96 protein-coding genes, 3 pseudogenes and 1 riboswitch (1 of these 100 running past the window's edge) are annotated in these 115343 nt (G+C 47.2%); of the genes and pseudogenes, 84 read left to right on the top strand and 15 right to left on the bottom strand.

All coding sequences use genetic code 11. From position 1 onward, the window contains the following. The 12 genes and pseudogenes from AC6ESP_RS11285 to AC6ESP_RS11230 form a co-directional block, all read left to right on the top strand. Positions 1-549, top strand: the 3' portion of a protein-coding gene (locus tag AC6ESP_RS11285; RefSeq protein ID WP_497096824.1) for a TIGR02452 family protein. Its footprint begins 312 nt before the window's first position; the window shows 549 of its 861 coding nt (coding positions 313-861); its start codon lies beyond the left edge, outside the window; the stop codon is at positions 547-549. After that, entirely contained in the window at positions 546-1424 is an 879-nt protein-coding gene (locus tag AC6ESP_RS11280) for an ADP-ribosylglycohydrolase family protein (RefSeq protein ID WP_497096823.1), read from the top strand. The genes AC6ESP_RS11285 and AC6ESP_RS11280 overlap by 4 nt, the downstream gene beginning before the upstream one ends. 128 nt (positions 1425-1552) lie before the next feature. Continuing rightward, positions 1553-2470 (top strand): AraC family transcriptional regulator, encoded by a 918-nt coding sequence (locus AC6ESP_RS11275; protein WP_497096822.1) that lies wholly within the window; start codon positions 1553-1555, stop codon positions 2468-2470. A 23-nt stretch (positions 2471-2493) separates the two neighbouring features. Then, positions 2494-3063: a GNAT family N-acetyltransferase gene (locus AC6ESP_RS11270; RefSeq protein ID WP_497096821.1), complete on the top strand. Its 570-nt coding sequence runs from the start codon at positions 2494-2496 to the stop codon at positions 3061-3063. Between the two features lie 263 nt (positions 3064-3326). Further along, the gene (locus tag AC6ESP_RS11265; RefSeq protein ID WP_497096820.1) at positions 3327-4586 is read left to right on the top strand and encodes a carbohydrate-binding domain-containing protein; all 1260 of its coding nucleotides are present in this window, start codon (positions 3327-3329) and stop codon (positions 4584-4586) included. A gap of 308 nt (positions 4587-4894) precedes the next feature. Continuing rightward, entirely contained in the window at positions 4895-5521 is a 627-nt protein-coding gene (locus AC6ESP_RS11260; RefSeq protein WP_497096819.1) for a type 1 glutamine amidotransferase family protein, read from the top strand. Between the two features lie 4 nt (positions 5522-5525). After that, positions 5526-5618: pseudogene (locus AC6ESP_RS11255) on the top strand (VOC family protein); the annotation flags it as partial. A 549-nt stretch (positions 5619-6167) separates the two neighbouring features. Beyond that, a complete protein-coding gene (locus AC6ESP_RS11250; protein ID WP_497096818.1) occupies positions 6168-6362 on the top strand; it encodes a helix-turn-helix transcriptional regulator in 195 nt (64 codons plus the stop codon). A gap of 393 nt (positions 6363-6755) precedes the next feature. Next, entirely contained in the window at positions 6756-7415 is a 660-nt protein-coding gene (locus tag AC6ESP_RS11245; RefSeq protein WP_497096817.1) for a TetR/AcrR family transcriptional regulator, read from the top strand. Positions 7416-7477: 62 nt separating this feature from the next. Continuing rightward, on the top strand, positions 7478-7948 hold the full coding sequence (locus AC6ESP_RS11240) for an HXXEE domain-containing protein (protein WP_497096816.1): 471 nt from the start codon (positions 7478-7480) through the stop codon (positions 7946-7948). A gap of 37 nt (positions 7949-7985) precedes the next feature. Then, entirely contained in the window at positions 7986-8309 is a 324-nt protein-coding gene (locus AC6ESP_RS11235) for a DoxX family protein (protein ID WP_497096815.1), read from the top strand. A gap of 100 nt (positions 8310-8409) precedes the next feature. Beyond that, entirely contained in the window at positions 8410-8988 is a 579-nt protein-coding gene (locus tag AC6ESP_RS11230) for a DUF4256 domain-containing protein (RefSeq protein WP_497096814.1), read from the top strand. A 143-nt stretch (positions 8989-9131) separates the two neighbouring features. On the opposite strand, the gene AC6ESP_RS11225 is transcribed toward AC6ESP_RS11230, so the two are convergent. Continuing rightward, entirely contained in the window at positions 9132-9569 is a 438-nt protein-coding gene (locus tag AC6ESP_RS11225) for a hypothetical protein (RefSeq protein ID WP_497096813.1), read from the bottom strand. Positions 9570-9846: 277 nt separating this feature from the next. Between AC6ESP_RS11225 and AC6ESP_RS11220 the strand changes: the two genes are divergently transcribed. Beyond that, positions 9847-10416: an SF0329 family protein gene (locus AC6ESP_RS11220; RefSeq protein WP_497096812.1), complete on the top strand. Its 570-nt coding sequence runs from the start codon at positions 9847-9849 to the stop codon at positions 10414-10416. A 195-nt stretch (positions 10417-10611) separates the two neighbouring features. On the opposite strand, the pseudogene AC6ESP_RS11215 reads toward AC6ESP_RS11220, so the two are convergent. Then, a pseudogene (locus AC6ESP_RS11215) lies at positions 10612-10740 on the bottom strand (YdeI/OmpD-associated family protein); the annotation flags it as partial. A gap of 306 nt (positions 10741-11046) precedes the next feature. Between AC6ESP_RS11215 and AC6ESP_RS11210 the strand changes: the two are divergent. Next, positions 11047-11493, top strand: a pseudogene (locus tag AC6ESP_RS11210) (NUDIX hydrolase). 92 nt (positions 11494-11585) lie between these two features. On the opposite strand, the gene AC6ESP_RS11205 reads toward AC6ESP_RS11210, so the two are convergent. Next, entirely contained in the window at positions 11586-12329 is a 744-nt protein-coding gene (locus AC6ESP_RS11205; RefSeq protein ID WP_497096811.1) for a GNAT family N-acetyltransferase, read from the bottom strand. 119 nt (positions 12330-12448) lie between these two features. Further along, positions 12449-13834 (bottom strand): MFS transporter, encoded by a 1386-nt coding sequence (locus tag AC6ESP_RS11200; protein WP_497096810.1) that lies wholly within the window; start codon positions 13832-13834, stop codon positions 12449-12451. A gap of 111 nt (positions 13835-13945) precedes the next feature. Between AC6ESP_RS11200 and AC6ESP_RS11195 the strand changes: the two genes are divergently transcribed. Continuing rightward, complete coding sequence (locus AC6ESP_RS11195) at positions 13946-14839, top strand: LysR family transcriptional regulator (RefSeq protein WP_497096809.1); 894 nt, start codon at positions 13946-13948, stop codon at positions 14837-14839. 40 nt (positions 14840-14879) lie between these two features. Here AC6ESP_RS11195 and AC6ESP_RS11190 read toward each other — a convergent pair whose 3' ends face one another. After that, positions 14880-16604 (bottom strand): cellulase family glycosylhydrolase, encoded by a 1725-nt coding sequence (locus AC6ESP_RS11190; protein WP_497096808.1) that lies wholly within the window; start codon positions 16602-16604, stop codon positions 14880-14882. 718 nt (positions 16605-17322) lie between these two features. On the opposite strand from AC6ESP_RS11190, the gene AC6ESP_RS11185 reads away from it, so the two are divergent. From AC6ESP_RS11185 to AC6ESP_RS11145, 9 genes are all read left to right on the top strand, one after another. Next, complete coding sequence (locus tag AC6ESP_RS11185) at positions 17323-19113, top strand: extracellular solute-binding protein (RefSeq protein ID WP_497096807.1); 1791 nt, start codon at positions 17323-17325, stop codon at positions 19111-19113. A 102-nt stretch (positions 19114-19215) separates the two neighbouring features. Continuing rightward, positions 19216-20112: an ABC transporter permease gene (locus tag AC6ESP_RS11180; protein WP_497096806.1), complete on the top strand. Its 897-nt coding sequence runs from the start codon at positions 19216-19218 to the stop codon at positions 20110-20112. Between the two features lie 12 nt (positions 20113-20124). After that, entirely contained in the window at positions 20125-21003 is an 879-nt protein-coding gene (locus AC6ESP_RS11175; protein WP_497096805.1) for a carbohydrate ABC transporter permease, read from the top strand. A gap of 35 nt (positions 21004-21038) precedes the next feature. Beyond that, positions 21039-22850, top strand: coding sequence for a sensor histidine kinase (locus AC6ESP_RS11170; protein ID WP_497096804.1), 1812 nt, complete (start codon positions 21039-21041; stop codon positions 22848-22850). Next, positions 22804-24423: a response regulator transcription factor gene (locus tag AC6ESP_RS11165; protein WP_497096803.1), complete on the top strand. Its 1620-nt coding sequence runs from the start codon at positions 22804-22806 to the stop codon at positions 24421-24423. Before AC6ESP_RS11170 ends, AC6ESP_RS11165 begins: the two co-directional genes overlap by 47 nt. 120 nt (positions 24424-24543) lie before the next feature. Next, entirely contained in the window at positions 24544-24732 is a 189-nt protein-coding gene (locus AC6ESP_RS11160) for a hypothetical protein (protein ID WP_497096802.1), read from the top strand. 9 nt (positions 24733-24741) lie between these two features. Beyond that, positions 24742-24864 (top strand): hypothetical protein, encoded by a 123-nt coding sequence (locus AC6ESP_RS11155; RefSeq protein ID WP_497096801.1) that lies wholly within the window; start codon positions 24742-24744, stop codon positions 24862-24864. 14 nt (positions 24865-24878) lie between these two features. After that, the gene (locus AC6ESP_RS11150) at positions 24879-25133 is read left to right on the top strand and encodes a hypothetical protein (protein WP_497096800.1); all 255 of its coding nucleotides are present in this window, start codon (positions 24879-24881) and stop codon (positions 25131-25133) included. Positions 25134-25254: 121 nt separating this feature from the next. Continuing rightward, positions 25255-25962 (top strand): DNA alkylation repair protein, encoded by a 708-nt coding sequence (locus AC6ESP_RS11145; RefSeq protein ID WP_497096799.1) that lies wholly within the window; start codon positions 25255-25257, stop codon positions 25960-25962. Between the two features lie 97 nt (positions 25963-26059). Here the strand turns inward: AC6ESP_RS11145 and AC6ESP_RS11140 are convergent, their stop codons facing one another. Then, complete coding sequence (locus AC6ESP_RS11140; protein ID WP_497096798.1) at positions 26060-27241, bottom strand: S-layer homology domain-containing protein; 1182 nt, start codon at positions 27239-27241, stop codon at positions 26060-26062. Between the two features lie 319 nt (positions 27242-27560). Here AC6ESP_RS11140 and AC6ESP_RS11135 point away from each other — a divergent pair, with 319 nt between their 5' ends. The 7 genes from AC6ESP_RS11135 (at position 27561) to AC6ESP_RS11105 (ending at position 37760) form a co-directional block, all read left to right on the top strand. Beyond that, a complete protein-coding gene (locus AC6ESP_RS11135) occupies positions 27561-29348 on the top strand; it encodes a sensor histidine kinase (protein ID WP_497096797.1) in 1788 nt (595 codons plus the stop codon). A gap of 29 nt (positions 29349-29377) precedes the next feature. Beyond that, positions 29378-30136 carry a response regulator transcription factor gene (locus AC6ESP_RS11130; protein WP_497096796.1) on the top strand — a complete coding sequence of 253 codons (759 nt, stop codon included), beginning with the start codon at positions 29378-29380 and terminating at the stop codon, positions 30134-30136. Positions 30137-30288: 152 nt separating this feature from the next. Beyond that, a complete protein-coding gene (locus tag AC6ESP_RS11125) occupies positions 30289-31635 on the top strand; it encodes an ABC transporter substrate-binding protein (RefSeq protein WP_497096795.1) in 1347 nt (448 codons plus the stop codon). A gap of 250 nt (positions 31636-31885) precedes the next feature. Beyond that, a complete protein-coding gene (locus AC6ESP_RS11120; RefSeq protein ID WP_497096794.1) occupies positions 31886-32770 on the top strand; it encodes a carbohydrate ABC transporter permease in 885 nt (294 codons plus the stop codon). Between the two features lie 25 nt (positions 32771-32795). Continuing rightward, on the top strand, positions 32796-33644 hold the full coding sequence (locus tag AC6ESP_RS11115) for a carbohydrate ABC transporter permease (RefSeq protein ID WP_497096793.1): 849 nt from the start codon (positions 32796-32798) through the stop codon (positions 33642-33644). Between the two features lie 7 nt (positions 33645-33651). Next, the gene (locus AC6ESP_RS11110; protein WP_497096792.1) at positions 33652-35901 is read left to right on the top strand and encodes an FAD-dependent oxidoreductase; all 2250 of its coding nucleotides are present in this window, start codon (positions 33652-33654) and stop codon (positions 35899-35901) included. Positions 35902-36239: 338 nt separating this feature from the next. After that, positions 36240-37760, top strand: coding sequence for a copper amine oxidase N-terminal domain-containing protein (locus tag AC6ESP_RS11105; RefSeq protein WP_497096791.1), 1521 nt, complete (start codon positions 36240-36242; stop codon positions 37758-37760). A gap of 51 nt (positions 37761-37811) precedes the next feature. On the opposite strand, the gene AC6ESP_RS11100 is transcribed toward AC6ESP_RS11105, so the two are convergent. Next, on the bottom strand, positions 37812-37904 hold the full coding sequence (locus AC6ESP_RS11100; protein ID WP_497096790.1) for an IS3 family transposase: 93 nt from the start codon (positions 37902-37904) through the stop codon (positions 37812-37814). 211 nt (positions 37905-38115) lie between these two features. Between AC6ESP_RS11100 and AC6ESP_RS11095 the strand changes: the two genes are divergently transcribed. The 23 genes from AC6ESP_RS11095 to thiE all read left to right on the top strand — a co-directional run bounded on the left by AC6ESP_RS11095 (position 38116) and on the right by thiE (position 67942). Then, complete coding sequence (locus tag AC6ESP_RS11095; protein WP_497096789.1) at positions 38116-39132, top strand: methionine ABC transporter ATP-binding protein; 1017 nt, start codon at positions 38116-38118, stop codon at positions 39130-39132. Next, entirely contained in the window at positions 39125-39787 is a 663-nt protein-coding gene (locus AC6ESP_RS11090) for a methionine ABC transporter permease (RefSeq protein WP_497096788.1), read from the top strand. Before AC6ESP_RS11095 ends, AC6ESP_RS11090 begins: the two co-directional genes overlap by 8 nt. A gap of 38 nt (positions 39788-39825) precedes the next feature. Further along, positions 39826-40677 carry a MetQ/NlpA family ABC transporter substrate-binding protein gene (locus tag AC6ESP_RS11085; protein WP_497096787.1) on the top strand — a complete coding sequence of 284 codons (852 nt, stop codon included), beginning with the start codon at positions 39826-39828 and terminating at the stop codon, positions 40675-40677. Positions 40678-40828: 151 nt separating this feature from the next. Beyond that, on the top strand, positions 40829-41707 hold the full coding sequence (locus AC6ESP_RS11080; RefSeq protein ID WP_497096786.1) for a helix-turn-helix domain-containing protein: 879 nt from the start codon (positions 40829-40831) through the stop codon (positions 41705-41707). A gap of 77 nt (positions 41708-41784) precedes the next feature. Next, the gene (locus tag AC6ESP_RS11075; protein ID WP_497096785.1) at positions 41785-42654 is read left to right on the top strand and encodes a phosphorothioated DNA-binding restriction endonuclease; all 870 of its coding nucleotides are present in this window, start codon (positions 41785-41787) and stop codon (positions 42652-42654) included. A gap of 23 nt (positions 42655-42677) precedes the next feature. Next, the gene (locus AC6ESP_RS11070; RefSeq protein ID WP_497096784.1) at positions 42678-45824 is read left to right on the top strand and encodes a DEAD/DEAH box helicase; all 3147 of its coding nucleotides are present in this window, start codon (positions 42678-42680) and stop codon (positions 45822-45824) included. Positions 45825-45835: 11 nt separating this feature from the next. Then, complete coding sequence (locus tag AC6ESP_RS11065) at positions 45836-46222, top strand: (deoxy)nucleoside triphosphate pyrophosphohydrolase (protein ID WP_497096783.1); 387 nt, start codon at positions 45836-45838, stop codon at positions 46220-46222. A 545-nt stretch (positions 46223-46767) separates the two neighbouring features. After that, the gene (locus AC6ESP_RS11060; protein ID WP_497096782.1) at positions 46768-47178 is read left to right on the top strand and encodes a DUF6855 family protein; all 411 of its coding nucleotides are present in this window, start codon (positions 46768-46770) and stop codon (positions 47176-47178) included. 42 nt (positions 47179-47220) lie between these two features. Then, positions 47221-49920 carry a DEAD/DEAH box helicase gene (locus AC6ESP_RS11055; RefSeq protein WP_497096781.1) on the top strand — a complete coding sequence of 900 codons (2700 nt, stop codon included), beginning with the start codon at positions 47221-47223 and terminating at the stop codon, positions 49918-49920. 21 nt (positions 49921-49941) lie between these two features. Beyond that, positions 49942-50907, top strand: a complete 966-nt coding sequence (locus AC6ESP_RS11050) for an SWIM zinc finger family protein (RefSeq protein ID WP_497096780.1) — start codon at positions 49942-49944, stop codon at positions 50905-50907. Positions 50908-51098: 191 nt separating this feature from the next. Further along, complete coding sequence (locus AC6ESP_RS11045; protein WP_497096779.1) at positions 51099-51374, top strand: AbrB/MazE/SpoVT family DNA-binding domain-containing protein; 276 nt, start codon at positions 51099-51101, stop codon at positions 51372-51374. Further along, positions 51368-51697 carry a type II toxin-antitoxin system PemK/MazF family toxin gene (locus AC6ESP_RS11040; protein ID WP_497096778.1) on the top strand — a complete coding sequence of 110 codons (330 nt, stop codon included), beginning with the start codon at positions 51368-51370 and terminating at the stop codon, positions 51695-51697. The genes AC6ESP_RS11045 and AC6ESP_RS11040 overlap by 7 nt, the downstream gene beginning before the upstream one ends. Before the next feature lie 212 nt (positions 51698-51909). Then, a complete protein-coding gene (locus AC6ESP_RS11035) occupies positions 51910-53664 on the top strand; it encodes a sensor histidine kinase (protein WP_497096777.1) in 1755 nt (584 codons plus the stop codon). 3 nt (positions 53665-53667) lie between these two features. Next, positions 53668-55254, top strand: a complete 1587-nt coding sequence (locus tag AC6ESP_RS11030; RefSeq protein WP_497096776.1) for a response regulator transcription factor — start codon at positions 53668-53670, stop codon at positions 55252-55254. A 182-nt stretch (positions 55255-55436) separates the two neighbouring features. Beyond that, entirely contained in the window at positions 55437-56369 is a 933-nt protein-coding gene (locus AC6ESP_RS11025) for an ABC transporter permease (protein WP_497096775.1), read from the top strand. Between the two features lie 13 nt (positions 56370-56382). Further along, the gene (locus AC6ESP_RS11020; protein WP_497096774.1) at positions 56383-57267 is read left to right on the top strand and encodes a carbohydrate ABC transporter permease; all 885 of its coding nucleotides are present in this window, start codon (positions 56383-56385) and stop codon (positions 57265-57267) included. 67 nt (positions 57268-57334) lie between these two features. After that, the gene (locus AC6ESP_RS11015) at positions 57335-58837 is read left to right on the top strand and encodes an ABC transporter substrate-binding protein (protein WP_497096773.1); all 1503 of its coding nucleotides are present in this window, start codon (positions 57335-57337) and stop codon (positions 58835-58837) included. A gap of 68 nt (positions 58838-58905) precedes the next feature. After that, positions 58906-61800: a family 78 glycoside hydrolase catalytic domain gene (locus tag AC6ESP_RS11010; RefSeq protein ID WP_497096772.1), complete on the top strand. Its 2895-nt coding sequence runs from the start codon at positions 58906-58908 to the stop codon at positions 61798-61800. Between the two features lie 306 nt (positions 61801-62106). Next, positions 62107-64665, top strand: coding sequence for a winged helix-turn-helix domain-containing protein (locus AC6ESP_RS11005; protein ID WP_497096771.1), 2559 nt, complete (start codon positions 62107-62109; stop codon positions 64663-64665). Between the two features lie 211 nt (positions 64666-64876). Continuing rightward, positions 64877-65305 (top strand): hypothetical protein, encoded by a 429-nt coding sequence (locus AC6ESP_RS11000; protein WP_497096770.1) that lies wholly within the window; start codon positions 64877-64879, stop codon positions 65303-65305. 237 nt (positions 65306-65542) lie between these two features. After that, a riboswitch (TPP riboswitch) is annotated at positions 65543-65641 on the top strand. 90 nt (positions 65642-65731) lie between these two features. After that, the gene (gene thiM / locus AC6ESP_RS10995) at positions 65732-66496 is read left to right on the top strand and encodes a hydroxyethylthiazole kinase (RefSeq protein ID WP_497096769.1); all 765 of its coding nucleotides are present in this window, start codon (positions 65732-65734) and stop codon (positions 66494-66496) included. After that, the gene (gene thiD, locus AC6ESP_RS10990) at positions 66493-67323 is read left to right on the top strand and encodes a bifunctional hydroxymethylpyrimidine kinase/phosphomethylpyrimidine kinase (protein WP_497096768.1); all 831 of its coding nucleotides are present in this window, start codon (positions 66493-66495) and stop codon (positions 67321-67323) included. Before thiM ends, thiD begins: the two co-directional genes overlap by 4 nt. Continuing rightward, the gene (gene thiE, locus AC6ESP_RS10985; protein ID WP_497096767.1) at positions 67313-67942 is read left to right on the top strand and encodes a thiamine phosphate synthase; all 630 of its coding nucleotides are present in this window, start codon (positions 67313-67315) and stop codon (positions 67940-67942) included. The genes thiD and thiE overlap by 11 nt, the downstream gene beginning before the upstream one ends. Before the next feature lie 4 nt (positions 67943-67946). Here the strand turns inward: thiE and AC6ESP_RS10980 are convergent, their stop codons facing one another. Further along, positions 67947-69137 carry a hypothetical protein gene (locus AC6ESP_RS10980; protein ID WP_497096766.1) on the bottom strand — a complete coding sequence of 397 codons (1191 nt, stop codon included), beginning with the start codon at positions 69135-69137 and terminating at the stop codon, positions 67947-67949. A gap of 141 nt (positions 69138-69278) precedes the next feature. On the opposite strand from AC6ESP_RS10980, the gene AC6ESP_RS10975 reads away from it, so the two are divergent. The 10 genes from AC6ESP_RS10975 (at position 69279) to AC6ESP_RS10930 (ending at position 82046) form a co-directional block, all read left to right on the top strand. Next, positions 69279-70223, top strand: coding sequence for a VanW family protein (locus tag AC6ESP_RS10975; RefSeq protein WP_497096765.1), 945 nt, complete (start codon positions 69279-69281; stop codon positions 70221-70223). Positions 70224-70438: 215 nt separating this feature from the next. Continuing rightward, a complete protein-coding gene (locus AC6ESP_RS10970) occupies positions 70439-71308 on the top strand; it encodes a sugar phosphate isomerase/epimerase family protein (RefSeq protein ID WP_497096764.1) in 870 nt (289 codons plus the stop codon). Positions 71309-71330: 22 nt separating this feature from the next. Continuing rightward, entirely contained in the window at positions 71331-72431 is a 1101-nt protein-coding gene (locus AC6ESP_RS10965) for a Gfo/Idh/MocA family protein (protein ID WP_497096763.1), read from the top strand. A 149-nt stretch (positions 72432-72580) separates the two neighbouring features. After that, positions 72581-74317 (top strand): sensor histidine kinase, encoded by a 1737-nt coding sequence (locus AC6ESP_RS10960; RefSeq protein WP_497096762.1) that lies wholly within the window; start codon positions 72581-72583, stop codon positions 74315-74317. A 7-nt stretch (positions 74318-74324) separates the two neighbouring features. Next, positions 74325-75902, top strand: coding sequence for a response regulator transcription factor (locus tag AC6ESP_RS10955; RefSeq protein WP_497096761.1), 1578 nt, complete (start codon positions 74325-74327; stop codon positions 75900-75902). A gap of 257 nt (positions 75903-76159) precedes the next feature. Then, positions 76160-77065, top strand: coding sequence for an ABC transporter permease (locus AC6ESP_RS10950; RefSeq protein ID WP_497096903.1), 906 nt, complete (start codon positions 76160-76162; stop codon positions 77063-77065). Positions 77066-77079: 14 nt separating this feature from the next. After that, entirely contained in the window at positions 77080-77970 is an 891-nt protein-coding gene (locus AC6ESP_RS10945) for a carbohydrate ABC transporter permease (protein WP_497096902.1), read from the top strand. A gap of 66 nt (positions 77971-78036) precedes the next feature. Beyond that, a complete protein-coding gene (locus tag AC6ESP_RS10940) occupies positions 78037-79560 on the top strand; it encodes an ABC transporter substrate-binding protein (RefSeq protein ID WP_497096760.1) in 1524 nt (507 codons plus the stop codon). Positions 79561-79701: 141 nt separating this feature from the next. Next, on the top strand, positions 79702-81243 hold the full coding sequence (locus AC6ESP_RS10935; RefSeq protein ID WP_497096759.1) for an ABC transporter substrate-binding protein: 1542 nt from the start codon (positions 79702-79704) through the stop codon (positions 81241-81243). A gap of 149 nt (positions 81244-81392) precedes the next feature. After that, a complete protein-coding gene (locus tag AC6ESP_RS10930; protein ID WP_497096758.1) occupies positions 81393-82046 on the top strand; it encodes a M48 family metallopeptidase in 654 nt (217 codons plus the stop codon). A gap of 200 nt (positions 82047-82246) precedes the next feature. On the opposite strand, the gene AC6ESP_RS10925 is transcribed toward AC6ESP_RS10930, so the two are convergent. After that, positions 82247-82675 (bottom strand): VOC family protein, encoded by a 429-nt coding sequence (locus tag AC6ESP_RS10925; RefSeq protein ID WP_497096757.1) that lies wholly within the window; start codon positions 82673-82675, stop codon positions 82247-82249. 267 nt (positions 82676-82942) lie between these two features. Between AC6ESP_RS10925 and AC6ESP_RS10920 the strand changes: the two genes are divergently transcribed. From AC6ESP_RS10920 to AC6ESP_RS10910, 3 genes are all read left to right on the top strand, one after another. Further along, positions 82943-83419 carry a GNAT family N-acetyltransferase gene (locus AC6ESP_RS10920; protein ID WP_497096756.1) on the top strand — a complete coding sequence of 159 codons (477 nt, stop codon included), beginning with the start codon at positions 82943-82945 and terminating at the stop codon, positions 83417-83419. 39 nt (positions 83420-83458) lie between these two features. Then, positions 83459-83641, top strand: a complete 183-nt coding sequence (locus AC6ESP_RS10915) for a DUF3934 family protein (protein ID WP_497096755.1) — start codon at positions 83459-83461, stop codon at positions 83639-83641. A 77-nt stretch (positions 83642-83718) separates the two neighbouring features. Beyond that, positions 83719-84012, top strand: a complete 294-nt coding sequence (locus AC6ESP_RS10910; RefSeq protein WP_497096901.1) for a hypothetical protein — start codon at positions 83719-83721, stop codon at positions 84010-84012. Positions 84013-84089: 77 nt separating this feature from the next. Here the strand turns inward: AC6ESP_RS10910 and AC6ESP_RS10905 are convergent, their stop codons facing one another. Together AC6ESP_RS10905 and AC6ESP_RS10900 are read right to left on the bottom strand one after the other, a co-directional pair. Continuing rightward, entirely contained in the window at positions 84090-84851 is a 762-nt protein-coding gene (locus AC6ESP_RS10905) for a ThiF family adenylyltransferase (RefSeq protein WP_497096754.1), read from the bottom strand. Continuing rightward, entirely contained in the window at positions 84848-85456 is a 609-nt protein-coding gene (locus tag AC6ESP_RS10900; RefSeq protein WP_497096753.1) for an N-acyl amino acid synthase FeeM domain-containing protein, read from the bottom strand. The genes AC6ESP_RS10905 and AC6ESP_RS10900 overlap by 4 nt, the downstream gene beginning before the upstream one ends. A gap of 250 nt (positions 85457-85706) precedes the next feature. Between AC6ESP_RS10900 and AC6ESP_RS10895 the strand changes: the two genes are divergently transcribed. Continuing rightward, positions 85707-86888 carry an HD-GYP domain-containing protein gene (locus tag AC6ESP_RS10895; RefSeq protein ID WP_497096752.1) on the top strand — a complete coding sequence of 394 codons (1182 nt, stop codon included), beginning with the start codon at positions 85707-85709 and terminating at the stop codon, positions 86886-86888. 169 nt (positions 86889-87057) lie between these two features. After that, positions 87058-95400 carry a glycoside hydrolase family 94 protein gene (locus tag AC6ESP_RS10890; protein WP_497096751.1) on the top strand — a complete coding sequence of 2781 codons (8343 nt, stop codon included), beginning with the start codon at positions 87058-87060 and terminating at the stop codon, positions 95398-95400. A 69-nt stretch (positions 95401-95469) separates the two neighbouring features. Here the strand turns inward: AC6ESP_RS10890 and AC6ESP_RS10885 are convergent, their stop codons facing one another. Then, a complete protein-coding gene (locus tag AC6ESP_RS10885) occupies positions 95470-95931 on the bottom strand; it encodes an Lrp/AsnC family transcriptional regulator (protein ID WP_497096750.1) in 462 nt (153 codons plus the stop codon). Between the two features lie 289 nt (positions 95932-96220). Between AC6ESP_RS10885 and AC6ESP_RS10880 the strand changes: the two genes are divergently transcribed. From AC6ESP_RS10880 to AC6ESP_RS10840, 9 genes are all read left to right on the top strand, one after another. Beyond that, entirely contained in the window at positions 96221-97606 is a 1386-nt protein-coding gene (locus AC6ESP_RS10880; RefSeq protein ID WP_497096749.1) for an amidohydrolase family protein, read from the top strand. 58 nt (positions 97607-97664) lie between these two features. After that, positions 97665-98816, top strand: a complete 1152-nt coding sequence (locus AC6ESP_RS10875; protein WP_497096748.1) for an ABC transporter permease — start codon at positions 97665-97667, stop codon at positions 98814-98816. Continuing rightward, positions 98813-99751, top strand: a complete 939-nt coding sequence (locus AC6ESP_RS10870) for an ABC transporter permease (RefSeq protein ID WP_497096747.1) — start codon at positions 98813-98815, stop codon at positions 99749-99751. The genes AC6ESP_RS10875 and AC6ESP_RS10870 overlap by 4 nt, the downstream gene beginning before the upstream one ends. Positions 99752-99766: 15 nt before the next feature. Next, positions 99767-101317, top strand: coding sequence for an ABC transporter ATP-binding protein (locus AC6ESP_RS10865; RefSeq protein ID WP_497096746.1), 1551 nt, complete (start codon positions 99767-99769; stop codon positions 101315-101317). 136 nt (positions 101318-101453) lie between these two features. Next, complete coding sequence (locus AC6ESP_RS10860) at positions 101454-102422, top strand: BMP family protein (RefSeq protein ID WP_497096745.1); 969 nt, start codon at positions 101454-101456, stop codon at positions 102420-102422. 111 nt (positions 102423-102533) lie between these two features. Continuing rightward, a complete protein-coding gene (locus AC6ESP_RS10855) occupies positions 102534-103532 on the top strand; it encodes an aromatic ring-hydroxylating dioxygenase subunit alpha (RefSeq protein ID WP_497096744.1) in 999 nt (332 codons plus the stop codon). A gap of 255 nt (positions 103533-103787) precedes the next feature. After that, positions 103788-105674 carry a molecular chaperone HtpG gene (gene htpG, locus AC6ESP_RS10850; protein WP_497096743.1) on the top strand — a complete coding sequence of 629 codons (1887 nt, stop codon included), beginning with the start codon at positions 103788-103790 and terminating at the stop codon, positions 105672-105674. 504 nt (positions 105675-106178) lie between these two features. Beyond that, complete coding sequence (locus AC6ESP_RS10845) at positions 106179-107546, top strand: hypothetical protein (protein WP_497096742.1); 1368 nt, start codon at positions 106179-106181, stop codon at positions 107544-107546. Positions 107547-107707: 161 nt separating this feature from the next. Then, positions 107708-108934, top strand: coding sequence for an RtcB family protein (locus AC6ESP_RS10840; RefSeq protein ID WP_497096900.1), 1227 nt, complete (start codon positions 107708-107710; stop codon positions 108932-108934). 95 nt (positions 108935-109029) lie between these two features. Here the strand turns inward: AC6ESP_RS10840 and AC6ESP_RS10835 are convergent, their stop codons facing one another. From AC6ESP_RS10835 to AC6ESP_RS10825, 3 genes are all read right to left on the bottom strand, one after another. Beyond that, complete coding sequence (locus tag AC6ESP_RS10835) at positions 109030-109881, bottom strand: DUF4358 domain-containing protein (protein WP_497096741.1); 852 nt, start codon at positions 109879-109881, stop codon at positions 109030-109032. Positions 109882-110129: 248 nt separating this feature from the next. Continuing rightward, complete coding sequence (locus AC6ESP_RS10830; protein ID WP_497096740.1) at positions 110130-111245, bottom strand: copper amine oxidase N-terminal domain-containing protein; 1116 nt, start codon at positions 111243-111245, stop codon at positions 110130-110132. Positions 111246-111394: 149 nt separating this feature from the next. After that, the gene (locus tag AC6ESP_RS10825; protein ID WP_497096739.1) at positions 111395-111574 is read right to left on the bottom strand and encodes a hypothetical protein; all 180 of its coding nucleotides are present in this window, start codon (positions 111572-111574) and stop codon (positions 111395-111397) included. Positions 111575-111686: 112 nt separating this feature from the next. Here AC6ESP_RS10825 and speD point away from each other — a divergent pair, with 112 nt between their 5' ends. The 6 genes from speD to AC6ESP_RS10795 all read left to right on the top strand — a co-directional run bounded on the left by speD (position 111687) and on the right by AC6ESP_RS10795 (position 115020). After that, a complete protein-coding gene (speD, locus tag AC6ESP_RS10820; RefSeq protein ID WP_497096738.1) occupies positions 111687-112520 on the top strand; it encodes an adenosylmethionine decarboxylase in 834 nt (277 codons plus the stop codon). A gap of 54 nt (positions 112521-112574) precedes the next feature. Next, positions 112575-112757, top strand: a complete 183-nt coding sequence (locus tag AC6ESP_RS10815) for a CsbD family protein (protein WP_497096737.1) — start codon at positions 112575-112577, stop codon at positions 112755-112757. Between the two features lie 188 nt (positions 112758-112945). Beyond that, complete coding sequence (locus AC6ESP_RS10810) at positions 112946-113152, top strand: hypothetical protein (RefSeq protein ID WP_497096736.1); 207 nt, start codon at positions 112946-112948, stop codon at positions 113150-113152. Between the two features lie 172 nt (positions 113153-113324). Beyond that, positions 113325-113825: a CYTH domain-containing protein gene (locus AC6ESP_RS10805; RefSeq protein ID WP_497096735.1), complete on the top strand. Its 501-nt coding sequence runs from the start codon at positions 113325-113327 to the stop codon at positions 113823-113825. 31 nt (positions 113826-113856) lie between these two features. Beyond that, entirely contained in the window at positions 113857-114468 is a 612-nt protein-coding gene (locus tag AC6ESP_RS10800; protein ID WP_497096734.1) for a P-loop nucleotide/nucleoside kinase family protein, read from the top strand. 9 nt (positions 114469-114477) lie between these two features. After that, positions 114478-115020, top strand: a complete 543-nt coding sequence (locus AC6ESP_RS10795; protein WP_497096899.1) for a hypothetical protein — start codon at positions 114478-114480, stop codon at positions 115018-115020. The last annotated feature ends 323 nt before the right edge of the window (positions 115021-115343 follow it).

The raw sequence follows: 115343 nt of genomic DNA, 5'->3' as shown, positions 1-115343 counted from the left end.
GCCTCTGCGAAGAATCCGGGCGGGGGGTTCCTTGCCGGTAGCCAGGCTCAGGAAGAAAGTTTGGCTCGTTCCTCTGCGTTATATCCCTGCATATCACAAATGAATGAGATGTATACGTATAACCGGAATCTTAGGACTTGTCTCTATTCAGATTATATGGTTTATTCCCCGAGAGTTCCCGTCTTCCGAAGCGATGACTGCAGATTAATAGAGAGACCGTATCTTGTATCTATCCTTACAGCGCCAGCTGTTAATGCAGGGGTGGTCAGGGAGCGGGAACCGCAGCAAGCGAAGATGATTGAATCGGTTATGCTGGAGAGAATACGGTATATTCTTTCCGTAGCGGCAAATCATGGGGAGAAAGCTATTATTCTAGGGGCATATGGATGCGGCGTTTTTAAAAATAACCCTACCGATGTGGCCAGAATGTTTAAGCATGTGTTGATTAATGAGGGCTATCGGACATTATTTGATCATATTGTTTTTGCGATTCTAGATAAGTCTGACGAAAAGAGAGTTGTTAACCTATTCAAGGGGGAGATTCTATGAGTCTGAATAGCAAAATTAAAGGCGGTCTGTACGGAGTAGCGGTAGGCGATGCATTAGGCGGGACAACGGAATTCATGACCAGCGGGGAAATTCAGAAGAAATACGGATATCTCACCGATATCGTCGGTGGCGGGGTATGGGACCTCGCGCCAGGAGAAGTAACAGACGATACGATGATGACCCTTTGCGTGGCGGAAGGTATTCTAAGTGACCCTCACGAACCCAAGCAGGCGATCGGCGAGAAATTTCTCGAGTGGTACAGATCGGATCCCAAAGATATCGGGAATATCATCAGAAGAGTTCTAAGCAACTATCAAGGTAACTGGTTTGAGGCCGCGATTTTAGCTGACTTGGATTTAGGACAAAGTGCGGGTAACGGTTCTCTTATGCGCTGTCTCCCCGTTGGTTTAATATACCCTAATTTATCGAATATTGAGAAGGTATCACGCTTGCAATCGAAAATGACTCATTATGATGAACGTTGCAATCAGGCTTGCGAAATATACAACCGAATCGTGTGGAGACTACTGCGCGGTGAGAAGCATACAGAGGCAATCCAAAGGGAAATCATGAGCACGGAATACGAGGATATTGTGAATGGAACTCCTGATTGTGAACCAAGTGGTTTTGTCGTTCATACGTTTCGTCACGTTCTCCACTTATTGCTGACAAGCGATTCGTTCTCAGATGTTGTTGAGCGAGCGGCTAACTTGGGAGGAGATTCGGACACCATAGGGGCTATAGCAGGAGGTCTTGCTGGAGTCCACTATGGCTATGAGGGTATACCGGAGCGATATTCGAGTGTAATCCTTATTAACAATAAGCTTGATGCGCTGTCAGAACAGATTCTTGAGCTGCGTAACAGGCTGGCATGAGTTATTTAAAGTAGATTTGCAGGTAGATTATTGGGTCACGTTTATATATTCATTTAAGCTATCCAAGATTTCCATTTGCGGGTATAATTTTGGTAGTCTTTTACAAAAGTAACTGGAGAATACGATAAATGAATAATGACTATAAAGATAGAATGGATAGAGTAATTAAATACATAGAGGAAAATAGTAATCAAAAGCTCAATCTCGATCTATTGGCTGGTGTTTCAAATTTTTCGAAATATCATTTTACAAGAATATTTACATCTATTGTCGGTGTAACTCCAGTTGCATTTGTGAATCGAGATCGTTTACAAAAGGCTGTTTATTTGTTGGTTGAAACCAACAAGCCCATTTTGGAAATATCGAATCAATGCGGCTTCGAATCGGTATCAACCTTCAATGCCCTCTTTAAGAAACACTACAGCAAAACACCAAGTGACGTTAGAAATAGCGTAAGGGAGAATAGCAATTTCTCATTACAATTCAGCAATAAGCAAGAAGAGTTATCTCCTCTGCAGCATTACAATAGAAATGGAGAAAATCAACTCTTAAAAAGAGCTTGGGCAAATATGATAACAATTAAGCAACTCCCAGAATATGAAGTGGCGTACGTTAGTCATGCTGGAAGTTATTTGGATACACGTGTTGCTTGGGACAAGTTAGGTACTTGGGCAAGCCAACAGGGACTTACCTCGAAAAACCATCATTTTATTGGAATATCATTGGATGATGGAAATATCGTAGAAGAATTTGCTTGCCGATACGACGCTTGTGTAACATTACCAAGTGGATTCAACAGACACGAACATAATAGGCATGTGGAATTCAAAACACTATCTGGTGGAATGTATGCTTTATATCCATACTACGACACAAATGACAGATTTGTTCTGGCCTATCAAAACGTATTTAATCTATGGTTACCGAATAGTAAGTATGATGTCGACGATAGACCATGCCTCGAATTTTGTATGAATGATCCTGCTAAGGATAAGGAAGGGAAATGCAAGGTTGATTTATACATACCGATTAAGAAGAGAATATAAAGAAAATATGGAGCGGTGACGGAATGAACATAGAGGCAGTTTTTGGGGAGTTTCCTCTCCTGAAATCAGATCGTTTCATATTGAAGAAGATTGAAGAACATCATCTTGAGGAAGTTTTTGAAATCTATAACAATGATAAAGTATTTGAATACTGCGGCATAATACCCAAACACAATAAAGATACTGTGAAAAACATGATTGGCCATTTTGAGAGGGATTATAATAAAAGGTCAAGGGTTAAGTGGGGGATATTCGCCAATCCTAAACCCGATCGGTTGCTTGGAATTATTGAAGCTGTCGACTTTAATCAAAAGGTAAACGTTGTGACGATTGGCTACTATTTGTCGGAATCACATTGGGGAAAAGGTATCGCTACTGAAGCGGTAAAAATAGTACTCGATTTTTTGTTTATCGATGTCAACGTCAACAGAATTCAAGCTGAAGTGATGCCTCTTAATGAGACTTCAAAGAAGGTATTGTTGAAGAATGGCTTCATCAAAGAAGGAACATTGAGACAAGCAACACTATGGGCAGGTAAAGGAATTGTCGATTTAGAAATATACAGTATTTTAAAAGAAGACTATGTAGAATGATGGGAAAAGCGATTAAGCTGATATGTTGCCCTTAACCCTGAACCTGCCCCTAATCAAAGGCAGGAAGGTTTATATAGAAATTCGAAATGTATTTCATGTTCCCTCAAACCGATGGTTTGAGGTTTTTTGTTCTTGTGAAAATTAAAGTGATTTAAGGTTGGCTAAAGCTAACTGTATTAGAATTCAAATAAGGCAAGAGGCGATAACGTCATTCTGATCAAGAAGTCAAGATTACTACTATATTATTCAAGGAGTGTTCATTAATGAAAACAAAAAAAATGAGAAGAATAAGCGCCATTACGATGGCCGTATTGCTAAGCGTAGCAGCGGTGGGATGCTCTAATGTACAAGACGGCAGTGAGGATGCAGCAGCCACTCAAACAGCAACTGTTCAAGAAACAAGCACACCGACAACAAGCTCGACAGCGCCATTAAGCGGAACGACGACAGCAGCGACAGCTTCCGTTCAAGACACATCGGAATTGTTCAGTGATCGGGATTTGACACAGTCGGCGGACCTTGCAGATGCAACGCAGATTACATTGGAAAGCGATCAAGATGTGATGCTGAATACAGAAGGTGTCTATGTCTTAAGCGGCGAGGCAACGAATGTGACGGTTGTGGTTGAGGCTGCAGAGGACGCGAAAATTCAAATCGTCCTTGACAGTGTCAGTATAACTAATGATGATTCGCCTGCCATTTATGTGAAAGAAGCGGATAAAGTCTTCGTTACATCCACGGACAGCGAGAATTATATGAAGGTTACCGGAAGCTATGTGGCGGATGGAGATACCAATTTGGATGCGGTTATTTTCTCCAGAGCCGATCTGACCCTGAATGGAACAGGAAGTCTGGATATTGTATCGAATGACGGGAATGGCATATCTTCTAAGGATGATCTTAAAATAACCGGAGGTGTGTACAACATTCAATCCTCTGCGGATTCCTTAGAGGCTAATGATGCCATTCTTATCAACGATGGAACGATTACGATCAATTCGGGTAAGGATGCTCTCCATAGCGAGAACGATGAGGATGCTACTCTTGGATATATCTATATTGAAGGCGGCGACTTAAGCATCTCCGCTGTCGACGATGCCATCCAAGGCAACAGCTTTGTTCAGATCGATGGCGGAACTATTAACATTGAGACCAGCGAAGAAGGTATTGAGGCGACCTCTATCCAGATTAATGACGGTCAGATCACGTTGTATGCGAAGGATGACGGTATTAACGCCTCGCAAAAAGTCGATGGCACTGTCGTTATTGAAGTCAATGGAGGTACCATTGATGTGAGGATGGGCAGTGGTGATACGGACGCCTTTGATTCAAACGGTGATCTCTATATTAATGGCGGCACCATAACTGTTGAAGCCTCGTCAGCCTTTGATGCGGATGGTACAGCTCAGCTTAATGGCGGGGATGTCACGGTCAACGGGGAAAAAATCACTCAAATCACTCAATCGCAAGGAGGTGGAGGCCAAGGAGGTGCAGGTGGTGGTAGAGGAATGGGCCGCCAATAGTCCAGGAACTTACTTTGTCTGTGCGACTGGGAGATGACGGACGATCCGCGTCCCATTCTTCCCTTCGCGAATGACGTATCGAGTTTACCGAAACGGTTAAAACAAAAAAGGTGTTGTTGAAGAATGGCTTCATCAAAGAAGGAGCATTGAGACAAGCAACACTATGGGCAGGTAAATGGAATATTATCAACTAAAATAGCTTCACTGACAGCAGATGTCAGTGAAGCTATTTTATAATGATGATAGTCATTGATTACCGATGGATGGTGGTATCACTTGATGAATTGTAAAATAAGGGGAACCAGCAAATGAATAATACGGTATATCTTTATGTGTTTGACACAATGGCAGACTGGGAAATAGGTTACTTAACTGCCGAACTGAACTCGGGAAGATATTATAAAAAGGGGCTTGCCCCTTCAAAAATAGTTACCGTGGGAATTAATAAGACTCCTGTAACTACATTGGGCGGATTGAAAATACTGCCTGACATCAAACTGGATGAGTGCAGCATCGAAAGCACAGATACATTGATTCTACCCGGTGGAGATACATGGACAGAAACAATTCACCAACCCATCTTAAACATCGTTGAGAGGTGTTTAAAGGAAGGTATACTGGTTGCGGCCATTTGTGGTGCTACAATAGCTCTTGCCCAGACAGGATTGCTGAATTCGCGTTGGCATACAAGCAATGATCTGGAATACCTTAAAATGATCTGTCCCACTTACACGGGCGAAAAGTATTACAAAATGGAGTCCGCTGTAACGGATGGAAAGCTGATCACTGCATCTGGAATAGCCCCGCTAGAATTTTCTGTACACGTCTTGAAAGCTCTGGGTGTGTTTTCTTCAAAAACATTAGATGCCTGGTATAGTCTTAATAAGACTCATGAATCCAAATATTTCTATGAGTTGATGAATTCAATCCAATGAAGGTAAGGATATTACTGAATATCCTGATGGAAATGGCAATAAAATAATTGTTCATGCGGAATTAGATTTTGTTGCAGCTGGGAGAGCCAATCCCTCATCGGTGACCTCGGCGAAGTCATGACCCTTAGGAAAGAACTCCCCTAACGAACTGGAAGATTTGTAGGACGCTATGTAAGAGTGAGATCACGGACTTAACAACAACCTGCGCAAGGCGCATAGCTCCGGCACAGTGAAGGTCAGTGAAGAAGGCAGGTTGTAAATCGGAGCTGTATTGACGGAAATAGTAAAGAGCGGCGGAGAACTGGTACCCATACACTGGACACTTAGAAAAAAAGTGTTTAGTGTATGGGTACCTCTTTTATACTGAAGTGAACAGCGGGGGCGAGCTTATGAGTAAGTAATCTAACAACTCGTATGTCTTACGTGTCAGTGAAAAATCAATTGCTTACGTTGCATAAACCCTAGCTCTCAGAAATAACTGAAAATTAAGAAAAAGTCTTTCGGACAGAAATTCCAAAAGGTTGAACCCCTCTTTAAGGTGGCTTTTATGTACAATCTGTTCGAAAAAAACATTACAAAAAGTAATATATAATTGACATTTAGTAATGTGTAATGGTATTGTGTTATTGAAAGGAGATGAGGCATCTTGAAAAATAAAAAAATGAAGATTGCCAGAATAGAAGCTGAAGTATCGCAGGAGCGTTTAGCAGAGATCGTTGGTGTCACAAGGCAAACCATAAATTTAATCGAGTCGGGCAGCTACAATCCAAGCCTTAAGTTATGTGTTGAAATATGCAAGGCACTCAATAAAACGTTGAATGATTTATTTTGGGAGGAATGAGTATGCTTGGTGAAAAGACAGTTAAAGAGGCCGAAATGATTATGACTGTATCGTTAATTGCCGGTCTCGTCCTATTGACCGTCGGTCTTGCTTATTAAAGAGAATGACGAAAGGCTCGTAGCGTTAAATAATGAAGCTGATGCGAAAACGTTTAAAATACTTCAGGGAGTCTTGTTTTTAGCATATTTTGGATACACATTTATTTTTCCTCAGGGAATTTTCGAGTCGGTTGGATGGTGGATTTTAATAATACTCCTATTAGGTTCTATGTTCCTACAAGGAATAGTTCGGCATCGGATATGTGCAAACCATTCTAATGATGGTATGAATGAATAACGGATTATAGACTCTTGCTTAAGCTCATAAGCAGGGGTCTTTTAATCGCACGGACGGATGAAGGAGTACGAGGTATCCATTGACAATTTGTTTAATTATGGTAGTATTTGTTTAAACGTTCAAACAAAGGTGATGATGAGCATTAAAAACGCAGCTGGAGATACGAAAAGTAAAATTGTCGATGCTGCCTATCGGGTGTTGGCTGAGCAGGGCTTCGAGAAAGCTTCGACGAAAGAGATTGCCAAGCAAGCAGGCATATCGCAAGGGCTGATTAATTATTATTTTTCGAGCAAAGAGGATTTGATGTTTGAAATCTTTGAATTGGAAAGTGCACGTTACATTGAAGAAATGAATAAGATTTCGGAGATACCGTTGAATGAAAATTTTATACGCCATGCGTTAGCCGTTCCTCAAAATATGGTGCATCAGTACCCGGATTGGCATCGTCTGCGCTTTGAACTATTTGCGATAGGTTTAAGGAGCGAAGCCGGTCGCAAGAAAATTCAACAAAGCCTGGAGGCCGGCAAACAACAAGTGTTGAGAACGCTCAGCATATTGCCGATAAAAGAGAATATTAATAAAGAGGCGCTGGCATCGATTATTAATGTAACTATTGATGGCTTGGCTCTTGAGCAAATGGCTGATCCTGACTTCGATATTGAGGCTGCATACCTTACTTTAGCCGAGCTATTAGAAGTATATTTATCAAAAACATAATTTTTTTTTCGTAATTTATTGTTTGAACGTTCAAATAAATTTGTTGAAAGGAAGTAAGCTTGATGAATCAAACATTTCATCTTATTTTCTGGTTGCCTTATGTCGTCTTACTTCTCCACACTATCGAAGAACTTCCTGGTTTTTCGAAATGGGCCACTCGACACTTCGCACCCATGTCGACCTACAAGCATGCCATCATTCAAGTTTGTATGATTCTACTGGTCCTGCTAGTCTCCTACAAAGCATCCTCTATCGGGTATCACGGTAGCTGGGTAGTGCTAGCAGCGGCATTTCAATTGCATATTGGTTTAAACGGACTTTTCCATGTAGTAACGACTATTAAGTATAAAGAGTATTCTCCTGGCTTACTAACTGCCATTACCCTATCGATTCCGTCCACCATATTCTTCTTTTATCAAATGTGTGTAGGCGGCAGATTAACGAGGATAGAACTCATAGTCTCCCTAATTGTAGGAACGATTATTGCAATAAGTGCAGTTGGCTCGTTATATCTGAAAAACAACAAACAATAGGGAGAGGAAGATGGTAATATTGATTATAACTACGATATTGCAGACTATTCTTATATTTATTTTCCTGCTTTCAGGTGTAGGAAAAGTATACGGGTCGCTCATGCATGTCAATAACTTCAATAGACTGCAGCTGCCACAATGGTTTCGTGTTGTAACTGGAACGGTACAGCTTATTGGGGTTGCAGGGTTAGCAGCGGGTTACTTCTATTCTCATTGGGCAACGATAGCTGGTATATGGCTAGCATTAACCATGATTGGAGCTATAGTGGCTCATGTGCGTATCAAGGATAACTTTAAGCAAATGACGGCGGCAGTCATTATTTTCTGTCTTTTATTGGTTTTTTTAATATGTTTGCAATAGACTGCTAACGGTCCGCCTTGATTAATCTCCACCAGATTCCATACATGTGGAATGCTGTCGCTCACTAGGAAGTAGCAAATATTTGAAGGAGGAAATGAACATGACAAAGAGTGAAGTTAGTAATAAAAAGGAGTTATCGCCGGAACAACGTGAAGGGCTGCTCAAGACATTGAAAGCCCGTTTTGAGAAAAACATGAACCGCCATCAAGGTGTTGAATGGGCTAACGTACAAGCAAAGCTCGAAGCTCATGCTGAAAAACTGTGGTCACTTCATGAAATGGAGGGAACTGGCGGCGAACCGGATGTTGTTGATTATGACAATGAGTCGGGCGAATACATCTTTTGCGATTGTTCAGCGGAAAGTCCTAAGGGTCGCAGAAGTATTTGTTACGACCGTGAAGCATTGGAATCTAGGAAAGAACATAAACCGCAAAATGATGCGATTGGAATGGCAGCTGCCATTGGCATTGAGCTTTTAACAGAAGAACAATACCGGGAGCTGCAGAAACTTGGAAACTTCGATCTGAAAAGTTCGAGCTGGGTGAAAACACCCGATCGTATTAGAAAGCTCGGCGGGGCCATCTTTTGCGATCGTCGATACGACACTGTCTTCATGTACCACAATGGAGCAGATTCCTACTATGGTGCAAGAGGGTTCCGAGGCTCGCTAAGGGTCTAAATGTTGTGCAAATATTGAAGTGGTCGGGAGTGTATCCCACTGCTATTGTAGAACGAAAAAAACGAGTGAGAAGTTATAATGGAGTACCCTCTCTTGAACGAGAGGGTATTTTTTTCTATAAATAGGGTAATTCTCATACCATTCTAAAGCTCTTTATTCAGTTTCTCTATCGCAGCATGAAACTCGTTCAGAAGCTGCTCACCTGTTTTTGAGTTGTTCTTCAATTCTTTTTCAAAATAAGCAATAAGCTCTCCCTTTTTCTCTAGTTCACGTAATACTGTTGAGCTAATTTCATTACCCTTAGCTTGTTTGTTGGTATAATGAGTACTATGTTTTGCATGCATGTCTTTGTAGGCTGTGAAGTCCGAAGAGAATATTTCATACGCAGTCCTGGAATCTAATTCCTTCAATGCGGACTGCTTAAGATCGTCTTCTTTAAATTGCTCAAGTTGCATCAATGGTACAGTTTGTTCTTCATGATCAACACTAGTAGACTCATTCAGAAACCTAATCGACCCAAAAATAGCACCGACAATAAATAAACTAGCTGCAACCAAAAGCCATTTTTTATTCGCATGCATAAACTTCACCTTCATCCAAATTTTTCTATTCTAATAATTGACGTGCGGTATGCAAACAAAGTTTCGGTAATAGGTAAAATATTATGTAAAACTGAAGACATGTTGATCCTTCCCACAGTGGTGGAAGTTTGTCTTATGAGCATAGAGGAGCAAGGATTGGATATTGTTAATTTGACTTACTTACAACTATTATGATCTAAGTGTTAGTTATTGTATGATGGAGAATAGAAGGCCTGTCTCAACAGGTGTTTTGTAATATTGAACATAGGAGGATTACATGTCCTGGAGCAAATTGAAGCAGCAGCTGGAGAGTTTTCTCTGTCCTGCGTTAAATGGAAGGGTCGAGTACCGTGCAACCAGCTACCGTTATTTACCCGATAAAGCTGGGCAGTGTTATATTGCGGTAGATAAAAAGAATATACTCAATATGAATGATATAACGACTTTAATCAGATGGTATCAGACAGAGCTGGAAATTAAGAATGACTCAGGTATCCAAATTCCGATCAGCAATGAAGATATTGAAGTGGTCAGAAAGGATATCAAGGGAGCAGTTCCGGAGGACCGTCTAAAGGTAATTGCAAGAAGCAGGAAAACATCAGAATATGCGAAAGAGCTTATGGCAGCACAGTCATCCTTAAGTAAATCTAATTTTGTCGTTGTAGCTAATAAATTTTTATCCAGTCCTATAGAGGACAGCGTAGAGAGCAATGATATCTTATTGAATATTCTAGCTTTGGTGGACAGACGAGTTGGCAAAAAGCGAATTGTAAACATGACCGAAAAAATGAAGCTGAAGCATCCCATTGTCCAGTATTTTCATGAATTACGGCTTAATACCTTATGAAAATAAATAGCACACTCACCTCCAATCGAGAGCCCTGCAAAACGAATAAAGTATCTGTAAAATGAAACCCAGTGCCTTGATGGTACTGGGTTTCATTTCATCATTAGAACTCAGAGAGGTTTTTTTTGAATGAGCCAGATACGCTGCAAGCCGCATTGGAGGGCGTTAAAGGGCTGTTCTTAATCATTTCCAGTGATCAAGTCGACGAACCCGTTCTTTATTCAATTCAGTCCATGAGCTATTTTTGCTTCTAGGAGATAGCCCTTGAGCTAGTTCAGTCTCAGAAATTATCTTTTTTATTCCATCAATCCATCCAAAACATAAACCTCAACTCGTTTCTCGACCTTGCTGGAAGCAGTTCGTTGATTTCCATAAACGTGGTTCATTCTCCTTTCTGCCTGGGCTTCAAACAAGAGTGGCAACGCTAACTGTCCGCTGCCACTTTCCTTATCCTGTTATTCGTTAGCAACTAAACGATCAAGAAACTTATCAGCGTCACTATTAAACTTCCAACCAATACCAAATTTATCAACCAACAACATATGTTGAAGGCTTTCGAGAGTTTCTAAATGTTATGATGAAGAAATATGCCTAAGTTATGAATTCGGGTTGGTTGGGAGGCAAGTGTCGATGAGCAATCTTCTACAGGTTAGAGTGACTGGGATATTAGTTGAGAATGAAACTATCCTATTGGTGAAACAGAACGTAACGTCTGACCGATAATGGTCTTTGCCGGGAGGAAGAGTTGAACAAGGAGAGACTCTTGAAGAAGCAATTGTAAGAGAGATTGAAGAAGAAACAGGACTTACGACTAAAGTAGCCAAGCTATTATACATATGTGAAACCCCTGATGCCTCGCCTCCTCTGATACACATAACGTTCTTACTTCAGAGAATTGGTGGGGAAATACGCCTTCCATCAAATGAGTTTGATAATAATCCTATAAGTGATGTGGTAATGGTTCAAATTCGTGACCTTGCAGCTTATGGATTCTCTGAAAAATTCATGACCATTGTTCAGAATGAATTTCCTGAGTCCGGAAGCTACAAAGGTCTAAAAAACAATATCGGCTTATAAGGAGATAATGACATGTGACTGGAGTGACAATTAACCGCAGATGCATAGCAACAGGGGCGAAGAGCCCCTCTTTGTTATATAGCACTACGTTGTTAAATGTTGTCTTTAACTCTATACCAGTACTTATAAACTTCAGAGTAACCGAGTTTTGAATAAAGCTTTAATGCAGGCTCATTGTTCGATACCACCGCTAAATAACTATGCTTTGCTCCATTTTCTTTGCCCCACATTAACAGATTTAATATCATCTGTTCTCCGAAACCTCGGTTTCTATAGTTAATATCTGTCACGATATCATATAGACCTATGTATTCTCTTTCTATAACGCCAAGACCGCAGGCAATAACTTGTTCATCGTAATAAAACGATAGGAATCCCTTTTTCGTTCTGATATTAGATAACATGCGTTCCATAATGCTCTTATTTTTGTCTTTAACGTTATTAAGCCTGCAAAAATCGTTTAGCCATTCCGCAGTGATGTCTTCGTTTATTTTTACAGAAGTTAGTGTGGGCTTGCTTATGTTATCTAACTTCAGAGTTTGAACACTTGTAGTATCAATCACAGAATAGCCCATTCCCTCTAAAGTGTCATCTAGATTGGCAGGATGAATAAAGGGAGTGACTTTATATGTTATCGGTAAATGATTGGCTGAATAGATTTCTTCACATTCTTTAATTTTGATATGCAAATCACAAGTTGAATAAAGAATGGGGTTAATGGAGTTTGCTCTTTTTGTATATCCATCCGCGAAGCGTAATACCCATCCATCGTAAAGTAGAGTAGATAAGGGCTGCCAGTGGTTCAATGATAATTCCTCAATGAATTTGTTGTCCATATTTATCCTCCACGTAGCTTTTGAATAATAATACATTAACATGAATAAAGATACAACTGGAGTTTGAGCACAACGATTTCTACCGACATCATACTCCTTTCAATTTGTACCCGGTGAACCTACGACTCTTGCAATTGCCTGGACTCCCGGCGCCGCCGATTCATGAGTACCAATGACAATGAAATGACCGTGAGGATAATCCCAAGCACTCGAAACCCCTCGAAGTTGAATGTGCCTCCCATTACGATCCCTATCAACAAGGAAGAGAGAATGGTGCCCAGGTATCTTGCTGTATTAAATAATCCGGATGCTACACCGATTATTGCCTGCGGAGAGCTTTGGAACAGGGCTGCTTGCATACCTACATTGTTCAACCCGTTGCTAATACCGAATGCAGCTAGAGCAATACACACGCTGATAACCGGTGAAGTGTGATTCAATGTCACGAGCCACACAGACCCTAATGTCATTAAGATGGCGGACACCAGCAATGCTGGTCGAGATCCTGATCTATCGATCCATCTACCTGCTATTGGAGCAGTCACTAGCGAGCACATGCCTAAGCTTAGCATAAGAATCCCTGTATGGAACTCGCTGACATGACGTACCATTTGCAAGTAGGACGGAAGCCCGAAAAAGAGCGAGTAATAAAGGACGTTAACGAGCATGAATTCGAAGTTAACCCAAGTCATCGCAGGATATTTGGCGAATGTTCGCAATGGAATAAAGGGTGACGTCGCTTTTAACTCATGTCGGACGAATGCCCCCAGCGCAGCGAAGCCTATCAGCCCGACAATAACATGACTTAATGTGATATGCCCAGATGATTTGGCTGAGAGCAGCCCGAGAAGCAGGGCAACCAGCCCCGCTGTGAAGAGCAGGATACCTGACGCATCAATCAAATCACACCATTTACGCAAGGACATGCCCCGTGTAACGGATATTGACGGTTCGTCCTTCGGAATATTCCTCCAGGATAATAGAAAGCTTACCACCACGAATGGAATATTGACGAAAAAGATAGCAGGCCAGCTCCACCAGTGAATTAAGACCCCGCCAATAAAAGGGCCAATTGCTGCAGCCCCGGATAGGAATATGGATAAAACAGACAGTGCGGTCGCTTGTTTCTCCGTAATATGGATTCGCACGATGGCCATTCCAACCGCAACCATCATGCTTGTTCCGATGGCTTGCACAATGCGGAACACGATGAGCCACCCGAAGCTTGGTGATAGGGGGGCTGCTAATGATGCAAGGAAGGCTACAACAAGCCCGATAAGAAAGATTTTCCTACGACCGAATAAATCGCTGGCCTTTCCCATGATAGGCTGAGCGATGCAGCTTGCAATGTAGAAAGAAAAAACAATCCAAGAAACACCTGTATAGTTAAGCTGAAACACATTTTGCAGCCTTGGAATAGCAACGGAAATCATAGAAGAATTTAATGGATTCAATAGTATCCCAAGGCCAACGGAAATCATTAGCCACCTGCTGCGAGCATTCATTTTTGGTCCCCCTAAAGTGTATTACTGTCATCGTACTTGAAATCGTTTATTTACTCCAACGCATTTCATGTTATGATTTCATTGACTTGAAGGAATGAATGGAGGGTCACAATGGAACTTCTTCAATTGCAATATTTTATCGCGGTGGCTAGGTTGGAGCATATGACAGAAGCTGCACGAAGTCTGCACGTTACTCAATCGTCACTTAGCAAAACAATTGGGCGCTTGGAGGAGGATCTAGGGGTCCCTCTATTCGATCGAACAGGAAGGAAGCTGCGATTGAATGAGTTCGGCAGCAGATTCCTTCGACGTGCAGAAAGGGCTTTGTTTGAACTGGAACAGGGGAAGCAGGAAATAAGCGATTTGGCCAGCCCGGAGCACGGCACACTCGAATTGGCGGTGACCACCGCAAGCACGTTACCCCATATTCTTAGAGAATTTCGGAAAAAGCGGCCCGATATCCAATTTCATGTGCAGATGCTAACCATGAAGGAAATGGCTACGCTTCTTCATAGAGGAGAAGTCGACTACTGCTTGTCCTCACCACCGATTCAAGGGGATGACATTGAATGTCAAATCGTGTTCATCGACCCGATCCTAATAGCTGTTCACAAGGAGCATCGGCTGGCAGGCCGAAGCAGCGTATCCTTGACAGAACTAAGGGATGAATGGTTTGTCGGTGTTAAGAGAGGCTACGGGACTCGCGATTTAGTGGACTCCATTTGCGAGACGGCGGGTTTTGAACCTAAATATGTGTACGAGGGAGATGAGCCTGCAAGGCTAAGCTCTCTGGTTGAAGCAGATATTGGCATAGCCTTCATACCAAGCACGGCAAGGTTCTCACGGGAGGATATCAAGTATATCCAAGTAGAGAATGACGAGTTGGTAAGGGAGATTGCTTTATTAAGGCACAGGAGTAGATACATTTCGCAGGCTGCTCTGGAATTTCGTGAGGTCGTTGTCGAATATTTTGAATCGCTATCCAAACAAACGGCATCGTCCTAAGAGGAGGACAATGCCGTTTGTTCTTGATCCTATGATTCTACTATTCCGTTGCTTTACCTACAACACTCGTTCCGCTCTTCGTGATCGTATACGTAACGATATCGCCATTCCTGAAGTGGAACTTCAATAGGACTTCGCCGTCCTTCACATCTTTGAAGAAGTTCGGGAGCAGCTCGATTACATTCGTGTCATAAGAAGGAGTGAAGGTATAGCCAAATTCTTTGAATGAAGTCCAGTCTTGGGGACCGGCATTGCCGCCATCTGCATACACGGCCTCCATGGTAGCTAATTGGTTGCCGTTAAAAGCAGCTGGAATGGCAAAGGACTCCGTTGTACCTTCTGTACTGCTGAGTTTCACAGTGTCATACACGATGATCTTAAGCTTCCATGTAACGCCTTTGTTGAATTTAATAGTTAGAACAGCATTTTCACCTAATTGTTGTGAAGCGGTGAGCTTATTAAGCAGGCTGGCTTTGAGGATTAGAGCTTCACCCTTCATGTTATAGTCCGTCCCGCTTTTTAGATATTTGCCATTAGCACTAATGGTCGTTAGTTTATTGCCGAACAGGTTAATCCCTACTTTAGTATCCTTAATCGCAGCACCTTGTTGGAGGTAGACCTGATCGTTAACTAAGGTGGCTGACCGTTCCTTTAAGCCTGACATCAGGATGTTATGAAGCTCAGGATCAGACCACTTATATGTCTTGCGATCAAAATGCTGCCCATTATCCCAGAGCATAGAAGCAATCCTGTTCTTTTTCAAATAATAGGTTAAATACTCGAAGAACTTCAGCTTCTCGCCTTGCTCAATAACGCCTGTGTTCTTATCGAAGCCGAGCAGACCGAACTCTCCGACGATTACAGGAATACCTTTGGCGACAAAAGTATTGTACACCTGATCAAAGGTTTGGGTGATATCGTTCTTCGTATCTTTTTCATAGGTGGTGTAGCCCGCAATGTTCACGCTGAATGGCCAGAAGCCATAATAATGTACGGTTGCGATTAGATTAGGATCATTCAGAGCTGTAATCGTCTGGTAAAGCCCATCCATTCTAGATTGAGTAGGAGAGGTTTCTAATGAAGGCAGCACCAGTGGACGCACATCATTGCTTCCGCCGGATTTCCGGACAATGCTGTGGAAGGATGTGTTAAGCTCTTCCACCATCTGTTCCATCTTCGTCTCATCCGTGCTTCCGCCATCCGTGAAACGAGGCTCATTAATGCTCTCGAACATCAGCTTGTTCGAGTGATCCTTGAAGCGATCAGCAATCTGTGTCCAGCCTGCATTATAACGGGCCATAACTTCATCATGCTTGCTCTCCATGTGGCTTATCCATAACCAGGAGTCATGGTGGACGTTAATCATGACATAAAGCTTGGCATCCAGCGCCCAGCCAACAACCTCTTCTACGCGATCAAGATAGGCTTCATCAATGGTATAATCCGGCGCTGCACCCATATGCGTATCCCATGTGACGGGAATCCGAATGCTTTTGTAGCCTTCTTGAGCGATGCTGGTAATAAGCTCTTGGGTTACGCGCGGATTGCCCCACGAGGTTTCATCAGCACCTGTTGCGTCTAATGTATTGCCGAGGTTCCAGCCGGGCTGCATGTCGTCTACATAGGATTGGAGCTTGCTCTTAGGCGCTTCCTTAGGCTGCTGCTCACCCTTGGCATCAGCGGCGGCAACGGATGCGAACAGAGAGAGCAGAAGGGCAGTGACAAGGGTAAGTGATAAGAAAGATTTGTTCATTCGATTAGTCATTGAGTTCTCCTTTGTCAGATGATTGGTGATCATTAATCTGGTCTTGAGTCAATAACTTGATGATTATTTGCAAGCGCTTTCTAATTAAAATTAACATAGAGCATCTTGTAAAAATACATGACTAATTTGTGGGAATTTCATATGTAATTAGTGGTTTTCCAAAAAGTCGGTTCACGAGTAGCGAAGCTGGTTACTGTAACTGTGCTGCACGGGCCTAGTGTAGATGAAATAGCGAAAGTAGGTTCTCCAACAGCGAAAGTAGTTTCGCTAATGCGAGGTAGGAGGGGGGAGCAAGGTTAGCGCACTGGATTACCTTATTGGTGAACGTAGTTTCGCTAATATGAGGTGGTGAGAGGGGAAATGGAAGGATAGCGCAACAAAGTTCCTAAATAGCGAAAGCAGGTTCACGAGTAGCGAAGCTGGTTACTTTAACTGTGCTGCACGGGCCTAGTGTAGATGGAACAGCGAAAGTAGTTTCGCTAATATGAGGTGGTGAGAGGGGAAATGAGAAATAAGTGGCTTAACTAAAGAAAATTTGGACGTTAGACGGGAATAGATTTCATCAAGCATGATTAAGCGGTGGCTTAGCCTGAATGAAATCGATTGGGAAGGAATGTACGTTTTTCGATATCACGTTAAAAATCGAATATATACGGAATTCCACCAAGTCCATATAATTTGAAGCGTACCACCAATGTCCAAAGAAAAGGGGTAATTTATGAGTCGATATGCGAAGGTCGCAAGATTATTAACGCTTTCGATTGCCATTGCACTATTACCGACATTAGCCGCTTGCACGAACGGCAACAATCAGAACGCGGCAAGTCCGGCAGCCTCAACCAGTACTCCTACCGCATCGGAGCCCGCCAAAGCGGAAGAGCCGGCGGAGAAGTGGAATCAGAAGTTCGACCCTCCGGTTACGATTACGACCGCCATTGTGGACGATGGAACTTCGCGGGGCAATGCTTTCAAGCCTGGTGAATCTATGGAAGACAATGCGAATCTCCGCTGGATGAAAGAAAATATGGGAATTAACGTGAAATTCGATTTTATTGTAACGAAGCCAGAAGATTATGATACGAAGCTTCGCCTGCTGCTCTCCAGCGGTGGCAAGCTGCCTGATGCATTCGCCGCAGGGAACGACCCGCTGCAAAACTTGCTTGCGGCCAATAAACTGATGCCTTTGGATGAAGCGATCGAGAAATATGCGCATCCCGAGTATAAGAAGCTGTTGGAGAAGTATAGCTACGCACTGGGCGAAGTCAAGAAAGACGGCAAGATATATGGTTTGCCAGCCTTCTTCATGGGTGACGAAGGCACTGTGATGTGGATCCGCAAAGACTGGCTTGATAATCTGGGACTAGAGGCGCCTACAACGCTTGATGAATTTGAAAACGTTCTCAAGCAGTTCACGGAGGGTGACCCCGATCAGAACGGTAAGAACGACACGATCGGTCTAGCCGTACCGCTCAAAGAAGGGCCATGGACTTGGATGGGCCAGACAGACGCGATCGTCTCTGCCCTCACTGATCAAATGATCAATACGTACGACGTGCGCTTGTTCTGGAACAAGGACGCAGATGGCAAGCTGAGCTACGGCGCGATCCATCCGGACGCCAAGCTGTACTTGCAGAAGATGAGAGATTGGATGAGTAAAGGCTATCTGGATAAAGAAGCCGGAATCAAGGATCCGGGAAAAGCCTCCGAATTGACAGCCAGCGGCAAGGCCGGCATTATGTTCGGACCGTTCTGGATGGGCGATTGGCCGCTCGGTGATGCGACCAAAAACAATCCGGATGCCGATTTCCAGGCGTACCCACTTCCGGCCGGGCCGAATGGCTTGGTGGGCCGAGCAGAGAAGCCGCTGACCCAGGGTTTCACGGTATTCAACAAGGACTTCAAGCATATCGATGCCTGGTTCGCGTACTTCAACAAAATATTCGCGAAGAAATTGGAGCTGGAAGGCGATCCGTACTTCGATCCGCGTTGGAAAGACGGCTATCATGAAGGGTACGACTATGTGAAATTGGACGGCAAAGTCATCAAGGGTAACTATGAAGAGGCGGGTGTACCAGCAGACCAATGGCCGCTGAAAGACGGAGGCACGATGGATATCCGCTTCATGATGACGAATATTCTTGGCAACTTTACAAGTATCCCACACTCCAACGTTGCAGCAGTCAAGAAGTTTTTGGCTGATCCGAACGCAGAGCCCGTAACGGCGATGGAATTCGACACCAAGCAAATGAAGAAGAGACAGCTTGACGCTGCGGGCGTACGGATTAACCAAGCCGTCACCGAAGGCAAGAACTATTTTACCGGACCAATGACACCAACGATGAAATCTAAAGGCGAATTGCTGAAGAAGCTCGCTACGGAAAGCTATCTGAAAATCATTTACGGCGAAAAGCCGGTGGAGCACTTCGATGAATTCGTCAAGCAATGGCTGGATAACGGCGGCCAGAAGATTACGGACGAGGTTAACGAATGGTACGCGAAAAACCAGTAATGATCACAGGCTACATTTGAAGAATAAAGGATTCGATGACGGAGGAGAGAGCAGCCTTGGCTCTCTCCTTCTCTATTTTCCAAAGGATAGGAAGGATGCATAATGGCAGCGTATTGGCGAAAAACTTGGCCGTTCCATGTTCTATTGTTGCCGGCCTTAGCATTGGTCTTCGTGTTTCAATATGTTCCTTTGTTCGGGGCCGTTATTGCCTTCCAGAACTATGAGCCATGGCTTGGGATTAAAGGCTCGCCTTGGGTAGGCTTAGAGCATTTTCGGTATTTGTTCACCTATCCGGACGGCAAGCAGATCATATGGAATACTTTAATTATTGCCTCATTTAAACTGATCGTGAATTTGATCGTCCCAATTATCTTCGCTCTCTTGCTCAATGAAGTCCGCAAGATGTTATTCAAGAGATTCGTGCAGACGTTCGTCTATTTGCCGCACTTCTTATCGTGGGTCATCCTTGGGGGAATTCTGATCGATATTCTATCGACGGAGGGCGGAATCGTCAATCGTCTTCTGAATTCGTTCGGTATCCAGAGCATCTTTTTCTTAGGTGACGGCAATTGGTTCCGATTCACGGTCGTTCTAAGCGATGTGTGGAAAGAATTCGGATTCTCTGCGATTATATTCCTCGCTACACTGGTGGGCATCAATCCGGCTTTGTATGAAGCGGCTGAGATTGACGGAGCTTCACGCTGGCATCAGGTGAAATTAATCTCCATTCCTCTTATGATGCCAATCGTTATCGTCGTCGCCACCTTGTCGCTCGGCAGGATTCTGGATGCTGGATTCGATCAAATCCTTAATATTTATAACCCTCTTGTCTATTCACATGGAGATATCATCGATACGTTCGTCTATCGGGAAGGCTTGAACAACGGACAGTTCAGCTTCGGTACGGCTGTCGGACTATTCAAATCGGCGATTGGCTTCATCTTGATCGTAATCAGTTACAGAATGGCTTTCAAATTAGCCAACTACCGGATTTTTTAAGGAGGAACGACCATGCGCTATCGCTCTAGAGGGTACACCGTATTCACGATCTCGAACACGATCTTTCTTAGCTTGTTGTCGCTGATTTGCGTTCTTCCTCTCCTCCATGTGTTCGCGTTATCATTCAGCTCGCGGGCTGCGGCAACCGCTAATATCGTCAATTTCTGGCCAATCGGCTTTACGACGGATGCTTATGTGAAGACACTCAGCAACGAAATGTTCATCCAGTCCTTGTGGACCGGGGTAGAGCGGACCGTGTTAGGTACGGTGCTCTCGATGGCCGTCATAACGATGGCATCCTATAGCTTGTCGAAATCCGTGCACAAATTCCCTGGACGTCAAATTTATATCTGGGTGTTCGTCTTCACAATGCTGTTCTCAGGAGGACTGATTCCTTCTTATGTATTGGTAAGCAAGCTGCACATGATTGATACGATATGGGCGTTGGTGCTGCCTTCGGCCGTCAGTGTATGGAACATGATTCTGATGCTCAATTTCTTCCGGACGATTCCGCAGGAGCTGGAAGAGGCAGCCTATATTGACGGGGCCGGTCATCTGAGGGTGCTATGGAGTATTTATCTGCCCGTATCGATGCCGTCTATTGCGACATTGTCTTTATTTACAATGGTCTTTCATTGGAACTCATGGTTTGACGGCATGATCTATATGTCCAATCCGAATGGCTATCCTCTTGCCACTTATTTGCACTCTATGATTGTTAGTGACAACTTGTCTAGGGTTGGTATAACATTGGAAAGTATAGAAAACTTTTCTAACCGAACCGTTAAGTCGGCGCAAATATTTATTGGGGCGCTGCCCATATTGCTCGTGTACCCGTTCTTGCAAAAGTATTTCGTTAAAGGAATCGTACTTGGCTCGGTGAAATCCTAGTGAGACTCTGACCACATAAAATATGATCGAATTGGGTGAGCCTTATTTTTAAGATCAGACGCGGAACGGTCGGCAAAATGAATATTTTCACGAAAGTCATGATCGTCATCGTCCTGATGCTTATCCCTATTATCGTCATGTACAATTCCTCCAATAAGACCAGCACCAGTGTTGTCGAGCAAGAGCTGCTTCAGATGAACTTGAATCGGATTCAATTTTTCGTGGAGCAGATGGACGTCGAGGCGGACCGATTATGGCGTTCCGCCTTTGTCATCGCGGCCGACCCGGATACGCTGCAAATGCAGCTCCGGACTTCCTCTGAGCCCGACTATTCCACACTCGCATCGAAGAGAGTTCTGCTGCAGAAGCTGGATATGCAGTCAACCTCCTTCGAATGGGTAAATGATTTCACCGTCTATTCTCCTTTATCGGATATCGTCGTGTCTACGAATATGAAGCAAAATTACGATGCTCAGTACTTCAAGGATGCTATCCAGGATCATTGGGATTATCGCGTAATCGTGACGGACCGGGGACCGGAGAAAGCGTTCGTGCGGAATTTAATCACACCTTTTGAATCATTATCCAAGCTTGGAGATCCGAATCTGTATGTTGAGGTTACATTCACTTCGAATAACCTTGTGAATATGCTCGAAAGATTTATGCAGGGCACTGTCGGACAGCCGTTCCTCTACAAGCCGGGCCTTGACCCTATCATTCCGCGGGAGCTCGACCCTGAGCTGGCTAACGCCATGGCGGAGCAATTCAACATCATCAGAGCACAGAATCCGACCGAAGGATCGATCAAGATCACCTTTCAGGATGAGCCGTATCTTGTCAATTACGTAACCTCAGATTCTCTGGGATGGTATATGGTCGATTTCCAGCCGATGAAAAAAGTGCTGGCGCCTATTGATCATAGCAAGCGTATGTTTTATGCTGCGGGCTTGCTATTGCTGTTGATGGGCATTGCCTCTGCAGCATTGCTGTACCGCAACGTGCAGAAGCCGATCAACGACCTGATCCGGGCGGTGAGATCGCTCCGGCGTGGTGCGTATAATCATCGGATCAAGCTCGGCCCCCACAACGAGTTCCATTATTTGATCGAGCAGTTTAACTTGATGTCCGAAGATATTCAGACACTTATTGATAAGGTGTACATGGAGCAGCTTCACGCCAAGGAATCCTCGCTCAAGCACCTGCAGGCTCAGATCAATCCGCATTTCCTGTATAATAACTTTGCCTATATTCAAAGCATGGCGCAGCTGGAGCGGACCAAAGTGATTGTCGCATTCACACAGCACTTGAGCCAATATTACCGTTATACGACACGGACGGAGCAGCAATTGACTTCATTGCTTGAGGAAATGGAATTGATTCGCAATTACTTGGAAATCCATCGGATGCAGTCCGAGCGGCTGCATTTCCATGAACATATCGAGGTTGGCATGATGTCTACTCTTATGCCACGGCTGCTTCTGCAGCCGCTAGTGGAGAATGCGATCGTGCACGGCATGGAAGGCAAGGCCGGACAATTCGAGATCGTTATCACCGGCAACAGAACTGTGGATGGTTGGGAGCTCGTCGTTGAAGACAACGGAGTAGGATTGCAGCAAGAGGAACTGGAATCGTTAAGACATTCCTTGTCCTTGCAAGCGAGTGAGGATCACAGTCTTGGACTGCGCAACGTTCATCAGCGTATCAAACATTACTTCGGTCAATCCTCAGGGCTTCTAATTGAACATTCATACCTAGGCGGGCTTCGAGTGGCGCTGATGATTAAGGATGGAGGCGATTCTGATGTTGGAAGTTCTGATCGTAGACGATATCCCCTCTCAAGTAGATAGCTTCGCCGCTACAATTCCGAAGGAAGAGCTGGGCATTAGTCGTATTCATAAAGCCTATTCCGGTAGAGAAGCTTTGAAGCTCTATCAAGAACAAAGCATACACATCGTCATTACGGATATACGTATGCCAGAGATGAGCGGAATCGAGCTGATTCGTGAAATCCGTGAAATGGGACGTAAAGTCAAAATTGTCGTTATTTCGGGCTATGCGGATTTCGAATATGCCAAAAGCGTAGTTCCTTATAATACCTCTGGTTACTTGATGAAACCCGTTAACCCGGAGCAATTGCGGGAGACGCTGGCCAAGCTAGCCGAAGAAATCGCTTGCGAAATGAAGCTGCAGCAGCAGCAGCAGCGTGATGTGTACGCTTTTCGAGAGAATTTGCCTGCACTGCAAGGTGAGCTGTTGAATCGTCTGCTGTATGGCTACGGTATCCCTAACTCAGAGCTGGAACGGAAGCTGTTCCTGTTAAACTTACCTTTCTCCTTGCAGCAGAGAGTAGGCTTGTTCGTCGTAAGGCTGGAAGGAAAGCTGCAGGATTATGAGAAAATGGATAAAGAGCTTATCGAATATGCGGTTACGAATATGGCGGAGGAATTACTGCGAGACGCCTTTCATTTGTGGTTTTGCCGCGATCATAACGAATATCTCGTCATTATGGTTTCGGCTAAGGAGAGAACAGATGCGAACGAGCATGCTCTTCGGGGTGGGATGGACATTCGGATGGCAGCGCTGAAGAAAAAGGTGGAAGCTCTCCTCAGTGGCAGTATCTCCATCGTGCTGGCTGAGAATTGGACGCAATTCCCTGAAGGCGTCCCCGGACTATATCGATCAGTAATCGATGGTATGAGGGTGATCGAAGAGAAGCGGCAAAGCGTATTTCTGCGAATCGGAGATAATCTCGACGATCAGGTTCAGATCGGAACGCTGACGTCACTGTATCGGCCACCTCTTCTTATTCATTTGCTCGATACGGGGAACTGGGTGCATGCAGAGGAGAAGCTAATCGAGATATTCGTTGAATTGAAAAGCAAGAACTATCCTCCCGAGCATGCGAATGAAGCTTATTTCGCCATCGCTAACGCCTACCAGTATATGGCGCATAAGAAAGGGAAGCTGCTTAGCGAGTTCGGCGAGTCTTCCTTCGGACTCATGCCGGCTGCTCCTTCACTGAAGCAGTTGGAGAAGTGGGCATTCTTCATGCTCCGAAGTCTTAGAGAGCAATCGCAGGATTCAGCAGAGAAGCAGACAGGTTTAGTTGACAAGGTCCACCATTTCATCGGTGTGAATACGGACGGCAACTTATCACTGCAGACGATCGCGGCGCACATCGGTCTTCATCCCGCCTACTTGTCGAGAGCCTATCGTGCAGAAACGGGAAACAATCTGAGCGATTATATTATGCGATATCGGATGGAATTGGCCTCTTATTTGCTGCGCAGCACCAATAAAAAAATATATGAGATTGCTGAAATTATCGGCTATCAGGCCGTGCCGCATTTTATTAAGCTGTTCAAGGCCTTCACGAACATGACCCCGCAGGAATTTCGCGATCGATCGGGATTGTCGTGACGGATAGACGATCAGATAGGAAACTGGTATACTTGCCGGGATTGCTCCCATTAAAACGGTTTCATTAGCCGGAGTTAGGGGGAGACTCTACTACGGATTGTCGTCAGGAGTGGTACGAAGATGAGAAAATATAATTTTATTCGGCCAATAATGTTGATTGTAGTGTCCCTGCTTGTAAAAAGCCTGGTTACGAATCTGTGCTTGGTATTCGGGATGGAACAGGGAACGGCAGAAAATATCGGTTTTATAAGCATGATTATCGCAGCCCTCCTTATTTATTCAAGAATCGCTCAGAAGCGGCGCAAGTAACAAGGGCTCTTGAAAAGTCTTGTGATGCTGCTTGCGGCCGACTTGCCAACGATCTATCATGTGGAGGATTCAATTGAAAACTATCCTATCATCGAGCCGGTGATTGCTGAGCGTTACGTTTCTTACTTATAAAGGAGGTTATACTATTGAGTAAGAAGTCAGTGTACATAATGGGTATTGCTGTTGGCTGTATCATTATCGTTACATTCAGTGCCATCTACAAAGAAAATGCGGACTTTTTCAATCCATTCACGAGTTTTTCCGTAACCATCGACAACCAATCAGATATTGACATTGTCGCAATTGAAACAGGTATTCTAATAAGTGATTCTCAAGGAAACAACGAAGACGATATGCTCCTATACAGAAACGCTGTCGGGGTATTCCAATGTAACCATTAATAATAACTCGGTCAAAGTTTTGGAAAAGTGTAGTTAAAGAAGTCATTAGGCTTTGCCTATCAGCTGACTACGCTTAGAATGATAAGAGGCAGAATCTAGAACAAGAAGGAAGTGTCCAGCGATGAATCTAGAACTGGTTATGCAGGAGCTTGAAGCTCTCGGCAAGGAACGAACCAAGAAGATATATATGTCCAATGGCGCGCATGAGCCGGTATTCGGCGTGGCAACAGGTGCCATGAAGCCTATGTCGAAGAAAATCAAAATAGATCAGCCGTTGGCTGAGCAGCTGTACGCGACTGGAAACTATGACGCTATGTACTTTGCAGGCGTAATTGCAGACCCGAAAGCGATGACAGTAGCGGATTTCGATCGTTGGATGGATACGGCATACTTCTACATGCTGTCCGACTTCGTGGTTGCAGTAACCTTGGCAGAGGCCGATATTGCACAGGAGGTTGCTGATAAATGGATCGCAAGCGGCGAAGACCTGAGAATGTCCGCGGGCTGGAGCTGCTACTGCTGGCTGCTCGGCAATCGGAAGGATAGCGAGTTCTCCGAGAGCAAGTTGGCCGATATGCTTGAATTGGCGAAAAATACGATTCACGATGCTCCTGAGCGAACGAAGTACTCTATGAATAATTTTATTTACACCGTCGGGGTATCCTATGTGCCGCTGCATGAAAAGGCTATTGAGATAGCGAATGAAGTAGGCCTAGTAGAAGTTCAACAGGACAAGTCCAAGAGCAAGCTGCTGAACGCTTCTGCCAATATTCAAAATGCAGTAGAGAAATCACGAATTGGCTTCAAACGCAAGCATGTAAGGTGTTAATCCATTGCTTGTGCGATAAAAGGTCCCCACAGATCGGAACACTGCTTCCAAGTGTCCAGACTGTGGGGACCTTTCTATACCTATTTCTATACCTAGCTTATAGTTCCAGCTCCGGATCACGAACAAAGATCATCACTTCATTGTTCCCATCCTCTTGTAATTGCTCAGGGTATCTTGCTTTGCCTTGGACATCGAAGCTTTTGACACCCGTCACATCAAGGATAACCCTGTTAGCAGTGTTCTGCAATTGCTCATAGGTGTACTTGGTCATCTGATCATTAATGGTCACGTAGACATCCATGATTTGCTCTGATTCAATATCAATCGCTACCTTTGTCAGAGCCTTGCTCGGGTTCGAGTACCAGTCGGGCTCGTCAGCCAAAATGATCGTCTCTTCGGGCTCCATGTAATACAGATTTGAACCGAATCCGGTTCCCCCTCCAGGGTACAGATAAGAACCAGATAGGGACTCCTCCGGTATCACATAAGCATAATCCTCGCCCGCTGCTGCCAGCATTCGGTTCAGAATAGTTGCGGCCTCCGCCCGTGTAACTGATCTGTTCGGATAGAAATTACCCTTAGCGTCCGGCGTAATGATTCCGAGGTTCATATAACGATAGAGGGCTGCAGCCTTCACATAGTTCAAGTCGCCGGCCCAATCCAGCTCACTTCCCTCCTTAATCAGGGAAAGCCTAGGTATCATAAGAGACAGCTTCTCACTGCTATTCTTGAATTTCTCGTAGGAATCGAATTTGATCTGCGGAACATCCTTCACCCGAACCAACTTGCTTACAGCTTCCGATGTCGCCACTTCCTCGAGCATCGGTCCCTCCATATCGCTGAACAGTGCATCCAGCGTCATTAATACCTCCCAACGGGTCATTTTCTTCTCCGGCAGGTATGTGTAGCTCTCGTCATTGAAGTCCTGTACATCCGCCGCATAGATTGGCCAGATGGTGCTGTACAGCTCAGTGAATTCCTGACTGGCCCAATGGCTATCCGGGACTCCTGGAATAGCAGTGGTATCCGTATTGCGGAGCAGAGGGAAGAGACGATACAGCATAACTGTGAATTCGGCTTTGGTTACGGATTGACCGGGCCGAAAGGTGCCGTCGGAATATCCGGTTAGAATGCCGCGCTGCTGCATTTCATTAATGGCCTGCTGTGCCCAGCTGTACTGGGGGATGCCGTCTACATCCTTGAACCCTGCAAGTGCAGGTGAAACCCAGATACTTGATAACAGGATAAAGGCCATGCAAGTCAAAAGAAGCTTTTTCAATGGTGGAAACTCCCTTATTTGTGTTGTCTGGATATATGGTGCAATTTGAAAATTTGTTAAAATCCAGCAAAAGTAGTGTAACAGATAAGGATTGGAGTTTCCTTGATAAAATTGGTAAAAAAGACCTATGGAATGTGATTGTTGGATGTAACAACATGTTTTACTTGATGTGATGAGCTCGATAGGTGTTGCCCGATAGAACATTTTGATGCATCCTAGTCAGCTGGTCACACATATTCATGCAATTCGTATAGAAACTCTTTCAGCCCGTGAATGAAGTGATATAATGGGTGCACCATGGCGCAAAGGGGTAATCATAATGCGAGGCTTGATAGGATTCTTCGTTCCCCATAAACTCAAATATCGTCTGTTTGCCGTATTCGTCCTCGTTATTCTGCTCCCATTCAGTATTCTGAACTTCTATAATTATCAAAAGATTGAGACGCTCGTACAGAACAAAATCAGCGAGCAGAGCCACGAACAGCTCGATCAGCTGCATCGTTCACTAGAGGACCAGCTCAGCATTGCGTTCAAGACGCTTATGTTCTTGGAGCAGGACGTCGACGTGAGAGATATATTGCAGCATCCGGACAAACGAACTGTTCTGGGCAATAAAGATATGATGGAAAATAAGTTCAAAAACTTCAACAATAGCTTTTTTCTCTATAATCCTTCTGTTTACTTTACACTTCTCGACGGTCAGGGACATGTCTATACGTCCTATCAGCCTAGATACAAGCTTGATTACGATCAAATAGCTGGTACCTCGTCTTTTGCCGCAATGAAGCAGACTGGGTCCTCTTATTTCTGGGTGCCCGACGACGAGAATTACGTATCACGGGATATATCCAAGAGCTCGACCTTACTCTCTCTATATGCAGGGCTGCTCGACAGCCGCAATCAACCGTATGGCTGGGCGAGAATCAGCATCGACTTCTCCTTCTGGTTCCAGTCCTTCCTGCAAAGCTCAGCAAGCGATCAAGCTTATTTCATTATATCTCGAAAAGGAGAGCTTATGGCCAAATCCAATTCGGAGGCCATGCTGTCGCCTGATGCAATCGAGAAGGTCATTCTCTCTCCCGTTAATGGGCACTGGACGGACACGACGAATAATACGCTGGTGAACTACAGCTATTTGCCCTCTCTCGATTGGTATATGGTCAACCAGATTCCGCTTCATATTCTATTCAAGGAAATCGAGAGCTTGAAGCAGCAGTATTTTGTCACCTTTTATTTCATCACAGCTGCCTTCATCGTTGTCGCTTTTATGATTGCTTACACCTTCACAAGGCCGCTGTCACATATGCAGAACAAGATGAAGGATGCTGTCCGCAAGGATTTGAGAATCCGGCTGCCGGAGAAGAACTATAAGGGGGAAATACTGGAGCTGACCCGTACCTTCAACGAGATGATGGTGGACATGAATGCATTAGTCCAGCGGCTGAAGGCGGAGGAGCGACAAAGGGATGCGGTGCATTTCCAAATGCTGCTCGCTCAGGTGAATCCGCATTTTCTGCTCAACACACTCAATACGATGAAGTGGATCGGTCTACGCAGCAAGAACGAGGAGATCGTGGAGATCTGCCTGTCCCTTGGCAAGCTGCTCGAGACGAGCCTGAATTCGGAAGTGGATCTTATTCATCTGAGGGATGAAATTGCGCTGACCAAAGCGTTCATCTATATTCAGCAGGTGAGGTACAGCAACAGCTTCGAGGTTGAATTCAGCTACGAGGAGGATATTCAGTATGCACTCGTTCCTAAGCTTAGCCTGCAGCCGCTCGTGGATAATGCGATTCAGCACGGTATTGCGAGCCTGGGTGAAGGCGGACGGATCTATATACGGATGGAGCTGAATGAGAAGAACCCGACTCAATTAGTGCTGGAGGTCGAGGACAACGGAATAGGCTTGGAGCGATCGAAGCTGAATCAGGAAGCGGGGCGCAAGCGTCCGGGCATTGGCCTCGCTAACGTGAGAGAGAGATTAAGGCTGCTATTCAAGGATAAGGCTGCGCTCGAGATGACCCAGCTGGATCAGGGAACACTGTTCCGAATGTATCTGCCACTGTTATTGTCGGAGCCTTATGAGAACCGGCAATCGATATCTTGATAATGGATTCTGGTGAGGGGGATTAGTCCATGTGGAAAGTAATGCTGGTGGAAGACGAAACCTTCGTGCGTGAATCGGTGAAGGAGATTATCCGGTGGGAGGATATGGGCTTCACATTAACAGGTGAGGCGAGCAATGGCGAGGAAGCGCTGGAGCTGATCCGCAAGGAGCCGCCTGATCTCGTATTATGTGATATTGTCATGCCGAAGATGGATGGTCTCGCGCTGCTCAAGGAGACGAGGAAGGCTGGAATCTCCTCCAAGTTCGTCATGCTGACGTGCATTGGCGACTTCGAATCGATGAGACAGGCGATGGAGTACGGTGCATCCAATTATATTCTGAAGCTGTCGATGAGTGTGAAGGACCTGAGAGAGACGCTTGCGAAGATAAGCCTCGAGCTGACCAGCTCGCCCGTCTCACCGAATGCGCCAATTGAACCACCCACTCAGGGATCGCCATTAGACAAAATCACACATCCCGAAGTGAAGAAAATGATTCAGTATATAGAACAAAACTACGATCAGGAAATTACGCTAGGCTCTTTGTCGCGCTATGTCATGATGGGCGAGAATTATGTGAGCGCCTTATTCAAGAAGAAGACCGGTGAGACGCTGATTCATTATCTGCATCGCATTCGCATTGAGAAGGCGATTGAGTATTTGAAAAGCACCGACCTGCCTGTGAATCAGATCGGACAGAACGTCGGATTTATGAATGATAACTATTTCATCAAGATATTCAAACGGATGACGGGAACGACGCCAAGTCAGTACCGATTGACGAGATAGAACGATTTGGTACGTTATCGATTCGGCCACGCTCTTGGAATTGTATAGTTATGTTCCATAGGGAGCGCTAATTTGTTACTTATAACTATGCCTGTTATCTTGCTATCCTTGATGTGCAGCACAATTCAAGTTCATTCAAGGAGGTCGTTCTTGTGAGACAGAAACAATGGTTCACCAGCATGGTGTCGCTCGTACTCATAGCGGGCTTATTGGCAGGATGCTCGGGTAACGGCAACAACGGCAATACAGCTAGTCCGGGGAATGCAACAGCAGCTCCCACCGCAAGCGAGCCTGCTAAGTCCAGCGATCCCGTTAAATTAAAGATGTGGGGTGGCGTTCCGCCAGAAGCGGGACCGCAGGAGGTTGTAGATGCGTGGAATAAGGAGCATCCAGACATTCAAGTGGAGTATGTCCGCTACGTTAATGATGACGATGGCAACCTGAAGCTCGATACGGCAATGATGACGGGGCAGGATGTTGATCTATTCGTCAACTACACGCTTTCACGAGTCGAGAAGCGGAAAGAATCAGGACTTACGTTAGACCTTAGCAAATATACGGACTATAATATCGGTGAGAAAATGGGCGCCGATGCGGAGAGCTGGAAGATTGACGGCAAATTTTACGGCATACCGACAACCAAAAGCTCCTATTTCGTTGCCTTGAACAAGGAGGCACTCGATGCAGTGGGCCTCCCAATCCCGACGGATTGGACCTGGGACGAGCTGCGCGAATACTCGCAGAAGCTGAAGCCGGCTGACGGCTATGGCTTCATCCAGAATACAGAGCCTTATGTTGATCCAATTGATTCGGTGCTCTCGCAGGCTGGCTACACCAAGGCAGATGGCACTTCTAATCTCGATCACCCACTCGTTAAGAAATGGCTGGAGACGCTTAACGTTATGATGACGGAGGATAAGACGACGCCTCCGCTCGGCGAGCAGCTGACTTCCAAGATGCCAGTTGAGCAAGAGTTCCTCAGCGGCACGGTGCCGATGCTGAATATCGGTGCATGGCTGCTTCGCAGCTCGAATAACTTCACGGACTTCCCTCGTGATTTCACTATTGCATTCGCTCCAGTTCCAAGACTTGAAGAAAGCGCTGACAAATATGTAACGCGCGGCGGACTCGGAGATTTCATCTCGATCAACGCGAAGTCCAAAAATCAGGATGCGGCTTGGGAATTCCTGAAATGGTATTCAGACGGAGGCATGGCTCCGATGGCTGCGGGAGGAAGATTGCCAGCGTCCAAGGATGCTGACCAGGATGCAGCATTGGAGAGCATGCTAGGGGATAAGGCTGACACGTATGATCTTGATTCTCTGATGTATGTGATGTTCGAGAACAAGACACCAACCTACGTGCGGAGCCTTCCGCAGGAGGTCATGGATTTGCGTACACAGGAATACGAGAAGTATTTCTTAGGCGCACAATCCATCGATGATACGCTTGCAGCCATGGTGACCAGACATAATGACTATTTGAAGCAAAACAAATAGGACTTGTGCTCGGTCGGTTGAATAGGGAGGGATTGCCGCAGTGCGGCGGTCCCTCTTTCTTGTTCTGGCACACAGGGCTGCGCGATCCGTAACGAGTAGAACATTTTGATGCAATTTAATGTGAAAGTCGCCTGTGGGGCGGCTTTTTTTGTATGGAATTGTTTAATGAATAAGGTGGATTTGTTCATTACCGATTGATTGAGCCGTTGATAAACTTGAGGTATCCCAAGAAGAAACGAGGATTAAACGCATGAAAAACAACAACTGGATGAGAAGGCAACGGCTGCTCGGATATGTATTTATCGGGCCTAACATGCTCGGTGTATTGCTATTTTTCTTAATTCCGGCTATTTACTCGTTCGGATTGATGTTTACGAATTATAAGTTCATGAATCCGAAGATTGATTTCGTTGGAATGGATAATATCAATCGACTGCTGCATGACCCTATGTTCTACCTTTCTTTGAAGAACACCGTTATTTTTCTCCTTGCAGTCCCGGTATCTATCGGCTTAGGGTTCATCGTGGCGGTCATATTGAATCAGAAGATTTATTTGAAAAAGCTGCTCCGCGGCCTGTACTTCATGCCGTACATTACGAGCGGAGTTGCGGTTGCCTTCGTATGGATGCTGCTGTTCCATCCTAAGGATGGACCGATCAACGGCTTCCTGCGCAGCATTGGCTTCGACAATCCGCCGGGCTGGCTGTCCACGACGACAACATCGATGCTGGCGATCGACATTATCTGGGTATGGTTCCTGCTAGGCTACAACATGATCATCTACTTGGCTGCCCTGCAGGAGGTATCGCCCGAGCTGCTCGAAGCAGCTAAGATCGACGGGGCGCGGAGAGGACATATTTTACGCAAAATCATCTGGCCTCTGGTCAGTCCGACGACCTTCCTTCTCCTTATAACGGGATTAATCATGACGATTAAAACCTTCGGTATTATTCAGGCCATCACGCAAGGGGGCCCGGGCAACAGCACGACGATCTTATCGCTCTATGTCTATCAGAATGCCTTCCGCTATTACGAGATGGGTTACGCGGCGACAACCTCATGGGCACTGTTCATCGTCATTCTGCTCATTACCATGGTGCAATGGATCGGACAAAAAAGATGGGTTCACTATTAAGATGCGAACAGAGAGGAAGACATAGATGATGGAAATCAAACGAAGCCAATCAGCCGACGTGACGAAGAAGCTGACCGTTACGATCGTCATGCTGGTGCTCGGGATTGTTATGGTTATTCCTTTCTTGTGGATGATCAGCACTTCCCTGAAGACACCTGCGCAAGTATTCGAATATCCGATTCGATGGATCCCATCAAGCCCTACCTGGGAGCATCATCTCAAAGTATGGACGGGCTCCAAGAGCTTCGGCACGTATTATCTGAACTCTCTCAAAATCTCGATTATCGGGATGCTCGGCGCGACTTTCCTATCAGCGTTAGCTGCCTATGGCTTCTCCCGAATCGAATTCAAGGGACGCAATGCGCTGTTCCTGCTGTACTTGTCGATGATGATGGTTCCGCCGCAGGTGCTGTTCGTTCCCAAGTTCATCATGTTCGAATGGGCAGGCATCTACAATACGCATTGGGCGCTCATATTGCCCGGTTTGTTCACGATCTTCGGGGTATTCATGCTGAGGCAATTCTTCCTGTCGATCCCTAATGAGATTACAGAGTCAGCATTCATTGATGGAGCGGGACATTTCCGAATCTTCTTCCGGCTCATTCTGCCGCTGTCGAAGCCTGCTCTTGCAACACTCGCTATTATCGACTTCTCTTGGCAATGGAATGATTACGAGAATGCGTTAGTCTTCCTGATTGACGAGAGATTGTATACGGTCCCATTAGGATTGCAGAACTTTATTCTGGAGAACACCGTGGACTATAACGGAATGATGGCTGCTGCTTCAGCTGGCATTATACCGATGATCATCGTATTCTTGCTCGGACAGCGTTACATTATCCAAGGCTTGACCAATTCTGCTGTTAAGGGGTGACAGATAGATGCGTAACGAAACGATTAAGTCAGATATTACGATTGTCGGTGGAGGTTTGTCGGGGGTGTGCGCTGCGGTAGCTGCGGCAAGGCTGGGACAAAGCGTCACTCTCGTGCACAACCGCTCTGTACTCGGAGGCAACTCCAGCAGTGAGGTAAGAGTCTGGGTATGCGGGGCGACCTGTCATGGAACGAACCGTTATGCCCGAGAGACGGGGATTATGGGCGAATTATTCGTCGAGAATCAATTCCGCAATCCAGAGGGCAATCCCTATCTGTGGGATCTGGTCATTATGGAGACCGTGCGGGCAGAGTCCAACATCCAGTTGTTCCTGAACACCGACGTGCATGAAGTAGAGGCTGATGGAAGTGAAGAGGAGCGTGTGATTCACTCAGTAACAGGCTGGATGATGGGCTCGGAGCGGCGTATTCGCTATGAGAGCCCGATCTTCCTCGATTGCACGGGAGACGGATTGATTGGGTTTCTTGCAGATGCACGCTATCGAATCGGGCGCGAGGCGGCGCATGAATATGGTGAAGCGTGGGCACCTGAGGTGGCAGACGAGATTACATTAGGGAGCACACTGCTCTTCTATACGAAGGATGCAGGCCGACCCGTGAAGTTCGTGCCGCCGAGCTTCGCCAAGGATATTACAGAGACGCCAATTCCACTTAAGAGAGTGATTCGCAGCGGTGATTCCGGCTGTCATTACTGGTGGATTGAATGGGGCGGAGAGCTGGATACGGTGCATGATAACGAGCGTATTCGCGACGAGCTATGGTCCGTGATCTATGGCATCTGGGATTATATTAAGAACTCCGGGCAATTCGAAGCCGATACGATGACGCTTGAATGGGTAGGGTCTATCCCTGGTAAAAGAGAGTACAGACGTTTTGTAGGGGACTATGTGCTGAATCAGAACGATGTTATCGAGCAGCGGCAACTCGAGGACCGGGTTGCCTTCGGAGGCTGGTCCATCGATCTTCATCCGCCGCAGGGAATGTATGCGCTAGAGAGCGGCTCGAAGCATATGCATCCGGACGGCATTTATCATATTCCTTACCGTTCCTTATATTCGGTGAATGTCTCGAACCTGCTGTTCGCTGGACGCAACGTCAGCGCATCCCATGTAGCCTTCGGGACGACGCGTGTCATGGCGACCTGTGCAGTTATGGGGGAAGCGGCAGGGACGGCAGCCGCATTGTGCATCGAGAAGAACGTGTCGCCGCGAGGGCTGTACGAGACCGAATTAGATGCGCTTCAGCAGACGCTGCTGAGGCAGGACGCCTCTATTATCGGACTTGCCAATCATGATCCGGCTGATCTGGCGCGTCAGGCGCGCGTGAGTGCTTCATCGGCAAGAAGCAGCATTGCTGTCGAGAATGGAGAAAAGTGCTATCCATTAGTCTATGATGCAGGCCTATTATTCCCTGTAGATCCTAGCTTGCACGGATTGGAGCTGCTGGTGGATGCAGCAGAGGACACTTCGTTAAGCGTTGAGCTGTGGGACACAGGGCTGATGGAGAACTATGTGCCGCAGAGCTTAGTTGCGAGTACTTCGACGGCAGTCGGGAGAGGAGCGGGCCAGTGGGTCAAGCTCGAGCTGGAATGGGAGCCGGAGCGCTTATGCAATGCCTTTGTCGTCATCCGCAGCAATGAGCACATCACGCTTCATCAGTCCAATGAGCCGTTCACTGGTGTACTGGCGTTCGAGCGAGGAGCAGCACCGCATGCTGTTGCCGAGCTGGAGGATCATGACGCGTCGCAGCTCATTGTTGAATGGAGCATGAAGACGATGGTCCGCCGTCCGTTCTGCTTCCGTGTCCTATCTGGTACCGAAGCCTATTCACCAGAAAAGGCTATAGGTGGATTCAAGCGTCCATATGGCGGCCCGAATATGTGGGTTTCTCAGGAAGAGGCTGGTGCAGGCCATGAGGAGTGGCTGGAGCTTGGCTGGGAGAGCGCAGTCTCCATCAGCGAGGTTCTGGTGACGTGGAATGATGATGTGAATGAGGATCTCATCAATCTTCATCATCACCGGACTAGCTTCGAAGTCATTCCAGAGCTAGCGAAGGACTATCGGATAGAGGCTCGAATTGGCGGAGAGTGGCAGGTCGTGTCCTCGGTTCGGGACAATCGGCGCCGGACGAATAGACTGAGGCTGGATTCTCCAATTGTAGCCGATGCTGTGCGAGTGACGGTAGAAGAGATGAATGGGAGCTCTTATGCGGAATTGGTGGAGCTTCGGGTGTATTAGTCTGCAATCTGCCTGTTACAGAGTCCCACAACGTACTAATAATCCTTCTGAAGTGCCAGGAACAGATGATTACCGTGTGAGTCTTTCGTTTGAACCATCCTCAGTAGATGGTTCTTTTTTTTCTGAGAGCCCACGCTGACGCTACTACTTAGTGGAACCTCAAAGAAATTCTATAGGTTCTACATTAAATATGTTTTTTAGTCATGTAACGAATGAGATGTCATTCTCACATTATAATTGGTCATATAGTATAAAAACATGAATTAATGATTTGACTAAACCGAAATATTGGGCTTTAATGGAAGTTAATGATTGATAATAATCATAGGAGGGGAACTATGCTTAGAAAAATTATATCTAGTATTTTTATCATCATCCTATTAGTGTCGACTCTCCATCAATTCGCTTCAGCCAGCACTGATACTTATCGAATTACCATTAATGGAAAAGAGCTTAAATCCGACCAGGATCCGATTAGCAAGAACGGGAGCATTTATGTTCCTATGCGATTGATTTTTGAGTCGCTTCAAGCAACGGTTACTTATTTGCCTAAAGAAAATAAAGTTTTAGGAAAAAAGGGAAGCATAACAATCGAACTTCAGATTGGTAAAGCCACAGCATATAAGAATAATCAGCCTATTACTTTATCTACGGTACCTTTTATAGTAAATAATAGCGTTTATGTACCGACTCGTTTTATTGGCGAGGCATTAGGGGCTTTAGTTTATTGGAATCAGGATACCCGCACCGTGGAGATTGAAAACACGAATCTTGATGTGAAAACCGAAATTCCCGTTATAAATGATGGAGGCAAGCCGATAGTCCTTGAACATAAAGGTAACATAAAGCTTAACTGGTCATTCCAGGATGAAAGCCCTTATCAAATGTATAACGGGTTTGCTGCTCCGAATGATCAATTAATATTTACTAATTTTGATTCTGTGAAGTTTATGGACTATGCCGGGAAAATGGTAAATGAAATGCCTTTAGAAGCAAGCAATTCATTAGATCATTCCGCCATTATGGCAGTTGCTAAAGATAAGGGGTATGACATTACAAGTGAAAACACTACGGCAATTTGGAAGAACATACCGCTTTATACAAAATCAAATGTAAAGTCTGTCCTAATAATTGATGGAAAACCCTCATTGGATATCCTGACTCCTATGGCTAGTCTAGATCGTTTAGGTAATTTAATTATTTTGACTACCGATGGCCTTGCTGCATTCGACCCGCAAGGGAAAAGACTATGGGTTCATTCCGAATGGACAAAAGGCATTGAAAAGGAATCGGCTTTTAATGAGCTTTTTGACATTCGTACAGATGCTGCAAATAATCTTTATCTCTCGTATATAGATCACCTAGTTGTTCTTAATTCGAAAGGTGAAGTGCTCGCGATGCTGCAAGGGATCTATCTTGATTTCATTACCCTGCTGGATGATGGAACGATTCTCGATCAAGGGGGTGTATTCCAGATTATAGAGGGCGAATTGGAGCAAATTTCCGGTGTGCAAACGCAATCTACACAAGCCTTCCAGTTTACGAATGATGATAAAACATTACAGAAAATAAACCTTGATACTGGAGATATAGTGTGGACATATCAGTTGCCAAGAAAAGAAGATACTATTGGATATAGTTTTTTTTCAGACACTTTAATGGATATATACGGTAATGTCTACATCTCTACTACAGGCGGGACAGTACATGCCTTGGATGCCGAGGGGAATCTAAGGTTTAAGCTAATGATTAATCATGGAACAATCTCTTCTTCTGAGGTGATTCCACTGTCAGCAACTGAGCTTGTTGTGGTTAATGATAATGCAATCATGTTTTTTGAAACTAGTGAAGTAAATTGAAATGGGGCCTAAAGTAAAATTATCAAGCTCACGTTGTTAAGATAGTCATAGTTAGGCGGCTTTCAGGGAATGAGTCCGGTATTTTACCGGGCTTATTCCCTTTAATTTTGCCTTGATCCGTATGTGATTATAAAGTGGCAACATACATTTACTGTTTGTTCTTTTTCGTGTACGATTCATCGTTATTTGTTTAATTAATTAAAGAAAACTACGAAAATACGATGAAAAGGGAAATATACTTTGTCAAGCACCTTGATTATTTGCTATACTGATTCACATCCAATTCATTGGAAATGGACAGATTACTAATAGATATACCGAGAACTAGGCAACTAGTGCTCTAGGAGGATCCAGATTGATTGAACTCATTGACTTACACAAGCTGTATCGAACGAAAAAAGGAACCGTTATTGGCGTCGACCACGTCAATCTTCATATCGCCAAAGGCGAAATATTCGGCATCGTAGGCTATAGTGGAGCTGGTAAAAGCTCCGTTCTGCGATGCATCAATCTGCTGGAGAAGCCGACCTCCGGCAAAGTGCTGGTGAATGGTGTGGAGCTGACTAGGCTGAATAAGAATCAGCTCCGAATTGCACGGCAGAAGATCGGAATGATCTTTCAGCATTTCTACCTTGTAGGAAGCAAAACCGTATTCGAGAATGTTGCGCTTGCGCTGGAAGCAGCAGATAAGCCGATGGCGGCTATTCATAAGAAGGTCGCAGAGCTGCTGCAGCTTGTAGGTCTGGAGGACAAGGCAGACAGCTATCCTGCTCAATTAAGCGGAGGTCAGAAGCAGCGTGTCGGCATTGCGCGCGCCTTGGCGAATGATCCCCAAGTACTATTATGCGATGAAGCCACATCAGCGCTTGATCCGACTACCACGCAAGCTATTCTGTCCTTGCTTCGTGAGATTAATCGTAAGCTGGGGCTGACGATCGTGCTTATTACGCATGAGATGGAAGTCGTGAAGGAGCTATGCCACCGGGTTGCGATCATGCAGAATGGGAAAATCATTGAGGACGGCAATGTATATGAGATTTTTGCTAATCCCGTACAGCCGTTGACTCGTGAATTTATTAGCAGCGTACTGGAGTTCAAGCTGCCGGCGAAATTATGGGAGAAACTGGGGCCCTCCAGTAAGGTATTGAAAATCCTGTTCCGCGATGATGCGGCAGAGCAGGCGATTATTTCGGATTTGCTGAAGCAGAGCGGTATTCAAGCTAATATTTTGCACGGAAAAATTGAGTATATCGGTGAGAAGCCTCTAGGCACCTTCATTATGGAAGTGACCGGAACGAATGAGGAAGTCGAGTCGGCCATCCAATATTTGAATGATCGTTCCTGCATTGTGGAGGTGGTTCAGCATGTTTAACTCCTTGATCGAGATCCTTCCCGATATGACCAAAGCGTTCAACGAAACGCTCTATATGGTGGGCATCTCACTTATCATTGCATTCATTCTCGGCCTGCCGCTAGGTGTGCTGTTGTTCATTAGCAGCAAGGGACTGTTCTCAGAGAACCGAGTCGTTAATGTGATTCTAGGCGTGATCTCGAATATTGTACGTTCGATTCCGTTCTTAATTCTGCTGGTACTCCTGCTGAAATTCACGCAATTCTTGCTGGGAACGACAATCGGGCCATCTGCCGCAGCTGTTCCGCTCTCCGTTGCAGCCATTCCGTTCTATGCGCGATTAGTGGAGAATTCACTTCGTGAAGTGAATAAAGGCATTATTGAAGCAGCTATTGCGATGGGAGCAAGGCCTTGGTTCATTATTCGCAAAGTACTGCTGCCTGAGGCCAAATCTGGCTTAATATCCGGTCTTACGATCACCGCTATCAGCTTACTCGGGTTCTCTGCGATGGCTGGAACAGTCGGCGGTGGAGGAATTGGTGACTTAGCTATCCGTTATGGCTATTATCGTTATGATAATGAAGTTCTGTTCACAACGGTTATCCTACTCATCGTGGTGGTTCAGATTATCCAATTCATTGGAGACTGGGCATCTCGCAAGGTAGATAAACGTTAAGATAAATCACACACAACTTAGAAAAGGGGAACATTTCAGTGAAGAAGCAATTAACAATCGTTACACTCTGCATCCTGCTCATGGCGATGCTGGCTGCATGCGGCAGCAACAACAAGACCGAGGAAGGCACAGGCACCAATGAAGGTGCTGCTGAGCAGAACAAATCAATCAAAATTGGGGCAACTGCGGGCCCATACAGCGATATGGTCAACAAAGCGATTAAGCCTCTGATGGAAGAGAAGGGCTACAAGATTGAGATTGTTGAGTTCAACGATTATGTTCAGCCGAACAAATCGCTTGATAACGGTTCGATTGACGCTAACCTGTTCCAGCACATTATCTATCTGAACAAGTTCGCAGCAGATAATAAGCTTGAGCTTAGCTCTGTTACTAGTGTGCCAACTGCGCCAATGGGTCTATACTCGAACACCATCAAATCCATTGATGATATCAAAGAAGGCAGCACCCTCACGATTGCCAATGACCCTGCCAACCTAGCGCGCTCGTTGCTGCTGCTGCAGGATATCGGACTTGTGACCGTTAATAAGGATGCAGATCCGGCAACGATCTCCGAGAAGGACATTGAGACGAACGTTAAGAATTTGAAGATCACATCGATTGAGGCGGCTCAGCTTCCTCGTACGCTCGACAGCTCTGATCTGTCTGTAGTAGCGGGCAACTTCGCTCTTGCAGCAGGCATGGACCTCACATCTGCTCTGCAGCTGGAGAACATGGCTGAGAACTACCGCAACGTGGTAGCGGTTAGAACAGAGGATGCCGAGAGCCAATTGGCGAAGGATCTGAAGGAAGTTATTGAATCCGACGCGTTCGAGACAACAATCGACGAGCAATTCCAAGGCTTCTCGAAGCCGGAATGGATGACGGAATAATCTACCCAGTAGGGTAGAGAGATACATGGACCGCAGAGCAGCTTAGCAGCCGCTCTGCGGTTTTTATTTTATTCGCAACATAGCAAAAAAAATCAAAACAAAAGCTTTCTTATTCGGTAAGCTGTAATTGTGAGGGGGAGGTGAATCAGTCGTGAAATATGAAGGGGTCATTCAAAGCACGATCGATTGGATTGAATCGCATCTGCATGAGCAGGTGTCGGCGGATGACATTGCTGATGTGGCAGGCTTCTCTAAGTATCATTTTCACAGGATTTTTCAAGCCTCTGTCGGCATGTCATTCTCAGAGTACTTTCGGATGAGAAGGCTCGCGAATTCGGCGGCCATCTTGCTGAATACAGCTGAAAGAATCATCGACGTTGCCATGTATTATCAGTTCGAATCACAAGAGGCATTCACGCGTGCTTTCAAGAGAGTGTACCATTTGCCGCCAGGTCAATATAGAAAGCTAATGGCTAATATAGCAACTACAAGGGAGGAAGCAAGTATGTCAGAGCAAACCAAAGGTTGGTTCCTAAGTGGAAGCCATCCGTTCCATTACGAGATGGGGACTAGTCGGGAAATTGTACATCAAGGGAAAATGTCAGGGTATCTAAGATCAAAAGCAGAGATACAGGACAGCGAAGGCTTCGCAACCATGATGCAGCAGTTCAAGGCAGATAAATACAGGGGGAAAAGATTGAAGCTCTCCGGGTTCATCAAAACTGAAGATGTCGAGCAGTTCACAGGGCTATGGATGCGAGTGGATAGCGCGTCAGAAGATGTTCTCCAATTCGATAACATGAATAATAGACCTATTGTCGGTACAAACAACTGGAATCAGTACGCCATTGTTCTTGATGTACCCGAGAATAGCGCAACCATCTCATTCGGTGTATTGCTTACAGGAAATGGACAGGTGTGGATTGATGGGATTAAGTTTGAAGAAGTAGGTAAGGATACGCCTACGACGCATATGGCGCCAAGTGGGGAATTGTTGGAGGAGCCTGTGAATTTGTCGTTTGAGGAGTGATAACAGCAGGAAAGGATTCCCACATTCTCGAATACATAAGGATAGTTGCAACATGGAGAATACTGGAGGACCGCTAAATGACTTCGAATGAGCTGAAGAAGATCTTCACCAACCTTAGCATCTGGAAAAAGAAAGGGCAGCGAGCCCCGCATAAGCCGCTGTTACTTCTGTATGCTCTTGCTCAGCTACAGCGAGGAGATACGGTATTGCCTTATATACAAGTGCGCGAGAAGTTGAAGAGGTTGCTCATCGAATTCGGTCCGACGCGCAAATCCTACCATCCGGAAGAGCCATTCGTGCGGTTAAGCACCGATGGGATATGGATGTTAAGCAAGGCCATAGATAAAAAGAGTTTTTCTGAAAAGCAACTAATTGCGGAGGGCGTAACGGGTGGTTTTGCACCAGAAGTGCTAGCATTGTTAATGAATAATAATCAGCTGATTCAGGAGCTTACGGAACAGCTGCTTCAAGAGCATTTTCCAGATACAGTACATTTAGATATTATTGAGGAAGTGGGCTTGTCGTTCACATCCCAGAAGAGAATACGCCGTGATCCGAACTTCAGAGAACGTATTCTACGAGCCTATGAATACAGCTGTGCAGTGTGCGGTTTCAATGTAAGGCTTGGCAACAATCTGGTCGGCATCGATGCAGCACATATTCAATGGCATCAGGCCGGCGGGCCGGATGTGGAAGAGAACGGCATTTCACTATGCTCACTGCACCATAAGCTGTTCGACCGTGGCGTATTTACGATAACGGATGATAGAGAGTTGATTGTTGCAGAAGAAGCACATGGAACTATCGGGTTCGAAGAATGGCTAATGCGGTTCCATGGGAAGCGAATTCGATATCCGATCCATCCGGTTTATGAGCCCAAGCATCAGTTTCTCGATTGGCATGTTCGGGAAGTATTCAGAGGACCGGGAAGATATCAGGTGAAATGACAACTGCAGATGAGGTGTGCTTCATGAAAGAAGGCTTGTACGAGCAGTTAATCAATAAATTAACGAGGGATCAGCTCGCTACATTAGATCCTTCTTTATTTCATATTGGAAAAGAAATATTGGACCCGGAAGAGGCTCGGAAGCTTCTAGCGACTTATATATCGACAGTAACGCGAAGAGCTCTGAAAATCGTTAGAGAAATGTCGGATGACAATGAGGCCGTATTGGCACAAGTCAGAATGTGTAATGAGATGATAGCAACCTTGAGAATGAGTCTAGACGATGAGGAATTCGAGACCTGGAAACTGGATGAACAAGGTGAAGTTCTTACTTTCGTCTATTCAAGGCTTAATCATATTAGAGGGTTGAAGGATAAGAAAGTGATTCGTCCGGTCACACCGTTGTCGCAAAGCTCTTTGTTCACAGGCGCACATTCCGAGCCGAATATGATGAGTGAGCTGCGGCAAGAGATTGTTACTTCGGATCGAATCGATCTGCTGGTCTCCTTCATTAAGTGGAGTGGAATCCGTATTCTTATGGAGCAATTCGAGCATTTTACTGAGAATGGTGGACTGCTTCGGATCATTACGACAACTTACATGGAAGCAACTGATTTCAAAGCGATCGCAGAGCTCAGTAAGCTTAAGAATACAGAAATTAAGATATCTTATGATACGGACCGTACTCGATTACATGCTAAAGCGTATGTTTTTAAGCGTGATACGGGTTTCACAACGGCTTATGTCGGCTCTTCTAACCTATCGAATCCAGCCCTTACAAGCGGTCTGGAGTGGAATGTTAAGATAACGGAGAAAGACTCCTACGATGTTCTGAAGAAGATTGAGGCGACCTTCGAGAGTTATTGGAATGACCGGGAGTTTAAGGACTTTACATTAGCGGATGAAGAGCACCAATTGCAGTTGAAGGAAGCGCTGGGCCGAAAAAAACAGGAACAAGAAGGGCTGCACTTCCACTTTGATATTCATCCTTATGATTTTCAGAAGGAAGTATTGGAGAAGCTAGAAGCCCAAAGGACATTGTATGGAAGAAAAAACAATCTTCTTGTGGCTGCAACTGGAGTAGGGAAGACAGTTATTTCAGCCTTTGATTACAAACGCTTTGTGCAAAAGAATCCCAATGCCAAGCTTCTCTTTGTTGCGCATCGCGAAGAGATTCTGAAGCAAAGCCGAGATGCGTTTCGTTTTATCCTAAAAGATTTGAACTTCGGTGAGCTTCATGTTGGTGGGGAACGTGCTGAGTCTATTGACCAGCTATTCGTTAGTATCCAGAGCTTTAACTCCACTAAATTAGCTCAAATAACAACACCAGAATTTTATGATTTTATTATTGTGGATGAGTTTCATCATGCTGCGGCGCCATCTTATCAAGCATTGCTCTCGCATTATAAGCCACAGATTCTGCTGGGGTTGACGGCTACACCGGAGCGGATGGATGGCAAAGATATTTTGCAATACTTCGATAACACGATTGCAGCTGAGATCCGTTTAACCGATGCGATTGACCGGAAGCTCCTTTCACCGTTTCAGTATTTTGGTGTAACCGACAGTGTCGATCTATCTCAGGTCAAATGGTCTCGCCGTGGCTACGATCTGAGAGAGCTTGAGAACCTGTATTCGAATAACAAGATTCGTGTAACACAAATATTGAACAGTATGAGAAAGTACGTTACCGATATGGATGAAGTCAAAGGGCTCGGTTTTTGCGTAGGTGTGGATCATGCGGAGTATATGGCAAAAGTATTTCAAGAAGCAGGCATTCCCTCTATTGCTATACACGGTAATTCAAGTGACCACGATCGTGATCAGGCGAAACGCTGGTTAGTTAGCGGGGAGATCCGAATGATATTTGTTGTGGATCTTTATAATGAAGGCGTAGATATTCCGGAGGTTAATACGATTCTATTCTTGCGACCAACTGAGAGTCTGACCGTGTTCCTACAACAGCTTGGTCGTGGATTACGCTTATCGGAAGGTAAGGAATGTTTAACGGTTCTAGATTTTATAGGACAAGCTTATAAAGATTATAACTTTGCAGATAAGTTCCGGGCCTTAATCGGGAAGTCGAAGCATTCTATCCAACACTATGTAGAAAATGGTTTCTCAACGTTGCCGCGTGGCAGCTTCATTCAACTAGAGAAGCAGTCAAAGGAGTATATTCTTAAGAATCTTAAACAGGCAACTCTTAATCGTAGAAGCTTGATTACCAAGCTGACGTATTTTGAAGGAGATACAGGGCTCCCACTGACACTACACAATTTTGTCCAGCATCATCACATGAGCTTGTATGAGTTCTATGGTGGTCGGACAGGAAAGCGTACCTTCAAAGGATTAATGGTAGAGGCAGGGCTTATTGCTCCCTTTGAGTTTGAGAATGGGGAAGCTATCACAAAACGTATTCCCGCTTTGCTAAGGCTGAATTCGCGTCGGTTGTTGGAATTCGTTATTGGCTATCTAGAGAGAGGTATCGAGCCTCGTTCTGAAGAAGAGCAGCTTATGATGAACATGCTGTACTACACCTTTTACCGGTCAGAACCAGCAAAACTAGGATATCAAAGTATCGAGCAAGGTATTCAATCCTTTGTTTCGTGTCCGGAATTCAAAGACGAAGTACTTCAGATTCTGAAGTACAACTATACTCATATTGATTTCATAGATAAAAAGAACTCATTCTCGTATGCCTGTCCATTGGACATTCATTGCATGTACTCTACAGACCAAGTCCTAGCAGCGTTTGGATTCTGGAATGGGGAGAAAGCACCTGCTTTCCGCGAGGGCGTAAAATACTTTGAGGAAAAAAAGACGGATATATTCTTCATTACATTAAATAAATCTGATAAAGACTTCTCTCCTTCTACGTTGTATGAGGATTTCGCGATTAATGAGCGGTTGTTTCACTGGCAAACCCAAAGTCGTATAAGCGAAGAAACGAACACAGCCCAGAGATATATCCATCACCGTGATCATGGAAATCGAATTGCATTGTTCGTTCGTGAATATAAGGAAGATAATAATTCTACATCACCTTTTATGTTTTTAGGTGAAGCGGAATATGTGAAGCATGAGGGAAGCAAGCCGATGAGCTTTGTATGGAGATTGAAGGAGGCAATACCTCCGGCCTTAGTTCCAGCGGCAAACAAGGTTATTGTATAGGACGTGACAAGATGATAAGAGTAGCGGCAGCTATTATTGAGAATACAAAGGGACAGCTTCTAATTGCTAGAAGGAAGAAGGGGAAGTCACAGGAGGGAATGTGGGAGTTTCCCGGTGGAAAGATCGAGAGCGAAGAGACCGTGGAGGAGTGTCTGAGAAGAGAGCTTCGAGAAGAGATGGATATTGCTATTGAGCCTTATGCGTATTTTGGAGAAAATGATCATTGGTATGGGGAATCTCATATTCGGTTAATTGCTTATAGAGCTATGTATGTGAGCGGTGAGCCTAAGTTAATTGATCATGATAAGTTTATGTGGGTGGAGCACAGTCAACTAGTGGAGTTTATATTTGCACCTGCTGATATTAGATTTATTGAGATGCTAGTAAGAGGGTACTGAACAGAACAGTTAGATGCGTTGAGAGGACGAGGAATATATGTATAAGTACTTTCTTACTTCTTCATTCGAAGTGCGAATGTGAAGCTCCCATGAATTTCCTGGCTCTTTCGCACCTCAGATTTTGTCGAAATCTACACAAAACAACCTTATTAAATATAAGTCAATAATAGACCCATACATTTTCAGTAATATTTATTTGGAAAATGAACTTAATTAATGTCATTATGAGATTGATTAGGTGCATTTTTGCTGTCGCACTCCGTATGGAGTGCGTGGATTGAAACTTGTAGCCAAGGCGCCCTAGCTCTTTAACTGGGGTCGCACTCCGTATGGAGTGCGTGGATTGAAACCTTAATTGTGGCCCCGTTTTGAGAAAATGCGGGGCTTCTTTCTATTCCTTCTTTTTCGCATGTATTTTCTCTAGGTCAGCGTAAATACTTTTAACAATACTATTTTTTTTATATAATTTGAATATCTGTCTAGTGTGAGAGAAGTGAGCAAGTGGGACTTATTATTGATAGAATGAGAATATAGGAGTTGAACACATGTTCCCAACAGGAACCAAGGAAAATCCATGGAAGCTGAAAACCCCTCCAATGACTTCTGAATATGAGATGTACAAGGGCGAGAAAGACGGCAAAGAGATTATCGTATGCACCGTCGGGAAGACTGTTCTGCACTATGATTACCGTTGTATTGCTGACTTACATGAGATGCTTAAGCAGCATGGCGATTGGATCGAGCTAGGCAGTGCGGATGAACAGAAGCCAGCCAAGGAAGGGACAGTTGAAGCTTGGGGGCGCTCACCCGAGAACCCTGTTGGTGGCTGGTATGGCTTGAAGAAGGGCCTTCGGGGTCGATTCGGCATGTATATCCCTCCATTGATGGAGGAGCTGGGTCTTGCTGAGGTTGAGCATAATCCAAGAAATAACCGTATGAGAGCCATATATCGGTGAATAAACGAGAAAACTCATTACCATATAGTAGGAGTGGAAGTTATGCAGCAGCAGCATAGCAAAACAGCTGTCGTTACTGGCCGCGGACAGCTTATCGCAGTTCTGCTTCCTGAAGGGCAATATGAGCTTGATTGGCAGGAGGAGCTTGTGCCGTCTGAGTCGGTACACAGTGAGCAATTGATTCAAGAGGAGCTGTACAAGCTATTTCGTAAGGATCCGGACGATTTCCTGCTAGAGCTGGCTTTAAAGCGGCAATACGAGTGGTTGTCGGAGTCGCTCAGATTTTTACAGCGTATTGGGACAGCATTCGTGAAAGGAATGGCGCGCCATCCTGAGCTGGAAGGGCAACGCAATGCGACTGTCGTACCGCTTGAGAAGGAGCATAAACGGGAATGGCTTGCAGATGCTCCCTTTCTGATTGGCGCTCAATTTTTGGATAAAAGCTTTATAGAAGAACTATGGAATGCCTTGCATCGCGCTTTTTCAGCGAGTGTGAGTCGGCATAGCGGCAGCATGGTGCAATGGTTTGCGGATAGCGGTGCTGCTTTTCAACCAGCGGGGCGTGTCTACTTCCATCTGGTTGAGAGTAAGGAAGGGAATGAATTTCCCTTTTCTTTCATATCTACCTATGCAGCAGAGGAACAGGAGGCGGGTAAAACAAGACATTTGCCGCTCAAGCAGGCGCTGATTGAATATGGCGAGAATAGCGGCAAGCTGCTGGAACTGCTTTCAACGGTGCACCGGGCAGCGGAGCAAAGCGAGCTGATTAGCGAGCTGGTGGAGTCCGGTGATATTTTTCACCCAATTGGATTGACCTCTGAAGAGGCGTATGATTTCCTTCGCGAGGCAGCGCTGTATGAGGATGCAGGCGTGTTATGCAGGATTCCAAGATGGTGGCGCAGCAAAACCCATTCGCTTAAGCTCAATGTCAGCGTTGGAGAAAAGCAGCCTTCACGGCTTAACGCAGACGCTTTGCTGAGTTTTCAGGCTGATCTTTGGCTGGGAGATGAAGCGATTTCTGCGGAAGAATTAAGGCAATTGCTTGCCGAACAGGAAGGGCTTGCACTCATTAAGGGCAAATGGGTAGAGGTTAATCACAAGCGCTTGCAGCAGGCGCTGGATGCATACGAACGGGCAGAGAAAACGTCCGGGGGCTCCGGATTAAGCATAGCCGAGGCAATGAAGCTTCATCTGAATGCGGAACCCATTCTGCAAGTGGATTCGGACAAGGTCGAGGTTGAGGTGACGAACGGGCAATGGCTGGAATCGGTCATGAACCGCTTGCGACAGCCGGATACCATTGAGGGACTGGGCTCGGCGGGTGAGGATTTTCAGGCGAGCTTGCGCGCTTATCAGGAGCGGGGCGTAAGCTGGCTGCATATGATGAAGACGCTTGGGCTGGGTGCTTGTCTGGCTGATGATATGGGGCTTGGAAAAACGATACAGATTATCGCGTTGCTAAACTATATTCGAAGTGAACGGCAGGAGCGGGCCTTGCTCGTCGTTCCGGCTTCGCTAATCGGCAACTGGATGAGAGAGATTGGCAAGTTTGCTCCTTCTCTGAATTACTATGTGTGCCACCCTTCGGAAAATAAAGAGATTCAACAAGCCGATGCTCTAGGAGATAGGGTTCAGCTCGTCATTACAACTTACGGCATGCTGGTCAAGTATGAGTGGCTGAGTGCACAAGCATGGGACATGCTCATTCTTGATGAAGCGCAAGCGATCAAAAATCCAGGCACTAAGCAGACAAAGCTGGTCAAACAAATCAAAGCCTCCTTTCGCATAGCGATGACAGGTACGCCGATTGAGAACAGGCTTGGCGACTTATGGTCGCTGTTTGATTTTCTCAACAAGGGGCTGCTTGGAACGGTAAAAGAATTTGGCGCTTTCACGCGTGGACTGCGGGACTCTAGTGATGGTTATAGCAGACTGCGGCAGACGGTGAGCCCGTTTATTCTGCGTCGCCTGAAGACGGATCGCACCATTATTACAGACCTCCCGGACAAAATCGAGATGAAAACGTACGCGACCCTTACGAAAAAGCAGGTTGTGCTGTATAACAAGCTTGTAAAGGAATTACAAGAGAAACTCCTTTCTTCTGATGAAGGGATTCAGCGCAAAGGGCTGGTGCTCGCAGCGTTAATGAAGTTCAAACAAATTTGCAATCACCCTGATCAGTATTTGGGACAGCAGGTATATGCGGAGCCGGATAGCGGCAAGTTTGCGAGACTGCGCGAAATATGCGAGACAATCTATGAGAAGCGGGAGCGCGTCCTTATTTTTACCCAGTTTAAGGAAGTGACGGGAGCGCTGCAGGCTTTTCTGGAGCAGATTTTTCAGCATAAGGGGCTTATCTTGCATGGAGAAACTCCGATTGGGAAGCGACAAGAGCTGGTGGAGGCTTTTCAGGGAAAGGCGTATGTGCCGTTCATGGTGCTGTCTATTAAAGCGGGTGGAGTCGGGCTGAACTTGACGGCGGCCAATCATGTGATCCATTTCGACAGATGGTGGAATCCAGCGGTGGAGAATCAGGCGACGGACCGGGCCTTTCGGATTGGTCAGCAGAAAAATGTGATCGTCCACAAATTCATTACACAAGGAACGATTGAGGAGAAAATCGATCAGATCATCGAGGACAAGGTCCGTCTGTCTCAGGATATTGTGCCGGATATTCAGGAGAGCTGGATAACGGAAATGGACAATGACCAACTCATAAATTTGATGAAGCTGACGGAATAGAGCTGTGGGAGTTGATGAGATATGGCGTTCTATAACGATTACTCTGAATACGTGTCGGTTGCGGAGAAAAAGCGGAGGGCAGCCGCTGCAGCCGCTAAGCTGCAACAAAAAAATGCTAAAGTATGGCCGGTTGTCATTATGGGACGTGCGATCGCGACAACCTGGTGGGGAAAAGCATGGTGTACAAATCTGGAGAGCTATGCAGATTACAGCAATCGAATTGACCGGGGGCGCAGCTATGTGCGGCACGGATCTGTGCTCGATCTGCAGATCGCTGCTGGCAAGGTAGAAGCGCTCGTTCAAGGCAGTTCCTCTAAGCCGTATAAGGTGGAGGTTACGGTAGGATCGTTGTCCGATTCTGTATGGCAGCAGATCGTCAAGGAGTGTGCGGGCAAAATAAGCTCGCTGCAGGAGTTAGCTGGAGGCAAGTTCCCGACTGGTCTGTCAGAAGTGTTCACGACTAAAGGCAGAGGCTTGTTCCCGGCTCCCAAAGATATTCGCTTCAGCTGTAGCTGCCCTGATTATGCGGTGATGTGCAAGCATGTAGCGGCAGTGCTGTATGGGATCGGTGCCCGATTCGATCATGATTCATCGTTGTTCTTCCAGCTTCGTAATAGGAAGATGGACGACCTTATATCGGCATCGCTGGCTGCGCAGTCTCAAGAGATGCTCGGCAAAGGCGGTCGCCGCGGCCGCCGCGTCGTGGATGATGGCGATCTCGGCAGCACGTTTGGGATTGAGCTGGATATGGGGATAGATGACGAATCTTCTCCTATAAGAGGAAGGGGAAAGCGTGGGGCAACAGGGGTTAATGTAGATGGAGCAAGGGCTGCATCTGGTGCGAGTGCTGCAAAAGCTAAATCGGATATTGAGGTTGCGAAGCCGCGTCGGGGCAGACCACCGAAGAATAAGTTGGTTGCTGAGCCGGCAACGGAGCCGGAGAAGGAATTAAACGCTGCTCCTAATAGAAGTCGCAGACGGTTATAAGCGGGATGCCAGTCATTTGGCTGCTTACTGCTCTGTGCAAAAAATATGATACAGTAACAGGCCGCTGCTTCTTTGGAAGAGCGGTTTTTTTGTTCTGGGATGACTAAGAGTCGTATTTAGGATTTTCATGCATCGTAAGGGGATATCATGGTATACATAGAATATACGTGCGCTGCGGGGGATGTGATATTATGGAAGTGAAAAAGGTGGATAGGGTGATTGCTGTGAAAACAGTTAAAGTGCAAAAATGGGGGAATAGCTTAGGAATTCGACTTCCAGCACCGTTCGTACAGCAACTGAATATAACAGAAGGTACGGAATTAGACATCATCTTATTGGAGAACGAAATGACACTTAGACCTGTACGTACTAAGCCTACGCTAGAAGAATTGCTTGCAGGTGTTACGGAACAAAATAAACATAAAGAGATTGACTTCGGCCGACCAGAGGGGAGCGAGTCTTGGTAAATATTCCAGAACGAGGGGATTTGGTGTATCTCACTTTCAGCCCACAATCCGAGCATGAACAATCTGAGCGCAGGCCGGGTATTGTATTATCGACGGCATTATTCAACCAAGTAACAGGATTTGCAGCGGTATGCCCTATCACGAACCAAGTGAAAGGCTACCCTTACGAGGTTATGCTGCCAGTTGGTCTACGAATCACAGGTGTAATCCTTGCCGACCAAGTAAGAAGTATTGACTGGGCGTCACGAGATACGGATATAGTGGGACAAGCCCCAGATGCTGTAACACAAGAAGTTCTTGATAAAGTACATACCTATTTGTAGAAAATGAAGTACATTATAGGCTTACCGGTCCGGTCTTGTAACAAGGCGGGGCTTTTTCTATTTCTTCTTCCCTCAACCCCCAAACATCGGGAAAAAATAAACCGAAGTCGGTTTATAGGTGGAGCGATAACGACACATGCTAGTATAATCTTTATAACTACAATTTTATCTATCGTTCTAACTATGAATTCACTCGAATCGAGGAGATCCCAATGTCGCTACGCTCGATGAAGCTGTATTTCAATTCGCTTCGGTTCAAGCTTTTCTTTGGTATATTGCTAATTATCGTGCCGCTCATTACGGTGGTCGTTATATATAATGTGTACTCGGTTGAGGTCGTCCGCAATCAAGTGGCGCAGTCGAATAAGAACCTGCTTACGCTATATATGGCGCAGATTGATCGGAATCTGGAGGAGGTCGATAACTATTTGTTCGAGATGTCTGAGGGGGATATGGATCTGCTCAAGCTGGATCGCCCTGCGTCAGAGGATCAGAACGAATACACGCTGGCGAAGCTCAGATTATACAATAACATTGTTGAGAATATTGGTTACTACAACAGTTTTATCGATACGCTGTTTATCTATTCGGCGCCGAATGACGAGCTGTTCCTAACAGAGGATTTCGGGTTAGACACTGACCAGCGGAATGCGGTGAGGAGCGAGCTTCGACAGATGCTGAAGGTCTCCGACCAATATAATAATTCGAATTGGTATGTATGGCAGGGGGAGAACGAGAACTCGCTCTTCCACCTCGTTCGATCAGGCGATGTGTACATCGGAGCATGGGTGGACAGCGACAAGCTGCTTGTACCGATGAATCTGATCGATCTGGGCGGTACTGGAGCGGTTGTGCTGGCAACGGACAAGCTCGAGCCGCTTGGCAACGAGGATGTAATCACTGAGAACAACATTAACCTGAGCTTCGCGGAGGATTCCTTCTCGATATCGGGCAGTGCTTCCCGGTACCTCGTGATTGGCGAGCAATCCACACAAGGGCTGTTCAATCTCATTGCGCTCATTCCTGATCAAACGATACTGCAGCGTCTGCCAGACATAGCCCGCATCGCATCGATTATATCTGCACTCGCTATCGCGTTCCTGCTCATGTACCTCTTCTTCATGCGCCGCGTGTTTCTGCAGCCAGTGAAGCGGATCATCATCGCGATGCGTAAGCTGCGCGACGGGCACTGGGAGACGCGGCTGGAGCGCAGGCCGGAGTCGACGGAATTCGAGATGATGAATGACACGTTCAACCATATGATTGAACAGATTCACGATCTGAAGATTAATGTGTACGAGGAGAAGCTGAATCTTCAGCGATCAGAATTGAAGCATTTGCAGCTGCAGATCAATCCGCATTTCTTCCTCAATTCGCTGAACATTATTTTTAACTTGGCTGCGGTCAAGGATTACAAGCTCATTCAGGAAATGGCCAGCTGCCTTGTCGCGTACTTCCGGTTCATGTTCCGCAGCAATTCCTATACGGTGGCACTCGGTGATGAGCTTAAGCATACGGCCAATTACTTGCGTATTCAGCAGCTGCGATTCCCAGACAACTTAACCTACGAGATTGAGGCGGATGCAGCATTCAACCGGATTGATATTCCGCCGCTCATTATTCAGACGCTGGTGGAGAATACGATTAAGCATGCGATGTCGATGGAGGATTCGATTCATATTCATATCAAGGCCGACCGGATGAAGGCGGCAACCGGAGACTTTCTACGTATCCAGGTGAGTGACACTGGTCCAGGGTTCCCAGAGATTCTGCTTCACAAGCTGTCGGCAGGTCATGAGGAAATGAGTGAAGAGGGAGATAACATCGGAATATGGAATACGAGGCGAAGGCTTAGACTCATCTATGAAGAGAAGGCTTCGATCGACTTCTTCAATCAACCAGACAGGGGAGCGGCGGTACGCATTCTGCTGCCGATAGAGGACGACTTTACTTATGAGGAGGAATGACGGATGCATGTATTAATAGTAGATGACGAGGTTCATTCCGTACGTGGCTTGCAGGCAGGCGTTCAATGGGAAAGTCTCGGTATCAGCGATGTCTATACAGCCCATAGCATGAAGCAGGCGCAGGAGGTGTTCGACAGCAGGCAGGTCGATCTGATGGTATGTGATATTGAGATGCCGAACGGGTCGGGGATGGACCTGCTGCAATGGGTGAGGGAGCGGTATCCGGATACCGAGACGATCTTCCTGACCTGCCATTCAGATTTCAATTATGCCAAGCAGGCGATTCAATTAAGCAGCTTCGATTACTTGCTGAAGCCTGTCCAATTCGCGGATTTGGAGCAGGTTATTGGCAAGGCGCTGGACAAGATTAAGAAGGAACGGGAATATTACCGTTATGCGAAGCTGTGGGAATCCCATAAGCCACAATTGAAGGAACGCTTCTGGCAGGATCTGTTCCGTCAGACGCTTCCTTCTATTCCAGAGAAAATAGCCGAGCGGCTGAAGGAAACGGGTCTGCCAATCTCACCGTCAGAGCGGTTCATCCCGATCCTGATTCGAGTACGCCGCTGGCATAAGGTGATGACGGAGCGGGAGGAGCGGATTTTGGAATATGCGCTCCGCAACGCAGCTGAGGAGATGATCGCGAAGCAGGGGGAACATGCGGCTGTATTTCAGATTGAGAACGGCTCGATCATCGTCACAACCTCTGCCTCCGCCGATAACAGCTTGACTATAGCCAACGGAAATTGCAGCAGTTATATCCAGCAATGCATCAGTTATTTCTCCTGTGATCTGTGCTGTTATATCGGGCAGCCGCTGCAGCTGCATGAAATGACGAAGGCTTATCAACAGCTCCAGCAGCTCGACCAGAACAATGTGACGGTGTTCAACAAGGTCATCCCGCTGGAGGAGAGCCGTAAGACGGAATCGTCTATTCCGAAGCCTTCCATCGACCGCTGGGCGGAGCTGATGAAGCAGGGAGATAAGGGAGCACTCTCTACGGAAATCGGCAGTTACTTAGCGCAATTGAAGGGTGCGAAGGAAGGCGTGGATGCAAGACTGCTTCACAGCTTGTATCAGGACATGCTGCAGATGATCTTTTTCGTCTTGCAGACGAAGGGGCTTCAAGCGAATCAGGTGTTCTCGCTCAATATTCTGACAGAGAAGCCTGAGACGGCTCTCCGCTCGCTTGATGCGTTCCATGATTGGATGCACTACATTATCGAAGTCGCGATGAACCAGATGCATTCCTTCCAGGGCAATATGCCGATCGTGGAGAGGGTGAAGCGATTTATTGACGATCACACGGGCGAGCAGAGTCTAACTCGTGACGATATAGCCAATCATGTGTATTTGAACCCCGACTATCTGTCGCGGGTGTTCAAGAAGGAAACAGGCATGTCGATCAATGATTACGTGACGCAGCGGCGGATTGAGCGGGCCAAATATTTGCTGCAATATTCGGATATGTCGATTAGTGACATTGCTGTGACCTTGGGCTACTCCAACCTGTCCTACTTATCTACGCTGTTCAAGAAAGAGACGAATACGAATCCGGGCGATTACAGGAAGCAGTTCCAGAAGAAATAACCACAGTGGAAATAGTAATCCTTCGAGGGTGCAGGATAACGCTTAACGGCGTAATCCCGTACCTTTTTTTGCATCGGACAAGCTAGGTCGGAATAACGAAAAACAAGGTCGGTTTCGTGGTGTTGAGCAAGTGCCCCCATCCCCTACAATGAGGGTACTAACAACGAAATGGGGAATACGTAATGAAGGGAAGCTTAAAGGGCCGGGTGTCGAAGGCATTCAAACGTTATTGGGTTCTATGGCTGATGGCGCTCCCTGCGCTCATTTATTTGGTCATTAACAACTACCTGCCAATGTTCGGGTTAATCATCGCCTTCAAAGATATCAACTATACACAGGGCATTCTGGGAAGCGATTGGATTGGGTTCAAAAACTTCGAATACCTGTTCAAGACGCAGGATGCATTCATCATTACGCGCAATACGCTGCTCTATAACGGTGGCTTCATCATTATTAATACGGTGCTTGCCGTGGCGGTCGCGATTATGCTCAACGCCATCCGCAGCAAGCTGATGTCCCGGTTCTATCAGAGCATCGTCCTGCTGCCATTCCTGATCTCGATGGTTATTGTCGGTTATTTGGTACTGGCAATGCTTAATGTGGAGAGCGGCTTCATGAACCATAACATCCTGCCGATGCTGGGAATCGATCCCATCTCCTGGTACAGTGAGACCAAATATTGGCCTTACATTCTAGTCATCGTGAACATCTGGAAAAATGTCGGCTACTTCTGCATCATTTACTTAGCAGCGATTATCGGCATCGATAATGAATATTACGAGGCTGCTTTCATTGACGGGGCAGGCCGGTGGAGACAGATCTGGACCATCACGGTTCCGCTCATTATGCCGACGATTACGATTATGACACTGCTTGGCATCGGTCGGATTTTCTACTCGGACTTCGGTTTGTTCTATCAAGTGCCGCTTAACTCGGGTGCGCTGCAGCCGGTGACGGACGTGATCGATACGTATGTGTATCGCGGACTTATGACACTCGGAGACATCGGAATGTCCTCCGCGGCAGGCTTGTACCAATCTATAGTGGGCTTCGTGCTTGTCATTATCTCCAACTACATCGTATCTCGCAAAGACAAAGACCAAGCTTTATTCTAGAAGGGAGCAAGCTATGAAATCACATCCGATACAACAAGTCGTTCTTCATATCGTATTCGCCTTAATGACCATCGCCTGCTTGTTCCCGTTCATCCTGCTGCTCAGCGCCTCCATCTCGGATGAGAAGAGCATTATCAAGAATGGCTACTCACTCCTACCGAGCGAATTCAGCATGGCGGCATACTCGTATTTGTGGAAGCAAGGGGACATGATCCTCCATGCTTATGGCATTACGGTTATTATTACTGTTATCGGTACACTGCTCGGGCTGTTCATCTCCGCGATGATTGCGTATACGCTGTCCAGAAGAGATGTACCGCTGCGTGGCATCCTGACCTTTCTCGTCTTCTTCACGATGCTATTCAACGGTGGACTCGTGCCGACATACCTGGTGTTCACAGAAGTGTTTCATCTGAAAAATACACTTATGGCGCTCATCATCCCAGGTCTGCTGACGAACGGATTCTTCATCCTGCTGATCCGTACCTTCTTCAGCTCATCCATCCCGATTCCCATTCTCGAGTCGGCGTGGCTTGACGGAGCGGGGGAGTTCAAGATTTTCACCCGTATCGTGCTGCCGCTATCCCTGCCGATTCTGGCTACCATTGGCCTAATGCTGATGATCGGTTACTGGAATGACTGGTTCAATGGTATGGTCTATGTAACAGATAGCGACCTATTCAGTATTCAGAACCTGCTTAATCGGATGCTGTCGGACATGCAGTTCATGCAGTCAACCAACATCGGAAGCAATCAGAGCCAAGCAACATCATCGGCTCCGCTGTCTACCGTTCGAATGGCAATGGCCGTCATCGGCGTCATCCCAATCATTTGTGCGTATCCATTCTTCCAGAAATATTTTGTCAAAGGACTCACGATCGGAGCTGTCAAAGGGTAGGCCTTCTCCGGGCCTGCTGCCCGGTTGGCATAGAGCACGCTTATTATAAACACTAGGGGGAACTACAATGAGTAAGAAGCGGAAAATAGCATCTGTCGGATTAGCAGCTTTACTGTCTGCAACGATGCTGCTTACAGCATGCGGCAACACGGGGAACGAGTCATCTGCTGCAGAGAACAACGAAACAGATAGTGCTAAGCCATATGAGATTACAATGGCGGTTATGCAGACCGGCAATTCAGCTGACCTCCCAGCCGTTCAAGAGGAGATCAACAAAATTACGAGAGAAAAAATTAATGCAACCGTCAACATCGTGCCGATCAGCTTCGGTGCTTGGTCGCAGCAGACGAACCTGATGCTGGCAGGCAGTGAGAAGCTTGATTTGCTCGTCAGCTCTTCCTTCTTCAACTTCAGCGGTCAAGTAGCCAAAGGACAGCTCCTTCCGCTAGATGAATTGATTGGGGAGTATGGTCAAGGGATTACCGAGGCGGTAGGCGAAGAGTATATGAACGCTACCAAAGTTAACGGTAAAATTTACGGCGTTACAGCATTGGCCGACGAAGCAGGCGACTACGGTATCATTATGCGTAAGGATCTAGTGGATAAATACAACATTGATACGACACAAATTAAGACATGGGCAGATTTGGAGCCTATCTTCCAGACGATTAAAGACAATGAGCCAGGTATCAGTCCCCTTGTTCAGCAGACCCAGACGACTACATTAGCTTATATTATGACTGCGGCTATTTATGATTCGCTCGGCGATCTATTCGGAGTTACGAAGATGGACGACAGCTCGGCTAAGGTTGTGAACATGTTCGAAACCACAGAGTATAAAGAGGCTGTTGCTCTAGCTAGAAAATGGTACGAAGCGGGCTACGTGATGAAGGATGTAGCGACTACACAGGAAACGGGTGTCAATCTGATGAAAGCCGGAACGGCGTTCAGTTACTTGACTGTTATGAAGCCAGGACTTGAGAGTCAGGAGTCAGCGGCATCAGGCAAAGAGGTGGTAGGCGTTCGTCTGACTCCTCCAGTTACGATGTCTGCATCAGCGAACGGCTTCATGCTGTCGATTACGAAAAATAGTGAAAATCCAGAGCGTACGATGCAGCTGATGAACCTGCTGTACACGGATAAAGACATTATTAATCTGCTTGATAATGGTATCGAAGGCAAGCATTATACCGTCAACAGCGACGGTACGATTAAGGGTGTTGCCGATTCGAGCTACCTGTTCAACGAATGGCAAGTGGGCAATAACTTCCTATCCGCTGTATGGGAAGGCAATGACCCGAACTATTGGGAAGAGATGCAGGCCTTTAATCAATCCTCGGTTATCTCACCCGCATTCGGCTTCACGTATGATGCGGATAAAGTGAAGACAGAGGTAGCGGCGGTCAACAACGTATCCAACCAATACCGCGTTGGTCTGGAATCTGGAACGCTGGACCCGGATAAGAATATAGAGGACTTCAACAAGAAGCTGAAGGCTGCTGGATTAGATAAGATTATTGCAGAGAAACAAGCACAGCTTGATGCTTGGAAGGCAGAGCAAGGTAAGTAAGCTTATTAGGCATAAGGCTGCCGGGTTACCGGCAGCTTTGTTGTCCATCATGGGGAGGAGAATGACGAATGACACCATTAGCCATTACAGATTTGACAGTAGAATATCGCAGCAGCCTGCTGGGAACAGCTATTGCTCGCCCGCGAATCAGCTGGAAGCTGGCGTCAGACCGCCGAGGCATAGAGCAGAAGGCTTATACGATACAGGTGGCAAGTGAGGACAGCTTCTCAGAACTACTATGGGACTCTGGGGATATTGCGTCGAGCAGCTCACTTCATATCGAGTATGGCGGACCTGAGCTGTCCTCGCGCACACGCTATTACGTCCGGGTCAAGGTGCAGGGTACGGAAGGGAATGAATCAGCATGGAGTGCCGCTGCTTGGTTCGAGACCGCTTTCTTGAAGGGGGCAGAGGAATGGCAGGCCGCATGGATTACACCTGATGCAAGCCATATCGATCCGAAGGCTGAGCCAGCTTTCCTGCTCCGCAAGCCGTTCTCGCTTCGCGGAGCAGCTGTTGCGTCAGCTCGAGTCTATGCTTCCGCTGCGGGTGTCTATGATCTGTATGTGAATGGAGGCAAGGTCGGCGACGCCCTGCTTGCTCCCGGCTGGACGAGCTATAACAAGCGTCTCCAATATCAGACCTATGATGTGACGAAGCAGCTGCGCGAGGGTGCCAACAGTATAGGTGTTGCCATTGCGAATGGCTGGTACAAAGGGCGTCTTGGCTGGGAGAACCAGTCGAACCACTATGGAGATCGTCGTGCCGCACTTGTTCAGCTGCATATCCTCTATACAGATGGAACGGAGGAGGTGATCGTCTCTGATCATTCTTGGAAATCGTCGACGGGTGCGGTTCTGCTGTCTGAAATCTATGACGGTGAAACGTATGACGCACGTCTAGAGCAAGCGTGGAGTGAGCCAAGCTTCAACGATGACGAATGGGGCGGCGTGGAGCAGCTTGAGCTGCCGTTATCGGTACTAGTAGCACAAGAGAATGTGCCAACCCGGGTGACAGAGACAATTCATCCGATTGCTGTCATCGTAACCCCTGAGGGCGACACGGTGCTGGATATGGGTCAGAACATGGTAGGGCGTCTGCGCATAACGGTTGAAGCAGCGGCAGGAACGGTCATGACGCTGCAGCATGCTGAGGTGCTGGACAAGGACGGCAATTTCTATCCGGGCAATATTCGTACAGCCAAGCAGCTCGTTACTTATATAGCCAAGGGGGAGGGCACAGAAACGTATGCGCCACATTTTACCTTCCAAGGCTTCCGCTATGTGCGAGTGACAGGCTTCCCAGGGCAAGAGGATGGATTGTCGATGGATGCCTTCGTCGGCGAGGTCATTCATTCTGATATGCAGCGGACCGGAACCTTCGAATGCTCTGATCCGCTCGTCAATCAGCTGCAGAGCAATATTACGTGGGGACAACGAGGCAACTTCCTCGATGTACCGACGGATTGTCCGCAGCGTGATGAGCGTCTGGGCTGGACGGGAGATGCCCAAGTATTCGTAGGCACCGCATTGTTCAATTACAATGGCGGTCAGTTCTTCACCAAATGGCTGCGAGACTTGGAAGCTGATCAGCTGCCGGAGGGCGGCGTGCCCTTCGTCGTTCCGAATATCCTGAAGGGCTACTCTTCTGCTGCTTGGGGTGACGCGGCAACGGTTATTCCTTGGGCTGTCTATACAAGCTTCGGAGATACACGCATGCTTGCTGAGCAATACAGCAGCATGAAGGCATGGGTGGATTACATTCGTTCACAGGGCGAACAGGAAGAGGTGTGGAATACAGGCTTCCACTTCGGCGACTGGCTGGCTCTGGATGCCAAGGAGAACAGCTATATAGGGGCAACCCCTCCGTTCATGGTAACGGCTGCTTATTTTGCTTTGTCGACCCGAATTGTACGAGATGCGGCAGCAGTTCTTGGTCTTCAGGAGGATGCCGCCTATTATGGCGAGCTGGCGGAACGGATTGTTGCCGAGTACCGCAAAGAGTTCATTACACCGAACGGGCGGGTATCCGCACCGACGCAAACCGCACATGTGCTCGCGCTCGTATTCGATCTTGCTGAGGAGAAGGATCGGAAGCGAATCGCCTCCGAGCTGAACGAGCTGATCGTCAGCAGTGACTATCATCTAACGACTGGGTTCGTCGGTACGCCGTATCTATGCTTCGCTCTGTCTCAGAACGGCTATCATGAGACAGCTGTGAAGCTGCTGCTGCAGCAGACTTATCCATCGTGGCTCTATTCGGTTACGAAAGGTGCAACGACCATATGGGAGCATTGGGACGGCATTAAGCAGGACGGCTCGTTCTGGAGTGACGATATGAACTCGTTCAACCACTACGCATATGGTGCCGTAGGGGAATGGATGTACAAGGCAGTGGCTGGTCTGGCGCCAGATAGCAGTGAGCCCGGTTATAAGAAAGTTCGGATCGAGCCGCAATGGAATGGCGGCGGCTTGACGCATGCCGAGGCATCCTATGATTCCATGTACGGCTTATACAAATCCGGATGGACGCTCACCGCTGATCAAGCTGAGGTGCGAATTGCAGTTCCAGCGAATGGCTCAGCTTCGGTGCTGCTGCCGGGGGCGCAGATCGACGGCGTTCGAGAAGGAGAAGCTGCGCTAACGGAAGCGGAAGGTGTCCGGGTGTTGGAGCAGACGGAGGAAGGCGTTCGGTTCGAGCTTGGCGCAGGCCGCTATACGTTCCGTTATGCTAGGCCGCTCTTCTCCTACAGGAGCTATTCGTATACAACACTTATGCGCGAACTAATCGAATGGGACTCCGCCAGAACGATTCTTGAGCGTCATGTACCGGGTATATCAGGCAATCTGGGCTTCCTCGGCGGCGCTCCTCTAATGGCGGCTGCGAATCATCCGATGGGCGGCATTATCCCTAAGGATAAAATAGATATCATCTTAGAGGAGCTATCCGCATTGCGCGAATAGCAGCTATATAAGAAATGATAAGAGAGGCGGTGCTGCGAACTATTCCAGCACTGCCTCTCTTATTGTTCATTCGAGCCCCCTATAAACGAGCTTCCATAGGTTACTATGGTCTATTCTGATATACTAGTGTGAGATATGAACCTCGTAGAATCTCCATCACCCCAAGCCCCAACATTAATCAATCGTATCGTCCACCTAGTTCTTCCTTGCTGCGTAAGTCGCAGGGTATCTCAGACAGGCATTCGACTATCATTCCCATATTCCTAGAATCACATCGATATCGATATAGATATGGAGGACAACTCATTGCTAGTAAGTACCAAACTTCATATCCCTCATACACGCAGCAGTCTGGTATCCAGGCCGCGGCTGATGCACAAGCTTAATGAAGGTATGGCTGTTAAGCTGACGATTGTGTCGGCTCAGGCTGGATACGGCAAGACTACGGCTTTAAGTGAATGGGTGAAGCAGAAGAGCAGCAACAGCCTGGTTGCATGGTTGTCACTTGATAAGCAGGACAATGATTGGATTCAATTCTGGCAATACGTCATAGCTTCCATACAGGAGAGAGAGCCTGACTTCGGCTTAACAGTCGGACCACTGCTTACAAGCGGACCCTTGACGAGCTTGGAGCCTGCCATCGCAGCGCTGTTGAATGAGCTGAATCTATTAACCGACGAGCTGGTCATCATTCTAGATGATTATCATGTCATTGAGCTCCCTTCTATTAATCAGTCGATGGCTTATCTGCTCGAGCATTTGCCTCCTCATATCCATCTCTATATTGTCAGCCGCAGTGAGCTAGCCATACCGACCGCAAGGCTTCTAGCCAAAGGTGAATTACACCGGATCAACATGCGGGATTTGCGATTTCAAATGGATGAAGGGCTCGTGTTTTTTCGGGATCTGGCGAAGCTGACGCTCACACTAGAGCAAGTGTCGAAGCTGTTCGATCAGACAGAGGGCTGGATTAGCGGCTTGCAGCTGGCGGCGATCTCGCTGAAGACGAGTGAGGATATTGCTCAGACTATTCAACAATTCAGCGGTCATCAGCATCACATATCTGATTATTTGCTGGAGGAAGTGTATCAGCATCAATCGGAGCAGCTGCGAGCTTTTTTGCTAGCCACTTCTATTCTGAGCCGAATGAACGAATCCTTATGTCAAGCTGTCACTGGACAAACGGACTGCCAAGACCAGCTGGAAAGACTGGAGCAGCTGAACTTATTTATTATTCCTCTTGATGATCATAGGCATTGGTATCGCTATCATCATTTGCTGGCGGATTTTCTGGAGCGGCAATTGTATCGGACAGAGCCAGACAAGTGGGTACACGTACATGTTGCTGCGGCGAATTGGCTGGAGAGACATGGTTACGATGAAGAGGCGGTAGAGCATTATTTGGAAGGGCAGCAGACCGTGGATGCCGTTCGCTTAATTGAGAAAAACCTACATACGCTGGTGCAATCGAAGAGTACGGTGTTGATCAGATGGGTAACGAGACTGCCAGAGGATTCATTGGCAGACAAGCCTATGCTCGAATTATTCTATATATCGGTGCTGCTGGGAGTTGGTGAATGGGATGCGGCTTTCGTGAGAGTGAAGCAGGCGGAGCTGCGCTTCCAAGAGATGCAGGGCAAGTGGAATGATGCACAGTGGGAGCAGGCCATGGGCAATATTTATTTCTTCTGTTCGGTCATCGCTTATCTGCACAAGGACTTGGAGAGTACGGCTGCCTACTTTGAGCTGGTCGAACGTTATGTGCCGGAAGGAAGCTTCTTCCAGACAATGGGGCGCAACCGATATCAGGGATATGAATCATTCGACGATCATCTATCGCTTATTAACGATCTGCATGCTGCTGAAGCCTTTTTACAGAGATGGACAACCGTCTGGGGTCAGAAGAAGGACTATCCTTTTATAGGCTGCTTGTATGCCTCATATAGTAAGCTGCTGTACGAGTGGAATCGACTCGATGAGGCAGAGCGGATCATTAATCAAGCTCTTGGACGTGCGGACATGCAGCCGTTCGCAAGGATCATGATACAGATTGCGATCAGCGCTTCACGAATTGGGCAAGCCCAAGGGAATCCAAGGCGAGCATCAGAGCTGCTCACTCAATTGAAGCTGCAGATTAACTCCCCCGATTATGAATGGTTCATGTTGAAGATCGAAGCTGAACAAGCTTGCTTATCCATACGGCAAGGCTCGCTCAAGGATGCTCTTGCTTGGTTGGATAAATGCGGGCTCAAGCATACGGATGAGCTTTCGCTGAATCGTATGGCAGAGTATCTGTGTCTGGCAAGAGTGCTTGCAGCATGTGAGAGAGAGGAAGAAGCACTGCACTTTCTGGGGCGATTACTGGAATTGCTTGAGAGGGAAGATCGTCTTCGCGACCGTATTAAAGTGTTAATTATGCAAAGTGTGACGCATCAGCAGGTGGGACAGACGGAGGCTGCTCAGCTTCAGTTGGAAACTGCCTTACAGCTGGCAGAGCCAGAGGGATATATCCGCAGCTTTATTGATGAAGGAGCAATTATGGCGGAGCTGCTAGCAGCTTATATGAAAGTGCAACTAGGCAGTCTTATAGGGGATAACTCGCGTGTGACTCTAGCCTATGTGAAGCAATTGCTGTTAGCTTGTGATCCTACGTCCGAAGAGAAGTCGAAAGAACTGCTAACCGAGCAAGAAACGAAAGTGTTATGGCTGCTTGCGGATGGACTATCGAATAAGGAAGTAGCTAAGCAATTGAATGTTACAGGTGAAACGGTGAAGTTTCATATCAAGAATATATACAGAAAGCTTGGAGTCGGCAATCGCATTCAAGCTCTGCAGCGAGCCAAGCAGTTAATGATAATAAATTAGAAGATTTTTAGAAATGTTAATTAATTATACAAAAGGGTACTTAAGACCCTTGTATTCCGAAATACTCCCCGAATGGGGAGTATTTTTTTGTGGGAGATAGATTTATAGTTAAATAGATAAGCTCGGTCGGAGCAGCTATACCAAGTTTTTCGACCATAGCTGCACTAATGGCACGACAACACTTCCAGTGGATAAAAAGGGAGAGGTTAGCTTGGAAGATGCGATAACAGTCATTGTTCCGTCAGGCGCTGCTCACAAAGAACTGATATTAACGATAAAGAAAGTGCCAGATCCCGAGCAGCTTCTAACGAATCAAGAGGTTCTAGCGAGTCCCGTATTTGAGATCCTGAAAAACTTCCCTGAGAACTTCAGCAAACCAGTCACGATCATTTTGGAGTTTGATTCGAAGAGCTTGAAGAGCCATCAGAAGGTATCTGTCTTTTATTATGATGAAGTGATGAGGGTATGGGTAGAGGTAGCAGGAGCCACAACATACAAGAATCACATTTCAGTTGAGGTCGTTCATACAACGAAGTTCGCAGTCTTCGTTGTAGATGAAGCAACCTCAAGTGATATCGCCGGGTATTGGTCGGAAGCCGGAGCGTTAATCATCTATGAGCAGCAACTTGGGAATTTATAATAAAGGAAAGATGAGATATGCCTCGTTACTATTATAGTGAGATTTGGACACCTCTTAGCATCATGGGAATTCGATTTCTTCGGGATGATGAGAAGGGTATCTGGATCAAGGTTTGGAATACCAAAAGGCGCCGTATACGAAAATGATAGATAGAATACTAATTGACCATGCACACACATACTGCTATTCTTACATAGAAACTTCTAGATCAGCCTATTCTATAATTAATTAAATATGTAATGTTTGCGGGGGGATTCTTCGGAATTGAGAAGGTTAAAACCTGACCCTTTGAACCTGTTAGTTCATACTAGCGTAGGGAGTAAACGAAATTGTGTCCAAACCGGGCGCTGGTTCTATACCTCTTCTCTATGAAGGGGTATTTTTATTTTCACCACACATCAGCACGCTATTAGGAGGAATCTACCCATGACTGCTATTCATCATATACGAGAAAATAATCCGCTTATCCACTGTGTAACGAACTATGTCACGGCTAATTTTGTAGCCAATGGTCTGCTGGCTGTCGGAGCATCACCGGTTATGGCGGATGCAATCGAGGAGATCAAGGAAATGACGGGCATTGCATCAGGGCTGCTGCTCAATATTGGCACTTTGAATAGCCGTACGGTACAGTCGATGCTTGTGGCCGGCAAATGCGCGAACGAGAAGGGGATTCCGGTTGTACTGGATCCGGTCGGTGCAGGAGCAACCACCTATCGCAAAGAAACGATACGCATCTTGCTGGACAACGTTAAGGTGGCTGTGATCCGCTGTAATGCGGGAGAGCTGGCTGCTATCGCAGAGGTACCCTGGGAGGCCAAAGGAGTCGACAGCGGAACAGGGAACGCCGACATGGTTAGTCTAGCTAAGAGCGTAGCTGCTAGATATGAATGTGTCGTTGCTGTTACAGGAGCGATAGATGTAGTAACGGATGGTATTCAGCATATTGAGATTCATGGCGGAGATGCACGTATGCCTAACATTACAGGCTCGGGCTGTCTGTTAAGTGCCATATGCTGTGCTGGAGCTGCGGTGTCTGGGGGAGACTACTATACAGCCGTATCCGAAGTGATGGCTTTCTATAAGCGTGTGGGTGAATATGCAGGTGAGCGAAGTAGGGCTATCGGCGAATTTGGTGTACAGGTGCTGAATGGCATCTCGCAATTAAGCGAAGGAGCAATCGAATCATGATTAGAGTAGCGATGACAATTGCGGGCTCAGATAGTGGCGGAGGAGCGGGCATACAGGCGGATCTGAAGACATTTCAAGAGCTAGGGGTGTTCGGAACCTCCGCAATAACGGCGATAACGGCACAGAATACGTTAGGCGTTCATGGTGTATATCCGATTGATGCCCATGGTGTTGCAAGCCAGATGGAAGCGGTGCTGTCTGATTTCCAAGTTGCTTGTGTGAAAACAGGCATGCTGTTCTCGGCAGACATTATTGCTGAAGTAGCGAGAGTACTGCGCCAATATGGTACACCTATGCTCATTATCGATCCGGTGATGATAGCCAAAGGCGGAGCATCCTTGCTGCTGCAAGAGGCGATTGCGGCATTGAAGGAGCATCTGATCCCCCTCGCAGCCGTTATTACGCCTAATATTCCCGAGGCAGAAGTGCTAGCTGGCATGTCGATTCATACCGATGCAGATGTGGAGCTTGCAGCTAGCCGAATCTTGCAACTTGGAGCGAAGGCTGTCGTGATGAAAGGTGGACATCGCAGCGACGATGAGTATGCGAAGGATGTTGTTTTTGTGCAAAATGGTTCATCCTTTGCTGTGCAATCCCACAGAGTGCAGACGAAGGATACGCATGGCACGGGATGTACCTTCTCTGCTGCGATTACGGCACATTTGGCACTCGGCAAATCGCTGGAGGATGCTATCGTTGATGCCAAGCGATTCATTCAAGCTGCAATTGCCAATGGATTAGAGCTGGGTCAGGGGCATGGTCCTACGAATCATTTTGCCTACAAGCAAGGCGGAATGGAGCAGGAGGTTCAGATCATTGAATCGTGAGCAGCTCAAGCTTTATTTCATAATGGGAAGCAATAATACAGGGAGCGCAGCTCCGCTATTGGTTATGGAAGAGGCGCTGCGAGGCGGAGTTACCTGCTTCCAGCTGCGTGAGAAGGGGGCCGATGCGCTTAGAGAACAGGCCTATGTGGATTTCGCCCTAGCTTGCCAACTGCTGTGTAAGCAATATGAGGTTCCCTTCATCGTGAATGATGATATCGAGCTGGCTCTTTCTATTGATGCAGATGGTGTTCATATTGGCCAAGAGGATGAGGATGCCCAGCTAGTTAGAGACCGAATTGGTCATCGAATACTAGGAGTATCCGCGCACACGGCAGAAGAGGTAGAGAAGGCTATTCATGCTGGAGCTGATTATATCGGCATTGGTCCGATCTATTCCACGAGCACGAAGCTGGATGCCAAGCCTGCCGCGGGTACGGGCTTCTTGCAAGCTATGTCTAGGAAGTATCCGGACCTGCCGATTGTCGCTATTGGCGGCATCGAGCATTCTAATGCCAAGAAGGTCATGGAAGCAGGCTCGGACGGAATCGCAGTCATATCAGCGATATCGCTATCGGATGATCCACGAGCAATGGCGGAGCAATTGTTAGGTGTGAACTAACGGTTCACCTTACAACACCAGCAGCGTCCACCATTCTCCATGGAGACTGCTTCGTTGCGCGGCGGAATTCGAATTGGTAAGCCAGGCTCTTCTCTGAATGATTCTTAATCAAGACGGTGACGGGAATCGTGATTGCAGCCGAAAGGCTCTCATCAGCCTCTGCATCTAAACGTCCAGAGCCGTCCGCCTTCTTCTGCTCTTTCTCCTTGATCGACGTCATCGTCAGCATCACTTGAACGATATCATTCACCTTCGTCTCCGGCATGTCTTGGGCAAGCCTCCTCAGCGTGCTCTCGTCCTGATGCTTCAAGAGAACAACGAACATTCTAGCTAGCGCATGAGGCGAAGCGGAATCGAACCATGCTCGCAATTCTCCTCCTGCCTTATGCACCATAAGCTGATGAGCCAAGTCCGGATCCTCCGATTTGTGCGTGCTGCTGCCCAGAAAATGAATGCAGAAATGCCCCGAGAAGCCATTCTCCGGAATCCCGTCACCGCCATGAGGCATGCCGTTCATGGAAGCAGCGATCCATTGTCCGTCTGCATGGACAAGCACAGCCTTCCTATTCCAGCTCCAATGATCATTGTAGATTTGTTTCATGATCCTCGTGTCTGCTCGGGTTAACGGCTGGACATCTGCATGATCACTGCCGGCACGGCGCTGTACGCGGAAGGTAAGTCCTGATTCCAGCTCGGTTACGTCAAATATACTCTTCCTCGGGAACGCTTGAGTGACGGATTCCCAAGGCTTCATCTCACCATAATGCTGCTTGCGCAGCACTTCAGCAAGCCGCAGAAGTCTGCCCGCTGCCTTGTCTGGCAGTAAGTATCTCTTCTGTGAAGCCTCGCTCCACAGATTGCCCTTCTCCTCTAGTCGATAATGGACGTTTCTCCCATTCTGCAGCAGCTCAATCCACACATCGGGAATCATATCGGAGGCCTTGTCCGCATGCTCCTCCTTCGCTTGCTTGAGAGCCTTGGCGAATTCGCTGCTGTTCATGTCGAGCCTTGTCTCAAGCTCGGCATTCTCGTTGGCACGGACTGTTATCGAGATAACGGCCTTGGCCTTACGCTCCGCTCCTCCGCGCGAACCCTTCGCTTGTACATGAAGGTTAGTCGTAAGAGACAGCATAATGGCAAGCGTCATTGTTGCTGCGATCACCGTAACAAGGCTTGATCTAATTCTTGGCTTCATCGGGAACCTCCGCTTAATGAATAATGCTCGTTATAGATTAAGCTAAGTGCCACCTATTTATGTGACAAAGGGGCGATGGAATGGAATTGTTGAATTTGAATCATACTAGGTCGGTTAAATGATTAGGGAAGGATGACTTCTGTGCTGCCCACATTCGTATTGGCTCTTTTACTTCTTATTCAACCGCCCCCTGCAGACGGGAGCAATAACACAATCAACCAGTCTCTGACTATTGAACATCGAGGTCAAGCGATCATGGAGGTGCAGGGCCGTGAGTATACCTATCCATTGCCAGGTGTGCCTGTTATTAATGAGCTTAAGCTCAATCAGCTCATAGCTGAGGTGGAGAAACGCGTCTATATACCGCCTATAGATGCTGCATTAAGCGGATCGGGAGGCATTATTCCTGAACAGTCTGGCTATAAGCTTGACCGAAGCTTATTCGAGGAGCAATTCTACAGCTACATATTCGAGGGCAATGCCAGCATGCAGGCGCCGCTCCTCCCGGTATACCCAAGAGTCGATAGCGAGCTGATGTCAACCATCATAGCGAAGAGAATCGGAGGGTATACGACGTATTACAACAGCCGCAATAAGAATCGTTCCCATAACATTCATCTAGCCGCTCAGGCGATTAACAATCGCGTCGTATTCCCGGGGGAGAATTTCTCGTTCAACGAGACCGTCGGCAAACGTACGGAGGAGAAAGGCTATAAGCGAGCGGGCATAATCGTGCGAGGAGAAGTATCGGAAGGAATTGGCGGAGGCATCTGTCAGATCTCTTCTACCTTGTTCAATGCAGTGGATCGGGCGGGGCTGTTAATCGTCAATCGTTATTCCCATAGCCGCAATGTGCCGTATGTGCCGCCAGGCCGCGATGCGACTGTGAGCTGGTATGGACCGGATTTTGTATTCCAGAACAAATATGATCAGCCCGTCCTGATTCGTGCTTATGCACAGAACGGTACGGCAAGCATTATGATCTACTCTGCGGAAACCGTCGACCATAGTCCGCGCGAGGTGCCGAGTGCCTCGAAGAAGCTGCCGCAAGAGATTAGAATGGAAATGGGTGCAAGTGGGCGGTGACAATGGAGCTAGGTATTCATAGATTGTTCAAACCCTATAGTCGGATCAGCGGTTGGTACACCGTTGCTCCGACTTTTTTTATCGTTCTAGTGCGGAAATTCAATAGTGGGAGGACGGATTCATGAAAGATAAGAGAGCGGAAGTATTTTATGATTAGAGTCAAATACAGCTTCAAGATATCATAATCATTCACACGAGATGGGGGTATGAAGTCAATGGCGATTGCTGCAGGTATTAATATTTTTTCGGTCTATAGGGAGCTTGGCGAGGATTACTTCGGAACCTTGGAGAAGGTGGCTGCCGCAGGATATGTGAATATTGAGCTTGTTGGATTTAATATGAAGACGTTCACTCGCTACATCGATGAGATTCCTATGGAAGCGGTAAGGGATAAGTTCCGGGAGCTTGGCCTTAAGGCTGTAGCGGTCCACGAAGGAACGAATCCAGGTCAAGAGCTGGCTTCTCATGATTGGGACAATGTGATGCGCTATTATGCTGGGCTTGAATGTGAAGGTATTGTGCTCCCATCCGTGTGGATTAAAGACCGTGAAGATACATTGAAGGCCGCTGAGCAAATGAATAGCATCGGCAGAACAATGAAAGAGAACGGGTTCAAGTTCTATCTGCATAATCATGCACATGAGTTCAAGTCGATTGGCGATGAAACGTTGTTCGACATTCTATTGGCTAATACGGATCCGTCTTATGTGAAATTTGAAGTTGATCTAGCATGGGTTATACGCGCAGGGGTTGATCCGATCGCTGTCCTCCAGAAGCTTGGCGACCGCTGCGATATGATCCATCAGAAGGATATTGGTAAGAACCTCACTAGTCAGCTTAACATCATGGAGGCTATGCGATTAGGCGGTGACGAGGATCTTCCGATGTTCGAGGCTTATCAGAAGTATATCGGGCCTGGAGATTTCGTAGATCTTGGTACGGGAATGTTCGATTTCAGCACGATGTATGAGCAAATCCGCTCACTAGGCAATATCCGTTACGCGCTCGTCGAGAACGAAGGCGAGTCGGCTGACAAGCTCGGCAGTATTCGCAATGATCTAGCTCTGCTGCAACAATACTTGTAGATAATAGGGAGGAACATAGAATATGGCTAACGGAAAACTAAAGATTGGTATTATCGGATGCGGCGGCATCGCGAATCAGAAGCATATGCCTTCACTGGCTAAGCTTGCTCATCTTGGTGAAATGGTTGCCTTCTGCGATGTTGTTGAACAGAATGCGGTGAAAGCGGCCAAAGACTTCGGAAGCGAAGACGCGAAAGTGTACTTCGATTACAAAGAACTGCTGAAGGATGAGAGCATCGATGTTGTCCATGTTCTGACGCCCAACCTGCAGCATTCCTACATTACTGTTGATGCGCTGGAGGCGGGCAAGCATGTCATGTGCGAGAAGCCAATGGCAATCAATTCGGCAGAGGCGAAGAAAATGGTGGATGCAGCCAAGCGGACTGGCAAGAAGCTGACGATTGGTTACCAGAACAGGTTCAGGAACGATTCGCAGATTCTGTATCAAGCATGCCGCCAAGGCGAATTAGGAGATATCTATTTCACTAAAGCTCATGCTGTCCGTAGACGGGGCGTTCCTACATGGGGCGTATTTCTGGACAAGGAGCAGCAGGGTGGAGGTCCGTTAATCGATCTGGGTACTCATGCGCTTGATCTAGCGTTGTGGTTCATGGACAATTATAAGCCGGTATCGGTGTCGGGCTCTGTGTTCCATAAGATGGCTGATAAGGTTGAAGGCAATATGATGGGGTCATGGGACCCGCAAAAATATGATGTGGAGGATTCTGCGTTCGGTTTTATCAAGATGGAGAATGGTGCCACGATTTATCTAGAAGCGGCATGGGCGCTCAATACCATCGATGCAAGAGAAGCGATGACTACTCTATGCGGTACCGAGGGCGGTGCAGAAATGAAAGGAAGCTCGGTACTAGGCAAAAGCGATGTTATATTCAATCATGCGAAGCATGGCCAGCTCGTACAGACACAGCCATCGTTCAGTGGAGGCATTGCCTACTTCGGGCCTAATGCGGAGGAAGATGGTGTGAAGGAAGCGAGACAATGGCTGGAGAGCATTATTAATGATACAGAGCCTCTCGTTAAGCCGGAGCAAGCTTATGTCGTTACTCAAATTCTAGAGGCAATCTATAAGTCTGCCGAAACAGGCAAAGTAGTCGAATTGTAAGGGTATCCTAACATAGAATTGGCAGGCCTTTCCATCTCTTTGGAAAGGTTTTTCTGCTACACATAGGCCTGTGCAAAGTATGATGAGTATTCGCTTTGTTCATGGTATAATGCTCATTATTTATCAGATATTAAGGGGCGTGACATAGGTTGAGACGCTGGAATCGTTCGCTCTTTAATTCACTTCGCTTCAAGCTGGTTGTGGGACTGATGCTTATTATGCTCCCAATCGTCTTCTTCCTGCTGTATAACAACTTCTATTCCATTAATGTCGTGAGGAACCAGGTCGCACAATCCAATAGCAATATGTTAAATCTATACATGGGCGTCATCGATATTACGCTGGAGGACATCGATAACTACTTGCTCAAATTTACGGCGGAAGAGTCCGGCTTAGACATCCTTGACCGTCCACAGCAGGACGATGTTGATCTATACAATCTGGAACGAATATGGCTCTTTTCCGAGCTGAGAGATAACGCCACTTACTACAAAGCGCTGGATTATTTCTTCGTCTATTCGCCTATTAACAAGGATCTATTGTTCGCGCCTAAGCTGACAGGGTCCGCCAACAGTGATAACGAATCGATCAAGAGTGCGATTACGAGTATTCTGCAAGATCAGCAGGCGATGAAGAATTATCCGTATAACGAGTGGTCGGTGCTTCATGTGGATGAGCAGGCCTTTCTCGTTCATACGATACAAGCAGGCCAGCTGTATATCGGGGCAGGCGTCAATGCGAATGAAGTCATGGGGCCGCTCGATCTTCTTGACCTTGGTACAGAAGGGAGGTCGCTGCTTGTCGATGGCAGCAACGCTCCGCTTCAAGGCGAAGCTTTTCTGCAAGACCAGCACATCAATCTAGCCTACACACCAGGAACCTATCGCTTTACAGGGATAGATAACCGCTATTTGGTCATCGGGGAGAAGTCAGCCAAGGGAGATTTCGGCTTAGTAGCCATGGTGCCTGACCAAGGGATATTGGAGAAGCTTCCTTATTTGCAGAGAATTATTCTGTTCATTGCGACAGGTACAGGACTGATTATACTCATTGTCACCTACTTCCTGCGCAGAGTCATCCTTCTGCCGATCAACCGTATTGTCGTCGCGATGCGGAAGATTAGAGAGGGGTATCTGGAAGCCCGAATTCCAGACAAGCCAACCTCGAATGAATTCGAGCTGATGAATGGGACATTTAATAGTATGGTTCGCGAAATTCAGCAATTGAAAATCGACGTGTATGAGGAGCAGCTGATCAGCCAGAAAGAGGAGCTTAAACAGCTGCAATTGCAGATTAATCCGCATTTTTTCCTGAACAGCTTGAACGTCGTCTATTACTTGGCCCAAGAGAAGAAATATGAATTGATCCAGGAGCTTAGCTTTACGCTTATCCGCTACTTCCGGTTCATGTTCCGCAGTCAGGCGGAGTATGTGCTATTGCAAGATGAGCTTAACCACACCGAGAGCTATTTGAAAATCCAGAAATTCCGTTTTCCCGACAACTTGTCTTATACGATCTCCGTTCCAGATGAGCTGCTGAGCAGCAGCGTTCCGCCTCTAATTATGCAAGGCTTCGCCGAGAATACGATTAAGCACGCCATTAGCATGGATGAGCCCATGCAGCTCACGATTACGATTAGAAAAGGTCTCTTGGAGGACAAGCTGCTTATTCAAATTCGTGATTCGGGCAAAGGGTTCACCGATGAATTGCTGCAGCAGCTTCAGCAGGAGATTAATCTGATGAACGATGAAGGCGAGCATATTGGGATTTGGAATGTGAGGCGCAGGCTTCGCTTGCTGTATGGGGGCCGAGCGAGCATCGCTTTTTCGAACGATAGCGGTGCCGTTGTCGATATGATCATACCTTTATCGAAGGAAATGGGGTAGAGCAGATATGTATCGATTGCTAATCGTTGACGATGAAGTCATCATTGCAAGCGGGATCAAATCGAGTGTCGAATGGCAGAAGCTGGGCATCGTGAATGTATCTATAGCGAATAATCTGAGGCAAGCGAAGGAGGAGTTCACGAAGCAGCCTTTTGATATGATGATCTGCGATATTGAGATGCCCGAGGGCAATGGACTGGAGCTATATGAATGGGTACGGGAGCAGTATCCTCATACCGGCTGTATCTTCTTAACCTGCCATGCCGACTTTCAATATGCGAAGAAAGCTCTCCAGTTAGGAAGCTTCGAATATTTGTTAAAGCCGGTTCCGCATGAGGAATTGAAGCTAGTCGTGACGAAGCTGATTGAGAAAATCAGAAATGAACGGGAATCTACGACGATGGCGGCCGAGCGGTTCTGGCAGGATGTGCTGCATCAAGCGATTCCATCGAATAAGGAAAAAATGCTGGAGGTCATCGACAAGCGCAGGCTCCCGTATGTGAGATCGATGGATTTCCTTCCTGTTGTCGTTAGCGTTCAGCAATGGGATAAATCCTTAACGCCGCGGGACGCGCAAATTATGGAGTACGCTCTGCGCAATGCATTGGAAGAGATCGTTATTGAGCGTTCAACAAGCGCCCAAATCGTGCGGATTAATCCGGATTATATCCTCGTTGTTTTCGCGCAGGACTTCCTGCATGTAGAGGATGGTCTAGTACTTGATTACAAGGAGATTAAGCGCCGCTGCCATGCCTTTATTGACGTATGCAACCAATATTTGTACTGTCATTTGTCCTGCTACATCGGCAAATCGGTACAACTGCATGAATTGCGGGATATGGTGGAGACACTGCAGTCCTTCAAGAAGAATCAGGTCAATCTTATTGATTGCGTCATCTTCATCGATGACAAGCTCAAGACGGAATCGCAGCTCCCGCAGCCTCCTGTGCATATATGGTCAGAGCTTATTAAGCAAGGGGAGACGAAGAGGCTGATAGAAGAGACACAGCAGTTTCTGGAGTCATGGAAGCAGCTCACGCATTTGGACGCCAAAGCGCTGCGGCAATTCTATCAAATCTTCCTCCAGATGATTCTTCATTCGCTGCAGCAGCATGGTTTAAGAGCCTATGAGATTTGCTCGGATCATCTGTCACCAGAGCGTATTCTATCCGCATCACAGAGCGTTAAGGAGCTGCAGGCTTGGGTGAGGGATGTGCTGGAGAATGCGCTTGGGCATATTCAGGGACAGGGCTCCACCGAGACGGTCGTGGAGCGAATTAAGCGTTATATCGCGCTTCATATCGATGAGGAGCTGTCCAGGCAGTACATTGCTGATTATATCGGATTAAGTCCGGATTACATCGTGAAATTGTTCAAGAAAGAAACGGGCTTATCGATATCCGACTACATTTTAAGGGAACGAATCTATCTAGCTAAGGAGTTGCTTGGTAAGACGGATACGACGATCAGTAATGTTGCGCTCGCAGTCGGCTTCTCGAACTTTTCCTATTTCTCAACATTGTTCAAGAAGGAAGTCGCGATGACCCCTCAGGATTATCGTAAGTGCTGCTGTTCCTATCGTTGAATAAGTGCCGCCAGAACGTGCGAAATGCCGCCTCTGGCGGCATTTTTCATTGGAGCTCTAGCATGTCGGAAACTCAAAAGCGGGAGGACGGATTCTTAGTAGTTGATCAATTGGCAATGCGATAGTATAAGACCAAGCAAAGCCAATACACAAACCGAAGGTGGTCGAGACCCGTGCAAGCAAATGCCAAGACGTCCTCCCCGAATATGGAGAAGGTCTCATCGAAGGTGAAGAGGAAATCGACATTCGCAACTGAGATGAGGAAGGTGAAAAAATACCGCGCACTCGTGCTGATGGCGCTCCCTGGACTGCTGTACCTGCTGATCAACAACTATTTGCCGATGTTCGGCATCGTCATTGCGTTCAAAGATATTAACTTTGCCAAAGGCATAATGGGCAGTGACTGGGTCGGCTTGAAAAATTTCGAGTATTTGTTCAAGACGACAGATGCCTACATCATTACAAGAAATACGCTGCTGTATAATATCGCATTTATTGTGCTTAATACCGGCATTGCGCTGGCGCTCGCGATTATGCTCAATGAGATTCGCAAACGTTACTTATCCCGCATTTATCAGACGCTCATTCTGCTCCCATTCTTAATCTCAATGGTTATCGTAGGCTATCTGGTCCTTGGCTTCCTTGATGTTGAGAACGGTTTCATGAATAAGTCGCTGCTGCCAATGCTCGGGCTGGAGCCAATCTCTTGGTACAGCGAGACGAAATACTGGCCATGGATCTTAACGATCGTAAGCGTCTGGAAAGGAGTAGGGAACCTGTGCATCATCTACTTGGCAGCGATTCTCGGTATCGATAACGAGTATTATGAGGCTGCGACGATAGACGGGGCGGGTAGATGGCAGCAAATAATGAAAATCACGCTTCCGCTCGTTGCGCCTGTCATTACGATTATGACGCTGCTCGCGATTGGCCGGATATTCTACTCTGACTTCGGCTTGTTCTTCCAGGTTCCACTAAATACGGGAGCACTCATGCCAGTTACGAACACGATCGATACTTACGTGTACCGTGCTTTGATCAATCTGGGCGATATTGGAATGTCCTCAGCTGCTGGCTTATATCAAGCGCTTGTTGGCTTCATTCTTGTCATCGTATCCAATGCGGTCGTTAGAAAATACAACAAAGACAATGCGCTGTTCTAGAAAGGGGAATGACTATGCAGGGTTCAGGCAAGCTGTATCAATGGAGCATTAATATCGTTATGCTGGTGTTCACGTTCTTCTGTATCATGCCATTCTGGCTGTTATTCTCGGCCTCGTTAACCGACGATATGGAGCTTGTTCGCAGCGGGTACGCATTTTTCCCCGATAAAATAAGCTTCTCTGCTTACAGCTACTTGTGGAATAGCTCATCAGACATCATAAGGGCATATACGATTACGATCGTAACGACGGTGGCAGGTACGGCACTCGGGCTGACGCTTACAGCGATGGTCGCTTATCCCCTGTCTCGGATTGAAATGCCATTCCGTAATACCCTTGCTTTCTATGTGTTCTTCACCATGCTGTTCAACGGAGGACTCGTACCTACTTACCTGCTCTACACGAACTACTTGGATATGAAAAATACGATGCTTGCCTTAATTATTCCGGGCTTGCTGATGAACGGATTTTTTATCATTCTGATGCGCACTTTCTTCGCAACCTCTATTCCGACGGCAATCATTGAATCGGCCTATATCGACGGGGCGAAGGAATGGAAAATCTTCTATCGTATCGTATTGCCGCTGTCTACACCCGTACTTGCAACGGTAGGACTACTCTATACGATTCTATATTGGAATGATTGGTTCAACGGTTTGATCTACATTACAGATAGCGACTATTACAGCTTGCAGAATCTATTGAATCGTATTCTGCTCGACGTTCAATTCCTGCAATCCTCCACGCAAGCAGGCAGTCGAACGGCGGAGATCGCTGCGAATATTCCACTGGCCTCCATGCGTATGGCAATGGCCGCTATAGGGGTCATTCCGCTGCTGATCGCTTATCCGTTCTTCCAGAAGTATTTTGTGAAAGGACTAACGATTGGCGCGGTAAAAGGTTAACCCCACTCCTTCTCTCTAGGGCAGAAATGGTACTATAGAGACATAAACCAGCATTGAGGGAGCAGGATGAGTGTGGGAATGAAAGGATTCAAGCAGTTGACGTTCATATGCCTTACAGTATGGCTAGTGATTAGCGGCTGTTCAGACAATACCCAGCCTATTGCGAGCACTGAAGAGGGCGCAAGCACTCCTTCCGGGGGCGATTACTATGAAATTACGATGGTGTTCCCAACGAGCTCAGAGCCCAAGGATCTGCTTCTGGTACAGGATGAGATTAATAAAATAACGCAGGCGAAGATTCAAGCGACGGTAAAGCTTATCCCTATTAGCTGGGGCGCTTGGTCGCAGCAGACGATGCTGATGTTCGCAGGCAAAGAGAAGATCGACCTCATCGTCACTGGCCTTGGCAACTATAGTCAGCAAGTATCCAAAGGGCTATTGCTTGAGCTTGATGCCAACTTGGCAGAACAGGGGCAAGGAATTACGAAGGTGCTTGACGGTTTAGATCCGGCATTCCTGAATGCGACGAGAATAAATGGTCATATTTATGGCATTCCGTCTGTAAGGGACTTGGCATCGGACTATGGTATAGTGATGCGTCAAGATTTAGTAGATAAATATAACGTGGACACTTCAGCCATCCGCTCATTGGATGATCTAGACGCTGTATTCCAAGCGATCAAGGAGAATGAGCCGAATCTCATTCCTACGGTCAAATACAGAAATTCCATCATCGATATGTATTTGGGCAGCTATTTCGATATCTTGGGGGACAGTATGGGTGTACTGCCTGGTTATGACAACGATCTGTTGGTCGTGAACATGTTCGAGACGCCGGAGTATGCAGAGCTATTGAATACGGTGAGAAGATGGTATCTGGCCGGTTACGTGGCCAAGGATGCGGCGATAAGTACGGAGACGCAATATGACCTGGTGAAGGCGGGCAAAGCCTTTTCCTTCATCTCTCATATGAAGCCTGGCATAGAAAGCCAGGAATCAAGAATAACGGGGATGGAGATGGTTGCCGTACATCTGAGGCCTGCGGTTACTACGACGTATAACATCACTTCTATTATGTGGAGTATCGCCAGAACCTCGGAAAGCCCTGATAAGGCCATGCTGCTATTGAATTTACTGTACACCGATAAGGAGCTAATCAACCTATTTGATTATGGTATCGAAGGCACGCATTATTCGAAGCTGCCGGATAACACGATTGATTTTCCTGAAGGTGTGAACGCGACCAATTCAGGCTATAACATGCAATTGGGCTGGATGTTCGGCAACCAATTCCTCTCTTATATTTGGAATGGGGATGATCCGAAGCTGTGGGACAAGCTTGCGTTATTTAACAGAAATGCGCGGAAGTCCAGAGCACTTGGCTTTATATTTAACACCGAATCGGTTCGAACAGAAATCGCTGCTGTGACAAATGTGTTGGATCAATACAGAATAGCGTTAGAAACAGGTACAGTCGACCCTGAGAAGCGCTTGCCGGATTTTATTAGTGCTTTGAAAATGGCGGGGATCGACAAGATTATTGCAGAGAAACAGAAGCAGCTGGATGCTTGGGCTGCTGCGAGTAAGTAGGGGGATGATACTTGTCCAATGAATCCGCTCTAACAGCGGAAAATCAAAAAGAAGATGTCGGGAATCTGATAGTTGATTACGGCATTTTCATCTAGACTACTAATTGTATACGCTTTCAATATATTCAGGGAGGTCACGGCAATGGCAAAGAGCAGAATGGGGTCTAGAATGCTTGTAACGTTAGCGCTGGCAATCACTATGGTACTCAGTGCATGCAGCAGCGGAGGCAGCAATGGGGGAGAGAACGGCGGAGAAGCCTCGCAAGGTGAAGGTGGAAGCGGCTCTGCATTGAAGCCTGTTGAGCTCGTGATGGTGTTTCCTGTAGGGGGAGAGCCTAAAGACTTGGATTTGCTGTCGGATGAAATAAATAAGATGACGACAGAAAAAATTAATGCGACGGTAAAATTAATTCCGATCGGCTTCGGTGCTTGGACGCAGCAAAAAACGCTCATGATGTCAGGAAACGAGCAGGTGGACTTGATTGTTAGCGGAATGGGAACGTATAGCCAGGATGTGGCTAAGGGGCAATTCCTGGAGCTGGACGATTATTTGGCCGAGCAAGGTCAAGGGGTTGCAGATGCCCTTAATTCCCTAGATCCGGCCTTCCTGAATGCAACACGCATCGAAGGTAAAATCTATGCCGTTCCAAGCATCCGGGACTTGGCAGCGGATTATGGCATTACGATGCGCAAGGACCTAGTAGACAAATATAATATCGATACAAAGGCTATTCAATCGCTTGATGATCTGGATGCGGTGTTCCGCACGATTAAAGAAAATGAGCCGAATATGATTCCTACAGTTAAGTATGGCACATCGATTCTAGATATTTATGTAGGCAGCCACTTCGATACGCTAGGTGATGCGTTCGGCGTGCTTCCGGGCTATGATAACGACCTTAAGGTCGTGAACATGTATGAGACTAAGGAATATGCAGATATGCTGAATACAGTAAGAAGATGGTACCAAGCGGGTTATATTGCTAAGGATGCGGCTACAAGCACCGAGACGCAATATAATCTAGTGAAGTCCGGCAAGGCGTTCTCGTTCATTTCTCACATGAAGCCGGGGATTGAGACACAAGAGTCGAGAAGTACAGGTATGGAAATGGTATCGGTACACTTCAGACCAGCTGTTACCGCAACTTCCAATATTACATCAATCATGTGGAGTGTAGCGAGAAATTCGAAGGACCCCGAGAGAGCCATGATGCTGCTCAACCTTATGTATACGGATAAAGATTTCATCAATCTACTCGATTATGGAATCGAGAACAAGCACTACGTGAAGGTATCCGATAACGTAATCGACTATCCGCAGGGTGTAGATGCTACGAATTCCGGATATAATCTCCAGATGGGCTGGATGTTCGGGAACCAGTCTCTGTCGTACATTTGGAATGGGGATGACCCTGAGCTCTGGAACCAGCTGGCAGCCTTTAATAAAGAAGCTGTGAAATCAAAAGCACTTGGCTTTACGTTCAATGCCGATGCCGTCAAAACGGAGATCGCCGCAGTGACGAACGTGCAGAATCAGTACAAAATCGCTCTGGAGACGGGCACGGTAGATCCAGTAGCTAAGCTGCCTGACTTCATCAAACAATTGAAATCAGCGGGTATTGATAAGATTATCGCTGAGAAGCAGAAGCAGCTTGATGAATGGGCTGCTGCGAATAAGCAATAAATAAGGAACAGGGCTGTCTCACAAGGGCTATTACCTTGAAGACAGCCCTTGTTTCATGCTGGCCATAAAAGATGATATAGTAAGACGGAGAATAGAGAGAAGGCTGCTAGCAAATCGACTAAGAAGAAACTGTAGAAACGAAGGTTATCATGAAAATTGAATTTGAAGGCCATACAATAGACTGCCATGTACAATATTCGAATAGAACGAAGATCACTCTTCATATGGATGCTATAGGTCTTGTAACGGTTAAGGTTCCTAATGGGACGAGTGAAGAGATCGTTATAAGGGCTGTCAAGCATCACGGGAAATGGATAATAGACAATTCGCAGCTCCTTGCCAAGGCGCAAGAAATGCCCAAGGCGCGGGAATATGAGAATACAGGCAAGTTCCTGCATCTAGGGAAAGAGTATCTGCTGCATGAGTTGATCGAGATTGGAGAGTTAAGTGAAGAGGAGCTCAAGAAGAGCCTGAAGAAGTTCTATTTTGCCAGCTGCAAGAAGATTATTGGCGAGCGGATCACGAGCTATCAGACAGCGCTTAAAGTTAAGCCGAAAAACATCAATATCGTGGAGTCTAGAACGAAGTGGGGAAGCTGCAGCTCGGATAAAAAGCTAACCTTCAATTATCGCCTCGCAATGGCTCCAATTGATGTAATTGACTATGTCATTATCCATGAGCTGTGCCATCTCCATCATATGAATCATGACCGCTCCTTCTGGAGACGTGTCGGCAGCATTATGCCGGATTACAAAGAGAAGGAAGCTTACCTAGCTAGGCAGGGCCAGTTCATGACGTTGTAGGCTTCGCAATAACCCAAAGTTATTGAAGAAAAAAAGAAGGTTGTTTATGCCGATGACGACGCTATTTTGAAGATAACGAATGACGAATTCAAAGAGTATCGTGAAACATTCAGGAAGTTGGCTGATCGCTAAATGATGATTGCTCTATCGAGTAAACAAATAGAGAAGCTTCATGATTTAGCTTTAGCGGAGGACGGTGGTCACATCCCCGACTCTCCATTATCATAGCTGAACTGCCACTCAATGCCGAATTTATCCTTCAGACTGCCGTAGCATTTGCTCCAGAAGGTTTCTTGAAGCTCCATCGTCACAGTGCCGCCTTCTTTCATTTTATGGAAGATGGCTTTGATGCTGTCTTCATCCTTATTCACGAAAGCGAGACTAATGTTATTCCCAGCTGTGAATGGCATGCCAGGAAACACATCCGAGAACATGACATTGCTTCCATCGATGTTAAGCCGTGTGTGCATAACCAGATCCTTAGCTTCCTCCGGGAGAGGGTAATCCGGGTTAGGCGGTGCTTCTCCGAAGGTCATGATCTGGGGCTTGTCTGTACCGAATACCTCTGCATAAAACTCTGCTGCCTCACGACAATTGCCATTAAAATTAAGATAAACATCAACAGACATTGGCTTCACTCCTAATTATTAATAATGGAAACTTTGGTACCCTCCCATATTGTATCATTTCCTTATTCATATACAAATCGGACCATTTTCACAGATGCTTCAGTAAGGTATTAATTGACTACAGCCCATTAATCAGTTAGTCTTATAGACGCACGGCAATTCATGCAACCGATAAACGACCATATATGAGAAGTAGGGAACGGATCAACACCCTACTTCTCTTTCTTTGAGACCATATAGGTGCTGAACCGCATAAGGAGATAACGAATGCCTACAATTACCGCAAGGCTGTTAGACAAGGACATGCAGGCAACATTAAGCGAGCTTACTTCCGGCTATCATGCGGGGGAGCTCAGCAAGAGGGAAATCCCAGCAAAGCCTGATCCTATATATATAATTGAAGATAAAGACCAAATGGTCGGCTATGGCGTCATATGGGAGTATGAGAGCGGCAAGCAGCTGATTCATAAGGCGGAGCAGGATTATTTCAACCCGGATGAGAAGTACCTGGAGCGTGACTTCTATTTGGATATTATGAACAAAACGAATATAGTCTTTATTGAGGCTCTGGATGTTCTGAAGGAATATGAAGGCAATGGTTACGCGAAGTTCTTTGTCGATTGGGTGAAGGCTCAATATCCTAATAAAAGAATATATGTGTATACTATAGATAAATCACGAAATTTCTGGTTCAAACAGGATTTCGAGTTTGTCGGCAGCACGATATGGATGTCGTACAATTAATTGGTTATAAATGAAGTATTAACATAATGGAGTGATCTTTTGAGCAAAGCAAAAGGCAAGGGTGGAACAGGCAGAGGAACAGACAAAAAAGGTTGGAATCGATGGCAGGCAGCTGCTAACAAAGCCAAAAATGCGCCTAAACCTTATAAGAGCAAAGGCACTAAAAATAAGGATGGAGCAGCAGCTTCCGCGAATCCAAAGGGTACAAAATCTGGTGTGTAGATAGATACACGGTTCCGGATATAGGCTGTTTGGAATAAAATAACCATAGAGGTGATATTTTGAGAAAACAAAAACCGATGTCATTCGAAGATTTACTGAAGGACCTGCAAGGCCAGAAAACGGCGCAAGAAGACCCTAATCATATCTCATTAGAACAATTATTCAACGAAGCATTCATGAGCAAGTATTCCAGCTTCAACAGTTTCGCTGAGTTTCTGGAGAAAGGCAACTTCCAAGTGAAAACGCATGAGGACATTAACAACCTTCCTGATGAGTTTTTCGATCTGCATGTTGCGCGGGTTACGACATTCAAGGATTATAAAGCTATGCTGGATACGGCTAACAAGGAATATGCGGCTAAGCAACAATAATGCAATATAAGCATGAACAAATAGCGATTCAGGGCACTATGCCTGAATCGCTATTTTTTATTGCGTATGGTCTAGCCTTATAATTCGAATTGCAGCTCGAACTTGTCCGGAACGATTACCGGTGCTTGGCGCTCCAGAAGATGCAGAACGAGATGAGACACCAGTGCGCCAGGCCCTAGAGCTTGACCAACGCTAATCGTGGGAATTGTTCTTGCTTGTATCCAGCCTTGGATTTTGTCGGCGGTCGCATAGGCTGGGAGAGAGTTGGCATAATTACCGGCAGGGAATACAAGCTCACTAAGCTGCTCAGTCGTAAGATCCTCTGGCAGTCCCAAATATTGCTCCAAGGTCATTCCCCTAGGGGAGAAGGTTAGGACGGATGTGCCGAAGCCTAGCGCTACGGCTGTAATGATGTGTAGATTTACTCTTCTGGATGTCTGGTGAAGGAGGAGGGAGGTTGGGAATTCAAAATAATCAATCGCATCAATCATATAATCAGAGCCGTCAACGAAGGCTTGGACGTTTGCTTCTGTAATGCCATCCGTATATTCTTCTACAATGAGTTCAGGGTTTATCCGAAGAAGATGATCTCTTAACGCATGCACTTTCAATTGGCCGACGGTATCGAAGGTGGCTGCACACTGTCTATTGATATTGGAAATATCGAATACATCGGGATCTGCGAGCTTGACCTTGCCAACGCCCATTCTAACTAATAATTCGGCGGAGAAGCCTCCGATACAACCGCAGCCTGCAATCGCAATCGTGCTTTTCTGCAGCCGCTGTACTTCCTCTTCGGACATGATGCCCAAATTTCGGCTGAACTGTTCTTTAATCATTTAACCACCTCGAGAGTTTGATAGGCTTGCCCCACTAAGTAATGATAGAGAGTCGGTCTGTGAATTTGTAGCGTACTGAGGCATTCTGACAAATTGAGCAAGCATGGGATGCTCGTAGAGCCTAAGTATATTTTGGGGGACCCTATCACCTTGAATGGGAATTTGAACATACGATGCATATAATTATACACTCTCTCGTCAATGCAGCATATCCAGTGGGTAACGCCAGAAGCTTGAGAATATTGAAGAACGGTGCGGATAAGCCCCATTCCGACATCATGCTGGGGCAGCTTGGTGAAGGCGCTAATCTCGGCATACCGATTCTGATCGAGCTGCAGGAGCTTCACCTTCTCTAGTTCATAGACGGAGAAATATTTCATGGTTGGCAATTGTTCTAATTTCTCGAAAATAAGGCGAGTGACGCCGACAATTCGATGATCCATATCGGATTCTGCTACAAAATAAGTGGAATTCGCTTCATAGGGGTCCTCTTCATCCTTCCGGAAAAAGCCTACCTCCTGGTACCTCTGGTGATGAAGCTGAATGGCTTGTTTTCTCTGGTAGCCGACAGCCTCGCGGAAATGATAGTCTTGTAATTCGCTCATGGGATCTTTTCTCCTTTTCCATTTTATTCTTTTATTATAGAAGATTGTCGGAATGAATAGAGAAAACAATAGTTATGATACAAATTGTATCATTAATTGACTGGTTTATCCATAGATCGCCTATATTTCCTTGATAGATAAGGGCTTAACTCTCATAGTCTATTCCAAACAAAAGTGATACAATAAAGATCAAAATAATCATGTGGGATGGATTTTTTATATGGAGAATGCAGAACGTAGCAAATTATTATTGTCCTTTTACAAAATTCACCAAGGAAATCTGAATAACAATATCGTACAGGTCGGATTAATTTATTTAATTCTAAGTATTTCATGGAACTATATTTTTCGATTAATGGACCTGCCCTATTCCCGAGCGAGCATCGGAATTCTACTGGTGTGTCTAATCGGATCCGTTTTAACCTATCTATGTAATAAAAAATCGGGTCTGCCTGTTGTCGTATTGAAGCATATTACCTTATGTTATGTCTGCGCAATTATCATCTGCCTGTACTTCGGGTCGGGCTATGGAGAAGCATGGAGCTTCTTCTTGCTTATTCCTCTAATCTCAGCGCTTTATGGCGACATTACATCTCTTGTCGTCTATTCGGTAGCGGGACTTCTCAGCATGATTATACTGGACTTGTTCTATCCATTAGTTCCGCACAGTACGTTCGATTCTGTCGATTTCTCGAATCGGATTCTTCTGTATGTGATTCTTGCGACGTTCAGTCATATTCTGTACAAGAAGCTGCTCGGTCTCTATATGAACATGGTCTCTATCATATCGAAATCAGCAGATGATACGATCGAACAGATTGTCAAAACCTTTATCGTATCTATTGAAGCCAAAGACACCTACACTTTCGGTCATAGTGAGCGAGTCAGCCAATATGCGGTTGATCTTGCGAGCAAGCTGCCTGTGTATCAGCAGGACCCGAAGAAGCTGCATACGCTCAAAATGATGGGACTGCTCCATGATATTGGGAAGATGAATATTTCTGAGGCGATTCTGACGAAGTCATCGAAGCTTACGGACGAAGAATACGAAATTATTAAGACCCACACGGTCGTCGGCGCCAAGATGGTGGAGAAGATCTCGCTGCTAGGCACCTTGAAGAGCGGCGTTCTCTATCATCATGAGAGATTCGATGGATTGGGCTATCCAAGTGGGATCAGAGGGGAAGAAATTCCTCTGGAAGCGCGGATTCTCGCTATAGCCGATGCATTCGATGCGATGACATCCAATCGTGCCTATCGGAATGCGATGTCAACGACGAAGGCGTTCGAGCTGATTAGTGAAGGCAGAGGCAACAGGTATGATCCTGAGCTCGTGGATGTATTAATGCAGAACCAATCGTCCTGGCTGGAGCTGTACAAGCAGTCCAACACAGAGATTAATGAGTTCGAGACGTTGACGGATTTGTTGTAAAAGAGACAAGACTTTAGCTGATGAGAGCTAAAGTCTTTTTTTTATTGGGGCTATCCCTATCGTCGCGCTCATAAAACCTGATCAATCTGGGAATAACTTGATTGTCCCGGAATTTTTTGTATACCGGACGAACAGAGCAGCATGCATAACTGATTCTCCGGAGGAACTAATGACTTATAATTCAGAAGAGCTACGCAGAAAAGCACATGAGCTTGCCTTGCAGCATGCTCCGACACGAGGTACAACGCAGCCGAAGTACATAAGAAAGACATTTAATGAGGATATAGAGAGCTTAAGGGCATTCGCTGCCTCATTGCAGAGTGAGAAGACAGGCTGCACACAGCCTGCTGAGGAGTGGCTGCTAGACAATGTGGAGTTTATTGAGGAGCAGGCACAGGAAGTAAGAAGGCAATTAGCGAACCGCTCGCTAAGATACTTGCCTCAGCTTGAGACGAACGGACGATCACGAATACAAGCGGTATGTGATGGTTATTTGGAGCAGGTGAATGGGGTCATTAGCGAGGAGTCTCTCGTTACCTATATGAATGCGTATCAGGAAATATCTGTTCTTACTCATGTAGAGACCTGCTCGATTCCTCTCATCCTGAGAGTGATATTAATTGGAACGATCGCCGAGACGATGGTCCTTGTGCGTGAGCGCAGGGAAGTATGCGTGGAGGTAGAGAAGCTGCTGTCTCGAATCGAACCGTCCCGGATGAATCCGGAGGCGATTAATGCGCAATTGGACGCGGCGGGCCAATCGATTCCGTTATCTGGACCTTGGATCGTTCATCTCATTAGTCATTTGCGTGAATGGGCGGGAGATACCGCGGCTGTTCGTGAGTGGCTCGCGTGTAAGTTCGAGAATGGTTCCGAGGATCTGGATCGTATCGTGTCCTATGAGCATCAGCTTCAAGCCTCTTATCAGCTGACAACAGGTAATCTCATCGGCAGTCTGCGCAATAATGAGCGGCGTGAATGGAATGCCATGTTCGAGAGAATAAGTCTGCTCGACCGGACTCTTCGGGATGGGGATACAGGTGAGTATCCCTTGCTTGATACGAGCAGCAGGAATGAAATCTTGTATCGGGTAGAAGTATTAGCCCGCCGGATGCGGGTGCCAGAGAGCTTGGTTGCGAGCCAATCCGTCATACTGGCCAGAGCTGAGAAGAGTAAGCATCAGGAAGCGGAAGAGGGAGATTCGCCGCTCCATGCGACAGCAACCGAATTGCTGCTCCCACGTTCGACATTTCTTGCCTATTATTTGTTCGAGCCGGAAGGCGTGAAGAGGCTCGTTCAGTCGCTGCGTCTATGCAGTGATCCACGAGGCATGCCAAGCGCTAGTATAGAACGAAGAGCGAGCAGCACGTATTTCACTTCGCTCATCGGTATATTTGTCCTCGTTTTTATAGCAGCGTCAATCTGGATTAGCCGTGGAGAGGCTATTACAGCAGCTGGCTGGGTAGCGGTCGTGCTTGTGCTGCTGCTGCCAGTCAGCGAGTGGGCACTGATAGGTGTTCACTTGGGCATTGAGCGATTATGCCGCCCTCGGCCGCTCTTGCGTTACGATTTCTCCTCAGGGATCGATTCGTCTGCTGCGACAATGGTCGTAATTCCGGCGATCTGGTCCTCTGCTCAGGAATTGGGAGAGCTCGCAGATCGTCTGGAGATTCACTACTTGGCTAATCGCGACCCTCATATTCATTATGCTCTGTTAGGGGACTTTGCGGATGCTGCGGAGGAGAAGCTGGCAGAGGATGAAGAGCTGATCGCGTATGCGAAGGAGAGAATTGCCGCACTCAATCGGATGTATGCGACGGAAGGCGGCACCTCCTTCCACTACTACCAGCGCAGCAGACAGTGGAATGCCAGTGAAGGCGTGTTCATGGGCTGGGAGCGCAAACGCGGTAAGCTGGTCGAGTTCGTCGAGCTGATCAGAGGCGCTGCTGAGACAAGCTTTGCCTTCACGTCCGGCGACCAAGCCGTCCTGCCGCGCATTCGCTACATCATCACACTGGATGCAGATACACAGCTTCCGATGGGAAGTGCACAGCGTATGATCGGCGCCATGCATCTGCCTTACAATAGACCACGGCTTAACAAGACGAGAACCCGGGTTGTCGAAGGGTATGGCGTCATGCAGCCGAGGATCGGAATCAGCCATGAGTCGGCGATGCGTTCAAGGCTGGCCTACTTCTTGTCTGAGCCGGGAATGGACCCTTATGCCTTCGCTGCTTCAGATCCTTATCAGGATGCGCTGCAGCAGGGGATTTTTACAGGGAAGGGTATCTTCGATGTGGATATATTCGCAGAGCTTCTCTGTGAACGAATTCCGGAGAACACTGTACTCAGCCATGATCTGCTGGAGGGAGGCTTCCTGCGGGCTGCGCTGCTGTCTGATGTGGAGCTGATTGATGATTACCCGTCTACCTTCATCGCTTATCAGAAGCGTATGCATCGATGGGTACGCGGCGATTGGCAGCTGCTCTGCTGGCTGTTCACGCATGTATGTGACCGCCAGGGTGCGCTTAAGCCAGTTGATCTATCCTTTGTAACCCGGTGGGCAATGATAGACAATCTGCGTCGCAGTCTGCTGCCAATCGCGTACTTCGTGCTGATCGTATTAGCGCTCACTGTTCTTCCGGGGTCAGCGGGCAGCTGGCTCGCTGTCGTCTTCATTACGATGCTGCTGCCGGTATGGAGGCAGCTGCTCTTCACGCAGAGCGTGCATTTTCAGCCGCGGCGATTACTGTCTACAGCTGTTCATGTTCTGATCGACATCGTGACCTTGCCGTTCCAGACGGCGGTGCTGGTGGAGGCGATAGGCAAGACATTATATCGTCTGTGGATCAGCAAGAAGCATATGCTCGAATGGACCAGCTCCTCTCATGTAGAGCGCAGCGGCGGACATGTCCGCCGTCCTGCTCTGCTTAATACAGCTGGCGGCTATTCCTTGATCCTGCTATTCGCTGTAGCGGCCGCTTGGCAAGGACAGTCCGACTTGATGTGGACCGGATGGACATTCTGTCTGCTATGGGCACTAGCGCCACTGCTCATCCGGTATCTGGATCAGCCTATTGCGCAGGAGGAACAACCGCTTACAGCAGCAGACAAAGAACAGCTGCATGGGCTGGCCGAGCAGATCTGGGCCTTCTATGAGGATTATGCCGGACCCAAAGACAATTATTTGCCGCCGGATAATGTACAGATTGATCCGCCAAGAGGCGTAGCGCATCGCACATCGCCGACCAATATCGGCTTCCTGCTAACCGCATGTCTGGCTGCACGGGATTTCGGGTTTATCAATACGTCAGAGTTTGTCGAGCGTCTAGAGCGTACGGTGAGCACCATTGAACGGATGGACAAGTGGAACGGTCATCTCTACAACTGGTACGACACGGTTACGCTTCAGACTCTGCAGCCTGCTTATGTATCGACTGTCGATTCGGGCAATTTCGTTGCCAGCCTTATGACGGTTAAGCAGGGACTGGCGCGATGGCTCCAATCGGAATTCTCTGGGGCTAATCAGAGGCAGTCGCCAGCAGGGATGAGGAGAGACTACGGCGTTGAGTTCGCGGTCGACCTTGAGAAGCTGACACCTGGCCAGACGCCTCCTTATTGGAATGTTGAGGAGAATGAGGTCGGCTCCGGCGCATCGGAGGAGAAGCCAGAAAATCCGGCTATGCCGAAATTCTCGAATCCCGCTCCGAGAGCGTGGTTCATGCGAGGCTACGAGCTTATCAATCGCTTAGAGTCGCTTATTACATCGACGGATTTCCGACCACTCTATGATGATCAATCGAAGCTGTTCGTGCTTGGCTTCCATGCTTCCTCTGGTGTGCGTGATACGATCTTGTATGACTTATTGGCGTCAGAAGCAAGGCAGACGAGCTTCGTAGCCATTGCACTGGGGCAAATATCGGTAGCTCATTGGCTTGCACTAGGTAGAACGGTTAAGAAGCAAGGCAATCTAACGACACTGATCTCATGGTCAGGCACGATGTTCGAATATATGATGCCATGGCTGACGATGCGTACACATCGGAATACGATCTGGGACAGCACGTATCGCGGTGTAGTGAAGCGTCAGATCGAATACGCCCGTGAACGCGGCGTTCCGTATGGCATATCGGAATCCGGCTATTACGCTTTTGACTATCAGATGAATTATCAATACCGGGCCTTTGGAGTGCCAGGATTAGGCTTCAAGCGTGGGCTTGAGGAGGATCTGGTCATATCACCTTATGCCACCATCATGTCGCTTCCATTCGCCTTGCGTGAAGGTCTAAGCAATCTGCTCAGCATGGAGAAGCTCGGTGCGCGCGGACAATATGGCTTCTATGAAGCGATTGATTACACAGTCGGCAGAATGCCTGAAGGCGATACCTTCAAGATTATTCGCAGCTTCATGGCGCATCATCAAGGGATGAGCCTGCTCACGCTTGCTAATATGCTGCTGCCGACGAAGATGTACGATTATTTCCATCAGGATAAAAGAGTACGAGCTGCGGAGCTGCTGTTAATCGAGCGAATTCCACAGATGGATTCACTCGCTCGCCGTGAATGGCCTTACAAGAATCAAGTACAGGAGCCGAGGCCGGCGAAGCTCCACCCGCTTCGGGAATTTGGAGCGGAGGTTACTCCCGTACCAGAAGTGAATGTGCATTCGAATGGAGCATTAACCTCCGTAGTGACCAATACCGGCAGCGGGTTTATCCGGTTCAATGGAATCAATCTGTCCCGCTTCAGGGAAGATTCGATAGCTGACCAATGGGGCAGCTATATGTATGTCCGAGATGTGGCAACCGATCGAATATGGTCGCCAACTTATCAGCCTTGCAGCGAGCCCGCAGATAAGATGAGCGTTCAGTTCTGGCAGGAGCGGACATTGTTCCTGCGAGAGGATGATGCTCTGCAATCACAGCTCGACATGACGGTGTCCGCTGAGTCGAATGCGGAGGTCCGGAGGCTCAAGCTGTCCAACACGGGTGCGGAGACGAGAATACTCGAGGTAACCACGTTTCTGGAGCTGGCTATGGCCGCTCCAGATGCGGACCGAGCGCATCCTGCCTTCACCAAGCTGTTCGTGCAGACAGAATATGAAGCTGAGGGCGAATGTCTGCTCGCTCGCAAACGTCCTCGTAATAGCGGGGACAAGTCCGTATGGGCCTTCCATACGCTTTCGGCCGGAGAGCAAGCTCTTGGGCCGGTAGAATTCGAGACCGATCGTGCATCCTTTATTGGCCGGGGACATACGCTGGCGAAGCCGAAGGGGATTAATTCACGTCTTGGCAGTACCGTTGGCTCAGTAGCTGATCCCGCATTCGTCATGAGGCGGCGCATCAGCATCGAGCCTGGCAAGTCCGTTACTCTAGTGGCAGTTACGGGTGTGGCTGAGAGCAGGGAACAGGCAGTGGACATCATAAGGCAGCTGTCCTCGGAGCAGCAGGCGGATAGAGCCTTCCAGCTGGCTTGGACGAGAAGCCAGATTGAGCTTCAGCATTTGCACATAACATCAGCTGATGTTGCCGTGTTCCAAGCGTTAGCCGGCCGGACACTGTACTCGGCTCCACTGCGGACGGAACGCAGAGAAAGCATTGAGGCCAATAGCAAAGGACAGCAAGACTTGTGGCCTCATGGCATATCCGGCGACCGTCCCATCCTTATTGCGAGGATTGGGGATGCGGCGAATCTTGCTTTTATCAACAAGCTGCTAATGGGCTATGAGTATTTGCGGCATAATGGGCTGCAGATTGATCTGGTTATTCTGAATGAATCACCGGGAGGCTACCAGCAGGATTTGCGTGATGCGCTGGTTCGTATGACTGAGCAGATCGTTGGCGGGCATGGAGCGGGACGGGGCGGTATTCATATTCTGCCAGCCGAACAGCTTTCGGAAGAGGACAGAAACCTGCTGTATGCGGTATCCCGACTTGTCCTGCGTGCGGATGGCCCGAGTCTGAAGGTTCAGCTGCAAGTGGCAGATCCTGTGGAGCAACACGACGACCAGCTGCTTGCCCGAACGGCTCCATCTGATCGCTATAGCGATGTAAGAGCTCCCGAGACGAAGGATACAATGTTCTTCAACGGCTGGGGCGGCTTCTCACAGGATGGCAAGGAGTATCAGATCATTCTGAAGAATGGCAGCCATCTCCCTGCACCTTGGATCAATGTGATGGCGAATCCGACCTTCGGCTGTCTGGCATCGGAGCTGAATACCGGCTATACGTGGTGGCGCAACAGTCGCGAGTGCAAGCTGACGCCCTGGTCCAATGATCCTGCTCTGGATCAGCCGGGAGAAGTATGCTACTTGCGAGATGAAGCAAGCGGCGAATACTGGCAGCTGGCACCGAATCGGACAGGTGACAACCGTACGTACGAGATTGCGCACGGCCGGGGCTATACGAGGTATGAGCATGAGAGTCATGGCTTGGAGCAGAAGATGACCGTCTATGTTCCGCTCGATGATCCGGTTAAGGTGATGCAATTGCGGCTGCATAACACGACTGACGAGCCGCGCACTTTGTCTGTTACCTATTATGCGGAGTGGGTGATTGGTGTTCACCGTGAGGGCAGCTCCTCGTTCATCGTGACGGATTGGGATGAAGAGCATGGCATGCTCACGGCGCACAATACGTATCAGGAGAACTTCCGCGATGCGACGGCTTTTCTCTCCGTATTCCCAGAATCGCAAGGACTCACTGAGGGTACGACTTGGACGGGAGATCGTCTGGAGTTCCTTGGACGCAACGGAACAGCTGCCGATCCAGCCGCCATGCGAAGAGTGGCGCTGTCTGGAGCAGCTGGCGCTTCCTATGATTCATGTGGAGCTGTGCAGGCGAAGCTGGTCATCGAGCCAGGTGAAGAGCAAGCCATCTACATCCTGCTTGGGTGTGAGGATTCTCGCGAATCTGCTGCCAAGCTGGCTCAGAAGTATAGGGACCCTGCGGCATGCAAGCAAGCGTATGATGATGTACAGGCTTTCTGGGATGATGTGCTTGGAACTATTACGGTTACTACACCAAGCCCGGAGATGGATCTTATGCTTAACAACTGGCTGCTGTATCAGACATTAGCCTGCCGGATGTGGGCACGCTCTGCCTTCTATCAAGCAGGAGGGGCCTATGGCTTCCGTGATCAGCTGCAGGATTCACTGGCTATGCTTCACAGCAGGCCCGAGCTTACAAGGGCACAGATTATCCTGCACGCTTCTCATCAATATGAAGAGGGCGATGTGCAGCACTGGTGGCATGAAGAGACAGAGCGAGGTATTCGTACCCGCTTCTCTGATGATCTGCTGTGGCTGCCGTATGCTGTACTTCGATATCTGGCTCATACGAAGGATGACAGCCTGCTTGGCGAGCTTGCGCCCTATCTTCACAGCGAGCTTCTGGGTGAGGAGGAGCATGAGCGCTATGAGCCGACGGTTCTTTCTGGTCAGAGCGGCACCATTCTGGAGCATTGCTTCCGCGCAATCGACCGAAGCCTTCGCTTCGGTGAGCATGGTCTGCCATTGATCGGTATTGGAGACTGGAATGACGGGATGAGCCTGATCGGTCCCGAAGGTCGCGGTGAGAGCGTGTGGCTCGGATGGTTCCTTGGTGATGTACTGCGAGGGTTCACTGATCTATGCGATCATCGTGGTGATGACAAGCGAGCAGAGCGCTATAGGCAAGCGCTTGGTGAGCTGACAGCCGCTCTTAATGATGAAGGCTGGGATGGCCAGTGGTTCAGACGTGCCTTCACCGATTCGGGGCAATGGCTAGGCTCAGTCCGCAGCCCAGAATGCCGAATTGATTCGATTGCCCAATCCTGGTCTGTCATCTCTGGCATGGCTGAACCAGCCAAAGCGCAGCAGGCGATGCGCTCCTTCGACCGCGAGCTGGTTAACCGCAGCTTGGGCATTGCCCATATTCTGACACCGCCGTTCGATAAGACGGAGCCTAGTCCCGGCTATATTCAAGGCTATCCTCCCGGCATTCGGGAGAACGGCGGACAATATACACATGGAGTAATCTGGAGCATCGTGGCGTGGTGCGGACTAGGGGACGGGGATAAAGCATTCGAGCTGTTCCACATGTTCAATCCGATTACGCATACGAAGACGGCGGCGGAGGTGCGCAAATACGTTGGCGAGCCTTACGCAATGGCAGCGGATGTGTATTCAGAAGAGCCTCATCCCGGACATGCGGGGTGGACTTGGTATACGGGTGCATCAGGGTGGATGTATCAAGCTGGCATAGAGTGGATTCTCGGCTTGCGGCGCAATGGCGATCGACTGTTGATTCGTCCATGCATTCCACCGGAATGGCCGGGGTTCTCTGCTATCTACCGATACGGCAGCACGGAATACCAGATTACGGTTAAGAACCCTTCCCGCCAATCGACGGGGCAGACGAAGCTTATCGTTGATGGACAAGAGGCTGCTGCGCAGGAGGACGAAGATCAGGAAGGCTTATTCGTTCTTTTGGTGGACGATAGGCAAGTCCATCAGATTGAATTGACGATGTAAGGTAATACAGCAATAGAAAGAACGGTTCCGACGGGAAAGCAATATCTCGTTAGAACCGTTCTTTTTGGTTTATAGCTCTAACCCTGTGCCTTGCTTGAACCGCTTGACTACCATATGCGTGTTGACGCTGACGACTCCCTCGATAACATAGATCTTCTTATATAAAAAGTGCTCAAGCGCATCCTCGTCCTGAAGCAGTGCATGCATATGCAGCGTGCTTGGGCCCGTCATCTGATAGATGCTAATGACCTCAGGCTCATCCGAGAGAATATTTCCAGCCTGCTCGATACATCGCGGTGCCACCTCCACCTCGAAAAATGCTGAAATGTATTTCCCGAACTTTGTCGCATTAAGACGAATGGTGAAGTTCTCAATAATGCCATCATCGATTAATGATTCAACCCGCTTCTGAATGGCTACGCGTGACAAGTTAAGAAGCTCGCCGATCTTGGCATAGGACATTCTGCCATTCTCATGCAGCAGCTGGATGATCTTCTGGTCTGTTGGATCTAAATCGGGGAAAAACATCATACATTCCTCATTTCGTTAAAATTTCACGTTACGATATGAAACCATACAGTCATGTTAGCTTCAGATTGCGGTTTTTCACGTGAAACAGTTAATTGGAAGATTATTCGTAACCAAAAGTGGGGCTGTGACTGCTATTATGACAAGTTTTACGCGGTTTTTGGTTATCAAATCGTATTGACGCCTTCCAAGGCCCCATCTATAATCACGTTATAAAAGTTAACATATAAACAGTGTATAAACAATATTTACTTTACAATCTACATTATACATAACATAAGGAAGTGATATTGTGGGAAGGTATCTAATTCGGGGCGGTACGGTGCTAACGATGAATGAAGCGAATGAAGTCATTCCGAACGGTTATGTATATATCGACAATGATGTCATTGCTGAAGTTGGTGAATGGGTGGAGGATGAGCATCATGCGCAGCTGCTTCGCTTAGCAGAGAACGTTATTGATGCTGGGGGGAAAGCGGTTATACCGGGGCTTATTAACGGTCACACCCATCTTTTTCAAACCTATCTTAGAGGTGTGTCGGATGATCTGCCGTTGTCCCAGTGGCTCAGACAGATTATATGGCCAGGGTCTCTCGCTATGGATGAAGAGGATTTCTATCTGGCAGCGCTCATCGGCTGCATTGAGAATCTGAAGTCTGGTGCGACTTACATCATGGATCATCATTATATTCATACGCATCCGGGCAACGATAATGGCGTTCTTCAAGCGATGGCTGATTCAGGTATTCGCGGCCACATGGCTAGAGGGGGCGTTGATCTCAGCTATGAGCCTCGTCTAAGTGAATCTATAGAAGATATTTTTGCGAATACGAATGTGTTACTGGATCAATGGAAGGGCTCGGCAGAAGGCCGAATTGATATCGCAATGGGACCGCTTAACTTGTACGGCTGCTCGGAGACGTTCCTGAAGCAGGCTGCGAGGTATAGTGAGAGCAATGGGCTTATTACACATATTCACGTCGCAGAGACTAAGGATCAGATTGATAATACGCTGTCCCGCTTCGGACTCCGTAATCTGGAGCTTGTTGAGGCCGTTGGCATGCTCGGGAGCAAAACGCAAATTGTGCACGGTGTCTGGCTTGATGACGGTGAGCTTGAGCTGATTGCACGTCATCAAGCGACGGTCGTTCATTGTCCGGTATCGAATATGTACCTTGCGTCAGGGGTTGCAAGAGTGCCGGAAATGCTCGATTTAGGCATTAATGTCGCATTAGGCACAGATGGTCCGGGCAGCAACAATTGTCAGGATAACCTGGAGGTGCTCAAGTTCGCAGCTTGTCTGCACAAGGTTGATCAGCTCAACTCGACGCTGCTGCCGGCAATGGATGTGCTGCGGATGGGAACGGTTAATGGTGCGAAGGCTGTTGGCCGTATGGATGATCTGGGCAGCTTGGAGGCTGGCAAAAAAGCAGATATCGTCATTATCGATCTGCAGAAGGCGCATATTGCTCCTGTTCATCGCTGTTCATCTGCGATTGTATACAATGCGAACGGCAATGATGTGGATACGGTATTCGTCAATGGGCGGTTGGTCGTTCACCGAGGACGCTGCACGATGATTGATGAGGATGAAGTGATTCGCAGAGCGCAAGCGAGAGTTGATGTGCTGAGAGAAAAGCTGAGGGTGCAATATCCGGTTTTTGGCTTCGTTCACTAATGACAGTGAAGTAGAAGAGTAAGGTGGGATTCATGAATGATGCTGTGAAATGGGGTGGATGGGCATGCGGACTGCTGCTAGGGCGGAGACAGTTGCAAGATCGGTGAAGGTAGCAGTAGATGTTAGCTTTTATGCAGGGGCACTAATTATCGCACTTCTGGCGGGCGGCCTGGTTATGGCTGCAGCAGGAGTATCTCCAATGGACGCTTATCGCTTGATTTGGGAAGGAGCGGTAGGCAGCTCCGACAGTATGAAGGAAACATTGGTGAAGGCGACACCGCTCTTATTCTCGGGTTTATGCTATACCTTTGCCTACCGCTGCGGCTTGTTCAATATTGGTGCGGAAGGTCAGATCTATATGGGAGCCTTGTTCGGTACGGTAGCTGCCTTATATGTGCCGGGACTGCCGTGGTTTATACACCTGCCGCTCTGCATCCTAAGTGGTTTCATTGGAGGAGCGTTATGGGCTGGAATCGCTGGAGTTCTCAAGACCCTGCGAGGGGCAAGTGAGATTATTAATACGATTATGCTGAATTACATGGCTATTTATTTAATCAGCTATATGGTCACCGGGCCATTGAAGGAAGCGGGTGCGTCTCTCCCGCAGTCTGCCAGACTGCCGGACACGGCTATTCTCGGCAAGCTGCTCGATTCCAGGCTGCATTATGGATTTCTAATCGCTATAGTGGCAGCTGTTGTCCTCTACATCATTCTCAGTCGCACGGTATGGGGCTACGAGATTCGTTCAGCAGGCTTGAATAAGCAGGCGACGAAGGTGATGGGCATACCCGTGAAGCGTAACATGCTGCTCGTTATGATGATTAGCGGTGCAATTGCTGGAATTGGCGGCTTCGTGGAAATATCCGGTGTTCAGAATCGACTGTTTCAGAACTTCTCTCAAGGCTTCGGCTATGACGGTATCGCAGTAGCGCTTGTAGGTGGAGCTCATCCAATCGGCAATATTTTCTCCGCCATTCTGTTCGGGGGACTGCGCAGCGGGGCTAACGCGATGCAGCGTTATACAGGCACCTCGACTTCGCTAATCTATGTCATTCAAGCAACCATCATTATTCTTGTTGTATGCAATCGCTATTGGTTTGGCGGTATGAAGCGCAGGCTGGTCGAATATTTAACCGTCAAAGCAACGGGAGTGATTGAAGGCAGAGGCGCAGCATCGCTAAGCTTTCAAGGGCGGGAGGGAAAACAATGAGTGAAGACGTTATTGTAAGCTTCCTTGCAGCGGCTATCCGATTGTCCGTACCTCTGCTGCTCGCTGGGATTGGCATCTTGTTCATGTCGCGGAGCGGTATATTGAACATCGGCATGGAGGGTATGGTGCTGATAGGGGCTTTGTCGGGAGTGCTGGGTGCACATTATTTTCACGGTATGGGCGCTGGTCTGCTTTTCGCGATTATGATTGGAGGCATGTTGGGACTGTTATTCGGCTTTCTCGTCATTACGACGGGGGCGGATCAGGTCGTTATTGGAACAGCGCTGAATCTGCTAGGACTTGGGCTTACTACTGTCTTTGGTCGCAGCCTGCTCGGTATGGGACAAGAGGCGGTGAAGGTAGAGGGCATTCCGATTGTTGCGATCCCTGTTCTGCGGGACATTCCCTACATCGGTGAGGCGCTGTTCAGCCAGAATATTCTGGCTTACACAGCATACCTGCTTGTACCGATTGTTAGCTTCATTTTCTATAAAACGATGTGGGGACTGCAGGTGAGATCCGTTGGCGAGAATCCGCTCGCTGCGGACACACTCGGGGTTAAGGTGCATCGTATCCGTTATATCTGCTGCATGCTCGGTGGGATGATGGCTGGCCTGGCTGGCTGCTCCATTTCTCTCGGTATTCTGAATCAGTTCACGGAAAATATGGTTGCAGGACGAGGCTTCATCGCTTTGTCGGCCGTCATATTCGGTAAGTGGACACCAGGCGGCACGATGTCAGCGGCACTCTTATTCGGTGGGGCGGACGCGCTGCAGCTGCGCTTCCAATCCTTCGGTATCAAGGTGCCTTATCAATTCATGCTGATGTTTCCTTACATTCTGACCATGGTTACACTGGCCTGGTTCTCCGGCAAGAGCAAGCAGCCTGCCGCAACCGCACAGTCTTACAAAAGCTTGGCGAACCGCAATAGTTGATAGGGGGAGTTGCAGGTGCAGGTACCGGTACCGGTGGATACGATTCTCGAAATACGCGAGCTTGTGAAGCGCTTCGGGAGCTTCACAGCCAACGACAAGCTTAATCTAGCTTTCCGGAGGGGTGAGATTCATGCCATTCTTGGCGAGAATGGCGCTGGCAAGAGCACATTGATGAATATGCTCTCCGGCATGCTGACCCCAGACGAGGGAGAGATTGTGTTCAAGGGAGAGCGCGTTAAGTTCACCTCCCCTGGACAGGCGGTTGCAGCAGGGATAGGGATGGTGCATCAGCATTTCATGCTCATTCCGGCGCTGACTGTTGCAGAGAATGTTGTGTTAGGCATGAAGCAGGGACGCAGCCCGCTGCTTAACCTGAAGAAGGCATGCAGAGAGATTAGGGAGCTGTCTGACCGATTCAGACTTGGTGTAGAGCCAGAGAAGCGGGTGGGTGAGCTGTCTGTTGGTCAGCAGCAGCGAGTGGAGATTGTGAAGACGCTCTACCGCGGCGCGGACTTCATTATTATGGATGAGCCAACTGCTGTGCTTACACCCCCTGAGGTGGAGGATTTGTTCCGGGTGCTGCGAACGCTGAAGGAGCGAGGGACGACGATTATATTCATTAGTCATAAGTTGCAGGAGGTACAGGCTATATGTGATCGCGTTACTGTCTTGCGATTAGGCAAGCTAATCGGTACACAGGATATGGCTGTTACGAATCCAGCTGATCTTGCGCGAATGATGGTGGGGCGCGATGTTGCCGTACAGACGCGCAAGGCGGCTGTTCAGAGTAAGGTAACTCGCTTCGAGGTGCAGGGAATTTGCGCTTCAGAGCAGGGCATATCTCTTCTCGATAACATCTCGTTTCAGATTAAGGAAGGAGAGATTATCGGGCTTGCTGGCGTAGATGGGAATGGGCAGCGCGAGCTTAGTGAGGTGCTGTTCGGTTTGCGGGCGAAGTCCGCTGGTACAGTACTGCTGGATGGGAGTGAGCTTCAGATGGCGAATCCCCGCTTGATGACAGAGCTGGGTATCGCCTATATACCGGAGGACCGGCATAAAGAGGGGCTTATTCTGCCGATGAGCATCGCTGAAAATTTGATAGCCAAACAGTATTACAAACGTAAATTCAGCAAAGGCGGCTTCATTAACCGTAGGCTTGTCCGCAGCAGTGCTGAGCAGCTGATCAGTGAGTATTCGATTAAATCTGGCAGCGCGAATGATCCCGTAGGCAGACTCTCCGGCGGTAATCAGCAGAAGGTCGTGCTGGCAAGAGAGCTAATGCTCGAGCCTCGAATCATGGTCGCCATGCAGCCGACTCGCGGAATGGATGTTGGGGCAGCGGAGTATGTGCATAAGCGAATATTGGAGGCGCGCGAGCTAGGCTGCGCGATTCTGCTCATCTCGACCGAGCTGGAAGAAATTATGGCGCTGTCCGATCGGATTGCCGTGCTGTATAAGGGTCGCATTCTCGAAATACTTGATCGGGAAGAGGCGAACACGGATCGAATTGGCCTGCTTATGGCTGGTGTTCAGTCGGATAGGCCGAAGATTGTGAGGCATGCGTGAGTCACTCACTGCAATCAGGCTTCCTGCAAGCTTTCTTGTCATTCTTGTCATCTTAAATAATAGAAACCGTGGAGGGATTCAGATGAAGAAAAACATGTGTAAGAGAAGCTTGATTATCCTAAGTTCAGTGGTCCTCATGATCATATTTACAGCCTGCGGAGGCAGCTCAGCTAAGAACGAGAACGCAGCAGCCGTTGATGGTTCAGCGAAGAAGCTGAAGGTTGCGCTATTGACGCCTGGTCCTATTAACGATAATGGCTGGAATGCAACGGCTTATGCAGGCCTGCTGAAGATTGAAGAAGAGCTCGGTGCGGAGATCGTCTATTCAGAGAAGGTTGGCAATTCTGATTCTGCTGAGTTTATCAAGGGCTATGCGCAGGATGGCTTCGATGTCATTATCGGCCACGGCTTCGAGTATGGGGACGTTATGAAGGAGATAGCGCCCGATTATCCGAATGCCTGGTTTCTGGTGAATAGCTCGACGGCAACGCAGGAGCCGAACCTGACTTCACTTAGCGTGAACGATAGCGAGCAAGGATATTTGATGGGTGCGGTTGCGGCGTTAATGTCGAAGAGTGGTGTAGTAGCAGCTATCGGAGGCTCCGAGATTCCACCGATTACGAAGTCGGTGCAAGGCTTCGCGAATGGAGCGAAAGCGATCGATCCTGGCATTGAAGTGCTGACGACGATGACAGGTGACGATAGTGACGTAGCGAAGGCGAAGGAAACAGCGATATCTTTCATTGAAAAAGGTGCCGACGTCGTGATGACCAATGCTAATCAGGCGGGCCTTGGGGGGATTGAAGCGGCGAAGCAGAAGGGAGTGCTCGCCATTGGTTCTAATCAGGATCAGAATCCCAATGCTCCGGATACCGTTGTGACAAGTGTGATTAAGGATTACCCTGAGGCGATGAAGATCGTCGTAGAGCGCATCATGAAGGGTGAGATGAAGGCTGAATCGCAGCTGCTCGGCGTGAAGGATGGTGCGGTCTATCTAGCTCCGTTCCATGGCTTCGAGGATACAATCCCTCAAGAGACGAAGGACCGGATTCAAGAGGTTATTAAGCAGCTTACTGACGGTACGGTGAAGGTATCTAACGAATAGAAGGTATAGAGCAAGCAGAAGGTAGGATTGGAATAGAAGATTCGAGAACGATAGATGGTAGGGATGGAATCGTTCGAACCACCAGTTCATAGATGAAGAGGAGTGAGCCGCATGGTTATGGCAGAGACGGTGAGAGACATTGTGTTGGAGAATGAATGGCATCCGGTTTGTATTGCGAAGGATTTGGTGGATAAGCCCTTATCCGTAATGGTGCTGGGAGAGCGGGTGGCGGTGTTCCGTACGAAGAAAGGCGTGCATGCGCTGCGTGATCTATGCGTACACCGCGGTGCGATGCTGTCGAAGGGTTGGGTTGAGGGAGAGAAGCTGGTCTGTCCTTACCACGGTTGGAAATATGACAGTGATGGTGCTTGTGTCTGTATTCCCGCTCAGCCGAAGGGAGAGCGAATACCAGTAAGGGCGAAGGCGTCCAGTTACGGCTGCGTAGAGAAATATGGTCTTGTATGGGTATGTCTTGGCGAGCCTTCGAGCGAGCTGCCTTACTTGGAAGAGTTCGAGAATCCAGAGCTTCGCCCTCTGCCTTGCGGTCCTTATCAGGTGCATGCGGCGGGTACACGGGTCATTGAGAATTTCACTGATTTCGCCCATCTGATGTTTGTGCATGGCGGACTGCTTGGTCATCCCGACTATGCGGAGCTGCCGGACTTCAAGGTGTTCAAGGAGAAGGATCGAGTATTCACGGGGGATGTTCCTATCTTCCAGCCGGTGGCGCATTCCGGATCTGATGCGGAGGAAGGCACGACCTACGTATACGTGAAGGAGGTATTCCGTCCGCTGGCAGCGCGTCTGTCCAAGCGTGATGCGGCTACAGGACAGACATTGTGGATACTGCTAACCGTACTACCAGTAACAGAGAAGGAATGCACCGTGTTCATGTCCGTATCTCGTAACTATGCTTTCAATGTCGATGATCAGCAATTTATTGATTTTCAGAATACGGTATTCGAACAGGATGCATGGATTATCGAGACGCAGAAGCCAGAGCTGCTGCCTCTCGACCTACAGGCAGAGCTTAACCATAAAGCGGATAAATTGTCCGTGGCTTACCGGCGCTGGTTAATTGAGCTTGGCGTGACATTCGGAACGACCTAGTATAAATGAAGGCAGCCTCATTCTCATTTTCATGGAGACTTGGGCTGTCTTTTTGTATAGCTGCATTGCAGAATCAAGCATTTTCTTGCCGCAACGTATTGACATTGAAAAATGCACTATGTTATATACAAAGGAGGATTAGCACTCTGAGGAATGGAGTGCTAACATTAAGGCTATCCTAGTTGAAGGATAGCTGCAGCATGTTACACATGAATTGAGACTAATCTATTTGTATGGAAGGGAGATTTATTATTCATGGCCAAGAAAGAATTTCAAGCCGAATCCAAACGTTTGCTAGAGATGATGATTAACTCCATTTATACGCAGAGAGAAATCTTTCTAAGAGAGCTCGTATCCAATGCCAGTGATGCTATCGATAAAATATATTACAAAGTGCTTGCTGATGAGCAATTGGCATTCGACAGCGAACACTATTACATCAAAGTAACAGCAGACAAGGCTAATCGTACGCTTACGATTACCGATACAGGTATCGGGATGACCAAAGAGGATCTCGAGAACAACCTTGGTATTATCGCCAAGAGCGGCTCGCTAGCTTTTAAGAAAGAGAATGAAATGAAGGACGGGCGCAACATTATCGGTCAGTTCGGGGTCGGTTTTTATGCGGCGTTCATGGTGGCTGATGTTGTTACGGTTGTTAGTAAGGCATTCGGCAGCGAGGAAGCTTTCAAATGGGAATCCACGGGCGCTGATGGCTACACGATAGAGCCGACTGAGAAGGATTCAGTCGGTACAGAAATTACACTCACAATTAAAGAGAACACCGAAGATGACCAGTATGACGAATTTCTCGAAGAGTATCGCTTGAAGGCGATCATTAAGAAATATTCGGACTTCATCCGCTATCCGATCAAGATGGACGTGAAGGGCCAGAGAGCCAAAGACGGCAGCGAGAGCGAGCTTGAGGATTACCAAGAAGAGCAGACGATTAACAGCATGGTTCCGATCTGGCGGAAAAATAAAAACGAGCTCACTGATGCAGATTATGAGCAGTTCTATAACGAGAAGCGCTACGGCTTCGATAAGCCGATCAAGCATATTCATATCAGTGCGGATGGCGCAGCGGTATACAATGCCATTCTGTACATTCCGGAGAGCACACCGTTCGATTACTATACGAAGGAATTTGAAAAAGGTCTGGAGCTCTATTCGAACGGCGTTCTTATTATGGATAAATGTGCGGATCTGCTGCCTGATTACTTCAGCTTCGTCAAAGGTATGGTTGACTCCGAGGATTTGTCCTTGAACATTTCGCGGGAGCTGCTGCAGCATGACCGTCAATTGACGCTCATTGCTAAGAATATCAAGAATAAGATTAAGAGCCAGCTGCTCAGCCTATTGAAGGATGAGAGAGAGCAGTACGAGAAATTCTACCAATCCTTCGGCAGACAGCTGAAGTTCGGTGTATACAACGATTATGGCATGAACAAAGATATGCTTCAGGATCTGCTGCTATTCTACTCTTCGAAGGAGAAGAAGCTGGTTACGCTTGATGAGTATGTGTCGAGAATGCCAGAGGAGCAGAAATTTATTTATTATGCTTCTGGTGAATCCATTGAGCGTATCGATAAGCTGCCGCAGACGGAGCTTGTAGCCGATAAGGGCTATGAAATCCTGTATTTGACCGATGATATTGATGAGTTCGCAATCAAGATCATCACGGCTTACAAAGAGAAGGAATTCAAATCCGTATCGAGCGGTGATCTGGGGATTGAAGCCGATGCTGATGAAGAAGCACAGTCCCAAGCCGATGAGAGCGACAACAAAGAGCTCTTCGACTATATGCAGGGCAAGCTTGGCAATAAAGTCAGCCGTGTCAAAGCGTCGAAGCGACTGAAGACTTACCCGGTATGTCTATCGGCTGAGGGAGAAGTAACGATCGAGATGGAGAAAATCTTGAAGGCTATGCCTAATGGTCAAGATGTGAAGGCAGACAAAGTGCTGGAGATTAACGTCAACCATGAGGTATTCCAATCGTTGAGGAATGCTTTTGAGACAGACAAAGAGAAGCTGGATCTGTATACAAGTCTACTATACAATCAAGCGCTTCTTATCGAAGGCTTGCCGGTTAGTGATCCGGTTGAGTTCACGAACGACATCTGCAAAATTATGGTCGGCTAATGTTGATTGAATTGTAGGGACAAAGGGAGAGCCTCCAAAACCACGATGCGAGTGGGTTTGGAGGCTCTTTGTTGTGTGTACGGCGTAGTTGCCCAGCGGTAGTCATCGCCAAGCGAGCGTGTGCGGTTAGCGATAGGAGTTTCGCTATTGGTGAATGTATTTACTCTAATGATTGGTCAAACCGCAGACTTGACAGGATTAGCGCAACGAATTACCTAATTAGCGAAAGAGTGTTCACGAGTAGCGAATCCAGTTACTGGAACCAGCCGGCAGCCAGCGAGCGTGGGACAAGCAGCGAAATTGTCTTCATGAATAGCGAAATCTGTTTCGCTATTGGCTGGCCTCCGCAAACGAGCGAATGGATCATGACCTGAGCATAACTATTAAATCATTGTAAAAATATTCATTGACTAGTAGATTCTCCGTTGCTATAATCTGAGCAGTAGTCATTCCCGATTAAACTTATCGGATTTACATAATTAGAAAATAATGGAGGTTACTATCTTGAATAAGACGAAATCACGCACTTCTTACACCAAGCTTCTAGCAGCATTCCTCTTGTCTTTCTCTATTCTTCTTACACAATCGGTTGCATTTGCCGCTGCCGCAGCACCAACGGCTGCTGTATCGCAGGAGGATGGCGTTCAGCAATACAAGCAATTCCTGCAAGAGAACTATAATGTTGCATTGACAGGCTCGGTAACAAAAGGTCAATTCATTGAGGCTATCGCCGATATTCTAGCACTTGAGCCTTCTGGTGAGGAAGTCACATTCACGGATCTTCAAGCGGATCAAGCGCTGTTCCCGGCAGCTGCTGCTCTATACGAGAATGGAATCTTGTCTGGCCCTGCAATTCAAGGGGATCAGAAGCTGACGAATGCAATTGCGGTTTCTATCGCAGTGAGAGCAGCTGATCTGCACGAGCTGGCATACACTTACCCGGTTGTGAAGGTGAATAAGACTCTTAGCGCGCTTAAGCTAACTAGCAGCACGGTTGGAGCCAAGGCTGCACAGGAGCTGGCTGCTGCGGTTGATACGGGTCTACTGTCAACAGAATTCCAAGCAAGCTTTAAGCCGAAGAATGCAGCAAGTGAGCAGCTGGTAAATTCCCTTCTTGGCAAGATTCTGGTTACAAAAGGCTTGTACAAGAATTACATCGGCTATACAAGCGATGCAGACATCTACACACAGCTGAACAATGCTTATGCGACTTCGGATATTATCGATGCACCTAAGCTGCAATCCCTTGTGAATGAAGCGCTGGAGCAAGAATTGGTTACTGGCTACAACATTAAGGATTCACGCTTTGATTCCAACTTTATCCCATCCTTGTCGCTTACATATGGACATTCGAATCTGAAGCATGCGATCCAGCTTATCGGCTTGCTGCGCAGCGAAGGTCTGAATGCAAAAGTACAATTCGAGCCAAAAACCTCGGCATTCATCCATCTGGCTGAGTGGGGCGATCCAGGCCCAAATGTTGTACAGATTGCTAATGGCAACTACATTGCATACTCCAAAGAGTACGATCTTGAATTTGAATTCGCTACAACGGCAGACAAAGCTGCTTTCCAGAATATTGTTCTAACTTATGCGAAGAAGAACGAACAGGATCAAGCAGGTCTGATCTACGGCTCATGGTGGCAGCCACTGTATTACTCAGCCACGGAGCTGAAGGATTATGAGATTATCACGAACAATCTGATTACAGATCCAGACAGCCCTTATACAGTTCATGCATTCTCCTTGAATGAAGATTCAGCAAAGGTTGTTGCAGGCTTCAAAGCAATCGATCCAGAAGCGGACATTACACCATATCAATTCTGGGTAGACAAGCCATTCTTCAACTATCTGCACGGCGAGGCACTATAAGATTCCATAGTACAATTGCAGCTTATACAAACAATGTCCTTCCGGTCAGTAGACCGGAGGGATATTGTTTTTTCACATTCGCTATACTTTTACCATGTTCATCCATGCATGAATAGGTCAGAATAGAGCTAACAAATATGAAAGCACAGGAGATGATCATGATGGGGTATGTAACGATAGATGGGGTTCGAGTATGGGGGAATCCGGATGAGGGAGCGCTCTCTCAAGCAAGAGCTTGTGCAGCTACCGGCAACGTTGTGCAGACTCTTCTAATGGCCGATCATCATAAGGGGTACAGTCAGCCTATCGGCGGCGTTGTCGTCTATGAGGGGCAAATATCTCCTTCGGGAGTCGGTTATGATATTGGCTGCGGCAATAAAGCGGTGCGCACGAGCTTGATGGCGGACGAATTGAAGCCTCAATTAGCAGAGTATATGAATCAGATTGCACGTCAAATCTCGTTCGGTGTCGGCCGTACGAATAATGTCCCAGTCGACCATGAATTGTTTGATGACCCGGACTGGTCCGTATATTCGGATATTGGCAAGCAGGAGCATGACAAGCTGAAGAAGCTGGCTCAGAGTCAGCTGGGAACGGTTGGTAGCGGCAATCATTTTGTTGATCTGTTCGAGGAGCTGGGGACAGGGAGAGTCTGGATTGCGAATCATTTTGGCAGCCGAGGCTTCGGACATAAGACAGCGAGCGGTTTTCTCAATCTGGCAGCAGGTAGGGAGTTTCTGGGCAAGGCGCCGGGAGAGAAGATGGATCAGCCTCCGGTATTGTTCGATATGAGCAGCGAGCTTGGAGATATGTATTACAGAGCGATGAAGCTGGCTGGCCGTTATGCTTATGCGGGAAGAGATTATGTTATCCAGCAGGTGCTTGATATTCTTGGAGCAACGACTGACTTCGAGGTGCACAATCATCATAATTTTGCATGGAAGGAGACTCACAACGGCAAGGAGTCCATCGTAGTCCGTAAGGGTGCTACTCCATCGATGCCAGGACAAATGGGCTTCATTGGCGGGAGTATGGGGGATTTATCCGTTATTATCCAAGGCAAAGATTCTGTAGAGAATCGCGACGCTTATTACAGCACGGTTCATGGAGCAGGTCGAGTGATGAGCCGGACACAGGCCGCAGGCAAAATGAACTGGAAGACGCGCTCGCGCATGGGAGGCGAAATATCTCAGAAGCAGATGATGGATGCGGTCAACTCCTTCGGCGTTGAGCTTCGCGGAGCGGGTACTGACGAGAGTCCATTCGTCTACCGCAAGCTTCAGGATGTGCTGGATGCCCATGCAGAGACAATCGAAGTGCTACATCGCTTGAAGCCCATCGGTGTGTGCATGGCCGGCGCAGACGAGTTCGATCCTTATAAGGATTAGTGTATTTCCCTGTGAGTTGATGCACGAACCGTCTATATGAAAAAAGCTATCTCAAGGTCTATGGGACTGACCTGTAGAGATAGCTTTTTTAGCATTTAAAAGAAGCTGTTGAATATTTTTTTGACAGCTTCCTGATCAGGAGTAATGGAGAACAACACATAATCGCCGTTACGAACGATTTGATAGTTCAAGGCATCCTCGTATTGATCCGGCAGATAGGTTTCGAACGTTTTTTGAACGCTTTCCGCACGCTTCGTGAATGCTTTCTCGACTTCGTCATAGCTCTTATCAGACTTCAGGTGAACGACGACAACCTCAGTTGCTTTAACGTTCATAAGTGGCATCAAAAATTTACTGTCTTTGAATAGACTGGCAGAGTCAAGTCCATAAATGTCTTTGATCAGCTCAGCGTCCATTTCGAGCATCCCTGCCAGCTCTAGATCCTCTGTGATTTTGCTTGTGATGTCAGATGGTTTAATATCTTTTTCAACGTTAGGCTTTTGTGTTGGTTTTGGTGTTGGCTTAGGTGTAGCCGCCGGCTTCTCTGTTGGCTTCGTGGTAGCCTCAGGTTTTTTCGTAGGTGCTGGTGTCGCAGCCGGCTTTGCCGTAGGCTTCACTTCAGCCGGCTTGGCTGTTGCGGCTGGCGTTTCTTTAGGCTTAGCTGTCTCAGCACTCTCTTTCTCGGGCTCCTTCGTTGCAGCGGGTTCGCTGCTCGGGCTTGCTTGGACAGGTTCGCTCGTAGCAGCAGGCGTGCTTGTTGCTGCACTCTCTAGAGAGCTATTCGTATCCGTTGCTGTCTCGTTCGAGCTTTCTTTTCCAGTTGTGATCTCATTCGAAGTGTTACCTGTGATGTCTGCTGCATCATTCGAGCTTGAGCATCCTGTTGCTACTACAGAGATTGCGATTCCTAGTACCGCCAATTTGGCTGCTAACTTGCTGTTCGTCATGAATGTATCCGCTCCTATTATTGAAATTCCACAATCAGACGTTATCTCACTCAAAAAGGTTTCATATTTTCTTTCTATTCATGAAATAATCCGCTCCGCGTTGTAAAAATACCTAAAAAATGTAATTAATTTATGATAATTACGAGTTTCATCATCATATTATCCGATTATTTGAGCTGGACAATAGAAAAGCCCTGGAGTATCACTCCAAGGCTTCCTTTTACAGATGTAAGTCGTATAGCTTGTCTTTATTTACTCAAGCTCAGCTTAATATCGTCGAAATACAGCGTAGTTAACCCCTCATATCCTGAGTCGCTTCCAATAAGCAGGAACACTTCACCCTTCTCATTCGTGGTCACCTTCGTATTGTAGTTCAGTGGTACAAGCTGGTAATCATCGTTATCGGAATTCGGCTTAGTTACATTGCCGATGATTTTGGCGTCCTCGCCTTGGGCGGTCTGATTGCCTTTATCGATGTTCATTCGGTAATAGGATTCGCCTGCGTCCTCTTGCTTCACGGCCATCGGTTCAGTACCCAGGACAGCAGCTTTGATAACGACAGATTCTCCAGGAGCGCCTCCTATGCCGAATTGTCCTGCCTTTTGCTTGGTGTACATACCGATAGACAAGTCAGCGTTATATTCGGTATTAGGCTGGAGCCCGTCAATTTTCTTAGTCATGAACATAAACAAATCATCACTGCGGTTCATTCCTGTGAGCTTCATCCCGTAATTCGTCTTGTTGCCTTCTAGCGGAAGAAGCTCTCTTTTATATTCAAGATTATAGATTGCTGGATCATAGATCACAGGAAGATCAGCGAAATCACCCTTCCAGCCATCGTCGCTCTTGTCGAAATCATATTGGAAAGCTTGTGTGGACTCGTTGGCAGCTTTGCCTGTTATCGTTATCGTACGTGATGCTTGATTCCACTGGATGTTAGCACCCATCGCTTCAGCGATGCTTCTTGCAGGAATGAATAGGGTTCCCTTGATCTTAACGACTCGCTCAGGCAGCGTAACCTTGTTGCCGATCGTGTAATATAAGTAAGAATCGTTCACTTTAATCGTCAATTGTCCGAAGGATTCTCCCGTCAGAGTAGCAGTCTGCTTCCCTTCGTTCCAGTTGATATCGGCTGCGAGCGATTCGGTCAGAGCTCGAAGAGGAATCATCGTATTGTCGTTCAACACATATGGAGCAGCATTGAGCGGATGTTCACCGGTACTAGTGAAATAAGCCTTCTTATTAATCTGGAATTGTACCGATTGATCGGGCAACGGCAAGGCTGCGTGCACCTCAGGAATTTGATAAGTGGCAGCTGCGGTAATTGCGGCGATAATGCTAGTTACGATCCATTTTTTATTCAACAATACGTTCACCATCCTCATTCACTATTCTTAGCCTAAGTTGTTGCTTGGTAGAATAGACGAGGCATATCAGTTAATAGTTACATGGCACTCTACATAAAAAGAAGAACCAACCATCGAAGGATGATTGGTTCTTCTCAATCGTATTCTTATTCCTGCTCAAGCCGATAATCATCGATTTTCTCGCCGTCTTCCCATATTTCTACGAATAGAGCATCGCAATTCTCAATATCCTCCGGCTTTATGCCCAGTGCTTTTTCTTCATCCGTACCTACATACACATTGTCCATTCCATCTTCGTGGAAGGAGAGAATGACATAAATTTTCAAAGCTATGAACCTCCAGCGCAATCATTTTTTTGCAGTATAACATAAATTACGGAGCAGAGTAGAATCGGCAGCTGAAAAAAGGGTAATAGTACTTATGAATGGAGGTATGATGATGACCGAAGAAAACAAGCGCTTCACACTTCATGGGTTTAACAATCTAACGAAATCATTAAGCTTTAATATGTATGACATCTGTTACACGAAGACCAGAGAGGAACGAGAGGCGTACATCGCGTATATTGACGAGCAGTATAATTCGGATCGGCTGACGAAAATATTGAATACCGTATCCGATATTATCGGCGCGCATGTACTTAATACAGCCAAGCAGGATTATGTGCCGCAGGGTGCTAGTGTAACGCTGCTCGTATCAGAAGGTCCTATCGTGGAGGTGCCGACAGGCTCATTCGACCAATCACCGGGACCGCTTCCAGGCAATGTTGTGCTGCAGCTGGACAAGAGTCATATTACGGTACATACCTATCCTGAGTATCATCCGAGTGAGGGCATAAGTACCTTCCGAGCGGATATCGATGTATCTACCTGTGGAGAAATTTCGCCGCTCAAAGCTCTCAATTATTTAATCCATTCCTTCGACACGGATATTATGACGATCGATTATCGGGTACGCGGCTTCACCCGTGATATTCGCGGCAATAAGCTGTTCATCGACCATGATATTAATTCGATTCAGAATTATATTCCGCAGGAGGTCATCAGTGCTTACGATATGATCGATGTTAACGTGTATCAGGAAAATATTTTTCATACCAAATGCAAGCTGCGTCAATTCGATCTCAACAACTATTTGTTCGGCTATACGAAGGATAAGCTGAGCACCAAGGAGCAAGAGGAGATTACCGAGCGCCTGAAGGAAGAGATGGACGAGATCTTTTACGGTAAAAACCTAACTCCAATTATGTTCAATCACAAGTCGGATGTTTGAAGCTGCCTCTAATGTGGTAATAGAGCGTATACCGAAGTAGAGGAGATGAAGAAGATGACTAACAGCGGACTAAGCGACAAAGTCAAAGGGAACATTTCTCAAGCGAAGGGTGAGATCAAGGATCAGGTAGGTCGAGCGACTGATGATAAATCCTTGCAAGCGGAAGGCAAGTGGGACAAGCTCAAAGGAAATGTGCAAGAGAAGGTCGGCGAAGTGAAGGATCGGCTGAATAAATAAATAAGCTTAGATGAAAAAGATAGCGGGTACGCTGGGCTTCTATTGAAGCACGGAGCGTACCTGCTATTTTTTGGTGTAAGTGTGTGTTCATAACCGCATATCAAGCTCTGAAATAGGGGGACAGGACGATAGGATAGAAATGTGAAAACGGCCAATCTGCTGCGCCTTTGATATGAGGCGAGATCAGATTGGCCGTACTTACTGCTTCTTATCGCTCTTCGGGTATGATTTCTGGTGGTGCTTCAGGTGGAATCTCCGGTATCGTTGTTGGCGGTTCAATCTCACGATCTGGCTGGACAGGTGATATCTCAGGTGAAGGCGGCGGTGTGATCTCCGGTTTGTCATTCGGATTTAATCTGGAATTTCACCGGGTATGTCGTCATTCTTGTACATGAGTCAACCTCCTCTCGTTCTATTATAATAGTTACCCAAATTTGTGATGAACAACGCTCCAGCGCCGGACACTATTTTTGACCGCTTCTCGTAATTTTTGTACAATATGGACAACAGACGCCCTCCTGGTGTGCGTTTAGGCAGGGCTTTTTACTATTTGGAGGTTATAATCGTATGCCACTTGAAATTGAACGGAAATTTCTGCTCACAGAATCCATTGATTCAGTCATCACCAAAGGCAAGCTGAGTATTCAGTCCGAGCAGAGAATCGAACAGACTTATTTGGCTATGGATGAGAGTCAGGAGCTGAGAGTTCGGCGCATCAAAGATATGGAGTCAGGAGAGCTGACGTTCACCCACACATTCAAAAAAGGAAACGGTCTCTCGCGCGAGGAAATCGAATATTCGATCTCGGAGGGGATATATGAGCAGATGATTCACGCCTTTCAGGTGGTACCGCTCACCAAAAACCGCATTACTGCAGTGTGGGAAGGCCGAGTGATCGAGATAGACATCTATGACCAGATCAAGCTGTCCGTGCTTGAAGTGGAATTTGATTCCGAAGAGGAAGCGCATGCCTTCGTATCTCCGGAATGGTTCGGGAAGGACATCAGCTCGGAGCGCCAATATAGCAACAAGACCGTGTGGAGACAGCTGCAAGAAAGCAAACAGTAGATTCGTTCATACAAGACGGAGGTTTCCTATTATGCGTAAATTAGTGTTCTTCGTCGGAGGAGCAGGTGCCGGCAAAACAACATTAGCGAAGGCGTTGGCCAAAAAGCGCAGTACGGTGCTGCTCGATATGGACACACTGCTGCGGCCTGCAGCCGTATCAGTCATGACGATTGCTGGACTTGATCCGAATGATCGGGATTCCGCTGATTACAAAAGATTATGCCGCGATCTTGGCTATCGCATTACGATGGATGCTGCTCTGGAGAATATAGACATCGGTACGGATACGCTCGTTATCGGGCCATTCACGAAAGAGACGGAGGACCCGCTGTGGATTGAGCAGGAGCTTGGGAAGATAGGTGCTTCACTTGCCGATGTGGATGTGAAGGTCGTATTCGTCTACTTGCAGAATGAGCAGGCACATTATGATCGTATTGCGGGTCGAGGCTATGTGCTCGACGGGTGGAAGCTGGAGCACTGGGATGAATTCAGCCTCGGAGCGCTTAAGCCTCGAAGTCTGAGATGGAATCTGCCAGAGGACTCCGTCCTTTATTTTGACAATTCGCAGCCTTTAGATGAAGATACGATCACTACATTGGATCGGTTTATTTACGGAACATCCAATGATAGGCGGGAAGAATGAGGAATGACGATGTTTGATCCTACGGTGTTCGATAATTTGAAGGTCGCGTTCGAGAACGAGATCTACGATCTGGATAATTTGGACGGCAAGCTGACGATTACGAATCGGCGAGATCAGCTGGAGCTCTCGATTATGTCCAGGGAGTTCGCGCTGCGGTTTCACCTAACTGGGTATAAGGACGCTTCTGCTGAGCTTCGTCTGGAAGCATCGCTGAAGGATTTGGCAGCTGAGATATTAGAACAGCAGGGTGAGGTGCCGGCTTGTACGCTGAGAATGTTCTTTTATCTATTAATAGAAGAACCGGAAATACAATGCGAACAGATCAATGAAGTATTAGAGGAAATATGGAAGCCGGAGCAGCCTCCCGTACAGACTTTGAGCTTTGTGTATGGACAACAGGGGGTCGTGTACGCCAATACGGTAGAGCTGTTATTCAATCGCAAGATCAATGAAGACCAGATGGAGGACATTCCCGAGCTTACAAGTCATATGCTTCAGACACTAGAACATTTGAATCGGATCGGGTCGCATCAGCTAGATGAGAGCAAGTAAGAAAGAGGGATGAACAGTGAGAGATGCTGTTCGTCTTTTTTTATGAAGAGATGGTTGAACCGTTAATCGGAGTGGCATTCGTATATGGATGATACAATTGAAGTTTTTTGTCCTATTTCAAAAAAAACACTTGCAATGGTGTGTTCGCCTATGGTATATTCTAATTCCGGCCGAGAGAAACAAGCGGACGGCAAGCGAAACACACGAATGAGATTGTTCTTTGAAAACTGAACAACGAGCGAAACTGCCCCATAGATTCCACGGAATTTATGGAGAAGCAATAAACAAAGTAATGAGCAAGTCAAACACCTGGTGAGTTTTAT

The organism is Paenibacillus xinjiangensis, from assembly GCF_059686975.1.
Note: the sequence above shows the minus strand (reverse complement) of the source record. Positions and strands in the feature narration are given on the sequence as shown.

What these genes read in the sequence shown, in the direction of transcription:
- AC6ESP_RS11280 (WP_497096823.1), top strand. Translation starts at nt 546, where the DNA reads ATGAGTCTGAATAGCAAAATTAAAGGCGGTCTGTACGGAGTAGCGGTA.
- AC6ESP_RS11275 (WP_497096822.1), top strand. Translation starts at nt 1,553, where the DNA reads ATGAATAATGACTATAAAGATAGAATGGATAGAGTAATTAAATACATA.
- AC6ESP_RS11270 (WP_497096821.1), top strand. Translation starts at nt 2,494, where the DNA reads ATGAACATAGAGGCAGTTTTTGGGGAGTTTCCTCTCCTGAAATCAGAT.
- AC6ESP_RS11265 (WP_497096820.1), top strand. Translation starts at nt 3,327, where the DNA reads ATGAAAACAAAAAAAATGAGAAGAATAAGCGCCATTACGATGGCCGTA.
- AC6ESP_RS11260 (WP_497096819.1), top strand. Translation starts at nt 4,895, where the DNA reads ATGAATAATACGGTATATCTTTATGTGTTTGACACAATGGCAGACTGG.
- AC6ESP_RS11245 (WP_497096817.1), top strand. Translation starts at nt 6,756, where the DNA reads ATGAAGGAGTACGAGGTATCCATTGACAATTTGTTTAATTATGGTAGT.
- AC6ESP_RS11240 (WP_497096816.1), top strand. Translation starts at nt 7,478, where the DNA reads ATGAATCAAACATTTCATCTTATTTTCTGGTTGCCTTATGTCGTCTTA.
- AC6ESP_RS11230 (WP_497096814.1), top strand. Translation starts at nt 8,410, where the DNA reads ATGACAAAGAGTGAAGTTAGTAATAAAAAGGAGTTATCGCCGGAACAA.
- AC6ESP_RS11225 (WP_497096813.1), bottom strand. Translation starts at nt 9,569, where the DNA reads ATGCATGCGAATAAAAAATGGCTTTTGGTTGCAGCTAGTTTATTTATT.
- AC6ESP_RS11220 (WP_497096812.1), top strand. Translation starts at nt 9,847, where the DNA reads ATGTCCTGGAGCAAATTGAAGCAGCAGCTGGAGAGTTTTCTCTGTCCT.
- AC6ESP_RS11205 (WP_497096811.1), bottom strand. Translation starts at nt 12,329, where the DNA reads ATGGACAACAAATTCATTGAGGAATTATCATTGAACCACTGGCAGCCC.
- AC6ESP_RS11200 (WP_497096810.1), bottom strand. Translation starts at nt 13,834, where the DNA reads ATGAATGCTCGCAGCAGGTGGCTAATGATTTCCGTTGGCCTTGGGATA.
- AC6ESP_RS11195 (WP_497096809.1), top strand. Translation starts at nt 13,946, where the DNA reads ATGGAACTTCTTCAATTGCAATATTTTATCGCGGTGGCTAGGTTGGAG.
- AC6ESP_RS11190 (WP_497096808.1), bottom strand. Translation starts at nt 16,604, where the DNA reads ATGACTAATCGAATGAACAAATCTTTCTTATCACTTACCCTTGTCACT.
- AC6ESP_RS11185 (WP_497096807.1), top strand. Translation starts at nt 17,323, where the DNA reads ATGAGTCGATATGCGAAGGTCGCAAGATTATTAACGCTTTCGATTGCC.
- AC6ESP_RS11180 (WP_497096806.1), top strand. Translation starts at nt 19,216, where the DNA reads ATGGCAGCGTATTGGCGAAAAACTTGGCCGTTCCATGTTCTATTGTTG.
- AC6ESP_RS11175 (WP_497096805.1), top strand. Translation starts at nt 20,125, where the DNA reads ATGCGCTATCGCTCTAGAGGGTACACCGTATTCACGATCTCGAACACG.
- AC6ESP_RS11165 (WP_497096803.1), top strand. Translation starts at nt 22,804, where the DNA reads ATGTTGGAAGTTCTGATCGTAGACGATATCCCCTCTCAAGTAGATAGC.
- AC6ESP_RS11160 (WP_497096802.1), top strand. Translation starts at nt 24,544, where the DNA reads ATGAGAAAATATAATTTTATTCGGCCAATAATGTTGATTGTAGTGTCC.
- AC6ESP_RS11145 (WP_497096799.1), top strand. Translation starts at nt 25,255, where the DNA reads ATGAATCTAGAACTGGTTATGCAGGAGCTTGAAGCTCTCGGCAAGGAA.
- AC6ESP_RS11135 (WP_497096797.1), top strand. Translation starts at nt 27,561, where the DNA reads ATGCGAGGCTTGATAGGATTCTTCGTTCCCCATAAACTCAAATATCGT.
- AC6ESP_RS11130 (WP_497096796.1), top strand. Translation starts at nt 29,378, where the DNA reads ATGTGGAAAGTAATGCTGGTGGAAGACGAAACCTTCGTGCGTGAATCG.
- AC6ESP_RS11120 (WP_497096794.1), top strand. Translation starts at nt 31,886, where the DNA reads ATGAAAAACAACAACTGGATGAGAAGGCAACGGCTGCTCGGATATGTA.
- AC6ESP_RS11115 (WP_497096793.1), top strand. Translation starts at nt 32,796, where the DNA reads ATGATGGAAATCAAACGAAGCCAATCAGCCGACGTGACGAAGAAGCTG.
- AC6ESP_RS11110 (WP_497096792.1), top strand. Translation starts at nt 33,652, where the DNA reads ATGCGTAACGAAACGATTAAGTCAGATATTACGATTGTCGGTGGAGGT.
- AC6ESP_RS11105 (WP_497096791.1), top strand. Translation starts at nt 36,240, where the DNA reads ATGCTTAGAAAAATTATATCTAGTATTTTTATCATCATCCTATTAGTG.
- AC6ESP_RS11100 (WP_497096790.1), bottom strand. Translation starts at nt 37,904, where the DNA reads ATGTTGCCACTTTATAATCACATACGGATCAAGGCAAAATTAAAGGGA.
- AC6ESP_RS11090 (WP_497096788.1), top strand. Translation starts at nt 39,125, where the DNA reads ATGTTTAACTCCTTGATCGAGATCCTTCCCGATATGACCAAAGCGTTC.
- AC6ESP_RS11075 (WP_497096785.1), top strand. Translation starts at nt 41,785, where the DNA reads ATGACTTCGAATGAGCTGAAGAAGATCTTCACCAACCTTAGCATCTGG.
- AC6ESP_RS11070 (WP_497096784.1), top strand. Translation starts at nt 42,678, where the DNA reads ATGAAAGAAGGCTTGTACGAGCAGTTAATCAATAAATTAACGAGGGAT.
- AC6ESP_RS11065 (WP_497096783.1), top strand. Translation starts at nt 45,836, where the DNA reads ATGATAAGAGTAGCGGCAGCTATTATTGAGAATACAAAGGGACAGCTT.
- AC6ESP_RS11060 (WP_497096782.1), top strand. Translation starts at nt 46,768, where the DNA reads ATGTTCCCAACAGGAACCAAGGAAAATCCATGGAAGCTGAAAACCCCT.
- AC6ESP_RS11055 (WP_497096781.1), top strand. Translation starts at nt 47,221, where the DNA reads ATGCAGCAGCAGCATAGCAAAACAGCTGTCGTTACTGGCCGCGGACAG.
- AC6ESP_RS11050 (WP_497096780.1), top strand. Translation starts at nt 49,942, where the DNA reads ATGGCGTTCTATAACGATTACTCTGAATACGTGTCGGTTGCGGAGAAA.
- AC6ESP_RS11045 (WP_497096779.1), top strand. Translation starts at nt 51,099, where the DNA reads ATGGAAGTGAAAAAGGTGGATAGGGTGATTGCTGTGAAAACAGTTAAA.
- AC6ESP_RS11035 (WP_497096777.1), top strand. Translation starts at nt 51,910, where the DNA reads ATGTCGCTACGCTCGATGAAGCTGTATTTCAATTCGCTTCGGTTCAAG.
- AC6ESP_RS11030 (WP_497096776.1), top strand. Translation starts at nt 53,668, where the DNA reads ATGCATGTATTAATAGTAGATGACGAGGTTCATTCCGTACGTGGCTTG.
- AC6ESP_RS11025 (WP_497096775.1), top strand. Translation starts at nt 55,437, where the DNA reads ATGAAGGGAAGCTTAAAGGGCCGGGTGTCGAAGGCATTCAAACGTTAT.
- AC6ESP_RS11020 (WP_497096774.1), top strand. Translation starts at nt 56,383, where the DNA reads ATGAAATCACATCCGATACAACAAGTCGTTCTTCATATCGTATTCGCC.
- AC6ESP_RS11015 (WP_497096773.1), top strand. Translation starts at nt 57,335, where the DNA reads ATGAGTAAGAAGCGGAAAATAGCATCTGTCGGATTAGCAGCTTTACTG.
- AC6ESP_RS11010 (WP_497096772.1), top strand. Translation starts at nt 58,906, where the DNA reads ATGACACCATTAGCCATTACAGATTTGACAGTAGAATATCGCAGCAGC.
- thiM (WP_497096769.1), top strand. Translation starts at nt 65,732, where the DNA reads ATGACTGCTATTCATCATATACGAGAAAATAATCCGCTTATCCACTGT.
- thiD (WP_497096768.1), top strand. Translation starts at nt 66,493, where the DNA reads ATGATTAGAGTAGCGATGACAATTGCGGGCTCAGATAGTGGCGGAGGA.
- AC6ESP_RS10980 (WP_497096766.1), bottom strand. Translation starts at nt 69,137, where the DNA reads ATGAAGCCAAGAATTAGATCAAGCCTTGTTACGGTGATCGCAGCAACA.
- AC6ESP_RS10970 (WP_497096764.1), top strand. Translation starts at nt 70,439, where the DNA reads ATGGCGATTGCTGCAGGTATTAATATTTTTTCGGTCTATAGGGAGCTT.
- AC6ESP_RS10965 (WP_497096763.1), top strand. Translation starts at nt 71,331, where the DNA reads ATGGCTAACGGAAAACTAAAGATTGGTATTATCGGATGCGGCGGCATC.
- AC6ESP_RS10955 (WP_497096761.1), top strand. Translation starts at nt 74,325, where the DNA reads ATGTATCGATTGCTAATCGTTGACGATGAAGTCATCATTGCAAGCGGG.
- AC6ESP_RS10950 (WP_497096903.1), top strand. Translation starts at nt 76,160, where the DNA reads ATGAGGAAGGTGAAAAAATACCGCGCACTCGTGCTGATGGCGCTCCCT.
- AC6ESP_RS10945 (WP_497096902.1), top strand. Translation starts at nt 77,080, where the DNA reads ATGCAGGGTTCAGGCAAGCTGTATCAATGGAGCATTAATATCGTTATG.
- AC6ESP_RS10940 (WP_497096760.1), top strand. Translation starts at nt 78,037, where the DNA reads ATGAGTGTGGGAATGAAAGGATTCAAGCAGTTGACGTTCATATGCCTT.
- AC6ESP_RS10935 (WP_497096759.1), top strand. Translation starts at nt 79,702, where the DNA reads ATGGCAAAGAGCAGAATGGGGTCTAGAATGCTTGTAACGTTAGCGCTG.
- AC6ESP_RS10930 (WP_497096758.1), top strand. Translation starts at nt 81,393, where the DNA reads ATGAAAATTGAATTTGAAGGCCATACAATAGACTGCCATGTACAATAT.
- AC6ESP_RS10925 (WP_497096757.1), bottom strand. Translation starts at nt 82,675, where the DNA reads ATGTCTGTTGATGTTTATCTTAATTTTAATGGCAATTGTCGTGAGGCA.
- AC6ESP_RS10920 (WP_497096756.1), top strand. Translation starts at nt 82,943, where the DNA reads ATGCCTACAATTACCGCAAGGCTGTTAGACAAGGACATGCAGGCAACA.
- AC6ESP_RS10910 (WP_497096901.1), top strand. Translation starts at nt 83,719, where the DNA reads ATGTCATTCGAAGATTTACTGAAGGACCTGCAAGGCCAGAAAACGGCG.
- AC6ESP_RS10905 (WP_497096754.1), bottom strand. Translation starts at nt 84,851, where the DNA reads ATGATTAAAGAACAGTTCAGCCGAAATTTGGGCATCATGTCCGAAGAG.
- AC6ESP_RS10900 (WP_497096753.1), bottom strand. Translation starts at nt 85,456, where the DNA reads ATGAGCGAATTACAAGACTATCATTTCCGCGAGGCTGTCGGCTACCAG.
- AC6ESP_RS10890 (WP_497096751.1), top strand. Translation starts at nt 87,058, where the DNA reads ATGACTTATAATTCAGAAGAGCTACGCAGAAAAGCACATGAGCTTGCC.
- AC6ESP_RS10885 (WP_497096750.1), bottom strand. Translation starts at nt 95,931, where the DNA reads ATGATGTTTTTCCCCGATTTAGATCCAACAGACCAGAAGATCATCCAG.
- AC6ESP_RS10875 (WP_497096748.1), top strand. Translation starts at nt 97,665, where the DNA reads ATGGGCATGCGGACTGCTGCTAGGGCGGAGACAGTTGCAAGATCGGTG.
- AC6ESP_RS10870 (WP_497096747.1), top strand. Translation starts at nt 98,813, where the DNA reads ATGAGTGAAGACGTTATTGTAAGCTTCCTTGCAGCGGCTATCCGATTG.
- AC6ESP_RS10860 (WP_497096745.1), top strand. Translation starts at nt 101,454, where the DNA reads ATGATCATATTTACAGCCTGCGGAGGCAGCTCAGCTAAGAACGAGAAC.
- AC6ESP_RS10855 (WP_497096744.1), top strand. Translation starts at nt 102,534, where the DNA reads ATGGTTATGGCAGAGACGGTGAGAGACATTGTGTTGGAGAATGAATGG.
- htpG (WP_497096743.1), top strand. Translation starts at nt 103,788, where the DNA reads ATGGCCAAGAAAGAATTTCAAGCCGAATCCAAACGTTTGCTAGAGATG.
- AC6ESP_RS10840 (WP_497096900.1), top strand. Translation starts at nt 107,708, where the DNA reads ATGGGGTATGTAACGATAGATGGGGTTCGAGTATGGGGGAATCCGGAT.
- AC6ESP_RS10835 (WP_497096741.1), bottom strand. Translation starts at nt 109,881, where the DNA reads ATGACGAACAGCAAGTTAGCAGCCAAATTGGCGGTACTAGGAATCGCA.
- speD (WP_497096738.1), top strand. Translation starts at nt 111,687, where the DNA reads ATGACCGAAGAAAACAAGCGCTTCACACTTCATGGGTTTAACAATCTA.
- AC6ESP_RS10815 (WP_497096737.1), top strand. Translation starts at nt 112,575, where the DNA reads ATGACTAACAGCGGACTAAGCGACAAAGTCAAAGGGAACATTTCTCAA.
- AC6ESP_RS10805 (WP_497096735.1), top strand. Translation starts at nt 113,325, where the DNA reads ATGCCACTTGAAATTGAACGGAAATTTCTGCTCACAGAATCCATTGAT.
- AC6ESP_RS10800 (WP_497096734.1), top strand. Translation starts at nt 113,857, where the DNA reads ATGCGTAAATTAGTGTTCTTCGTCGGAGGAGCAGGTGCCGGCAAAACA.
- AC6ESP_RS10795 (WP_497096899.1), top strand. Translation starts at nt 114,478, where the DNA reads ATGTTTGATCCTACGGTGTTCGATAATTTGAAGGTCGCGTTCGAGAAC.